Origin of the sequence: Pseudoalteromonas sp. SWYJ118, from assembly GCF_015864505.1 — a bacterium.
Classification (GTDB): Bacteria; Pseudomonadota; Gammaproteobacteria; order Enterobacterales; family Alteromonadaceae; genus Pseudoalteromonas; species Pseudoalteromonas arctica.
On record NZ_JADYXC010000002.1, the window covers coordinates 287,963 to 390,624 of the forward strand.

Below are 102,662 nucleotides of genomic sequence, written 5' to 3' on the forward strand. Positions count from 1 at the left end.
ATGGTAGATACCGCAACGGATGCACGACTAAGTCGATTATTTTCAAATAGAGTAGTTGCGCGCTACCCTGCCTTTACTGATTTTTATGGTATGGAAGATGCCATTGAGCAAATAGTCTCTTATTTAAAACACGCCGCCCAAGGGCTTGAAGAATGCAAACAAGTGCTCTATTTACTTGGACCTGTTGGTGGGGGTAAATCATCTATTGCCGAAAAACTCAAATATTTAATGCAACAAGTACCTATTTATTCAATTAAAGGCTCTCCGGTAAACGACCATCCCCTTGCATTATTTGACCCAATAGAGGACGCCGACGTACTAAAGCAAGAATACGGTATTAAACCGCGCTACTTAAAAACCATTATGTCGCCTTGGGCTGGCAAACGCTTAAAAGAATTCAATGGTGATATTAGCCAGTTTAGAGTGGTTAAGCGCTACCCCTCAATTTTAAACCAAATAGGCATTGCCAAAACCGAACCTGGAGATGAAAACAACCAAGATATTTCGGCGCTAGTGGGTAAGGTCGATATTCGCCAGCTTGAGCACTTTGCCCAAAACGATCCTGATGCATACGCCTACTCTGGCTCTTTATGTTTAGCTAACCAAGGGCTGATGGAATTTGTAGAAATGTTTAAAGCGCCTATTAAAGTGCTGCACCCTTTACTTACCGCAACCCAAGAAGGTAACTACAACGGCACAGAAGGCATTAGTGCCCTGCCCTTTAATGGCATGATCCTCGCTCACTCTAATGAATCTGAGTGGCAAACTTTTAAAAACAATAAAAACAACGAAGCATTTTTAGACCGTGTTTATATTGTAAAAGTACCTTACTGCTTACGTGTAACCGAAGAAATTAAAATTTACGACAAATTACTTGAGCACAGCGAGCTATACAACGCGCCATGCGCACCAGGTACACTTAAAACATTGGCGCAATTTACGACGCTATCACGTTTAAAAGAGCCAGAAAATTCAAGTATTTATTCTAAAATGCGGGTATACGATGGCGAAACTCTAAAAGACACCGACCCCAAAGCAAAATCGTATCAAGAGTATCGTGATTACGCAGGTGTTGATGAAGGTATGACGGGGCTCTCTACTCGCTTTGCGTTTAAAATTTTATCTCGTGTGTTTAACTTTGATACCACTGAGGTTGCCGCAAATCCGGTGCACTTGTTCTATGTACTTGAGCAACAAATAGAGCGCGAACAATTTTCAAGCGAAATAGAAGAGCGTTATTTAAGCTTTCTAAAAGGCTATTTAATTCCACAGTATGTTGAGTTTATAGGCAAAGAGCTGCAAACCGCCTATTTAGAATCGTATTCAGAATACGGGCAAAATATTTTTGACCGTTATGTTATTTATGCAGACTTTTGGATACAAGACCAAGAATATCGCGACCCTGATACAGGACAACTATTTGACCGTGAGGCACTTAATGCCGAACTTGAAAAAATAGAAAAGCCGGCGGGTATTTCTAACCCTAAAGATTTCCGAAATGAAATAGTGAACTTTGTACTGCGTGCCCGTGCGCACAACAACGGTAAAAACCCACTATGGACAAGCTACGAAAAACTACGCACGGTTATTGAGAAAAAAATGTTCTCTAATACCGAAGATTTGCTCCCCGTAATTTCGTTTAATACTAAAACGTCTGCAGAGGATCAGCAAAAGCACGAAGACTTTGTGAACCGTATGGTCGAAAAAGGCTATACACAAAAACAAGTTCGCTTGCTTTCTGAGTGGTATTTACGGGTTAGAAAATCGCAATAACCTTCATAGTCGTAGTATATAGGAGGTCAACATGGCGCATTTTATAGATAGGCGTTTAAACGGAAAAAATAAAAGTACGCTTAATCGCCAGCGCTTTATTAGGCGCTATAAAAAACAAATTAAAGAAGCGGTTTCAGATGCGATTAACAAACGCAGCGTTACCGATTCAAGCTCTGGTGAGAGTATTTCTATTCCACAACGCGATATCAGCGAACCTACATTTCATCAAGGGCAAGGTGGGGATAGAGAACAAATTCACCCAGGCAACGATCAGTTTTCTACAGGTGATAAAATTGAGCGCCCTAAAGGTGGACAAAGCGGCGGTGCCGGTGAAGGTGACGCCAGCGATTCGGGCGAAGGACAAGATGAGTTTGTATTTTCAATATCAAAAGATGAATACCTTGATTTACTGTTTGAAGATTTAGAGCTCCCTAACTTACAAGAAAACCAGCTTGATAAGCTAGTGCAAATGAAAACCCATCGCGCAGGATTTTGTAGCGATGGTATACCTAGCAATATTGACATTGTCCGCTCTCTTCAAGGCTCCCTTGCACGGCGTGTTGCCATGAGTGCAGGTAAAAAACGCCGTTTAAAAGAGCTCGAAGAACAACTTGCTCTGCTGCTTGCTGGTCCACATAACGATAAAGCAGCAATTGCTTTATTACAAAAAGAAATTGCAGCATTAAAAGTGCAAATTAAGTCGGTTCCATTTATTGATAACTACGATTTACGTTTTCGTAATTACGAAAAACGCCCTCACCCCACCAGCAAAGCCGTGATGTTTTGTATTATGGATGTGTCAGGCTCAATGGATCAGCCAACAAAAGACATGGCAAAACGGTTTTATATTTTGCTCTATCAATTTTTAACACGCAGCTATAAAGACATTGAAGTTGTTTATATTCGCCACCACACACAAGCAAAAGAAGTAGACGAGCAAGAGTTTTTTTATTCTCAAGAAACTGGCGGCACTATTGTTTCAAGCGCACTTAAATTAATGAACGAAATAATAAAAGAGCGTTATCACGCAAACGAGTGGAATGTATACGCCGCACAAGCCTCTGATGGCGATAACTGGGCGGACGACACCCCGCAGTGTGGTGAAATTTTGCGTAATAAGCTCTTAAGCGCAGTACGCTATTTTGCTTATATTGAAATAACCACTCGTGCTCATCAAAGCCTATGGCGCGAATATGAATCTATAACACACAGCCATAATAATTTCGCCATACAGCATATTCAAAGCGTTGAAGATATTTACCCAATTTTTAGGGAGCTATTTAAAAAAGGTCGTCAACAGCAAAACTCTGCATAGCCTAAAGCGAGGTAGCATTATGAATGATAAACGAATGAGTGATGGCCCAGATTGGACCTTTGATTTATTAGATGAGTACCAAAGTGAAATTGCCCGTGTTGCAGCTCACTACAGGTTAGACACCTACCCTAATCAAATTGAAGTGATAACCGCAGAGCAAATGATGGATGCTTACTCAAGCGTTGGCATGCCTATTGGTTACAGCCATTGGTCTTACGGTAAAAAGTTCATTCAAACAGAGCAAAATTATAAGCGCGGACAAATGGGTCTTGCTTACGAAATAGTGATAAATTCAGACCCTTGTATTGCGTACTTAATGGAAGAAAATACCCTACCTATGCAAGCGCTTGTAATGGCACATGCATGTTACGGACATAACTCATTTTTTAAAGGTAACTACTTATTTAAAACCTGGACCGATGCTGGCTCAATTATTGATTACTTGGTATTTGCTAAAAACTACATAAGTCGCTGTGAAGAAAAGCACGGTATTACACAAGTAGAAGCCCTACTCGACTCATGTCATGCATTAATGAATTACGGAGTCGATCGCTACAAACGTCCACAACAAATATCGTTATTTGAAGAACAAAAACGTCAACAAGAGCGTGAAGACTACCTTCAATCGCAAGTAAATGAATTATGGCGGACTATTCCTGAGCAACAGCAAGAAACCAAAAAGAAAGTACGCCATTTTCCTTCTGAACCCCAAGAAAATATTTTGTATTTTATTGAAAAAAATGCCCCATTACTCGACTCTTGGCAACGTGAAGTGATACGTATTGTTCGTAAAATTTCGCAATACTTTTACCCACAAAAACAAACTCAAGTAATGAACGAAGGCTGGGCAACATTTTGGCATTACACCATCCTTAATCACTTATATGATGAGGGAAAACTCACCGACTCTTTCATGTTAGAGTTTTTACAAAGCCACACCAACGTAGTTTATCAGCCACCTTATAACAGTAAGTATTATTTAGGCATTAACCCATATGCTTTAGGCTTTAATATGATGGTTGATATTCGCAGAATATGTGAGCACCCAACTGAAGAAGATAAACGCTGGTTTCCTGAATATGCAGGCAGTAATTGGCTAGATACACTGCATTTTGCAATGGAAAACTTTAAAGATGAGAGTTTTATTAGCCAGTTTTTATCGCCTAAGTTAATTCGTGATTTTAAATTATTTACTATTATTGATCATACTAATAATCCCCATTTAGAAATTGGCGCAATACATAACGACAATGGTTATAAAGCAGTAAGAGAAGCGCTCTCAGCGCAGTACAACTTGAGTAATCATGAGCCCAACATTCAAGTATATGACGTTGATATTAGAGGTGACCGTTCACTAACCCTACGCTATGTACCTCATAACAACATTCCTTTAGCAAACTCGCACGAGGAAGTACTTAAGCATCTTTACAGATTATGGGGCTTTAAAGTAAAACTAGAGCAAGAGTCAAATTCTGGTGAGGTTTCAATGATTGCTCAATGCCCAATAGATGACTCTCGACACACAACACAATAATGAAGAGCAATAAAATTTCATACTGATTGGGTTTGCTCAGCAGGTTATAAAAAACACGGTATTATTTAACCCTAAATTCTGGATATAAAAAATGACGCTCAAGCGTCATTTTTTATATCTTCGTAGGCTATTACTTTATTTCGCCCTGTATTTTTAGATTGGTACAGTGCTTTATCTGCAGCCTCTATCCAGCGCTCATGATTTTTAAAATCATTACTGCTACCAGCCAGCCCTATACTTACCGTCATTGTTATTTCAAAGTGTTTATACTTCACAGGGTTAGTTTCAATCAATACCCTTAAACGCTCAGCAAATACAAAAGCGCCTTCTTTATCTGTATCAAGTAATGTTACTGCAAACTCTTCACCGCCATAACGCCCTGCAACATCAGTTTCGCGCAGCGTCGTACGTAGTAAGTTAGATAAATGACGAAGCGATTCATCACCACAGCTATGGCCATATTCATCATTTATTTTTTTAAAGTGGTCAATATCAAACATTAATAATGTACTACAGCCACCACTTCGCTTAACTCTTAAAAACTCTTGGCGTAGCGTACCTTCCCAGTGTCCACGATTTGCAAGCTGCGTTAAGCTATCTGTTTGACTTACTTGTTCTAATTTTTTGTTTAACTCTTCAAGCTCTTTTTTATTTACCGCGACATCTGTTACATCATACAAAATAATACAAATATGGCTAACTTCGCCCATCGTATTTGTAAGAGGGATAAATGTTGCATTTTGATACATGTAATCAGCTTTACCAGTAATAGGTCGATAATTTTTAAACCTAAAAATGTATGGCTGCTGCTCCCAAATCGTAAAAGAGCGGTTTTTTAAAACAAAAACCGATTCTGATTTACTTCTAAACCATTTTTCGTCTATTGCTGGAAATAAATCAAATAGGTCTTTATCTTTTACTGCGCTTGGTAGAAGCCCTGAATGGTTTTCCATAAAACCATTCCATACACACACCTTATAATCTCTATCAAGTACTACAAGGCCTACATCAACGGTATTAAACATATCCATAAGCCAATGGATCTCATTCATTTCTAAATCTGCAGCCATAACTTAATCTTCTAATAGGTAAGCAACTTTATACTTCAAAGTTTTAAGTGAATCTTCAGTAAATAACAGCATGAGGTCGCAATTTATATCATGGTTTTCAATACCGTAACTAATCTCTATAGCAAGGGTGCGTTGCCAACGTGACTTGTTTGATTTAACCAGCTCAGACACATCTCTGTGTTGGCCAAGTACTATTGGGTGCCCTTGGCTAAATGACATATCGAGCTGTTTTGAAAGACCCGTTAAAATAGCGCCTATCAAAATATTACTAATATCCATAAGCAGCTCAAGTTCAATTTTATCGTTTAACTCGCCGTCATAATTCATCAAAGAAGCTATTTCTTTAAAGCTTGAATCATTTAAAAGTAATAGCGCCTCGCCCGAAATGCCACCGCCAATAAAGCCCTGACACACACCCGATGTAGCTGCGTTATTATCTATAGACTGCAGCGCCATATCGAGTTCATTAACTTCCAAAATATTCACATTAGGAATTGGTAGCTCTACAAACACATTAAGAAGACGTGCAAGTAAATCCCCAGCCTGTCCCATAGCAACGTTAGTGAGTTCTTGGTATATATCCCGAACATCAGGGTCGACTTGCTCTCCAAGCGAATGAGAGAGACGCTCACGCATGGCTTTATCTTTAATCCCATGGTGTTCAATTATGCTGGCTAGTTTTTCGGGGGAACATGGTTTTTGAATAAAATCGATAGCACCAAGTTCAAGCACTCTTTGATGTGCACTTGGCTGTATATCACCAGAGACAACAACAGTGAGTATGTTTAGCCCCTGTTCTTTCATAGCGATTAATACTTCATACCCATCCATTTCAGGCATGTTTAAATCGAGAAAAAGTATTTCTGGTTCAATTAACTTTATTTGCTTTATGCAATCAACGCCGTCGAGTGCAAATTCAACTTTAATATCCCAATCTTCAGGTAATGAACGAGCTAGCTGACGCCTAGCTAATTTTGAGTCATCACATATTAGTACCGATGTTGACATATTATCTCTCTGTTTCTAAACCAGTAATGAGCATTAAAATCATTTTATGATGGTTTTTATTTTTATTATTGAAGATATATTTTGTAACTTCATGTTAATCAAAGTTTAGCACAGTTACAATTTTTATATTGCAGAACTAATCCCAACTTCATTAGGGCGGTATAATCTCTTGGTTACTATAGCGCAGTATAATACACTGACGCCCATTGCGTTAATTTAAAAGGAAATACCTTATGTTACGTTCACTTACCTTTGCTTTGAGCGCATTTTGCTCTGTGGCTATTGCAGCCGATTACCCAGAAAACACGCTAGACATAGGAAAAGTATCTGCACAAGGCAAACCAGTCACTTTATTAGGCAAAGGGATCTCTGTTGGAGATAGCGCGCCAAATTTCAAAGTAGTTGATGACAACTTCATCCCTGTGACACTTGAGGATTACAAAGGCCAAGCTGTATTGATAAGTGTAGTGCCAAGTCTTGATACAGGTATTTGTAGCCTGCAAACTAAGCATTTTAATGAAAAAGTAGCCTCGCAATTTCCAAGTGTTGTAATGCTAACAATTAGTGCTGATTTACCATTTGCTCAAAAGCGTTTTTGCAAAGCTGAAAATATTGATAAAATCACTACGTTATCAGATTCTGTTTGGCGCGATTTTGGCCAAAAATACGGATTGATTATTAAAGATATGGGCTTATTAACGCGAACGGTATTTATTTTAGATGAAAGCCATAACGTCATTTATAAACAATTAGTTAGTAGCCTTTCAACTGAACCAGAATACAACAGCGTAATTGAGAAACTTAAAACGTTGTAAAGCCGATTAAATAGCACTGATTAAGTAATGCTAAACAGCCTTAAAACAAAAAACCGCCAGTTGGCGGTTTTTTTAATGTGCTTTTGTAATTAACCTAAAAGCTCACCAAGTTGTGAACTAACAGCTTCAACAGCTTGTGTACCATCTAATTTATGGTATTGAGTGTTACCAGCCGCTGCTTCTGCTTGGTAATAATCAACCAATGGCATAGTTTGCTCGTGGTAAATACCTAAACGTTTACGTACTGTTTCTTCAGTATCATCAGCGCGAACAATTAAGTCTTCCCCAGTTTCGTTGTCTTTACCTTCCACTTTAGGTGGATTATATACAATATGGTAAACACGACCAGAGCCTGGATGAACGCGACGTCCGCCCATACGTTCAACAATCACTTCGTCAGCCACGTCAAATTCAATAACGTGATCAACCACTACGCCATTTTCTTTCATCGCATCAGCTTGAGGAATTGTGCGTGGGAAGCCATCAAGTAAAAAACCTTTCTCACAATCAGCTTTAGTAATACGCTCTTTTACTAAACCAATAATAATATCGTCAGAAATTAGTTGACCAGCATCCATTACTTTTTTTGCTTCTAAGCCTAATGGCGTGCCCTCTTTAATTGCTGCACGTAACATGTCGCCAGTAGAAATTTGTGGAATACCGTATTTGTCCATTAAAAACTGAGCTTGAGTACCTTTACCTGCACCCGGCGCGCCCAAAAGAATAATGCGCATATTATTGTCCCCTAGTATGGATATTTATTTTAAAGCCTGAATTCTTCCACAAGCGCCGCCGATACTCAAGCAACTTATACTAATTGATGAGTTGTTGATGTATTTACAGCGCATTAAAAAAGGGAACATACGTTCCCTTTTATTTAAAGTATATAATTTATACTTTTATTAACTAAATAAATAGCTAACTGACTACTTGCTTAGTTCAAGCATTAGTTTGTTTAGGCGAGTAACAAACCCAGTTGGATCTTTAAGTGTACCGCGCTCTGCAAGTAATGCTTGGTCTAATAAAACATGTGACCACTGTGAAAATTTATCTTCATCTTGTTCGTCATTCAAATGCTTAACAAGTTGATGCTCTGGGTTTAGCTCAAACACAGGTTTTGCTTCAGGGGCTGCTTGACCAACAGATTCCATTAGCTTTTGCATTTGTGAGCTCATGTCGTTGTCGTCGCTTACAACACATGCTGGAGAATCTGTTAGGCGGTGCGTAAAGCGTACTTCTTTAACGTCATCACCTAGTGCTGTTTTAATACGCTCAACAAGGCCAGCCATCTCTTTTTCAGACTCTTCTTGTGCTTTTTTAGTCTCTTCGTCGTCCAGCTTACCTAAATCTAAATCACCACGTGTGATTGACTGTAGTTGCTTATCAGCAAATTCAGTTAAGTGGCTCATCATCCACTCGTCAACACGGTCACTTAGTAACAATACTTCAATCCCTTTTTTGCGGAAAATCTCTAAATGAGGAGAATTTTTCGCAGAAGTAAATGTATCAGCTACTACATAGTAAATTTTGTCTTGGCCTTCGTTCATACGTTCAACATATTGCTCAAGCGACACATCTTGCGTTTCTGAATCAGTATGAGTAGAAGAAAAGCGTAATAACTTACATACGGCTTCTTTATTTGCCGCATCTTCAGCTGGGCCTTCTTTCATTACTTGGCCAAACTCATTCCAAAATACTTGGTAATCGTCAGCTTTGTTTTTAGCCATACGCTCAAGCATTTTAATAATGCGCGATGTACACCCTTTACGAATAGCTTGCGTTACTTTGTTGTCTTGTAGAATTTCGCGAGATACGTTTAGAGGTAAATCGTTTGAATCTAGTAAACCTTTTACAAAGCGAAGGTAGCTTGGCATGAACTGCTCAGCATCATCCATTACAAATACACGTTGTACGTAAAGCTTTAAGCCACTTTGACGTTCACGGTTCCATAAATCAAAAGGTGCTTTTTTAGGGATGTATAAAAGGCTCGTGTATTCAGTTTTACCTTCAACCTTATTATGTGCCCAGCTAAGTGGATCTTCCCAGTCGTGGCTTACGTGCTTGTAAAACTCTTTGTATTCTTCATCAGAAAGCTCTGACTTATCACGCGTCCACAATGCAGTTGCGCGGTTAATACTTTCCCACTCACCTGGTACTGCTGGAATTTTTTCGCCGTCTTCGCCTTCAGACTCTGGTACTTCTGCTTTAAACATTTGTACCGGTGTTGAAATATGGTCTGAGTATTTAGTAACAATGCCGCGCAGGCGGTAATCGTCAGCAAATTCTTTTTCTTCATCACGAAGATGTAAAATAATGTCGGTACCACGGCCTTCTTTTTCAATTTCTTGAAGCGTGTATTCGCCTTCACCTTGAGATTCCCACTCGTAAGCAGTTGTTTCACCCGCTTTACGTGTACGAACAGTTACTAAATCGGCAACAATAAATGCTGAGTAAAAACCAACACCAAATTGACCAATTAACTGTGAATCTTTACTTTGATCACCCGTTAAGTTTTTGAAAAACTCAGCAGTACCCGACTTTGCAATAGTACCCAATGAGCTAATTACTTCATCACGTGTCATACCAATACCATTATCAGAAATGGTAATTGTATTTGCTTCTTTATCTGCGCTAATACGAACACGTAAATCGGCATCACCTTGGTAAAGGTCGCCTTGAGATAGCGCTAAAAAGCGTAACTTGTCTGCTGCATCTGATGCGTTTGACACAAGTTCGCGTAAAAATATTTCTTTATTAGAATAAAGAGAATGAATCATTAAGTTTAATAATTGTTTTACTTCTGTTTGAAAGCCTAATGTTTCTTTTTGTGCTGCAGTCATTTATATATCTCCAATTTGCAAAGTGTCTGCGTTATGCACTTAATATGGGGTGAGGTGTTAGAACTTCAAGGGAAAAATCAAAAAAAGGTGAAACGAAAAAATAGAATATCTCGTTTATCTAAAATGGGTGCGGACAATTAATATGAATCTTTTCACCTGTTGTTGGATGTTCAAAATATAAATCGCTGGCATGTAATTGTAAGCGTCCTGCCATGTACTCACTTTGCGCACTTTTATATAAATCACAGCCTAAAATTGGGTGCCCTATAAACTGGCTGTGTATTCGTAATTGATGGGTACGTCCGGTAACGGGCGTAAATTGCACTAAGGTTCTGCACGGTTGTTTAAGCCGCTCAAGCACACTGTATTCACTCACCGCTACTTTGCCCGTCGTTTGGCAAATTTTAACTCGCGGAAAAAGCAGTTTATCTTTTGCTATTGGTGCAGTAATTTCCCCCTCATCAACAGCTAAGCTACCCTCTAACATGGCTACATAACGCTTTTGGATAGTACGCGCCTGAAACTGTTTATTAAGATGCTTTGATGCTTTGGCGTTTAATCCAACAATCATAATGCCCGATGTACCCAAATCTAACCGATGCGGTAACTTAGCCTCAGTAAATGCGGCTGTTAACCCTTTTTGACCATGTACTAAACGGTAATGTACTGAGTCCCAGTTAAGCGGATTCTTACCAGACAAACTTAATAACCCACTGGGTTTATTGATCAGTAAAATATCATCATCTTGATATAATATTTCAATAAACCCGTCGCACTTAGGCGCTACAAAGTCATCAACAATCATTTGTGACTCTACTGGTGTATCCAATATTGAGTTAGCCATTAAATTAATCAATATCTTTTGAATGAAGCGCTTTTAAAGCCAATACTTGCTCACGCAAATCGTCTGCTACTACTTTGTCAGCGGCAATCGGGGTACCTACTGCAACCGACACCAAAGACCATTTTAATCGTGGTAGTTGCCACTTAGCTTTTCGGCTAAACATACTTCCCCACAGGCCCCCTAAATGCACAGGAATAACAGGCACAGGTGAGCGCTCAATAATGCGCTCGATTCCACGGCGAAAAATATCGATAGAGCCGTCACTGGTTAGTTTTCCTTCAGGGAAAATACCAACAAGTTCGCCTTTATTAAGCGCAGCAGCCACTTCGTCAAAGGCTTTTTTAAACGCTTCCGGGTTGGTTTTTTCACTGTTAATGGGAATAGCTTTGGCCATTTTAAATAACCAATGTAGGGCTGGCGAATAATAAATAGGGGCAAATACCATAAATCGGATAGGCCTTGGTGATGCTGCTAAAATAAACATCCAATCGACAAAGCTCACGTGATTACACACTATAACGGCAGCGCCTTCATCTGGAATATTACTTTCACCTTTTGTACGCACTCTGTACATACAAATAGCTAAAATATATATAATAAATCGTAAAAAGAACTCTGGTACTTTGGTATAAATATAAACAGATATAAGTAAGTTTAGCCCAGCAAGTAACAGTAGCAACTCTGAAATACTCCACTGAAAAACAGACAGCGTTACAATACTTAAAACAGCACTGCCCACCATAAACAGTGCATTTAATACATTATTAGCCGCTATAACTCGTGAGCGACTCGACTCTTCAGTACGCTGTTGAATAAGCGCATACAGAGGTACAGTATAAAAACCAGAGCCAATACCAATGCCTGCCATCCATACAAAATGCCACAACATGTCGCCTGTTTTTAATAACTGATCAAGCGTCAACAATTCAAGGTTTTGAGGTAAATAAGAGCTAATAGCGCTCTCTTGGCTCAGTAAGTATAAAAACAAGGTAATTAAAATAGCGCCAAAAGGCACAATTCCTAATTCTATTCGAGAGCGAGAAAGCTTTTCACACAGTAATGAACCAATAGCAATACTTAGTGAAAACACAACAAGCGCGCTAGTTACAACCAGTTCATCGCCGCCCATTGTGTGTTTTACATAATTTGGTAGGGACGTTAAAATAATTGCGCCAATTAACCAAAACCAACTGATCCCGAGGACTGATTTACCAACCGATTCTGTTTGCGAATTAAGTGCTGAAAATACGTTTTTCGTGGATGAAAATATATTATAGGTAAATTTTAAGTTAGGCTCGTTTGCCTCACTAATGGGTATAAAGCGACTGCTCACATAACCCATAACAGCCAGTACTAATACGGCAATACTTATAAGCGTAGGCCCTACTGATTGAGTAATATAATAGGTGCCAAAAATTGTACCAATTAATATTGCTACAAACGTGCCTGATTCAACCAAGCCATTCGCTTTTGTTAATTCGTTAGGGGCTACGTGCTGCGGTAAAATAGAGTACTTTAATGGACCAAAAAACGTACTTTGTACGCCCATTAAAAATACGGTGGCTAACATCAGCCAAAGATACTGCGTTAAAATAGAGACAGCCCCTACAACCATAATAGGGATTTCACATAGCTTTACGATTCTGATTAGTTTGGATTTTTCTGTTTTTTCAGCTAGCTGCCCCGCCATCCCTGAAAATAAAAAGAAAGGTAGGATAAATAACCCAGCAGCAATATTTGAATAAAGTGCGCCATCAGCAAGCGTTGCAGCCTGGAATATCAATAAAATAAGCACTGATTGCTTATACACGTTATCGTTAATCGCTGAGAAAAACTGCGTAATAAAAAGCGGTAAAAAACGCTTACTACCCAGTAATGTACCTTGGTAGGGTTGATTATCTTTCATTGTATTCCTTACTAATTAGAGACATAGCCCAAAAATATATTATACCAATTTGTTTAATTAAATGATCTATTTTGAGGGCGGAAAAACGTGTTGATAGCTAGGCAAAAAATTCGCTATTTAGTTGTTCTAAATGAGAATTTTTTAACGCAGGTAGCGACACGTTTAGCCCCGCAAAATGATTAAGTATTATTGCGGATTGGTATTAGATTGCTTCTAAGCTTACCTTAAAAACAAAAAAGCCTACATAATTTAATCATGTAGGCTTTTATAATATCTTTTCAAATAGTGACTTAGAGCTAGGGCCTGCTGACCTTCCGTGGTTGAATTTACAGCAGTATGTTTGGTTTTTAGGCAAGGCAGAGCTTGTGTAGTGTGGTTATTCCCCATAAATAGGCGATAACGCAGCATAAATACCAAACATGCGCTGCCCTTTGGGTTCTTTCTAGGGACGATTAACTCTTTGTTGCTCGATTTTTACTTAGCCCACTAGGTTACAAACCTCGCGCCGCGATTAAACCGCCCCTAGATTGAACAAATTTCAACCCGCAAAGTTCAACACGCCCTAGTCTTGTGTAACTAAACGCCTGCCGCTAAAAGCATGCATAAGCGTTCTACCATCTACTAAATCAAGCTCGCCCCCCACAGGAATACCGTGAGCAATACGCGAAGCACCTACTTTATATTTATGACAAAGCTGAGCAATATAATGAGCAGTAGTGTCGCCTTCAACGGTAGGGTTAGTCGCTAAAATAACCTCATTAATACCGCCTTGAGCAAGTTTTTGCTCTAAAACATCTAAGCCAATTTCTTTAGGGCCGATACCGTCAATTGGCGATAAATGACCCATTAAAACAAAGTATAGCCCTAAGTACTGACCCGTTTGCTCAATTGCAAGCACGTCAGTAGGCGATTCAACAACACATAATATGCCGCTGTCTTGGCGTTTTGTACTTAAACAAATATCGCACTGAGCTTGTTCGCAAAAAGTACGACAAGACCGACAATGCCCTATGGCTGTCATTGCTTTAGTCAATGCATTACCAAGCTGAGTGCCTCCCTTTCGGTCGCGCTCAAGCAAGTGAAAAGCAATACGTTGCGCTGACTTTGGACCAATGCCCGGTTGACAGCGCAGTGCTTCTATAAGCTGATTTAAACTATCTGAAAGTTGCATTATTTACTTAAAACGGCATTTTCATACCTGGTGGTAATTGCATACCGCCAGTTACTTTACCCATGCGCTCTTGTGTTTCTTCTGCAACACGGCGTACAGCATCGTTACATGCTGCTGCAAGTAAGTCTTCAATCATGTCTTTGTCGTCTTCCATAAGGCTTTCATCAAGCTGAACACGACGTACATTGTGGTTACCAAGCATGGTTACTTTAACTAAACCGGCACCGGCTTCGCCAACAACTTCTAATGTTGCGATTTCGTCTTGGGCTTTTTGCATGCGATCTTGCATTTGCTGCGCTTGCTTCATCATGTTGCCCATTCCACCTTTAAACATAACTTTCTCTCTTTCTTTTAATACATTAATTAACATGAACATAAGGGCGATTGTAAGTAATTACAATGCCTGAATACTGTTTTCGTCAATTTCGGCGCTAAATACTTGCTGAAATTGTACTATGTTTTCATCAGATGTGATCACATCGATTGCTTGTTGATGACGACCTGCATCAATTTTTTGCTGAATAAGATAAGGAGAGTCAATAACTCCCTTAGCAAAATTAATACTTAACGACACGTTATGCTCATAAATACTCGACAATGCGGCATCTAATCTTTGGCGAAGCATCGGTGTATCTAAATGCTTTTGTGATTCATCAACGTCTATATGTAAACTGTTGCCTTGCTTGGTAAATATTGAATGCAATGCAAATTGGCGCATACGACCACCCAGTCCCATACGTTTAATTAAATAAGCCCATTCATCTTGTTGATGTGCAAATCTAATTTCACTAATTGGGCTTTGAAAATCATCAGGGGCAGGAATACTTACTTCCTCTGGCACTATTTCAGGCGCTTTTTGAGGGTTTATTTGCTCAAGTAATTCTGGCGCAAGATTTTCAGTAATTTTTTGGTGCTTTGCTTTAAAATCAATCTTACTAGTTGGCTTTATGTTGGAGTGATTATGTGCCTGAGTTTGGCCCCCTATTACTGGGAACTCATGCTTTTTTTCACTCTCACCTTCGCTATCAGTTGCCCAAGGAGGGATATCGCCAGACGCATTACCTGAAGGGCTATTAAGCTCACTTGCACTTGTATCTGCACTACCTTGATGAACACTTTGGGCTTTAGGCATTCTTGGATGCTGTTCTGGCTTTTTAGCAGGCGCTTGGCTTGGCTGCACTGCTACATTATTTGCAGATGTACTTGTACTCTTGCCTGATAACCTACCCGCACCCGATATATTTCTGTCGCGTAAAATACGAGCAATGGCAGATTGCGCCTGCGCTTCTTGTTCAGCTATTGGCGTACTTGCATTGTGATTTGTTAAGGGCTCTGGTGAAGACTCTGAGTTTGCAGTAGGTGCAGGTTTAAAACCCTGATCTACAGCGCTACTCATTATATCATCAAACTGCGAAGCTAACGTTTGCTCAGCATCACTATGTTGCATGTAAGCTTCATCTTCACTTTGGCGCTGGGCTTGAGCATCCGAAACAACATTGGTTTGTGATTGCTCATTAGCTGAAGCCTGTTGCTCAATAGCGTTTTCACTTTGTTGAACCGGTTGCTCTACTGCAACTTGGGTTGGCTCATTATTACTTTGTACGACATCATTATTCAATGTCTGAGCGGCAACATTTGGTAAAGGCTCTATCTCAAGGGATTTAGGCTGCTCTGTATTGCTAACTGGCTTAGTATTATTTACAGGGACACTACTTTGGCTAGCTACAGTGTTTTGCGATGTTTTATTTTTATTTAATATATCTCGCAGTGCATTTGCGCGGCCTTGTTTATTTGGGGCCGGCTCTTCGTTTACTGTGTGTACAGTTTGTTGAGCGTCTGTAGGCTTAAATGCTAATAATCTTAGCATTATCATTTCAAAACCTAAACGAGGCTCTGGTGCCCATTGTAAATCTTTTTTACCATTTAACAGTAACTGATAATAAATTTGAATTTGTTGTGGGCTCGTATGTTGTGCAACATGAGCAATATAATCTACATTTTTTTCATCTAGCCCTGCCGCTTCTGGCACTAACTGGGTTAGTTGGGTCAAATGCGTAAGTGCAATTAAATCATCAAGCAATGCAACATAATTAGGATTACGACTTGCCACCTGTGCAATCTCATCCATTAGCGCAGCGCCATCTTGTGCAAGTAATGCTGCAAGCAAGCTTTGGCTATAATGAGTATCCATTAAACCAAGCATTGTTTGTACTGCTTGATTATTAATATCACCATTTGTTTGTGCAATAGCTTGGTCAGTTAAGCTAAGCGCATCACGCATACTGCCATCAGCGGCTTTTGAAATAATGCTAAGTGCATCAGTGTCAAAGCTAAGCTGCTCTTGAGTAAGTACGTGTTCAAGCTGTGTTTTAATTTCACTTTGCGACAAGGCATTTAGGTTGAATTGTAAACAGCGAGATAAAATAGTAACTGGTAGTTTTTGAGGATCGGTCGTCGCCAATAAAAATTTCACATGCTCTGGTGGCTCTTCAAGCGTTTTCAAAAGCGCATTAAAGCTGTGCTTAGAAAGCATGTGAACTTCATCGATTAGGTATACTTTATAACGTCCACGTGTTGGTGCATATTGAACGTTATCGAGTATTTCGCGGGTGTCTTCTACTTTTGTACGAGAAGCCGCATCTATTTCGAGTAAGTCAATGTAGCGCCCTGCTTCTATATCTAAACAGCTGCTACATTGGCCACACGGATTTGCAGATATACCTTCGTCGCAATTTAAGCTTTTAGCAAAAATACGCGCAATAGTGGTTTTACCTACACCGCGGGTTCCAGTGAATAAATAAGCGTGATGCAGTCTATTTTGTGTAAGCGCATTTACAAGCGCTTGCTTAACATGAGACTGCCCAACCAATTCATGAAAGGTTTGAGGACGCCATTTTCTCGCTAGAACCTGATAACTCATCGATTACTCGCCTTCGAATTCAACCAATTTTAGAATTTTAATACCCATTTTTTTGATGCGCTGCTCGCCACCAAGTTCTGGTAGTGATACAACAAATGCAGCATCTGTGGCTTCGCCACCTAGTTTATGAACTAATTTAGCTGTGGCTTCAATTGTGCCGCCAGTTGCTAATAAGTCATCAACTAATAATACTTTATCGCCAGGTACAATTGCATCAACATGCAGCTCTAGCGTGTCTTCACCGTACTCAAGTAAGTAATCTTGACGAATAACTTCGCGTGGTAACTTACCTGGTTTACGAACTGGAATAAACGGAATGCCTAATGCGTAAGACAGCGGCGCACCAAAAATAAAGCCACGTGATTCTGTGCCAATTATTTTAGTAAAACCCTGATCTTTATATTCTGCGATAAACGCGTCAATAGTTGCTTTAAAGGCTTCTGGATTTGCCATTAAAGTGGTTACATCGCGAAACATGATGCCCGGCTTTGGATAATCAGCAATTGTAGTTATGCTGTTTTTGATAATTGCTGGTGTTACTTGAGTCATAATTTTAACTGCTCAATTGTTTATATTACAAAGCAGGTGATTATAACCTTAACTAACCTTTAATTGCGAGTTTGGCGTTACTATAAAAGAAGTATTAACTATGGGGGGTAATTAAAATAAAGTGGTTCAAGGCTGAAGTAAGCAACAGCCTTAATAAACGCTATGCATTTTAAGTTAAGCTAGTGATCCAGCCTAATATTGCATTTAAACAACCAATCCCTGCAAATACAGCTAAGAAAGCAAGAAAATAAGTAGCGTTGAACGGATCTTTAAAGTCTTTATCATCTGACATTGGTACAACCTTTTATTAAGCACGACAAATAAGGCTGCCATAATAGACGATGTAAAATCATCAATAAAGACCTTAATCTTGATTTTTTGTCACAATTACACCGCGTTCAACCATTGCATTGAGGGTAACCAATGCGCCTTGAGCAATTTGATCTGCATTAAACTGTGGTGCATGAGCGAATACCTGTTGGCAAACGTCGTCAAATGTCGCTCCATCACTTGCCTCAATAATTGATAGTAACAAAGCAGTCATCGCATTCGTAGCCAGAAATTGAACGTCATCATCTTCATCTCTATATACAACAAAATAATTAGGCTGAGGTGATGGCTCTTTTGGTTTAAAGTGATTGCTAATATTTTGAACCGGAAATTGATAACTTAAATTTCTTGCCGTTTTCGATAAATACAAAGCAGAACTAGTAAGCGCTGTTGTTTGTAATTTTTGCTCTTGCTCATCTTCGTGTGCAATCGATACATCTAGCTCTACCCATTCATAATGTGCAAGTTCTAGCATAAACACGGGATCGTATCTTTTCATTTTATAATCACTTGATAAGTAATTAATAAACTCCCCTGCTATATCTAAAAAGTACGGCGAATGACAATCATATTCGCTAAAAAATTGGCGTACAAGGACCAGCCATTGCTTGTCTGTATATAAGGTTTTTAATACCGGAAAACCTGATGATATAAAACCTTCAATGTTATTAAAAAATAGGTCGCGATAAATGGCCATACGTCGGTCTTCGATACCGCTGGGCTTTTTATTTTTTTTAGGCTCGCGAATATGCGCCATAAATTCGTTTTGTATTTCAATAAAGCTCATAACTAGGCACTCTTTTAATGTTTATAAAGGCTTATATTAAGCTCGTTGTTTTGAAATAGTCGAATTAAGGTATTTAGCTTGTAGCTCATGAATTATGTCTAACTCTTTGGTTAACACATCCATAGTAGGAATATTAAAATCACGCTCAAGCAGAGTCGGAAATACGCCATGTACTTCATATGCCTTATCAAGTAACTCCCACACAGGACTGATTACATCAGCGCCATGTGTATCCACTATTAAGTCATCAGCCTCATTGTAATGCCCAGCAACGTGCCCATAGGCAATACGATTAGAGGGTAACCCAGTTAAAAACGCTTGTGCGTTATAGCCATGATTAATCGAATTCACATAAATGTTATTCACATCCAGTAAAAGCTTGCAGTCTGCTTGCTCTAAAATGGTATTTGTAAATTCCAGCTCTGATAATTGCTGTCCAGGAGCGCCATAATAGGAAACATTTTCTATCGCAATTTGCTGCTCAAGTATGTCTTGTACTTGTTTAATGCGAGGGACAACATGTGCTATAGCATCTTGTGTAAACGGAATAGGCATTAAGTCATACATATGGCCTGTACCAGAGCAGTAACTTAAGTGCTCACTAAAGATTTTTATATTGTGCTCTTCAAAAAAAACTTTTAAAGACTTAACAAATTCAACATCCAGTGGTTCGGGTGAACCGATAGACAGTGATAATCCATGACACACAAAATTGTTTGCATCTGTTAATGTTCTAAATTGCTTTTTAAAGCGCCCACCTAGTTTTAACCAGTTCTCTGGTGCAACTTCCAAAAAATCTACTTGATTAGGTACGTGTTCAAGCAGTTCATCAAGCATTTCTCGTCGTAGGCCAAGGCCCACCATCCCGAAATCTGTACTCTGGATTTGTGTCATAACTACCTCTAACTTATCAAAAAAGGGCCTTAAGGCCCTTTTAGCATAACTTATTTAGAATAAGATATTAACGACCGCCACATTTACCTTCGCCGCACTTACCTTCTTTTTTAGTTTTTTTAGAATCGCCGCCGCATTTACCTTCACCACATTTGCCTTCTGTTTTAGCTTTTGCATCTTTTGCATCGCCGCCACATTTACCTTCACCACACTTGCCTTCTGTTTTAGCTTTTGCATCTTTTGCGTCGCCGCCACATTTACCTTCGCCACACTTGCCTTCTGTTTTAGCTTTTGCATCTTTTGCATCGCCGCCACATTTACCTTCGCCGCACTTACCTTCTGTTTTAGCTTTTGCATCGCCGCCACATTTACCTTCGCCGCACTTACCTTCTGTTTTAGCTTTTGCATCTTTAGCATCGCCGCCACATTTACCTTCACCACACTTACCTTCTTTAGCGTCTAGTTGGTAACCTGTCACTAATTGTTGAAACTCAAATGGGTTGGCTTGTACATCTGCAGATACAAAGCTTGCAGAGCCAACAACTACTGCACCTAAAGTTAACGCGATTGTATTTTTTTTAACTGTATTCATTTTGTGACTCTCTTTAATCAAGTATTGTAAATCTCAGCAATAAAAATGTATTTTAAATTGCTTGTATGCTTAAGTAGACCTGTACAAGAATAAAAACTTTCATTTATTTTCATAATATTTACTTTTGCGGTTTCTACATTAAATATGGTTGGTAATTACAGATTTATCAATGTGTGATTTACAGGTAAACTATGCGTCCAGTTTTTTATCAAAATTAATCACTTTATGAAACTTGTTTTAGCACCTATGGAAGGTGTCGTTGATTTTAAAATGCGCCAATTACTCACAGACATTGGTGGGTTCGATTTGTGCGTTACCGAGTTTGTAAGAGTGGTTGAAACATGCTTACCTGATAAAGTTTTTCATCGATTTTGCCCTGAACTACATAATAATGGATTTACGCGAGCAGGTACTCCTGTGCGTGTTCAATTACTCGGCCAAGAAGCAAATCCGTTAGCCGAAAATGCAGTAAGAGCAATTGCTTTAGGATCTCATGGGGTCGACCTTAACTTTGGTTGCCCAGCAAAAACCGTTAATCGTAGTCGAGGGGGTGCTGTACTGCTTAAAGATCCTGACCACATGTATACGATTATTAAAGCAGTCCGAGATGCTGTAGATGATAAACATGAAGTAAGTGCAAAAATTCGCTTAGGCTTTGATGATGACAGTAACAGCCAAGAAATTGTTGATGCTGTGGTAAGTGCAGGCGCAAATAGTGTAGCTATACACGCCAGAACCAAACGTGATGGTTATAACCCGCCAGCTTATTGGGAAAAAATTCCACCAATAATAAAAGATAAAAATATTGCCGTTGTTGCCAATGGTGAAATTTGGCAAGTTGAGGACGCAATGCTTTGCCAAAAACGAAGTGGATGTACTGATTTGATGCTTGGTCGTGGCGCCCTTTCGCACCCTGATTTAGCAAAAAAAATTAAAGCTCATGTAAATAATGAACAATATGATGGCCTTCAATGGGAGCATATTATTTATCACTTAATCCACTCTGCTATTCATCAAGACCCTGCAAAAGATGAAAAGTATTTTGCTTCTCGTACAAAGCAATGGCTAGGTTACCTTAAACGCCAATACCCGCAAGCGATCGATTTATTTGATGAAATCAGGCGTTTAAAAAGTAAAGAAGATGTGGCAAGCGTATTAAATAAATACGCCAAAGCACCGCAACTTGATTCAAATCATAACGGCTAACCTAAAGCCTCTAGATAATATCAGTATAACGTGAAGCCAATTTAATAAGGTTGTACTGATAATGCATCATCAAAAAAGACTAAACGATGAAATAGCACAAATTAAATTAAATATATTAACTATGCTTTCTAAATCAGCCTACCCTACACATCAGCATTTAATACAAATTTTAGATAATACAGCAAACAATGAATGGTTAGACTGTGCAGCAGAGAAGCTAGGTCCTGAGTATGCGTTTTTGATCAGTCGCATGACTAAATTAGAAGCGGCGGTCAGCCAAATAGAAATTGGGCAATATGGCTACTGCTGCGACTGTGAAGAAAAAATACCAGCCAAATCACTTGAACTAGACCCCGCAACTCAACGGTGTACAAAGTGCGCACAATAAGCGCACAATAAGCGCACTTTCAAATCATTATATAATTTGTTGTATAAAGCTAAATGATTGCCCTGGGTAGAGTATTATATCTTCAACTAAATATTGAGCCTCTTCTTGGGTGATTTCTAAGCGTTTCATAAGATTTACCTTTGCCTGTGGCAAAGTCCACGCATGGTAATGAATGCCAATATCTGATTCCATCATTGCAAGCATCAATGTTTTATCTTTATCAGACATGTTCATATTACTCGCCATTGCAGGTAAGTCGTGATAATCAGCCTGCCAATCAAGCCCTTCAATTAATTTTTCATTCGATAGATACTGCACTAAAAACGATTTTTTATGAGAAATAGACAATTTACTATCGATTGCAACACGATCTAATACTTTTATATTTTCATTTAAAAGAGTAACCCACTCTAGCGGTGAATGTACTTCGCCACTAAAGTAATTGAGTTTGCTCTGATACCACTGTGACCCATTTGGCAGGCCTCTCAGACCAACACTACCTCTAGGCTTGTAACTAGCTAAATAATCGCTAAAAGCTCTTATATGACTCTTAAGCGCTGGTTGAACGTCATTACTACCTATCGCACTCAATACATAGCTTTGTAGTAGTGTGAGCTCAATTTTATTCAGCTTTAAATTGCTTTGTTTAGCACTGTCTAGCGTATCTTGGGTTAACTTAAGCCAAGTAATAATATTATCCGGCGTACTTTTTGACCCCTCAAAAGCAAGCATGTTTTTTAATACGTTTACTTGAGCCGGCCAATTAAAATAGCGCTCAGGAAAGCGCTCTGCAATAACCAAGTAGTTTACTTGTGCAATTTGATTGAGATTAAGCTCCATACCCATTAGGTTCTGATAAATAGAATGACGTTTAACTAAATACGCATCAGAAAAGACCAATTGCTCTTTAGTAATCCTATCGATTTTTTTAGCGTCTGGTTGTACAAGTGCCATGTTTAAAGTTTTTAAAGCAACTTGTGCGTCTTCAAATGACTCATAAGGTTGAGGCTGCTTTGAACATGCAGCTAAAAATAAGCACAGTAGTAATGAAAAAGAGAGCTTTTTATACATAGTAGTTCCAATAAAAAAAGCCCCAGAGGGGCTTTTTATAAGTTGCTTTAGCTAATTAAAATTAAATTTTAACACCGTTGCGAGCGGCTTTATCTTTAATATATGTAGACCAACCCTTTGCAAACTTACGTGTGCGAGGGTCATCCATAGCTTTAGTAATTGCAGCATATGCTTGCTTATACTTACCTTGATAGTAATACGCTTCAGCTAAATCTGAATAAATAGTACCTTTTTTGTCAGAGCCAAGCTCTAATGCTTTGTTCAAACGAACAACAGCAGCACTGAATTTTTCAGATTGTAAAAGTAATGAACCAGCTTTACGGTAAAGTTCAGCGTCGTCATCAAATTTAGCAGCTTCTTCGTAGTACTTAGCAGCTTTTTCTAGATCTTTAGAGCGATGATAGTTACTAGCAATCGCGCTAACATTCTGCTTTGTACGTTTTACTTTTTCACTCTTAACGGCCTTTTCTAGCGTTACAGCTGCTCTAAAAGGGATCTCGTTTAGAGAGTAAAAGTTAGATAAGACTTTATACTCAACTTCATTTTCAAAGTAACCGTTCTTGTAAGCAACTTCCATCGTTGCTAAACCTTTTTGATAGTCTTCGGTTTGTAGGTAATATTTACCTAAGCTAACCCAAGCTTTTTTATCATCAGGCCATACACGAACAATCTCTTCGCCAATCTTAACCATGTTTGCATAGTCTTTAAGTTCAAAGTATGCACCCAGTTTTAATTGGTAAGGACCTTTATTAGGTTCTTTTTGAAGTTTAATTGCCTTATCTGCTGGTTCAAAAACATCACGAAATTGCTCTAACTGATAGTTAGCTTGAGCGATACGTGTATAAACCGTAGGATCTTCTTGGCCAGTGAAGTCCATCCAAGCTACATAAGCTTTTTTGGCTTCTTGATACTTTTCAGTACCGGCGTATAAATCGCCTAACAGTTTTAGAGTCTGTTCTTGATCAGCAAAGTTTAAAACATCAGGGGCAACTGCTTGCTTAGAGTACTTAATCGCTTCGTCATACTTTTCTTTTTGAGCGTACATGCTACCTAAGTAACGATTTACGGTCGCTTTATCAAAGTCATTCGAAGGTTCAATCTCTCTAAGCAAAACAATTGCTTCATCAACTTTTTCTTCGTTGTACAAGTCAAATGCTTTAATTACCTTTTTACCAGTACGCTCGCCCATGATTTTAGTTTTTGCTTTTTTACGCTCTTCAATCTTTGCGTAATCTGGCGCTGCTAAAACAGATGCACTTAAAGTAGCACCCGACACAGACATAAGAATCGCAAGAGCAGTTACTTTAGAAAAATTTCTCATTACTCGCCTCCTTAGTTGCCTTGGTTAAGTTTAAAGTCTAATTGAACTTGTAAACCTGGTTGTTTCTGTGGTTTTCCGTCAATGATCTTAGGACGGTACTTCCACTTACGCAGTGCGCGTTTAGCTTCACGGTCAAAGATACGTTTTGGATCTGCGTCAATTACTTCAACGTCAATCACTCCACCTAACTCATCAATTGTGAATGAAAGTTGTACCCAACCTTCTTTGCCATCACGTGCTGCTTGCGTTGGATATTTTGGTTCTATACGAACGATAGGTGTCGCATCACCATCTCGTCCAAATGCACCAGGACCACTTAGTCCACCAGCTGAACTACCAACATCAATGCTACCCATGTTAAATGACATAGCACCAGGGTTTGGATTATTATTTTCCGGCTGTGGCGGCTGCGGTTTAGGCGGCTGCTTTGGCGGTGGTGGAGGAGGAGGCGGTACACGCTTCCTCTCCTGCACCTTAGATTCAGGCGGATTCGTCATTATTTCGACTATGATCTGCTCTTTTTGTTCCGTATTACGGTCAGCCCCACCAGAGATGAGGAAGGCCATGAAGTAGAACAAGCCGAAAGTAACTGCCCCACCTGCAATCAGTGAAAACAGAAAACGAATCATTACTGATCTCCAGCTATTGAAATTCTAAGGTTGTCACCCGTCGCTTTAATCTGGTCCATAACTTTAACCACTGTGCCGTGTTTAGCTTCTTTATCAGCTTGTATAATCACAACTTCAGTAGGTTGTTCTGCTAATAAACTTTCAATTTTTGCTGAAATACGTTCAACATCAATTTGTTGTTTATCAACCCAGATTTCGCCGTTACTACGAATAGCAATAAAAATGTTAGCATTTTTTTGCTTAGTAGCTTGGGCAGCTTTTGGTTTATTGACCTCGATACCAGCCTCTTTAACGAACGATGTAGTTACGATAAAGAAAATAAGCATGATAAATACGATGTCAAGCATTGGCGTCATATCAACCGCTGCTTCTTCTTCTTCACGAAAACGTTGTTTACGTGCCATATTTAATTCTCTCTCTAGTGATGAGGCATACTATCAATAAGTTTGGCTTTCACCATTTTAGCTTTTGTCTCAAGACGTGAGCTAAAAAATACTCCAGATAGTGCCGCAACCATTCCAGCCATTGTTGGGATTGTTGCCATTGAAATACCTGATGCCATTAAGCGTGCATTACCCGTACCCTGGTTGGCCATGGTTTCAAAAACCGAGATCATACCAGTAACAGTACCAAGTAAGCCTATTAAAGGACAAACAGCTACTAATGTCTTAATCAACAACATACGCTGATCTAATTTTTCAGACGCTTCAGAAATCCATGCTTCACGGATTCTGTGTGCGTACCAAGACGTAGTGTCTTGGCGGGCATCCCACTTTGCTACAATTTCTTTCGCTGTGCGAGGAAACTCTGCAAGTAGAAACCAATAGCGCTCAATCATTAAAACCCACATCAGAAAGAGTGCTATCGCGACCACGTATAAAACCTGGCCGCCTGTGCCAACAAAATCCCTGATAGATTCCCATATCTCCATCAGGACTAGCATTAGGCTTTCTCCTTCTCCGCGTGAGTAGCAACGATACCCGCGCTTTGCTCATCAAGGATGTGTAATACCGACTTACTACGACCAGCTACAAGAGCATGAAGTAGAATTAGTGGTAATGCAGCAATTAGACCTAGCGCTGTAGTTACAAGTGCTAGAGAGATGTTACCTGCCATGATCTTCGGATCACCCGTACCGAACAATGTGATTGTTTGGAACGTTAAGATCATACCGATTACTGTACCTAGTAGACCTAGTAACGGTGCGATTGCAGCAAGAATCTTAATTATGTTGATACCAGCTTCGATGCGTGGCGTTTCACGTAGAATCGCTTCATCAAGTTTAAGCTCAAGGTTTTCAACATCTTGGTTCTTGTTGTCATGGTACACTTTAAGAATACGACCCAGTGGGTTATTTGTATTCGGTGTAGCAACATTTTTAAGCTGGCTCTTAATCTTACTAGTAGTAAGTGTAAGGTCAACAAAGCGAATTAGAGTAATTAGCATACCTAAAGCTAGTAAAGCTGTAATGATATAACCAACTACGCCACCTTGATGGAAGTATTCCATAAGTGTCGCTTTTTGAGTGTTGATACGTAAGATAGCACCACGAGTCGGATCGATATAAACACCAGCGTAGTTATCTGGTGATGTATTTTCAAGATCAGTGATACCGTCTAAAATATAGCTATCAGGCTGTTTACCTAGAGGCTGAATAGACTTAGTTTCTGGTGAATAAATTAAGTAACCATCGTCTGTAACTAAGTTAAAGTTACCGATACGCGTTACTTTCTTCATTGACGGGTTACCGTCAAGACCAGCAACTTCAGTTTCAAAAGTTGAAACTTTAGCTGATTCAGTCATTTCTGTTTGAAGTGAAATCCAAAGTTCTTCAAGTTCGCGAACTGTAGGAAGTTCTTTAGCAGCAGCTAATGAACGTAAGATTTCAGCACGGCCAGGTTTCTCAGCACTAACTAGTGATGCTTCGATAGAACCGATAGCGTCTTGAGCTGCACGACGTACAACACCAAACATCTCACCCAAAGTACCTTGAGCACTTTGAAGAGCGGCTTCTTTTTCAGCTAACGTGTTTTCATTTTGTGCATATTGCTTAGTTAAGCTTTCACCACGAGACTTCTCAGAAGCAAGTTGGCTTTTAGCTTTATTAAGTAAAGATTGCTTGTCAGCACGATCTGATAAGAACTCTTGTTCACGTTTCTTATCGATTTTACCTTCAGAGATACGCTCTTGCTTTACTTGCTCAAGTATTTTATCTAGAGCTCCAGTATTTGCATGTGCATTTAACGCGGTACCTGCAGAAACAGTTAGTACTGCGGCAACAGCAAAACCTTTAAATAGTTTCTTCATTATTGATTACTCCGCGCCAAAGATAGGTAGTTTAACAAGTTCTAATGTCGCTTGCTTACGCGCCATACGAATAACTTCTTTAACAGGTTTTAGGTATTCTTCACCTAATTCTTTCCACTGTTTAGTGTTGTTATCCCACACCCAAGCATGTTTCAAGTCAAAAGACTGAGCAACGTAAGTAATACGACCTAACTGACCGATATCAACGTTAATACTTTTGCCATCAACTTCTAGTGTACCTTGTGAAGCAGATACAAGTGAGCTGTATGCTGTTTCAATAGTGTAAGCTTCAAGTACTTGACGGAATTTTTCAGACGTCGTTACAGACGCAGAAACCATGATTTCACGTAGTCTTTCAACACGTCCTAAACGCGTCTCTAGATTAAATGGAACGTCCGCTTTGATGAATTGCTCAAGCGTATCGATCATGCGATACATCAAAGGCACAACGTTTTGTTTCGTGTTATCAATCGTAGCGATTTGACGATCAAACGATTCAATAGACGCGTTTTGGCTATCAACCAAGCGCGACACGTGATCGTTATACACTTTCATAAGTTCAGTCTCATCAACAACGCTACGGTACTCAGCGATTAGCTCCTGAGTTTGACCATATACATTGTCAATTTTAGTTTGAGACTTAACCGCAGCCTTTTGAATTTGTTGACCTGCTTTTTGCACGTCATTCAAAGGATCTGCAATCACATTGCTGCTTGCAAATGCAAATGCGCCAACCAACGCAGTTGCTACAAGACTCTTTCTGATTTTAACAGACATAGTTCCCAACCAATTAAGTAATGTTACTTTTATAATTTAATTATCCTCCGAAGAGAACAACCCTGATATCTTTTAATAGATATCAACCTTCCAATAATGCTAAATGCAATTAGCGCTGTCAACTTGATGTTTACTAATCTCTGCAAATAAATAGCTAAGTTAATGCTTAAACAAAAGTACTAGCACACAACTGTTAACATTATTGCAACTAAGCTTTTGCTTAATATTTCGATTAAAGCCTTTTGAGGGGTGTATTTATTCGCATTGTACTGACATAAAACAACATTATTGCAACATTTAGCCAAAGCTGAATTCGCACTGAAAAAAAACAAAAAAAAATATAGATAGATATAACAAAAGTTATTTTTTAAACGATTTCAGCACATTTTATCTCCCCAATAACACTTCATCTGAAAAAACAAACCATTTGTCGCACAAAAAAACAACACTGGATAATCTCTAATACCGCCCACCTTGCTTTATGCACGCAATACCTAAAGCCATTTATAAAACGTGTTTCCCATAAATAGTAATAATAAGTTTCTTTTAGCAAGGCCTGAAATAGCCAAATAGCTTTCGATAATTAGACGAGTTACATTTACCGCTTTAGAGTGCTCATTAATACTATTTAACAGTTAAATTTATTTAGTAACAAAGTTAATCACAAAAAGTTGCTCAACTTTAATAATAATGGACTATAAATGATGCCTAACGCTTCCATAATAAGCTATCAGAGGCCTATAGAGGTTCCCTTGCCCATTTATAGTTAAAGTACAAAACTTCAACCTGATTGCACTAGCAAGACTTACACTAAAATTTACACAGATTGTTATTTGGCATCATTTTTATGTATATAAGTATCGGATCAGTTGGATAAATTGTAAGGGATGTTTTAAATGCGATAGAAAGTGGTTCGATTGTATAAGTTATTCAGATAATTGAATTTTGGGTTTGTATTAAAATAGAAGATTTAAGAATATATGAAATTTGTGTTCAAGGATTTAAAAAGAAGGATTTTATTAATTATGTACATAGAGAGGAATTATGGTGAAACAGAGACCTGCTTCACCAAGATGAACTAGAGTTCACATAATAAATTATGCTGCTTCTACGTTCTCAGCTTCAGGGCCTTTTTGACCTTGTTTGATGCTGAATGTCACTGCTTGACCTTCGCTAAGAGTGCGAAAACCAGAACCAGTGATTGCGCTGAAATGTACAAACACGTCAGGACCATTTTCTTGTTCAATGAAACCAAAGCCTTTAGCTTCGTTGAAAAACTTTACTTTACCAGTAACCGACATACTAAATTTTCCTGTAAGTCAATAATTAAAATTCAGCCATATTATTATGGCAATATCCTCCCTGAGTCAATGCTCAAAAATATGGAGGTACAGTACAGGAACAAGTAATAACCTAACCGGTAACCTTAAACGCAGCACAATATCCGTAAATTCAATACATAAAAACTCAAAGCAAGGTAAGATTAACACATTATATTTTTTTTCGCTCTATTAATTGGGAATTATTTATTAAAAATATAAATTTGTTTTAAATCGCCTTTAACTGACTAATTTCCAAGCAAAAACTATAAAGTATTATTGTAATATATATTGCTATAAACGCGTATAAAAGCCCTCTACAACAGCAATACTGTCAAACAACGCTTCAATAACATCAAAAATACAAACAAAAAAGCCGCTTTAAAAATTAAGCGGCTTTTGGTTTAAATATAAAATATTAACTATTTAACAGACCAATCAATAGTATCTTCTGCTTTTATAGGCACAACTTCAGAGTCGCCTAGGGTATAACTTGCAGGTACGTCCCATGGTTTTCTTTGTAATGTTATTGTATCGGCATTACGCGGCAACTCATAAAAGTCAGGACCAAAGTGGCTTGCAAATCCTTCAAGCATGTCCAAAGCTCCTGCGTCTTCGAATGCTTCAGCGTATAACTCAATAGCGGCATGAGCCGTATATGCACCAGCACAACCACAAGCAGCTTCTTTTTTATCTTTATAATGTGGTGCAGAATCAGTTCCTAAGAAAAACTTTTTATTTCCACTTATAGCTGCGGCCATTAATGCTTGCTGGTGAATGTTACGTTTGAGGATTGGCAAACAGTAATAATGTGGGCGAATTCCACCCGCTAACATATGATTACGATTATAAAGTAAATGATGAGCTGTAATTGTTGCTGCTACATTGCTAGGTGCATTAACTACAAACTCTACTGCATCTTTAGTTGTAATATGCTCTAGTACAATTTTAAGTTCAGGAAAGTCACTTACCACATCCCCTAAAATCGTCTCTAAAAATACTTTTTCACGGTCAAAAATATCGATTGATGAATCAGTAACTTCTCCGTGTACTAACAGCAACATACCTACTTCTTGCATTGCTTTTAAAACCGGGTAAATATTTTTGACTGATGTAACACCCGAATCAGAATTGGTTGTAGCGCCAGCAGGATACAATTTTGCAGCTACTATTTTACCCGTTGCTTTTGCTTTCTTTATTTCATCTGGTGTCGTTTTATCAGTAAGGTAAAGTACCATTAAAGGCTCAAAGGCACCTTGTGGGCCTGCTGCCATAATACGTTCTCGATAAGAAAGAGCGGTATCAGTACATGTTGCCGGCGGAACAAGGTTTGGCATAATAATAGCGCGACCCATGTATCTGCTAATGTCTCGTACAGTATCCTTTAGCTGGTCGCCATCACGTAAATGTACATGCCAGTCATCTGGGCGAGTGATAGTAAGGGTTGTTACAGAGTTTGTATTATTGCTTGTCATTACTTTGTTCCAAGGCTGAATTTATCCGATCATAGGCATATGATGTTTTCGAGTAAAGATTTTATTAAAAATAATGCATATGTTGATGACATTACCGAGTTGTGTAATTAAAGCTTAATACTCCAATTCAATTGGGATTAGCCATTGTTATTACTTACAATTAATTAAAGTCATTCGTCATAATAATTTACAGCCAATTAAAACCACTCATCGCTTTATTTTGTACAAAATCTAAGATTAGGTTAACTTAGCTACGTATTTAAAAATAAAAAGAATAATATAAATTGCCTATGTCTTACAAAAATAATGCCTCAAGAGCACTTGAGATAAAAACTGATCAACTGAGTATTATTAATCAATTTTCATCAAGCTTATTGCAACTAGACACACTAGACGAGCTATTTGAGTATGTTACAACGCACGTTGTTAACCGTTTAGGATTTGTTGATTGCGTTATTTACCTTGCCGATAACAATGCTTATACATTAAATCAAGTTGCATCGATGGGTATTGCTCACGCCCGAGACAAATATCAAGCCGAACGTAAAGTAATACGTTTTAGTGAAGGAATTACTGGAGCTGTTGCAACTACTGGTAAAGCCGTAGTTATCGATGATGTAACAAAAGATAGCCGTTATATCGCAGATGAGCGCCCTGCCCAATCAGAACTATGCGTCCCTCTTATATATAAAGAACAAGTTTTAGGTGTTATTGATTGTGAGCACCCTATTAAAGGCTACTTTACAAACGCACACCTTGAAATTCTTACAACAGTTGCCCACTTACTCAGTGCTAAAATTAACCAGGTAAATACGGTAAATAACTTACAAAAAACAGTTGAGCAACTTAACAACGCACAAAAATTAGAAAATAGCTTATTACAAATAGCTAACCTAACCTACAAAGCTAACGACTTAGATACCTTCTTTGAAGCCTTGCATTCAATTATCAATAACTTACTTCGTGCTGATAACTTTTTTATCGCTTTATATGACAAAAAAGTAGATATACTTGACCTTGTTTATATAGTCGAAGAAGGCATAAACACTAAAACACATCAAAAAATATCTAAAGAACAGCTAAAAGACACTGCTTCATATTACCTACTGCAAACAGAGCAAACCTTATTACTCAATAAAGATGCCTTTCAAAGTCATATTGATAACGGTGATTTTAAAATGATAGGTCGACAATCAGAGTCTTGGTTGGGTGTTCCATTTAAAACAAGTGATCGTATAAGCGGTGTTATTGTTGTACAAAGCTACGATAAAACACTGCAATACAACGAACACGACAGCGCTCTTCTAACTTACGTAAGTCGTCAAATAAGTATGGCAATTGATAGACAACTAGCCCGACAAGAGCTCGAGCATAAAGCATTGCATGACGAGCTTACCGGCCTTGCTAACCGCTCATTACTCATTGAGAGAATAAAGCATGCTATTTTACGTTTAACGCGCGCTAAAAAAAGTACTAGCCATGCCCTGCTGTATCTAGATTTTGACCGTTTTAAAAGTATTAATGATTCGCTGGGGCATGAGGTCGGAGACCATTTTCTTATAAAAATATGCGACTTAATTAAAAGTACAGTACGAAGCACCGATACATTTGCTCGTTTAGGCGGTGATGAATTTGCTATTTTCATGGAAAATATCACACATAAAAACCAAGTTAATGAAGCTTTAAACAGAATTAAAAGCGCATTAGCAAAACCTCTAAATGTAGATAGCCACTTACTTCAAGCCTCTACTAGTATTGGTATTGCCTATACCGACAACATAAACGATCAAGCTTATATATTACTGCAACAAGCTGATGCTGCTATGTATGAAGCAAAATCCACCGGGCGTGGACAAGTTAAGTTTTTTAATAACACGATGCGTAAAAAACTTAAAACCCATGCCGATATCGAAAACGACTTGCAACACGGTATAGAACACAACGAATTTGAACTCTATTTTCAGCCAATTTTTACAATTACCACAAGTGAAGTTGTCGGATTTGAAGCACTTGTGCGCTGGCATCATCCTAAAAAAGGATTTGTACCACCTAATGACTTTATACCGATAGCTGAAACTACAGGGCAAATTATAAATCTTGATTTACATTTACTTGATTTAGCCGCTCAGCAGATTTCTAATTGGCACCAGCAAGGTCATCGCTTTTTGAAAGTAACAGTTAATGTGTCGTCACGACATTTTGCAAGCCTCGATTTTGTAGCGCAAATACATTCTATTTATAATAAATACCAATTACCTCTGGGTTCTTTATGTTTAGAAATTACCGAATCAGGCTTAATAGAAAATCTAGAACTCGCCACTCAAATAATAGAAGGTCTTTCACCTTTAAAAGTAAAATTGTGCCTTGACGATTTTGGAACGGGTTATTCAGCACTGGGCTACTTGCACCAACTGCCTATTCATATTTTAAAAATAGATAAAAGCTTTATTGACCACCTACAAGATTCCACAAACCCACTTGTTGAAGCCATTTTATCACTTGCGCAATCATTAAAACTTGAGGTTGTTGCTGAAGGGATAGAAACACTTGAACAATTAGCCATTTTACAATCCACCGCGTGCGACTATGGCCAAGGTTTTTTAAAGTCAAAACCGGTCACAGCCAAAGAAGCCATATTACTTATTAATAAGCCCTTATAAAAGAGCCAGCGAGTTGGTCGCTGGCTTAGGTATTACGTATATACTCATCCATTGACCTAAACTAAAGCTAAAAAGCAAAATGACTTTAGTTTTTAAACCACAACCTAAAGTAACCATTCCCCACCCCACACAGTTATTTATATAGTCAAAATTCACACTGAGGTGAAGCACACCGCAATCGATATACTTAAAATACAACATGAAGCAAACTCATCTAAAACTCATCAAACCAGTTTTTGAATGACTTTTATCGTTACTAATTCTAATATTTTCGCGATTCATAGCAACAAACTGCAATAAACCACAATAAATCGCAAACTTTTAGCCATCTAGACGTTGAAACGTTTTTTGTATAGGCGTAGTATGTGGTTAATCTGAGCTGAACTCACTTTTCCCATGAGAATTTTTAAAGATGATTGGTATTAAACATTTAAAAACCATAGCAACCCTAAAAGAAACAGGATCTTTGGTTAATACGGCACGAGAGTTATTTTTGACACAGTCTGCTTTATCTCATCAAATCAAAGATTTAGAGAATAAATTAGATTGCCAATTATTTGAGCGTAAAACTCAACCAGTCCGCTTTACCCCTCAGGGAATGCTATTACTTGAATTAGCTCACGAAATATTACCAAAAATGGAAGCGACTAAATGCCGTTTGAAAGAAAGCTTAAATCAGCCTATTTCTCAACTGCGTTTAAGTGTGGAATGCCATGCATGTTTTCATTGGTTATTGCCTACTATTAAAGAATTTAATAACTTTTGGCCTGATATAAAAATTGATTACGAGCGCGGCTTTAGTTACGACGCTATTCCTGACTTACTAAGCGATGAGCTCGATTTAGTTTTAACATCTGACATACGTGAACCCGACACATTAGAATACGCGCACTTATTTGATTTTAAATTGAAGCTTATTGTGGCACCGGATCATGAACTTGCTAAAAAAGCGTATGTAACAGCGCTTGATTTAAAAAACGAAACTATTATTTCATACCCTATCCCGCGTGAACGCCAAGATATATTTAAGCATTTCATTCAAAATGCACGTTTTGACGGTACGTTAAAAACGGTTGATCAAGGATTACTTATTTTTCAACTAGTAAGTGCCGGCATGGGCGTTGCCGCTTTACCTGATTGGCTAGTTACACCTTATGAAAGCCAAGGCTTAATTAAATCAATTCCTTTGGGCGCTCTTGGCCTTACTCGTCCTATGTATTTAGCGATGAAAAAAGACATGAAAGATAACCCTGTTTATCGTCACTTTTTAAATACGTGTAAGCTAAATAACGGTCGATAATCATCAATATAATGAGTAATATCGCTGTAATTAACTCTACAGCGTTTAACTCTTATGTTTGTTATTAAAAAAATGATTGGTGGCTTACTTATGCCACTGCCTCTATTTGGTTTATTTGCGTGCCTGATGCTCCTACTCGCATTTAAAGGCCGCAAATCAGCTCTCTTCTTATCTACTTTAAGCTTAATTGTATTACTTGCATTGAGCACACCCTTTATCGCCAATTTAATTATCCAAAATAATGAACCTGCGTCGCTTGCATTTAATACCCTAAAGCATCCAAAAATAGACAAAATAGTTGTACTAGGTTGCGATATAAACCCAAATCCTGCACTCAGTGCTAATAATCAATTAGGCAATTGTGCGCTAACGCGCTTAGTAGAAGGTGTAAAGCTAGCAAAGCACTACCCTAATGCAGAGCTTATAGTGTCAGGCGGGGGTTATCAAAATACCACTAATAGCGGGCTTATGTATCAAACGGCAATTAGTTTAGGTGTTAATAAGAGTCGTATATTCCAAAACCCAAAAGCGATGGATACCGCAGCAGAAGCTAAATTATTAGCACCTAAATTAGTTGATTTTAAAGTCGCGCTAGTAACATCTGTGCTGCACATGCCTCGCGCCAAAGACTTATTTAATGCTCAAGGTATTGAAGTAATAACCGCAGCCACTGATTACCATAACTTTGCTGTATTACCGTGGCATAAACAATTTATACCTAATGCTCAGGCTTTAATGGTAGTAACGCAGTATGCTCATGAAGTAATTGGAAATGCATGGATCACAGTGCGCCGCTGGGCAAACCCAGAAGCGCTTTAGTTTTTCACTAAGAAACAGATACTACTAAACAGGGTTATCTATATCTATAAACGTGACGTCAAAGCCATGTTCTTGAGCAAGCAACTCACCCAAAGCTTTTACGCCATAGCGCTCTGTTGCATGGTGCCCAGCTGCAAAAAAATCAATATTTTGCTCACGAGAGCTATGAATAGTTTGCTCCGATGCCTCACCTGTTAGGTAGGCATCAATGCCTTGCTCTGCAGCTAAATCAATATACCCTTGCCCACCACCGGTGCACAGTGCAATGGTTTCAATTTTTGTTGAACGTACTAAACTTGTGAGTGGGGTTCGATTTAGCACTTTTGCAATTTTATCTGCAAAATCTTCACCACTTAATGGTGTTTTTAAACGCCCTTTCATTGCTACGCTATTTGAAGTTGGCTCTAGCCCTGTTTCAATTTCAATATCCAATAACTTTGCTAGTTGCGCGTTATTGCCAACTGCTGGATGAATATCGAGTGGTAAGTGATAGCCAAATAAATTAATATCGTGTGCTAATAACGCACCTATACGACGCTTTTTCATTCCCGTTATTGGTTGGGATTCCCCTTTCCAAAAAAATCCATGGTGAACTAAAATAGCATCTGCTTGTTGCTCAATGGCAGCATCTATTAATGCTTGACTTGCGGTTACACCCGTCACAATTTTTTTAATTTCGTTTTTACCTTCAACTTGTAAGCCATTTGGGCAAAAATCTTTAATTAATTGAGGTTTTAAAATGTCATTTAGGAGTTGGTTAAATTCTCTACGTTGCATATAACTTACCTTACTTAGCACTGAATTTTGTGCAAATTTTGGCGTTTATAGCTCTAAAATGGAAGGAAAATCGCAAAAAATTGAAAAACTGTTTTAAAATAGGTATAAATACGGCTTCTTTATCTGTGTTCACAACGTATAGGGTCTCTGATGAGCAAACTAGACAAAACAGAAGTGTTATCTGCCTTTGAAGCAGCGTACGAAACTGCCAATGGTAAAAAACCTGAAATCACAACTAAACCTGGTTGGTACAGCATTGATGGCGGTAAAAATTTACGCCTAGCTGACGTAGCAGAGCTTACTAAAAAGTTAAACTCTGGTAAAACAACTAAAACGAAAAAACCAAAAGCAGCTGCGCCTGTTAAAGCACAGAAAAAAGCGCCATTCACTGTTGTTACCGAAAACGAAGAAGGTTACACAGCTGAAGAACTTTGGATTGTAATTTTAGCTCGTAAAGATCATGACTGTCGCTTACCGCGTGGTGTTGTTTAATCAACATTTATGATTTTTAAAAGAAACCGCGTTAAGCGGTTTTTTTATGTGCGCGATTTACCGAGGAAGACAGTAACCACTTTGCAGCAAAGCCACAAATAACAATGAACATCGTCCCGACTAATACTGGCATAATTAAAAAGTCCCAACTTTGTCCAGATACAATAATCAGAATAGGGTTAGCACCCGCCGCAGGATGCACTGTTTTAGTGAGCATCATGAGTGTAATTGCAAAACCAACAGCTAATGCAATAGATACACTACCGTCACCAACATAAGTTACAAAAACGATCCCCACAAATGCTGTTAAAAGATGACCAAAAATCACATTTTTTGGTTGTGCTAATGGGCTATTTGGTATGCCAAATACAAGTACTGCCGTTGCGCCAAAAGGTGCCATTAACCACAGTCCATAGCCTCCTATATTATTTAGCCAAGATAAAAAACCCAATACTAGCACTGAAAAAAAGCCAGCAACACAGGCTAATTTAATATCTTCAATATTCATGCTACATCCTTAAATAAGAGTAGACAAACTTGTCTACCTGGCAATGATAGACAAGTCTGTCTACTTATGTCAAGATACCTTTCAGCTAATATTTAAGGGGTTTTATGAATAAACGAGAGCAAATTATTACAACAGCACTTAATCTCTTTTATAGCAAAGGCTTACATGCTGTGGGTATTAATGAAATTCTAGCCGTTTCAGGTATCGCTAAAAAAACGCTTTATAATCACTTCGCAAGCAAAGATGAGCTAATACTTGCTTGCTTAGCCACGCGTGATAAAAACTTTAATAATTGGCTAGAACAAGTCTGTGAAAAACAAAGTGCCCTTGACGTTGCTAATGGATTATTTAAAGGGTTAACGAGCTGGTTTAATAGTGCAGTGCCGGAATTGGGCGATTTTAATGGGTGCTTTTTTATAAACGCAGCAGCAGAATATCCACTCGCAGCGCATACTATTGCAATACAGTGTAAAGCACATAAACAAGCTGTACTTAAAATTATATTGAACGCTTTACTTGCCACTCCTCAGCTAAAAAACAATAAAGCTAAAGCCGAAAATGTCGCACAAACATTATTTATTCTAAAGGAAGGACTTATATGCCAAGCACGTGTCATGCATACTCAACCACTTATTATGCCAAGCACTGCGTTGCTAAAACACATAATACAAAGCTAAAAAAGCGGCTATGTAGCCGCTTTCGAAAGATCAAAATAAATTATAGCTTTTCGAAGTAAAGTGGTTCGCGCTCTTTTTTACCCACTTCACTCATTGTCTCTGCATTGAATAATCGACCATTGATCATGGTGTAATCTACTTTATCCGAATCTCGAATATTTTTAAGCGGATCGCCATCTATAACCATTAAATCAGCAAGCTTGCCAACTTCAAGTGATCCTACGTTTTTATCAAGCCCTAAATACTTAGCCGGATCGAGTGTTGATGCACGTATAGCTTCAAGTGATGTCATTCCGCCTTGTGCAAACATCCACATCTCCCAGTGTGCACCTAAGCCTTCACGCTGACCGTGAGCACCTAAGTTAACTAATACACCTAGGTCTTGCAGCTCAGCAGCAACGCGTGCGTTATTAAAGTGATTATAGTGATGATCGGGCGCTTTAATGCGGCGCATAGAGCGTGGTAATAATTGATTTTTTGGCACAAATTTACTTAAACGCGGGTGATTCCACACATCAGTTTTATCGTACCAGTAATTTTCACCCCAAATGCCACCATAAGCCACTACAAGCGTAGGTGTGTAACCTACATCACTTTGCGACCATAACTGCTTTATATCGTCGTATATGTGCTCTACAGGGATTGAATGCTCAATACCTGTGTGTCCATCTACAATCATACTTAAGTTATGTTGTAATAATGAGCCGCCTTCTGGTACTACCATCATTTCAAGCATCCGGCCTGCTTCAATAACTTGTTGGCGCTGCTCTCGGCGTGGCTGGTTATACGACTTAACACTAAATGCACCTACTTTTTTAAGGCGCTCTAAATGAAATTTAGCATCGTCTAACGAGTCAATATGCGACGTATAACCTGGCATATTTGCGCCATATAAAATAGTACCCGTTGAGAAAATACGCGGGCCAACAATCATGCCTGCCTTTTGCATTTCGCTTGCGGTAAATATTTCGGAGGTATCGTTTGATGGATCGTGAATTGTAGTTACACCCAGCGCTAAACCTGCAAAGTTTTTCCAGTTTTGCTCAGGTATAATTTCATCACTTGCTTGCGAGCCATGTGCATGAGCATCAACAATACCAGGCATAATAGTTTTACCTGTTACATCAATAACCTCAGCACCTTTAGGAATACTTATATCGCTGGCTGTACCAATTGCTTTAATATGCTTGCCATCAGTGATAATTACACCATTTTCAATTACCTTTTCGCCGTCCATAGTTATAATTTTTGCACCAGTGAGCGCAATCATACCTTTAGGCTCTGCCATTTTTTTACTGAAACCGATATTATCGCCACTTTTCACTTTAAAGTCGGCATCTTCGGCTTTGTTAATAGCAAACATCCCCTCAAGGCTTGCATGATAAAGCTCAGGCCCTAATGTCCAATAAAGCGTGTTGCTCTTAGCGCTCCAACTAATGTTTTCACCAGCACGTACCGATAACTGCTCTATTGGAAATTGACTATCTTTAGGCCCAATATTAATTGTTTTACCACTTTGAACAAACGGCGTTACAAATACTTTAAATCGCTCAGCAAAAGCGAGATATTGCCCATCTGGTGATACTCTAAATTCTGTCGCATGTTCTGACTCGTACAGTTTACGAACTTTTTTACTTTCAAGCTCAACTACACTTAGCGTTGGTTTTGGCCAAGGACTCATTATAAAAACGCGATCGTTTGCATCTCCAAATTGTGGTTGATAACCACTTTTTGAAATAAGCTCACTTTTACCGCCTTTTGCGCTTACGCTATATATACCAGGGTTAAGTGACCATTTAGGGTTTAAAATACTGCCCCCCGTGGCTTTTCGATAAACAACCGTTTTCCCATCTGGACTAAACGCAGGCTCTACATATTTCCCGGGCTCTTTAGTAATTGTATCGCCACGACCACTGCGCGCAGAAACCACTCTTACAGACCCTTGTTTGTTATCATCCCATGTGGTGTAAACTATTTTTTTACCATCGCGAGAGTACTGTGGAAATAATTCGTAATGATCAGTTTGCTTTGTTAAACGCTTAATTTTACCTGACTCTAAATCACGTTTATAAATATGCCCAAGCGCTTCAAAAATTGCAGTTTCGCCATCTGGGCTTACTTGCACATTACGCAGCATTTTTACATCAAACTCATCAGTATCTAAGTTTTGTGTAAAGCGCACCGCTTTTTGAATTTTTTTAGTAGTTTGCACTTTAAAAGGAATGGTTTTAACGGATTTGTCTGCAACATCTAGCTTGTGAATTGTACCACCAGCCCAAAATACTAACTCTTCGTTATCGGGGGTCCATGCAATGGTTGGGTATACACCATGAATAGCCCATGTTTCTTGCATATCTCGCTCAAGCTTATCGTAAAGCTTAGTGTGCTCACCGCTAGTTAAGTCATATAAATACAAGCTAGTTTGAAAGTCATCACGCTTTATATAAGCAAGCTTTTTACCATCTGGTGATGGTGTAGGCCTAATAGCACCGCCCATCGTATCGATTACAGTTTCAATTTCACCCGTTTCACGGTCGTAGCGCTTAATTTTATAAATGCCCGCTACAGAATCCTTTGAGTAATGAAAGGTTTTACCGGGTGTTGCATCATGCGAAAAGTATACATAACGACCATTAGGTGAAAACATTGGCTCACCTAAATCTTTTTGATCGTTCTCGCGTTTTGTAAGCTGTACGCCCTTGCCACCCGCTTTATGGTACAACCACACTTCACCTGCTCCCAATGAACGGCTAGCTGTAAAGTGTTTACGCGCAACTAAGTAGTCGCCATCAGGACTCCATGCAGGACTATTTAGTAATCTAAAGGTTTCATCGGTAACAGCGTGTTGATTTTCACCATTTAAGTCCATTATCCAAATGTTATCGCCACCACCTTGATCGGAGGTAAACGCAATACTTTTGCCGTTAGGACTAAAGCGTGGTTGCATTTGCCATGCAATATCAGAGGTGAGCTTTGTGGCTGTACCACCACTCATTGGCATAGTATAAATATCGCCAAGTAAGTCAAACACCACGGTTTTACCATCAGGGCTAATATCTATATTCATCCATGTGCCCTGCTCAACGCTAATTGCAGCGTCAACAAATTGCCCCTTAGGTGAATCTACTTGCCATTTTTGTTCGTCTTTTTCAGCGGCATTTACCTGCCCTATCGCTAATGACACCGACAGCGCCAATACTGTATGAAGCATTTTTTTCATGCGTTTCTCGCTTGTTATTGTTGCAGTAAAAACTATTTCACATGATTGCAACAAAAACAAACGCAACTTGCCAGCGTTATATGATAAAGCGCGGTTTATGTAGGTTTAATGCCAAACAATAGGGTCAAATTGATAGTAATTAACTAGCATACTGTAAATTTCAGGATCGTATCGGCGAAGCTCTGCGGGTTTTTCGAGGAAGGTTTCGGTGAGTACAGCAAAAAACTCAGCTTCGTTAGTCGCACCATAGCTGTGAATAACATGCGGCATGCTATAGGCAACATGGCTTTTTAACTGGGTGAAAGCACGGCTAAATACTCGGCCCCACTCTTTGTAATCTGCTGAGCTTTTTAAAATGGGTGTGCCCGTTGTTTTACCTGTTTCTTGATCGAGTTGATGCGCAAACTCATGAAATACCAGATTATGTCCATCACTTGGTAAACGATTACCCTCAAGTACATCATGCCAGCTTAAAACGAGTGTGCCGCCAGGCCATGACTCGCCTAGTCTTACCGTATTATGGTAACTCACAAGTCCTGCACTATCGCGAGTGGATTGCGGAGCATAATAAGCACTTGGGTATAATAAAATTTCTTTTACATTTCTATATAACGGCCACGGTTTATTGAGTACTAATACACACGCATCGGCGGCAACAATTAACTTCATTGCAGACGTTAGCCTTAAGCCATCACAACCGACAAAGCGTTTTTCGTTTAAAAACCACGTAATATGTCGCTCTAATTTTTCTCTGTCGGCGTCGGTCATTTTTTTATAGATGGGCATGCAACGCAGTAAAATATCTTTTTGCTGCGAATTTAAAGCAAAGTCTTTATATTTACTGCGCCATAATCGGTTTTGAATTGATGGCCAACGCCAGAAAATCACCACAAAAAGAATTAAAACAACAATTAACAGTCCATTTATCATGGGGATTTCCTGAGCTAAGGTATGGTATATAAATATGTCCAGCACACGTGCTTTTCAAGCATACAAGGTTATGTATTTGAATATAAAGTAATTCACATCGCATTGCTTATAGATTACTTATAAATTACTTATAAATTGTTTACTGCTTTGCACTGCCGTTACTGATGTGTTTAAAGTTAATTTTTGCAAAAGGTATCAAATGTACCCTGCAATGTGTTTATAAATTTCGCTACGTGCAAACCATCCATTAATGAATGGTGTACATCGATAGCTAAAGGCATTGTACCTGTGTGTTTATCAAACTGACCAAATACAAATTTAGGAATGCCTAAACTCTGCCCTTCACTAAATGCATGCGAAAACGCACTAAAATTCAGCCACGGCAAAACAGATATATGAATTAAATCTGCCTGCCCTTCTGTTTGAGCAAATGCATCAGAAAATAACGGCTGTAATTTCGCTTTTTTGCTTACGTCACTTGCATGATTTGTAAACTCTTTAAAATCGCTTGCGCTATTAAAATAACTAAAAACAAACGTATCGTTTTCAGACAACTCAACCACACTTGCGCGAACACTGTTAAGTAACCATGGTAGATTATCTATTATACGTAGCATTATTGAATCGTACTCATGGCACGCTTTTAAGGTGCAATATACATACGCTTGAAAAAAAGAAAATTGATTGGTTTTGCAATAGTCGTAAAGTGCTTGAGCATCTAAACGCACACACACATTAAAATAAGGCTGAGAAAAGTGTTTAAATAATTCAAAGTGTTGCTTTCTAGGCCAATTATCTAAATCGATAGGCTGCATGAGAGAAGTTGAGGGAGTCATAATTTGCCGCACAAAATTAAAAATAAAGTGTACCGCTGTTCAGTAACAATTGCATCAGGGTCTGTTGATCTTTCAAGGTTAAATCCGCAAAGATCAACACCCCTTAACTTACAGATAAACAAAAGGTGTGCAATTGCACACCCTTATATAAATTAGAACTTAGATCACAGACCGTTTTTAATGATCTCTTGCGCTAATTCGTCAGCAATTAAATGCGTTGATTTTTGCTCTTTTTCGCTACGGGCAAAGATTTCAGTTAACGTATTAAAAATACCTTCAACATGTTTATTAGATGCTGCTGCACTGTAACCTTCTGGCGCTGTTTCGTAATAAACATTAATAATACCACCAGCGTTAATTACGTAATCTGGTGCATATAAAATGCCTTTTTCACGAATAACTTCACCGTGGCGAGACTCTGCTAACTGATTATTAGCACAGCCTGCAATAATAGTCGCTTTTAAACGCGGTATCGTTAAATCGTTAATAGTTGCGCCTAATGCACAAGGTGCATAAACATCAACATCTAAGTCGTAAATTTCATCAATGCCAACCGCAGTCGCGCCAAAATCATTAACTACGCGATCAATTGCAACTTGGTTAATATCAGTTACAAACAACTCAGCGCCCGCATCGGCTAAATGCTTACATAAACCATAAGCAACAGCACCTAAACCTTGAACAGCCACTTTCACACCTGCAAAATCTTGATGACCACGTTGATGCTGTAGCGCTGCTTTAATTCCTAAAAACGTACCATATGCTGTAAATGGCGATGGGTTACCACTTTTACCTTCAAGACCCAGTACATAATTAGTTTCTTTATTCATAATAGCTACATCAGCACATGTGATGTTTACATCTTCTGCTGAGTAATAGCTGCCATTTAATCGCTCTAACTGGCGACCAAATGCACGGAATAATTGCTCAGATTTAATTTCTTTCGCGTTACCTATAATTACAGATTTACCACCACCAAATGGTAAGCGCGCAACTGCATTTTTATAAGTCATGCCCTTTGATAAACGTAGCACGTCGTAAACAGCATCTTCGTCGTTCGCATAATCCCACATTCTACATCCACCAACTGCAGGACCTAGGTTAGTATTATGTACAGCAATAATTGCTTTTAAACCCGACTCTTCATCAGAACAAAAAACCACTTGTTCATGGTTATCAAATTCAACTCGATTAAACACAGCCACTTAAAATACTCCGAAATAGTTAACCCGTGAGAGGGTATGCGCGCTGGAAATTGCCGAGACTTTATCACTTCATATTCGAGTTCGCTATACTCGCAGAAGATAAAACCAATGAAAACATCAAGCTTAAATTAAATAACCGGATTAAAACTATTGTATAGATAAAAAATTCACAAAATCGTCATTTGTAAGTTTTAAAAACTATAAATAGAACAATCACACCAACTTACGTTTACGTGAACGTAATACAGCTGTTGCATGTAAAGTTTAATATACAAGTGCTACTTGCCCGCCACGTACTGCTGCCTATAGGTTTTCAGTAAAAAGTGAGCTTTTTCACAAACTGGTCAGAGCTGTAAGCTTGGTAATGACTCTATTTAAAAAAACAAAAAAGCGAGCACTAGGCTCGCTTCTAAAAGCATAACGTACGTTATTTTAGCTTGCTATCAAGCTCTTCTATTTTAGCTTTCCAGATTGCAGGGCCTTGTGTATGCGCATTGGCGCCTTCACTGTCTACTGCAACGGTCACTGGCATATCTTCTACTTCAAATTCATAAATAGCTTCCATACCTAAATCTTCAAAAGCAACTACGCGTGCTTTTTTAATCGCTTTAGATACTAAGTAAGCTGCGCCGCCTACAGCCATCAAATAAACAGATTTATGCTCTTTAATAGACTCAACAGTTGCAGGTCCACGTTCAGCTTTACCAATCATGCCTACAATGCCTGTTTTTTCTAGCATCATATCGGTAAATTTATCCATACGAGTTGCAGTTGTAGGGCCAGCAGGACCTACTGCTTCATCACGTACCGCATCCACAGGACCAACGTAATAAATAAATTTATTATCAAAGTCTACGCCTTTTGGTAAACCTTCACCTGAGTTGATCATATCTTGCAGGCGTTTATGCGCTGCATCACGACCTGTTAAAATAGTGCCTGAAAGTAAAACGGTTTCACCCATTTTCCATTCTTGAACATCTTTTTTAGTCAGTGTATTTAAGTCAACACGGCGAGTGCCTTCGCCTACTTCAAATGTTACTTGTGGCCAATCTTCTAGTTTAGGCGCTTTTAAATTCGCAGGGCCAGAACCGTCAAGCGTAAAATGTACATGGCGAGTTGCCGCACAATTTGGGATCATTACTACAGGTTTTGAAGCTGCATGCGTTGGTGCTGTTTTAATTTTAACATCAACAACCGTTGTTAAACCGCCTAAGCCTTGTGCGCCAATACCTAATTTATTAGCGCGGTCAAATATTTCTAAACGCAGTTTTTCTTCTGTTGTTTCTGCACCACGTTCCATTAATTCATGGATATCAACCGGGTCCATTAACGACTCTTTAGCCATCACTGCCGCTTTTTCAGCCGTACCACCAATACCTATACCTAGCATGCCTGGCGGACACCAACCAGCACCCATTGTTGGTAATGTTTTTTCTACCCACTCAGCAACGTCATCAGACGGGTTTAGCATAACCATTTTACTTTTGTTTTCAGAGCCGCCGCCTTTAGCTGCAACCATTACTTCTACTTTTCCACCCGCTACTAAATCAATATGCACAACCGAAGGTGTATTATCTTTCGTGTTTTTACGCGTGCCAGCAGGGTCTGCAACAATAGATGCACGTAAAGGGTTATCAGGATTCAAATATGCACGACGAGTACCTTCATCAACCATTTGTTGAACGGTTAAATCTGTTTTATCCCACTTAACATCCATACCTACTTTAACAAAACAGGTAATAATACCGGTATCTTGGCAAAGCGGACGCTTACCTTCAGCCGACATACGTGAGTTAATTAAAATTTGTGCAATGGCATCTTTTGCCGCTTTACTTTGTTCTTTGTTGTAGGCTTTTTCGAGTGCTTGAACAAAATCAAGTGGGTGATAGAACGAAATATATTGCAATGCATCTTCAATGCTATCAATAAAGTCTTGCTGACAAATTGTACTCATAGTGGTTCCTTAAGTTACCGTTACGCGTTGTCGCGTAATCTAAATCAAACCGGTGACGGTGGTTTGCACTGTTTTTTGCAGCTTAGTGCTGCCAAAAAATTTGACTTATGATACCCTCCCAGCCCGCTTCGAGCCAGTTTTTAAAGGGGTAGTAAATGCTAAACAATAAAAATAATTGTATTAAATTGGCAATAAAACAAAGCTGTATTGATGTATTTGCACATTTTGCACACCTTCCTTACGCTATCCTATTAGATTCTGCTAATAGTGAGCATGTAAATAGTCGTTTTGATATTATTGCCATTGAGCCGCAAAGTACCCTTGAAGTAAAAAATAATAAAAGCTTTTTAAATAATATAGAAAGTAGTGATAACTGCTTTGAAATTATGAATAATGAGCTTTTGCATCTTGATAAAACAAAAGCCGGTTACGATTTACCCTTTAACGGCGGCTGGCTTGGCTACTTTGGCTACGACCTAGGCCGTACAATTGAAAACATCCCCACTCGTGCTATCGAAGATATTAATCTTCCCCAAATGGCTATTGGCCTTTACTTAGATGCCCTTATTTACGACAAGCAGCAACAAAGCTGGTTTTATGTATCGCAGCCAAACACCGATCGATTAGCGCTTTATGAGCAATACTTAAATACACACCCTAACTCCCAAGTTAATACGCAGTCCTTTGCCCTAAACAGCGACTGGCAATCAAATATGAGCGAAACGGAATACGCTGCAAAGTTTGCCCAAATTGAGGAGTATTTAAAAAGTGGCGATTGTTACCAAATTAATTTAGCGCAGCGCTTTAACGCTCAGTTTGAAGGCTCCCCTTGGGCAGCTTATATTAAACTGCGTGAGGCAAATAAAGCGCCGTTTTCAAGCTTTATAAATCACCCTCAAGGGGCTATTTTATCAATTTCTCCTGAGCGCTTTATATCTGTAAATAATAACGTTGTAGAAACCAAGCCAATTAAAGGCACACTGCCGCGAAAAGCAGATGCACTAGAGGATCAACGTCAAGCGCAAATACTCGCAGCATCAGCTAAAGATCGCGCTGAAAATGTAATGATTGTTGATTTACTGCGTAACGACTTAGGCAAAGTAGCAAAACCAGGCAGCGTTCACGTCCCTTCCCTTTTTGCTATTGAAAGCTTTCCGGCAGTCCATCATTTAGTAAGCACGGTCACCTCAGAACTTGATGAAGGTAAAACAGCGGTCGATCAGCTAAAAGCGGCTTTTCCGGGTGGCTCAATCACCGGTGCGCCAAAAATTAGAGCGATGGAAATAATTGAAGAACTAGAGCCGCATCGCCGCAGCATTTATTGTGGTTCAATTGGTTATTTAAGTGCATGTGGAAATATGGATACGAGTATTACTATTCGGACCTTGGTGTGCTACAAAGCGCAAATTTACTGCTGGGCAGGTGGTGGAATAGTCGCTGATTCTAAAGTCGAATTGGAATATCAAGAAACTTACGATAAAGTAAATAAAATCCTCCCTTTATTAAAACAGTAGGTCGTTTTGAATAGTGAACACATTATGGCGCGGTTTCTGTTAAGCCCTACAGCTGCGCCAAATCAGTTAAAAGACACACGTAAAAAACGCGCTAGCGCTGTTATGCTGCCAATTATTGATATAGATAACCATGCACATATTTTACTGTGTAAACGCCCTACTTATTTACACCATCACCCTGGGGAGATTTGTTTGCCCGGAGGTAAGTTTGAAGTAAGCGACATTACCCTTCGCACCACAGCCCTTCGCGAACTAAAAGAAGAGCTAAATATTGCCCAAAGCAACGTTAATGTATTAGGTCACTTACCTGAGTATTCAACCTTAACGGGTTTTAGTATTAGCCCCTATGTAGGTTTACTCAAAAAAGACACCACCTGGGAAAATGACTATAATGAAGTACAAGCGAGCTTTTTGCTCTCTGTTACTGAATTAAATAACGAAGCTAACTGGCAACCCTTACCTTTTCAACGATTTGGGAAAACGGTTATTTTGCAAGGTTTTAAAACGCCGCATGGTTTACTTTGGGGTGCGACTGCAAGCATTATAAAAAACTTTACAAAACAACTCGCCTTACCAGTTTAAATCTTCGTTATTAGTAGTTACACAATCACAATTCCACGTTATCATGCTCGACCGTTCAAAGAGCAGCTTCGTGCTGATAAAACAAAGTAGAGACACACACATTATGATCAGTGCATTTGATATGTTTAGCATTGGTATTGGCCCTTCGTCATCACACACCGTTGGCCCAATGCGCGCATCACGCTTATTTGTTAATGACCTACAAGAACAACAATTACTAGCAAATGTTACCGATATTAAAGTAGAGCTTTATGGCTCTCTTGGTCAAACAGGTGTTGGCCATGGCTCGGGTAAAGCCGTAATTCTTGGTTTAGCCGGTTACGATCCTGAAACAATTGATGCCGATTTAGTCGACGACATTTTAGCAACCATCGAAAAAGATCAGGTTATTTATTTAAACAAAACACACAAAGCTAAGTTTCCAAAACAAGGTGCTATTGTTTTTCATCGTCGTAAAACACTGCCTAAGCATTCTAATGCAATGGAAATTATCGCCTCAAACAACGGCGAAAAAGTTTACAGTAAAGTATATTACTCTATTGGCGGTGGCTTCATTGTTACCGACGAAGAGTTTGAAAACGAAAAACAGGCTGCCCTCGATATTAGAGAAGAAAATCCAGCCCCCTTCCCATTTGGTAGCGCAAAAGAACTACTAGAGATGTGTAAAGAGTCTGGGTTTAGTGTTTCTACCTTGATGATGAAAAACGAAAAAACACTGCGCACTGAAGACGAAGTAAAAGACACATTGTTCCATATTTGGAAAGTAATGATGGCTTGTATTGACCGTGGTATGCGCACCGAAGGTATTTTACCTGGCGGCTTAAAAGTAAAACGCCGTGCGCCCAGCTTATACTTAAAACTAAATATAGAGGTCAGTAACGACCCGCTTCGTGCAATGGACTGGGTTGATTTATTTGCCCTTGCCGTAAACGAAGAAAATGCGGCAGGTGGCCGTGTAGTTACCGCACCAACTAATGGTGCTGCGGGTATTTTACCGGCTGTGCTTATGTACTATCACACATTTGTGAAAGAAGTAGACCGCGATATAGCCACGCGTTATTTATTAACCGCTGCTGCTATTGGTATTTTATATAAAAAGAATGCCTCTATATCGGGTGCCGAAGTAGGTTGCCAAGGTGAAGTGGGCGTTGCGTGCTCTATGGCTGCAGGCGCATTAACAGAAATTGTTGGTGGCAATGTTGTGCAAGTAGAAAACGCAGCAGAAATTGGTATGGAACATAATTTAGGCCTAACGTGCGACCCTGTTGGAGGCTTAGTACAGGTGCCGTGTATTGAACGTAATGCAATGGGCGCTATTAAAGCAATTAACGCTTCACGTTTAGCTATACGTGGCAGTGGCGAGCAAAAGGTATCACTTGATAAAGTGATTAAAACCATGCTTGAAACTGGTAACGATATGAAAACTAAATATAAAGAAACCGCTCGCGGTGGATTGGCTGTTAATATTATCGAATGTTAATCAGCTCGCTATAAAAAGAAAAAGCTGCCTATTTTTAAAATAGGCGGCTTTTTTATTATTCGTTTAATGTAGTGACATTATTTAACGGGTAACTCTATATCTGCAAATAACTTATCTACGTCATCTTGGTTACGTAATAAGCTTGCTCGCTCTACTCGCTCTTTAGTTAAGTGCGGTGCAAAACGTTCGATAAAATCATACATATAAGTACGTAAAAAGCTGCCCTTTCTAAAACCAATTTTGGTCGTACTAGCTTCAAATAAGTGGCTTGCATCAATACACACTAAATCGGTATCGCTTACTTGATCTATCGCCATTGAAGCAACAACACCAACTCCTAAACCCAGTCGTACGTATGTTTTTATAACATCAGCATCGGTTGCGGTAAATACAATGTGTGGTTCAAGCCCGTGTGCGCTAAACGCTTTATCAAGCTCTGAGCGGCCCGTAAAACCAAATACATATGTAATGAGTGGATATTGAGCAATATCAGCCACAGTTAAACTATTTGCCTTTTTAGCCAACGGATGGTCTTTAGCGACAACAATACTGCGATTCCAATGGTAGCAAGGCAGCATAACTAAATCTGAATACAAATGCAGTGCTTCTGTTGCAATAGCAAAATCGGCATCACCGCGTGCTGCAGCATCCGATATTTGCTGTGGAGTACCTTGGTGCATATGAAGCGATACCGCAGGGTATTTTTTCATAAACCCTTGAATTACGTTAGGCAAAGCATAACGCGCTTGGGTATGTGTTGTAGCAATATTTAACTTACCTTGATCAGGTAGCGTATGCTCATTAGCAACGGCTTTAATACCTTCTACTTTAGAGAGTATTTCACGAGAAATATTAATAATATCTTCGCCGGCACCGGTTACATGCGTTAAATGCTTACCACTGCGACCAAAAATTTGCACACCCAACTCATCTTCTAACATGCGTACTTGTTTAGAAATTCCTGGCTGCGAGGTAAATAAACTCTCAGCAGTCGCTGAAACATTTAATTTATGATTTTGTACTTCTACGATGTATCTGAGTTGTTGTAATTTCATGGCTGCAAATTTTAACGTTATTATTCATATTATTTATAAAGGCAATACCGCTTAAAACCAAGTGTTATTTACGTAAAATAGCACTTTAGGTCTTTAGGTGTGCAATTATCTGATTAGAGCTCAAGGCTAGCATAATAAATATGCTTCAGGTAGCGATGATTATTCAGCTTTAGTTTATAAGCCCTTAGGCTTACTGCAGTTTATAAAGAGCTCAACCTATCAATTTTTTGGTATATTTTTTAAGTTAATCGGCGCAAAGCTACCCTGTTAACGTATATTTAATGTAAGATTAAATAATTAGGTTATATATCCGAGAATTACACCATGATCGTTTCTATTATAATAGTGCTTATAGTTGCATTGATTGTGATTGCACTTTGGGTAAGTGCTGTACAACAACACAAAGAAAAACAAGAGGCAGAACGCCGTAAAGAGCTTACAAAACAGAAAGCTATAATAGAAGAAACGGAAGAGGCACTAATGAATAGTGCTAACATCCCCCTTTCTGAAAATCTAATTCGTACATTACAGCGCCGTATTTACGAAGCCTTAAATACAATGGTTACTAACTCGCAAACATCTAAAGCACTTAAAAGCCGCTTAAGTGAAGCAAAAACGCACTTGTCTAATCCAGTTCAAGATAATAGCAGTGAAGCTTTAACGCTACCGAGTAATGACAAACAACTTGTAGGCCTAATTCAAGGCATTAAAAAATTACGCTCAATTTTACGCTCTGAACACAGCAAAGGTCGTATTGATAGCCAAGTTTTTGTTTTAGAAGATAAACGTCTCGAAAAACTACAACTGCGTATTAATATTGAAAGCCAAATAAAACGGGGCCTATCTGCCCGTTCAGCCAGTATGGTTGGCTCTGCAAGACAGTACTTTGAAAAAGCGCAGGCAACACTCAGTGCAGTCACCTACTCTGATGAATACGTAACAACAAAACGGCTAGAAGTTGAGGGTTACTTAGAAGCAATTAGTGTTGAACTGCGAGCTTCTAATGCAAGCGCACTTAAAAAGAAAACAGAAGAAGAGCAAGACGACTTAGATATACTGTTTGCTCCTAAAAAGAAATGGTAATTCTTTTATAAAAGCATTAAAAAAAGCCTGCACAAATTTAAATTTGTGCAGGCTTTTTTGTATTTTTTGTTAGCTATTAAGACAAAAATGCAAACTTGAAAACAAACAAGGCTGTTAATATCCAAACACTAATACTGACTTGATCTTGCTTACCGCACAAGACTTTAACCGCCGTATAAGATATAAAACCAAGTGCAATACCGTGCGCAATCGAAAACGTTAATGGTGTCATTAGTAATACCACAGTAACAGGAATTGCATCGGTCATATCATCCCAGTTTACAAACTTTAAATTTTGCAGCATCAGAACAGCGACATATAAAATAGCGCCTGCCGTAGCATAAGCCGGTACCATTTGTGCAAGCGGTGCAAAAAACATCATTAGTAAAAAGCAAATACCTACAACTACAGCTGTTAAGCCAGTACGTCCGCCAACAGATACACCAGCAACCGATTCTATATACGATGTAGTCGTAGACGTACCTAGCATCGCACCTGCAATTGTTGCTGAGCTGTCAGCACTTAATGCGCGCCCTAAACGAGGCATGTTACCCTTTTCATCAGCTAAACCTGCTTTTTGAGTTACCGCAACTAATGTACCCGAAGTATCAAAAAGATCGACAAACAAGAAAGCAAAAATAACACTCATCATTGATATATCAAAAGCGGCTACAAAATCTAGCTGCATAAAAGTAGGCATTATTGATGGTGGCATAGCCATAACACCGTGATATTCAACAAGCCCCAAACTTAAAGCAATGCCAGTCACTAATAAAATACTAATAAGCACGCCACTTTTAAAATCGCGGTATAAAAGCGCTGCAATTACAAAAAAGCTTAATATAGCCAATAACGGTCCTGGAGAAGTAATGTCGCCCAACTGCACTAATGTTGCCGGGCTTGAGACAATAATGCCTGCATTTTTAAGGGCAATTAATGCTAAAAAAGCACCTATACCCGTTGCGATTGCTCGCTTGAGCACCAGAGGTATGGCATTAATAATCCACTCTCTGACTTTAAATAAGCTTAAAAACAAAAATATACAACCCGACATAAATACAGCCCCTAACGCGGCTTGCCAGGTATAACCCATTCCTAATACGACACCATACGTAAAAAAGGCATTTAGCCCCATACCAGGCGCTAATGCTAATGGATAATTAGCCCATAAACCCATTATAAAACAGCCTATCGCAGCTGCTATACATGTCGCTACAAATGCAGCCCCTTGATCCATCCCAGCCTCTGCGAGCATAGCCGGGTTTACAAATACAATGTATACCATAGTTATAAAGGTAGTTAGGCCAGCAACGCATTCGCGTTTAACTGTTGAATTATTTTCGCTCAGTTTAAATAAGGCTTCGAACATAATAAACTTGTGATAGTAAAAAGTGGCGAGATTTTAACATAAAAATTATCTTTTACAGGACATTTTACCTTGCTATATACTAAACTGTTAGAGTAGTTAAAATAATAAATGAACCAATATGCTTAAAACAACACCTTGTGAGCAAGACTTAGAGCAACAGCTAGATAATATTTTAGGTTTTGTTACTCAACCCGAAAATACCTCTGTGCCCGTTGATAATAAAAAAGATGAGCAAAGTACGTTAAATAAAGCCCTATATTATTTAAAAAATAATCAAGCTCCATTGGCTGCAAAATGGATGCGACTTGCTGCAATGGCGGGAAACCATAGAGCACAGTTTTATTTAGGTTTATTCTTTGTGAAAGGTGAAGGCGTGCCACAAAGTGTATTTCATGCTGTAGCTTGGTTAAGCTTAGCAAGTAGCCAAGGGTACGCCCCTGCCACTGCAGCGGTTACAGATATACGCAAACATATCGAAACTAAGCGATTTAAAGATGCTCAGTGTTATGCGGCAAGTTTGTACGAACAAATCCACCAACTCCAGTTTTCTCATATGCTCCCTCGCACGAGTGAAAACACATAAGCTAGCTATGGCAGAAGTACTGTATGCAGTGTAAAAAAATACTGTATATGGTTACAAAGATAATCCTATACAGTATAAAACCCCAAAATGAAGACACTACGCAAAAAATTATTTTTAGAATACCTTCTCAAAAATAATTCCATAACAATCTGATTAATAAAGAATTATAAATTCAAAAAATAAAAACAATGATCAAAATGTTCTTTCTCATTCAAACTTGGAATAGGGATCTATATAAGGCGGGGTTTTAATAAGTGAATTTCCAATAGGGATTTGGAATATTTCTCATTAGAAGCTGGAATAAAGCTAATTTCTCAATTAACGTTAGAATGAAGAAATTTTAAATCCCAGACCTAATTTTGCCGGTAAATTTAAGGCGAAAAAAATAGCCCAATTGAGCTAGCTTCTAAAGATATATTCATAATAGTTTATTTTAGAAGGGATTAAAAATAAATTTCTATGCCCTACTTTCAGAGAGGTATTGGTGAGGGGGAGAGTTAATTCGTTACTTATATTGTTATGCCATAGGGTTTATGAACTATTTGCAGTTACCGTACATGCTTTTTAGTTACTAAATCCAACTATAGGCTTAGCCTAGTTAGACATCATCTAACTAGGTTTAGTTTGATAAGTAATCACAATTTTAGATAAATCTAACTTGGGTTTTCCAAAGTATGTGAATCTAGACTCCAGCTTTCGCAAGCAGCAGTCGTTTAAACTTTCCTTTTTGTATACTACGAAATCAGTTAAATAAGCATTCATGTAAAGTAAGCAAACTGGTTCTGCTCTGCAGCAATCCCTAACTCGCTTTTCGCAATCACGTGACCTTTCAAAATTTGCTGTTCTATTCAATACAAAATGATTACTTACAAAGTGTCGGATAGAGTCAGCATCAATTAACTTCTTATCTTTTGTAAGTTTAAGAAAACCATCATCGATTAATCGAAGTAGTGTTTTGTTATCCAACTTTAGCATTTTAATTACACTATCATGCTCCATATCTTTAAATGAGTGCCACTTATTCTTGAGTACTTCTTTAATTCCGCTTTCAGATATAAGTAGATAGTTAATATGACGTAAGGTGCTATTCACTTTAAATTGAGAAATGATTTTTCCAGAAATTGCATAATCAACGAGCTCTTCAATAGTTAAATCAAATAAACCATAAATATCCTTAGGTATGTCGTCGATTTTATAGAATTTCTCTTGCGTTAGCACTTGCCTGTTTTGTGCATACGCTTTAGACAATATGCTTTCAATAGCTTCAATATCAAAATATGATTTTTGAATCTGTCTGGCAAAATTTAATGCTGGTAGTGTACGTTTCATTACCATGTATGCTAGCGACTTCTTTTTTATTCCTAAGAAGTTAGATAACATCGAACCATCAATTTGAAAACTTATTTTATTAACATCAATTCCCTTAACGAAACGATTTTTTGAAGTGAATAACCGAGTGTCAATATCGGCATTATGATATTTTAATAAGATCTGCTCAGCTTCAGCTATTGATGTTAAGCCTTTCTTGATATTAAAAAGATTGATCTGTGTTTGAAGTTCATCAACCCCGAATTCAGTAACAATTACCCCCATCCCTTTTAGGTTACTCCGATGCTTCAAAAGTAACCCTTTCCACACACTGCTTAGCTCTTCACAGCACAAAAGCTTGTATGTATCTTCGAATAATGACCTCAAAAAGTCGATACTTACGCTACCTAATTTGAGCTTTGCAGTAATAAAGTCCAGCGGTCTAAAGACCGACTCTGAGAGCTTCATTAGGGCATTTTCAAATGAAGGTATTTCACTACTTTTCAAGCTTAAAATATGCTTTTCAAATGGGCACAGCTCCTCTTTTGAATCCGACTCGGTTGATTCACAAGACAGCACATTTAAAGTGTTAATTAATGCCGTCTTATGCTTTATACAAACGGTTGTTGAAGTGTTTTGCCAACTAATTTCATGTAAGTTATTTTCTTTAAAACACTCAGGACATACTTTTAACTTTTTAGAATAAGAGGTCATACGGCGCGATTCAAAAATGTCGATATCCGCTAATAAGCTATACGTTGTAATATCCTTTTTTATTTGCTTTATACTAAGAAGCGAATCGACATGCTCACTTTGAAACTCATACCAAGACCAAGGCACTCTTATTTCATTAGACTTGAACAACCTACCGACACTCGTAAAACCATAAAAGTGAGCTATTAGTACACAAACTCCATATTGGGAAATGGGTTTATTACACTTCATAATGAACCCCCAACTCTTTTTTAAGTATCATGAACTTCTGGCTGTATGGATTCACTTGGGTACGACCTTTGATTAGCTTGGGACTAAATGTTTGAATCAAGTCATTCAATAGCATCTCGTCACGCTGACGCTTAGCTGCATATAAAATTGCTTTACTTAAGGTTTGAGTAAGCTGTCGCAAATCGCCGTTAGTCGTTGCAAAAAGCGGTAGATTTATTCGAGGGTCCGTAAAATCAATATGCGTGAATTTTAAACTTTCGTTCAAGGTAAGTAAGTAGCTTACGTAGGTTCTGTAGTTATTTTTCGTTGATACAGATAATAGCGACTTTTTGATTGTGAGTGAGTTTCGAGAAGCGAACTGCTCGTTAATTGATAATAAGTTTTGTACCTGTGCTGTACCAGCAAATACCAAATACAGATTAAATTCATCAACGAGCTCTTTTAAATAATCAGCAATTTGACGAACAGACTTTATACCTACTTTTTCGACCACTTGCTGAAACTCATCAAATAATAAGACTCGATAACGCTTGGTTTGTATTTGTTTTGCGATACGGATGCGTAATTGGACCTCAGTACCTTCGATAAGGCCGGGCTCATCAAATCCTTTCAGAATGGCTCTATATAAGTCTAATGGGCTCATATTAGATGGGGAGCGTATATAGCACGCCTTCTCTGAACCCTTAGGGGATGCTGTGTTAGCATATTGTTCATTAAAACGAGTTTTAAACTTTTTTAGTAACGTCGTTTTCCCCGAGCCCGAATCACCAACGATAAGCGTACAGCAGCCGTTATTAAGTTCAATGACATTACTTGCTTCTGATAAAAGTAAATCGAGCTCTTCTTTATTTTTTGCACAAACAAAAGTCTTTTCTATCAGCATTTTTGCTTTAGTCTTGAGCGTATTATTTTCGTGTGCGGTAAAAGCAGTACTCATAACTCAACCCCCACATTAAATTCAGGCATTGCTGGTATTTCAGTGTCATCAATCTCAACACTATTTATTGCATTCATAATTTGTTCATGAGTTTTGGAGCTATTCATCTTGATTGATTTACCGTTATCAACCTTAGTACGCTTCGGTTGTTTTCGACCTGTTGCTTGCTCTTTCTTTTCAGCTTTCTTTGCTTTTACTTTTTTGAAACTCTGGAGCCCCTCTTTAGTTTTTTTACCCGATTGATATGTATAATGCTGTCGCGGTGATACGTCAGATTCACTAAATTGATTAATACGAGCCGTATCTAGTTCAGCTTGCTGTGTACCAGCTTCAATATGAGGATTTCCTGCTCGAATAGGCACAACAAAAATCGCTTCATTCGCTTTAACAACGATACTGCTTGTATCAATATTACTGTAAAAACAATCAACCTTTTCTACCCCTGAAACACTGAGTTCCTTGAGTTCAGAGCTAGCATATTGTTCGTTTTTCAACTTAATAGAGCCATTTTTATAGAGCGTATGATTCATACTGACACCACCACGAAATTTGTCAGGCGTAAATTGTGGATTAGGTTCACATATTAGCAACGGATTTTTGCTTACTTTCTTATGCCAAAAGTCGATTGGGCTACGTTGATTTAATCCCCCATGTCCGGACTTGTGATATGTTCCTGTGATAAATTTTTGAAGTTCTTCATCAAACTCCTGCAATGTCATCACAGCATGTGACTCAGCTGTTTCACCTTGCTCTAAGTGCGTATTATTAACACGCGTTTTTGAGCCTAAGTAACCGGGCAGTTTAGCTAAAAACTCACGACGCAATGTTCTAAAGAAACTCTCTATAAACGGTTTTTTCCACGGACTGCCCGATACAGTAATAATTGGCGTCACCCCAAGTTCTAGTGCCATTATTTTGTATGCATTACCGATGGCTGCGGTAGTCGCATCAGTGATGAGTTTTACAGGCACTCCATGACAAGGCCAGTAAATATTTTCTTTACGGGCTATAATACTTTTTAAACATTCAATTGCTAAGTCAGCTGATTCTGACACTTTCTTACCTACACTTACAGAATAGCCAACAATGCAGCGAGTACATGTGTCAATCGCAACCATGACAACGAGCGTACCAAGGTAAGCACCTGACTCATTGTTAATGCCAAGATTGATGTATATAGCATCCATCTCGATGCGCTCGAACGGGTTTTCCCCAATAAATTCTCGACCAAGCTTATAGCGCAATAACTTATTCTGTTGCTTACTCAATGTTTTATTAATAATGAGCTCCGCCTCTAAATCTTTTAATCGTCTATATATACTGGCTTTTGAGGGGACTTTTGGGTATTTATCAGGTTTTACTTTGTTGAGTTGGGTAACTTTACTGCGTATCAAATCAGCAATTTTATTAACTGATTTTGCAGTTCTGTCACTACGTATGAGGTAATTATCAGTAAAGAAATCATTAATTAAATCCTCGGTGTCTTGAGTAAATCGTGCCTTGCCTTTGCGTGAAACTGCCCCTAAGTTTATTAGTTTACGTGGGTTTCTGTTTGAATCTATGTATGCTTTCACCTTTGCTTGACATGTACTTCGACAAAAGTAGCTTGAGCCATACTTATTCCAGTCAAACAACATTCTGCTTTCATCAATGTTATCAACTTTCGTTAAATTCTTTGAATGTCTAGTTATGTGCTCTTCAACAAAATTGTGCCACATTTCTTGATTTTTAATTTGCTCATCGCTTAAAAGTGACTCAACTGTTGATTGATATGTATTACTGTCATAAAAGCTTGCTTCATTATTTATAAGTTTCTTCATTAGCTCAGAACGTGTAAGCACTTTCACATTAGCACACGCTATTTTTGTTTGGGTTTCATCTAATGGAGACAAAAATATTGAGTTACTCAATGAGCTATGTTGCAAAGCATCAATAACGTATAAGCTCTCATCGATTCTAAATTTCATCCCTTCGTTTAAATTCATACTGGCCATAACTCAACTCCACAAATATTGCTTGATAACATGGTTTCACCCGTAAAATTTGATGAAGCCTCGATTTTCACATAATCACGAAAAATACAATAAGAAATCATGTTCGTATTTATCTTTAAACATTTGCAAATATCAAATGCTTTGTCGAGTGAAATGGGTACTGACAGTATATTTAAAAGGTAATTTAAGGCGTCTTCATCAGGTCTTCCAAGGGCTATTGCATTCCTCTTAATCATCATCATATTTGATATAGCTAATCGCGAAGGTAGGAGTTCTTCGGTCATAACTTGGAACTCAAACCCATCTTGCTTAAAAGCGCTTTTAATTAGCTTATACTTGCGATTCATCTTCTCATCAAGAGTATCAGACATCTTAATTTCAATTATTTTAATTGCGTTATTACAATCAATTAAAGAAAAATCGGGCGTATAATTATTAGTTTTACCTTCGTCAGAATACTGTATAGAAAATGGCTGACTTTTAACTGAAACAATAGTTGGATCGAACTCAAACATCACAGCAAAGTGTGCCTCATTGAAAGATTCAAAAAAATGAGGCGATGAATCTTTGAATGTTGAAAATAACCCGGATATGTTAAAACGACTAAAGCGCTCTAGATTACGCCTCATATCATCTTTGCGATAAGCTTTATCTATTTTTGTATGTCTTTTATTTTTAGCCATACCTAATCTCCTCATCAAAAATTAAACTTTAGTTAAGTTTATGATGACGTCAAATATCAATACTGCAAGAAAAAATAGGTCTTTTTGATGCTTTGGAAGTTAAAACCATAGTTAACACTCAAAAAAGATAGAAAACATTGAAAAAACCTTATTTTTCATGTGTATTTACACATAAAAATAATAGTTAACATATTAAGACAATAGCAACGAAGTATAAGCAGGAGATGTTTTAGAATATTTAAATCTAAAAAAAACACCCAACCTGACTTAAAAAGCAGGTCACTAAAAATTAAAAAACAAACTTTTTAGGTGCAGAGGCTGACTTGAACCTGACTGAATGAACTCAATATGTAAGCTAGTTTGAAAAGTTAACTTCACTTAACTGCGACTTTGTCATAACTGAGCTATAAGTAGAGGTATCATTCATAGTACATGAATTAAAACGAAACTCTTGAGTATGAATCTAAAATCAACCGAGACAGCTAAAATTGCATTAAAAACATACTTCAACATTATGAAAGAATGGGATGTGAATGAAAGTAAGCAACGAATTTTACTCGGTAGGCCTGATGAATTTACCTTTGAGAGGTGGAAAAGAGGTAGCGTAACAACACTAACCAGTGATGTGCTGGAACGTATTTCCTATGTGCTTGGTATTTATAAAAATTTAGGGATACTCTTTCCTGAAAGAACACAAGCCAATGAATGGTTAAATAAACCAAACGAAGCTTTTAATGGCTCTACAGCACTCAATTGTATGCTCCTAGGAACAATCGAAAATTTGCGTGAAGTAAGATACTATCTGGATGCGCAACTTTGATGCTATCAAAGGATATATAAAATATCACTTTCTCCAAAACTGATTTATTCATAAATTACAACCACAGTCGGTAGTAGTTTAAATCATATCAAAGTATTAAGTAGGTATAGTAACAGCCATTGGGAGACTATAAATTGAATTACTTTAGGTTCGCTGTATCTCCTACTTTGGAGTGGTATAGGACAAGAAATATCACTGATATAAGTGAACCTGCTTTTGGTAGTATCTTATATTGTTACCTGTATGGTGGGGTCTGCGAGCACTCAGGGATATATGTCGGAAATAATGAAATAGTTCACCTTAATGGTGATGGTTTAGTTGAAAAGGTTAACTCAAAAAAATTTAGGAAACGTCTAGAAGGAAAAAATATAGCTACTCACATATATGTTTCGTGTAAAGGCTTAACGGCTGTCGGCTCCAGAAAAGCCGGAGAAATTGCGATTAAGCTCATTGGAAAACAGTATAACTACAGTATAACTAATTTTAACTGCCATGCTTTTACAGCTCTATGTTTTGAAGAGGATATTAAAAGTAAAAGCAGCACCTCTTGGCATAATAAGTTCATATATTTGGGTTCGCAGCACTTACCGCATTACCTTCATACAACAGCAATGATAGCAGCTACTTGTTACGGTATTTATGATAGTTGCGCCAATAAGTACGAGCATATAGCTAAAACTTGCATAGATGTCGATAACTGGAGAATTTGGGACACAAAATGAAGTTTTAAAAGCCTATAGCCACAGTATACTACCCCGCCTAATATAAGTGATGTTTCTACTGCCCTATTTGAAGAGGCGAAAGAATCTGAGATTAGATACCAAGATTCTAAAACTGTGGCCAAAATTAGTTGACCACTACACCGGAACCAGCCAATCTGGAAACCATTGTTGTGCTATATCTTTTCACGCACTCTGTCGCTGCGAACACTAAAGGCTTTAATTCCGATAGCTCGGAGGTCTTGCGCTGATTAATCATCTGAGTCTTAATTCGCTCGGCTTTACTTGCCGAATTAGATGATTTTACTGCTTCTCTCCAAGCCCAAATTGCACCACCAATTGACGCTAATGAACCAACAATTGAAAGCCAATCCATTTTAAGCTCCCAATACCTGCTCAATTTGCTCCATTGATAATCTCATTTGGTTCGGTTTGCCAAATGTTTTCCAGACACTTAACATACGGCGATAGCGATCCATTGTCGGCATATGACTATTGAAATCACTATATTCCTTTCCGTACAGCAGCTCTTGGAATCTTTCGAGCTCAATAACAAAATAGCTAGCATATGACAGCTGACTCGATTCATTGTTACCGTCAAACCCTCTGAACTTCAGACGATTATCGTCAACTTCTTTCTTACCTGTTGCATCCATGTAAGACCATGCGAATGCTCTATGCATTTCTAAAATATCGAGTACTTCCTGACATTCCTCCTCAGACATTTCCTCGTAAAGATGTTCAAAGATCCAGCGGTAATGAAGCTTGTATCCCTCCTGAACAGCTTTACGATGCTTTGCATAATAATCAGCTTCTTCCGGGTAGAGCTTTTCTAGTATTAAAACTGATTGATTAAATTCAGCCTTTCTAACTGCGATAATTCCATTTGATCTCCTAAAGGCATTTAACCGCTTACTAAGCGGCGATTAATTGTTGGCTAAAATTGCTAGGAACGAAGCAAGCCAATTGCTTAGTTATCCATTTCAATAACTTGTTATAAGCATGTACAGCTTAAACAAACCTATTAACCCAATAATTAACGGAAGAATAACTTCCATGAATAACTTTAAATAAATAAAAACGTATAAAGGTTTTAACTTTTTTTTAGTTGCATATCCAGCATCAGAGTATTCGCAAGTTGAAATGACATTAAGATCTTGCTCTTGAGGATCATAGCCCATATTTGTTTGATTGATAAAAGTAGTTGGATCAAATGCTGGGTGCTTGAGTAATTCGGTTTTGTACAACCTACTTTGAATGTAGGGCTGAAGCCATCTTGCAACTTCAACAAAAGCATTAGATATGAAATGTAAAAACAAGTATAAAGAAATGAAAAATATAAACCAACCTAAAGTAGCTTGTTGCTCTACTTTGTCAAAAGTAAGGCCAATAGCCGATATTTTTGTAGGTAAAGCACCTGAAAAAGAAACAAATAAACATACAACTGATGATAATATCGTGTTTCTCCTTAGCTTCATTGTTTCTTCAGAAAGCGGACTCTCATAAATTGAAAATTCTTTTGTCATAATTAACCTAGATTAAATACACCTAAACTCGAAATGCTTGTAACAGCTTTATCAGAGGGCACTTTCCCTATTTTAGCGCGAAAAGTCCTAATTCTATGAACTTATATTAATAGCAAATGGTGTAAGTTATTGCCAGCTATAAATATTATTCTTTTTGTAGGTTATATTAGTATGTAAGAAAGAGGAAAGTGTCCTCTTAATATTGCTTAGTTAATAAACACTTCTCGCTCCTAGCCGCCTTAGAACATTTATCTAGTGCCAATTAGCTTGGCCGGGTCATAATATTCGATAAAAAAACAGATCCCTAAACATTCATTATTAAATTCAAAAAAGATAAAATATTAAATTTTAGGTTTTGAGCATCACTGTTTAATGTTTTAATCGGTTTCAAGCCCAACAACCTAATTCCGAACCCTATGAGAAAAACCCAGATAGGGAACAGTAACACCATCTCTGAAACCCTTGCCACATATGGTTCCTTATTCCAAATGTGTGAGAAACCATTCCAAAATTGGATGAGAAAGAACAAAAAGCTGAATAACTGTACAAATAAATAGCATAAAAGGCTTGCACGAAAGCACTGTATAAACTACTGTATATGAATACTGTATAAAAACCCAGTGAGTGAAATTATGTTACAGCCTATTACCGTAAGAACAGTTAAAAGTTACCAACAAGATGAGCAAAGCGATTGCGTGAATTTGATTCAAATTGAAGATGAAATTTCAGCGACCTTTGAGCTTTTAAAAGTATTACACCAATACAATAGCTCTAATGCATGGACGTTACTAATTGCTCCAGATCACGTACCTAGCAAAGCTTTACTTGACTCATGCTCTATTGATACAAGTAAATTACTTGTTATTAGACAGAAGCACCTAGTAAATTTAGAGTATGTATTAAATTCTGCATTACATAACGGAAACTTTGCAGCGGTAATTACCTGGACCGATATAGTTAATAACCAACTACTTACGAATCTATCGTTCGATTTAAGTAAAACGAATACAAAACTATACTGTTTTACTAAAAAGTCTCAAACAACAGAGATATCACTCGCCCAATAAGCTTGTTAAACTAATGTTTTAGACTTTGTATTATTATTATGACTTCACTCAATACCACATTATGTTTTTGCAGCAGTGGGCACAATCATGCCGATTGCTGCGAGCCGCTTCACTTATCTGTTAAGCAAGCTGATTCTCCTGAACAACTTATGCGCTCACGATTCAGTGCTTATGTTATTAAAAATGCAGAATATGTTTATCAAACCTACGCAAAAGAAAAACAAGCTGAAAATCCGGTTAAAGAAATCAATGATTTTGCTAACAGCTGTCGATTTATAAATCTTGATGTAATTGGGTCAAGCCATGATGGAGATACCGGCACTGTAGAATTTAAAGCCCAATATTTTTATCAAAACTTATTTTGTGAGCTCCACGAAAAATCGCAGTTTATTAAAGAAAACACTCAATGGCGTTATTTAGATGGCACTATATATCCTGTTGAAGATATTAAAGTGGGCAGAAATGATGACTGCCCATGTGGTAGCAATAAAAAGTACAAAAAATGTCATAGCGTGTAATAAATAATCTTATTTAATATTTATCACCTACAAGGTGTTTTTAAGTGGCAAAGTGATTTATTAGCTAGCTAAACTTAAAAACACACTTGGTTACGACCTTGCATTTTGGACTCATACATTTTTTCATCTGCGATCTGCAAGGTGTTTTTGTTATTTACGTACGGTTGTAGGGTTGCACCGCCAATACTAATAGTCACAAAGTCATATTCTGAATATCTGTGTAATATTCCTAAATCGACCACATTTTGTTTAATTTTATCAGCAACACAAATCGCACCTTCAGTGCTTGTATGCGGTAGAACAACTACAAACTCTTCGCCGCCGTAACGCGCAACAAAATCGGTTGGCCTTTGCAAACTATTAGTAATAGTTTGTGCAACAAGGTTTAAAACCGTATCGCCTTGCACATGACCATAAAGATCGTTGTATTGCTTAAAGTAGTCTATATCGATGAGTAATAGTGCATAGTCGACTTTTTCTCGTAAGGCGCTTCGTTCCATTTTAGAAAAATGCGCATCAAAATAACGACGATTGAATACCTTTGTTAAATCATCTAGAAATACTTTTTGATTGAGTAAGTCATGTTGAAGTTTCATCGTAATATGGGCGCGCACTCTTCTATATAAAGTTTCCGAGTTAGTTGGTTTCTTTATAAAATCTACAGCTCCGGCTTCCCAGCACTCTTCTTCTTGATTTTCAGATGAGGTTACAAAAATAACGGGGATATCTTGTGTTTCAGATATATTTTTTAATTTTAGACATGTTTCAATACCACTCATTCCTTCCATATTAATATCGAGTAGTATTATATCTGGCGGATTATGTTTACAAATTTCAATCGCATCCTCACCACAGCTCGTTGTTGTTACACTAAAATGCTCTGATAATATTTTTTTTAATACAATTAAGCTTAATAGCTGATCGTCAACGACAAGTACCTTAGAGCTCTTTAAGCTTAATTTCAATTGGTGGTCAGAGTAATTTATCGGCATGGTACAACTGTTTTGTTTTTTTTATTAAACACACCCTATATCACTACATTTTGTTATGCAAATGTTAATAAAGTAAAATTCTACTTATTGGTTACTAATAAAAATGATTTATGGTGAATCTTTAATGCATAAAAACAAAAAATGAGCCACTTGGGCTCATTTTAAAACTTCGAACACTTAATTAAATTAAGTGTTATTCGTCATCATCTAAATCTAACTGTTGACGTTGAGCAGGTCGAGCTAAAATCTCTACATAGAAAGAGGTCAAACCTTGCTTTTCAATTTCGCCAATTTGGTTACTTAATTCAGCAACGTGCACAACTTGCGCATCTTCAGCTGTGTTACCAAACTTACAGTCAAATGCCCAATAGTCAGCATCTTCAGGTAGCGTTTTATTACGCTCTCTTTTCAAATATTTTTTCACTTCGTGCTTTGCAGCATCAACCATACGAGGGTATTTGATTTTCTCGTGATTTAGCGTGAATGTTTTCTTCATTACGTTCCTAATTACCTTGGTTTAATGATAATGGCATTTCATGTCATACCATTTGACGCCATTATAGCAATTGCATTTAATTTTTGGATGCTTTTTTTTCATTAAATCAATTATTAGCAAATATATAAAGCAGACCCGTTATAAAGCATATATTAACTGGTGATTATTACAATCATATATCACACCGCAATGAGCTGAAGTGGTTGATGTAATGCATCATTATTAAGGCTGTCGTAAAAAGCAGCTGCATCTATAGGGGGATTAGCTAGTTGGGTTTGTTCGCTTTTAATTCTTCTTCTGACGGCAAGCTCACAGTTATCTATTATATTAAGTGGAATATGCTTATCATCATTTCTAATCGCAAGTGGTTCAGGGCTTAAGCATTGTCTTAACTTAATACTTGTCATACCACAGTGCTCTCCTTCTTGAGATATTAATGATGCATTAAATTGTCCAACCAACATATTATATTCATCAGGGGCTAAAAGTTGCTTTGGACCTGCGCCAAATTGCTTTCTTAACGCCTCTTCTTCTATAACTAAATTATCTATTTCAGTTTTTGGTAAATGAAATTGACTAAAGTCGAGTGCGTCATGTGACAGCATCGCTAATAATAGTGCAAATTCGCCACGGCGATTTTCATGCACACTATTATTGAGTCTACTGTTTAACTGACTCTCTGTGATTAACAAATCATCTATTTGCATAGTCTTTAGCCGATTGTGGTAACTGATAGATATTTATCGGCTTTATTTCAATTTTCTTTAGCTTTTTTCTTTACTTAAATACGCAATTTGCTATTATCAGCGCCGTTGCATTGGAGGGGTTCCCGAGCGGCCAAAGGGATCAGACTGTAAATCTGACGGCTCAGCCTTCGCTGGTTCGAATCCAGCTCCCTCCACCACTTTTCTTACCGCTAAGTTAAGTGGGGCCAAATGCAATAAAATTAGTGTGGAGGGGTTCCCGAGCGGCCAAAGGGATCAGACTGTAAATCTGACGGCTCAGCCTTCGCTGGTTCGAATCCAGCTCCCTCCACCACTTCTCTACTATTCCTATATTCCTATATTCCTATATTCCTATATTCCTATATTCCTATATTCCTATATTCCTATATTCCTATATTCCTATATTCCTATATTCCTATATTCCTATATTCAGTAACATCAAAACACCCACTGTAAACTCATACCATTTTGTTTTAACCAATTAGATGATGTTTTGTAATCGGGGAAAAACGCCTCTACTCGCTGCCAAAAAGCTTTGCTATGATTTAAATACTTTAAATGGGCAAGCTCATGAACAATCACATAATCTATAGCGTGGTAAGGAGCACCTATAAGATGTAAATTAAAAGTGAGTTCTCGCTTGCTATTACAACTCCCCCACTTTCGTTTATAAACACCTATTTTTAAATCATTTGGCAACTCTTCACCCATTTGAGTACAGAAATACGCTAAACGCATTTCTATGTAAGCAATAAGCTGCTCTTTTAAATAAGTCTCTAATAGCTGTCGATACTTTTGATTAGTGTTTTTAACTCGAGGAGATATTGTAATAAGTAAGTGGTCATCATACGGGGTTACTTTGGAATCTTGGCCTGAGTCCAATTTCAAATAAATAGTTTCTGAAAAAACACTTATTTTTTTAGATTCAAAAGGGTACTGCTTAGTGTCATCAATTGACAATTGTTTTTTTAATTGTTCTGCAACCCACTCTTGTTTGTCAAATAACCAAGTATCAATGTGTTTTTTTGCGACAAAATGTGGCGCATACACAGTTACCTTTTGACTATGCACTTTTATTGCGACTGTTTTGCGTCTAGTACTCTTTTTTAGTTGATATTCAAACACGACCTAAACTCTAAATATTGCATCCGTTTATATAATCCATATTACCATCAATTTTAAACTCTTAGGCATACAGTCGCACCTAACTCCTAATCCACTTTATTATAATAAGCTATAGATTGAGCCGTCTGTTTTATTTGAATTGAAAGTTAAAATATTTTATTTACTTCAATAACAAAAAATAAATAAACTTGGTTAGAATTCGTCACTTTATAGCGCGATTAGAAATAACGGTTCATTTATTAGTAAATTAGATTAAACTTGTAAAATAAAGATTATATTTCGAGCCGTTATGCTATCAGCTTTCTTCATTACAGACCAAGATCCAAGCCTAATACTCAATGGGGTTTACGACCCTCTTCTAGTCTCAATGTCTGTATTAATAGCCATTTTTGCTGCTTTTTTTACTACAAAGCTCATTGATTTAGCAAAAGAGACTAAATTCCCTCGTTATCAACGTTTAGCAAATATAACCGCAGCAACTGTATTTTCTTCTGGTATTTGGAGTATGCACTTTATAGGTATGTTAGCTTTTTCGCTATGTACTAATATAAGCTACGATCCAACAATCACACTACTCTCTTTTCTTCCTGCTTTATTAGCATGTCAGTATGCAGTATCAATACTTGTAAATAGTGATGGAAACTTTAGAGTGCTCAGCATTTGCTCCATCTTACTAGGGGCTGGTATTGGTACAATGCATTACAGCGGTATGGCTGCAATGGAGCTTTCCCCAATGTTGCGCTATGACCCACTGACCTTTGGCCTTTCAATTTTAGTTGCCGTCGCTCTTTCGTTTATAGCGTTATATAGCCGCTTTAATCTTGAAAAATTTTTTCCAAAACTATCATACCTACAAAATAGAGCCATCAGCGCTACAATATTAGGCTTTGCTGTTGCTGCTATGCATTATATGGGCATGGCATCTACACGCTTTGTTGCAACATCTCCTCTTTTATATGACGACGCAAATGCTTCTGCTGGGCTCACTTTTGTAGCCATCGCGGTTGCAACTGCAACGATTGCCATTACAAGCGTAGTAGCGGTACTTAATGGCATGGTCAGATATAAAATGTTACTTGAAGAAAAGTCAGCCGACGAGTCTCGCTTAAACGCAATTTTAGGCACAGCCATTGATGGAATCGTAACGATTGATCACACCGGCATTATTTTGAGCTTTAACGAATCAGCCAGTAAAATTTTTGGCTGGCACGAAAATGAAGTACAAAATCATAATATTAAAATGCTAATGGATGATGCTATCGCGATGCATCACGATAGCTACCTTTCTAAAGCTAAAAATATTGATTTAGGTAAAGTAATCGGTGTTAACCGTGAAATTTTTGCAAAGCATAAAAATGGCCACTTATTCCCGATTCGTTTGGGGATTGGAGAAGTTAATCAGCCAGGGCAAAATCCTCTATACGTAGGCTTCATAACAGACTTATCAGAGCAACGAGCTTTACAAAAAAGCCTAGAGGAAAAAGAACAAAAGTATCGCTCTTTAATGGATAACATGCCAGGTGTGGCTTTTAGGTGTAAATTTGATGATAACTGGACCATGCTTTTTATCAGCCCGAGCATCAACGAGTTAACGGGTTATAACCCTAATGAATTTACTGAACATTGCATTGAATTTAACGATCTAGTTTTAAAATCAGACCAGCAACCTATTGTAGATGCCGTCACAAAAGCCGTAGAAGAAAAACGTCAGTATTCAATCGAATACAGAATTCGCCACAGAAGCGGTAAAATCTTATGGCTTTTAGATAAAGGCAGCATCGACTTTGACCCCCAAGGCCAAGCAAAGTGGATTGATGGTGTTTTAGTCGATATTACAGAACGCAAAGAATATGAAGAAAAACTAGAGCAAGCTAAATTTAAAGCTGAAGAAGCTGCTTATGCAAAGCAATCTTTTATGGCTAATATGAGCCATGAAATACGCACCCCAATGAATTCTATAATAGGTTTTAGTGACTTGTTAATGGATACCCCACTTGATCAAGAACAACAAAAGCATTTAGTGACCGTAAATAATGCAGCGCGTTCATTACTTAGATTATTAAATGAAATTCTCGATTCTGCAAAACTGGAACGCGGTAAGCTCACTATTGAGCCAATACACTTTAGTTTAAAGCCGGTAATAGACAGTATTATTTCTACTTTTTGGTTAGAAGCTAAAAAGAAAGATTTAGAACTTAAACTTCATATTAAAGAATCAGTAAGTGCTACTTATTACGGTGACCCAGATCGACTCAGGCAAGTACTTACTAATTTAATTGGTAATGCTATTAAGTTTACCGAAAAAGGCTCTGTTACCGTAACTGTTGCTATAACACAAAATCAGCATCTGTTTTTTGAAGTGCAAGATACCGGTATTGGTATTGCAAAAGATCGTATTCAAGCAGTGTTTCAACCTTTCGAACAAGCCGATGGTACTACTACTCGCCGTTTTGGTGGTACAGGTCTTGGTACTACCATAAGCAAACAACTTGTAGAGCTTATGGGCGGAACAATAAACTTAGTAAGTGAACTAGGTAAAGGCACCTGCTTTTACTTTTCATTGCCGCTTACTTTAGGTGACGAAACTAAAATAGATCATTTTGATGGTCTACACACACAACTGCCTGCACTTAGGGTGTTAGTGGTTGACGATATCGAGCAAAATACAGAACTACTTTCTTTACTCCTGTCACGCGATCAGCATGCAGTTACCAAGGCATCTAACGGACTTGAAGCGATTAAAGTATTTGAAGAACAAGACTTTGATGTCATTTTAATGGATATACATATGCCATTGTGTGATGGCATAGAGGCAACACAAAAAATAAGAGCAATAGAAAATCAAAGACAAATTAAATACACGCCAATTATCGCGCTCACAGCCAGTGTATTACAACAAGATAAGCTTACGGCTAAAAAAGCAGGCATGAATGGCTTTGCAAATAAACCCGTCGATATAAATCAGCTAAACCAAGAAATAGCACAAGTGCTTGGTCTTGGTATTGCAAAAGAAATGGTTATATCGCAAAGCGATCCTAAAGCGCAGCATATAGATTTTGAAAAAGGGTTAGCCCTTTGGGGTTCTAAGTGTAAACAACTTACAGAGATTACTAAATTTATTAGTGACAGTAATAAACGGTTCGAAACATTATTCAGTGATAAATTATCAAACATAAAAGATGTCGATAGCACCATTCACACACTTAAAGGTGTTGCTGGTAACTTAGGTCTAATAACATTAATGAAGTTATTAACCGATTTAGAGCAAAAACAAAGTGACGCTAAAGTTATTAGTACTTTAGAGGATATAAAAAACGAGCTACTTGTCATCTCACAATTGCTATCATCTAATACTTGCGATAAGCCAAGTAGTAAGCCTGAAGATAATAGTTCTGACACGCTATCAATTGATGAAATTAAGTCACTGTGTAAGACGCTTTATCAAGATGCACAAAATGCAGAGCTAAATGATGAGCTATTAGCAAAGCTGCAACGCGGCGCACCTTCAATCTATAAAAATGAAGTTGATGCTATAGCCGAGGCCTTTGATGAATTTGATTTTGATAAAGCACACGTAATACTAGAAACCTTACTTGAAAAACTAACAAACAATGAGTATTAATTAATGGATTTTACAACAGATAGGCCGCGAGTATTAATTGTTGACGATGAGCCTGCAAATCTAAAAGTAATGCGCGAAGTGTTAGGTAATCAATATCGTATGTCGTTTGCTAAATCGGGTGATGCCGCATTGGCACTACTTGAAAAAGAACTACCAAAGCTAATCTTGCTCGACATAATGATGCCAGATATGAATGGTTTTGAAGTATGTCAAATAGTTAAAGGTAACCCTAAAACATCACACATCCCAATTATTTTTGTAACTGCACTTGGTGATGAAAGCGATGAATATAAAGGTTTTGAGTTAGGCGCCGTAGATTATATTACTAAGCCAATAAGCCCTGCTATTGTAAGAGCTAGAGTTAAAACTCACTTGTCGCTAGTGCAAGCTGAGCAATTAAAACAAGCACATGTAGATTTAGTACAACGCCTAGGCCGTGCTGCTGAATATAAAGATACTGACACTGGCGAACATATAGTGCGTATGAGCCAATACAGCAAAGTATTAGCATTAGCGCTAGGTATGGATGAGCAAAGTGCAGAGCTTTTACGCCAAGCCGCCCCAATGCACGATGTTGGGAAAATTGGTATCCCTGATGCTATCTTACTCAAGCCAGGAAAGTTAACTTTTGAAGAGTTTGAACATATGAAGAAACACGCCATAATTGGTGCACAAATATTAGCAAATTCTTCATCGCCATTATTACAACTCGCTCATAAACTTGCTATTGAACACCACGAAAAATGGGATGGTTCAGGCTATCCTAACGGGATCAAAGGCGAAGAAATATCAATTGAAGGTAGAATTGTTGCCGTTGCTGACGTTTTTGATGCTCTGACTTCAAAACGCCCTTATAAAGAGGCATGGAGTGTAGAGAAAACAGTTTTGCATATGCAAGAGCAAGCAGGAGCTCATTTTGATCCCGCTCTAATCGAACTATTTGTGAAAAACTTAGACGATATTCTTGCTATAAAAAATTCAAATCAAGAAAGCTAATTCTTTTTAGCGCTGTGAGAGCCAAGCTCAACATTTGGATAGTAAGACTTTATATAACGATAGTCATGTGAGGTAATTTCATGGCTATTACCGCTTTCATCTTTAAAGTACATAGAAAACGTTACACCATGATCCGCTAGCACTGCTTTTATGTTTAAACCCTCAAGATGATTACGCCATTGAATAAATTGATCCCCTGAGGCCAAAAATGCAATCCCTTTACTACGCCCCTCACCTTCAAAAAGTGCTAAACGAGTTGTTGAACTAGTATCTTCAAGTGTTAAAGGGCCGCGTCCGTCCTCATCCCAAAAGGCAAGCTCGGGTACTACACTAAAACCTAAAACACGCTCATACCACTTAACGGCATCAACCAAGTTATCAACATTTAAATGGCAATGATCAATCCCAGATAATTTAGGTATGCTTGTATTATTCACGTTACTCACCTATTTCTGACTTTAATTGCTCTAAAAAGTCATGCATATACCTTGTACGCCTGTTCGCTTCTGCTTTAGCAGATGGCGTATTCATACTATCGGCAATATGTAATAACTTTATAAAAAAGTGATCAAGCGTGTATGTTTTATCATCAGCCTCGCGTTCAACACAAAAAGGGTCTTCTGGATTATACAATAACCGAGAAATTGATCCGCCTACTTTCATGCAGCGACTCACCCCAATAGCGCCCAATGCATCCATTCTGTCAGCATCTTGTACTATTTGCGCTTCAACTGTTTTAATTTTTATATTTGCGCTGAAACTATGAGCGGCAATGGCATGATGAATCTCATCAAAAAGTGACTCGTCATAATTAATAGATTTTAAAAATTCCAATGCCTTATCGGCTGCCATAGTAGAGGCTTTTGCACGATCAGGATGATTTTTAGCCACCGCCACACAGTCATGCATCCACGCTGCAGGTAATACAACTGACATGTTTGCCTGCTCCGCATTACATAACTGTATTGCAACGCGCACCACTCGCTCTATATGAGTAATATCGTGAGCTACATCGGCATGCACTAAAGAGGTTATAAATTCTCTACATTGTGAATTAAGTATTTTTAAATCGGGGCTTAAAACGGCGTCAGGCACTATTAGGTTCCAAAAGCTAATGAATCGATAAATTATCCGTACTTTACCGTGCTTTATGCCCACCTTGCAAAACATTCATTGTATGTTGCTCCTTGCTTGACTAAAATACAGCGCTTATTTATTACTACTGAGAAGCCTTATGTCATCTGCCGTTTACCTACAAGCTGGTCGCGATAAATCATTAAAAAGAAAACACCCTTGGTTATTTTCAAAAGCCATCAAAAAAATTAAAGGTAAACCTGGATTAGGCGACACAGTAACGATTCACGATAGCGAAGGTAAGTATTTAGCAACTGCTGCTTACAGCCCTCACTCACAAATTCGTGCACGTGTTTGGAGCTTTGACGAAAAAGAAGTAATCGATCAAAACTTTTTTGAACGCCGTTTACGCCGCTCATTAGAAGCACGTAGCCAAGTAATTGAAGAAGGCGGGCTCACAGGCTTTAGATTATGTGCTGCGGAGTCTGATTACTTACCAGGCGTTACAATCGATAAGTTTGATAACGTGTTAGTGTGTCAGCTACTAAGTGCGGGTGCCGAGCGTCATAAAGGCGAGATTGTTGGCGCGTTGATGTCTATTTTCCCAGGCTCTAGCATATACGAGCGCTCAGACGTAGAAGTACGCACTAAAGAAGGCTTAGAGCCAATAAAAGGCGCTCTTTGGGGTAATGCACCAACACAGCCGGTACTTATTGAGGAAAACGGTTTTAAAATTGAAGTCGATATAATTGATGGACATAAAACGGGCTTTTATTTAGACCAGCGCGATAGCCGCGCCGCACTTGAGCGCTTCTCAAAGGGTAAAACGGTACTTAACTGTTTTAGTTATACAGGTACATTTTCGTTGTACGCCCTGCGTGGTGGATGTGAGCATGTAACTAACGTAGATGTATCTCAACCCGCTTTAGATACAGCAAAACGTAATGTTGAACATAATAACTTAGATTTAAATAAAGTAAGTTTTGTTAAGCAGGACGTATTTAAGTTACTACGCCAATACCGCGACGAAGGTAGACAGTTTGATACCATCGTAATGGACCCACCAAAGTTTGCTGATAATAAAGCGCAGCTAACCGGTGCGTGTCGTGGTTATAAAGATATCAATATGATTGCCATGCAAATACTAAAACCAGGTGGAACATTACTAACGTTCTCATGCTCTGGTTTAATGGAACAAAACTTATTTCAAAAAGTAGTAGCCGATGCAGCACTTGATGCAGGTAAAGACCTACTTATAATGGAGCGATTAAACCAGGCAGCTGATCACCCAATTGCTGGCAGCTACCCTGAAGGCTTTTACTTAAAAGGCTTAATCTGTAAGGTTTTTTAATATCTACTATTGAGTTTAACTGGATTCAAGTTAGTTAAACTGAATGATTTCAAGACCTGCTGTTACCGTGCCATCATCTTCTTTGCTGGCACGTATTACTTTTGCTGTTGCATTTAAAGGCGCAATACTTGGGTGAGTCGAATCAATGTTCACCGTCAGTAATGTATTAGGTTCAAGTAATTCATCTAAATGAATTGATAAACCTGTTGCACTTAAATCCACGCACTCTGCGGCAAAACTTAAACCCGCTATTGGTTCTATCGTTGTTAAATTTGCAGGTGTATTGATCTGCATGCGTCTAAAATTTCGCTTATCATCAGTAAACATACGTTACCTCTAAAAAACCGTGTTAATTTCTTCCAACAAAGCACCCACTGAAAATGGCTTTACAACATATGCGTTACAACCAGCGTCAAACCCTGCTTGTTTTTCAGATGGAGACTCTAGGCCCGATACCATAACAACAGGAATATTTTTTGTTTCAGGTGTGTGTTTTAGCATTCGGCATGTATCATAACCATCAAGACCAGGCATACAAACATCAAGCAAAATTATATCTGGCGGACTCGCAATTGCCGATGCAAGACAGCTTTGCCCTGAATCTGCATAACTAACATCAAATTTCGACGCGAGTGCTGCTTTGAGCATTTCAAAATTAAAATACTCGTCGTCTACCACTAAAAGTCGCTTTGTTTTATGTTCAATCGATGAGGACATAACTATGTCACTTCCTTTTCAAAACAAAAATAAATCCTCCTATTAAGGTACTAAGCTTAATAGAAAATGCAAGTTTTATTCTATCTCTTTTATCGCATTAAGTACTCGCTTAGCCGAAATTGGGTAAGGAGTTCCAAGCGTTTGAGCAAATAGCGACACTCTAAGCTCTTGTTGCATCCAAAAAATAGCGGTTACTTCTTGTGGAATAGGCAAGCCTTTAGGCGTTTTATTAACTACTTTTTTGTACTCTTGAGCAACTTTATCCAACTCTAGTACGCATAACCTATCACGATTTGGATCCACAGGCAGCTTCTCTAAACGTTTTTGAATCGCTTTTAAATAACGAATTAAATCCGTTATTTTATCTGCGCCATGCGCGCTCACAAAACCTTTAAATATAAGTGACTCAAGCTGTGATTTTATATCGCCATGCGCGGTTATCATGGTTAAATCAACGCGCCCTTTCATTTTTTTATGCAGTGCGTGCGCAATACTTAATACTTGCTCAACTTGCGTTGCAATCGATACAACGGCATCACCGAGCTCACCTCGTATTTGCTCTTTTACTGTTTCAAATGCTTTTTCATCGCGTATATCGCCGTGTTTCACTAATAAGCTATCAACACCTGCGGCGATACAATCATCAATTAAATCAGCTATTTTACCAAATGGATTAAAGTACAAACCCAGCTTTGCCTTATTCGGTAAGTTTTGTTGTAAGTACTTAATTGGCGACGGCACATTTAACAATACTAAACGGCGCAAACCTTGTTGATGCGCTTGCTGCGCTTTTGCTTCACTATCAAAAAGCTCCACTGCAGCGGCTGATTTTTTATCCACCAGCGCAGGGTATGCTTTTATTTCGTATTGACCTTGTTTTTTAACATATGACGCTGGCAGCTCACCAAAGTCCCATTGTGTTAGGTCTGATTTTTCAATGCCTTTATCGGCTACTTTAGACAGTGTTTCGGTTACTTCACCTTGCAGCTCTGCTTTAAGTTTGGCTAAATCAAGTCCACGAGCAAGTAACTTATCGTGTTCATCACGTACTTCAAACTGCAATCGTAAATGCGGTGCAAGCGCGGTTAAATCCCACGCTTCTGCATCAACTCTCACACCTGTCATTCTTAATAAGCGCGTAGCTAAAGCATCAATTAAGCTACCTTGCATTGGCTCAATAGCTGCAAGTACTGCATCTGCATAATTTGGTGCTGGCACAAAATTACGGCGAAGCGATTTAGGCAATGACTTTATAAGCCCACTTATTAGCTCATGTCTAAATGCAGGTATATGCCAGTCAAAACCACTCTCTTGTACTTGATTCAACAGTGCTACCGGTATTTGCACCGCAACACCATCAACCGCTTGTCCTGGGTCAAAATGATAAGCAAGCGGTAATATAATATTGTCTTGCTGCCATGTGTCAGGGTAGTCAAACTCAGTGATATTACTTGCACCATGCTGCATTAGCTCTTCACGGGTCATGTGTAAGTAATGTTTATTTTGTTGTTTTTGTGTTTTATACCATTTTAAAAATGCAGCGCGGTTATTAATTTCTTTGGGTATTTTTTTATCGTAAAACTCAAATAACGTTTGCTCATCAACTAAAATATCACGACGACGAGACTTATTTTCCAGTACTTGAATATCTTCAATAAGCTCACTGTTAAACGCTAAAAAGCCCTCGTTTAAGCCCAGCTCTTGTTCAACTAATGCAGTGCGTACAAAAAGCTCTCGGCTCACTTTAGGGTCAATATTGCTATAAACACAGCGGCGTTTATTTACAACAAGTAAGCCGTACAAAGTTTGCTGCTCAAACGCGATTACCGCACCTGGCTTTTTCTCCCAGTGTGGCTCTGTGTAGCTACGTTTTACTAAATGCTGTGCTAATGGTTCTACCCAGTTAATGTCTATTTTTGCATTTGTGCGGGCATATAATTTACTGGTTTCTACCAGCTCCGCTGACATGATCCATTTAGGACTCTTTTTAAATAAACCTGAACCCGGAAAAATATGAAACTGACTATTACGTGCACCTTTGTATATTTGCTTCTCATCTTTAAAGCCAATATGGCTCAGCATTCCGCTTAATAACGCTTTATGAACAAGTTCGCCATCAGCCGCTTGGCTGGTTGCTTTCATGCCCATTTCGTTACACACAGTACTTATTTGATAAACAATATCTTGCCACTCACGCAAACGCATATAGGCTAGGAAATCTTTTTGACACAGCTTTCTAAACTGGCCGTTAGTCAGCTCGCTTTGCTGCTCTTCTAAGTAATTCCATAAGTTCAAAAAAGCGATAAAGTCTGAATCTGGGTCGTCAAAGCGACCGTGTTTTTCGTTAGCTGCAGCACGTTTTTCTTGCGGGCGTTCGCGTGGATCTTGAATCGACAGCGCCGCCACAATAACAATCACTTCACGCAATGCGCCAAGTTTGTGAGCTGTGAGCACCATTTTAGCTAAACGAGGGTCTACCGGTAATCGGCTGAGTTCTCTACCTGAAGCGGTTAAACTCGTTTTACTATCACGTTTGTCTGGTTTTACTGCTTGTAGTTCTTCTAATAACGATAAACCATCACTTATATTACGGCTATCTGGTGCTTGCACAAACGGAAATTGCGCCATATCACCAAGCCCGAGTGCCAACATTTGCAAAATAACTGAGGCAAGATTAGTACGCAGTATTTCAGGGTCGGTAAACTCTGGGCGCGATAAAAAATCATCCTCAGAGTACAAGCGAATACAAATACCCGCTTCAACACGTCCACAACGACCCATACGCTGATTAGCACTTGCTTGCGATATAGGTTCTATTGGCAGGCGCTGAACTTTTGTACGATAACTGTAGCGGCTTATACGCGCAGTACCTGGATCTATGACATAACGAATACCAGGCACGGTTAGTGACGTTTCGGCTACGTTGGTCGATAAAATAATATGACGACGAGAATGTGGCGCAAATATACGGTTTTGCTCTGCGTTAGATAAGCGCGAGTAAAGTGGTAATACATCAGTGTGTTTTAAATTACGCTTGCTAAGTGCATCAGCGGTATCGCGTATTTCACGCTCACCGTTTAAAAATATCAGTATGTCGCCAGGACCTTCCGCGCACAGCTCGTCAACAGCATCAAAAATACCTTGTAGCTGATCGCCCTCGGCTTCCATATCTTCTTTATTAATATCGGCCGTTGGGTTGTAACGCACATCAACAGGGAAAGTACGGCCCGATACTTCTATAATGGGCGCATCATTAAAATGCTTTGAAAAGCGCTCAGGATCGATGGTTGCAGACGTAATTATTATTTTTAAATCGGGACGTTTTGGAAGTAGGTTTTTTAAGTAACCTAAAATAAAGTCGATGTTTAAACTACGCTCATGCGCTTCATCTATAATTATGGTGTCGTATTGGTTTAAAAATCGATCTTGCTGAATTTCTGCCAGTAAAATACCGTCAGTCATGAGTTTAACGTACGTATTATTAGAAACCTGATCGCTAAAACGAATTTTAAAACCGACTTGCTGACCAAGTTCGCACTTCATTTCTTCAGCAATACGGTTAGCCACCGTTCGCGCAGCGAGTCGGCGTGGTTGAGTATGGCCTATTAAGCCATCAACACCACGACCAAGCTCTAAACACATTTTAGGTATTTGAGTTGTTTTACCTGAGCCCGTCTCACCGGCAATAATAACCACTTGGTTATTTGCAATGGCGTCTTTAATTGTTTCCTTTTTTTGACTTACTGGCAATTGCTCAGGGTAAGTCACTTTAGGAAGGCCCGCTAAGCGTTTATCGCGTAATTCTTGGCTACGGGTTATATCAGCCGCTATTTTTTCAAGCGCGTTGGCATGCTTGTTTTCATCCGTTATTTTTTTTACGCCATGTAAGCGTTTTTTGAAAATGAATTGATCTTTTTTCAAGCACGTTTTTAGCTCGCCAAACAACTGACCTAGGTTTACCACCCGCATACCTTACAAAATTAGTTAAAGAGCCATAATTGTATCAAATTAAACGGCCGGGGTTAATCCTACAAAATGCATAACACGGGGTTGTTTGTTATATAAACGCTGCGATTCACCTAAACTGCGAATAATAAATCTATCTCAAGCAGTTATTTTCAGCGCTAACTGCACTGAAAATAACTGGTTAGCAATAAATGAATTAAAATATCATTGTGGTTCAATATGTTAGTAAATCTCTTAACCAGAGTTGAGGTTAATTAAATTACTTTGGCTTATTCGTCGTTAAAAATGCCCACGTAGGTCGCTTGCGTATTCGATTTACTTGCCCGATACATGCCAGAGGTATTAAACGGCAAGCTAATATTCCCCTTAGTATCAATAATAATAACGCCACCAGTGCCACCAATTGGCTTAAGCACACCGTTTATAACTTCATCTCCAGCTTCAGCTATGGTTTTACCTTGATACTTAACACGCGCACATATATCGCTCGCTACGTTATAGCGAATAAAATATTCACCGTGCCCTGTTGCCGATACTGCGCACGATTCGTTTTCAGCAAATGTCCCAGCACCAATTACCGGCGCGTCACCTACACGGCCATAACGTTTTGCCGTCATACCACCTGTGGATGTACCTGCCGCTAAATTACCGTTTTTATCAAGCGCCACTGCGCCAACCGTGCCCATTTTGTAAGAGTTAGGCAATGCTTTGTGCGCGGCTTGGTACTCTTTACTGGTTGCTTTGGCTTTATCTAATTTTTGTTTTGCTTTTAAAAGCGCTTTGTAACGAGGCTCGGTATCAAATAAGTTATTTTCGACAAGTTCAACACCTTGCTCTTTAGCAAACTCCTCAGCGCCTTGCCCACTAAGCATTACGTGTACAGAGTTATCCATGACCAAACGCGCTAATTTAATCGGGCTCTCAATATGCTTTACACCCGCAACGGCGCCTGCTTCACGGTTTCGACCATCCATTATGGATGCATCAAGCTCATGCCCGCCATCGTAAGTGTATACCGCTCCACGCCCTGCATTAAAATAAGGCGATTGCTCTAATACTGTAATTGCCGCAGTTACCGCATCTAAACTTTCACCGCCTTGGTGCAATACTTTATAACCTGTCTCTACAGCCTCTGTTAATTTAGCGCGGTACTGCTTTTCTTGAGCGGGTGTAAATCGTGCTTTTTCTATTGTCCCTGCCCCACCATGAATCGCAATGGCAAAAGGAGTCTCTGCAGCGAATACGCTATTACTTAAAGCAAAAAGGCTGCTCGCAAAAATTGCTAATAAGGGTGTTTTCATAATGAGTTCTTTTATGGGAAAGTTATAAACTAATGTGAATGGTTGCGGGCTTAATTTCAACTAAAGTGAGTTTAATGGCATAAAAAAAGCGCCTTAAGGCGCTTTTTAAAATTTTACGTGTTTGTAATACCAATTTTATTAAAAACATGATCATTCTAGCGTATTAAATAGCTCACTAACTACGTTGAAATTATTTATATAGAACAACTATGTATCATAATTTTAGCCTTGTTATTGAGCTATTTTCTTATCGCTATAATAGATCACTAATTTAATGCAATTGGTATAATTAAGCTTGTTTAGCTTTTAAACGCGCTAAACGTGCTACTTGATGAGTAGACGTTAAGAAAGAATAAATTGGTGCTAAGTAACCACGTTTACGAAGCTCTAAGAAATCAGCATCGCTTAACTCGTTTAGCTTTTTCTCATCGATAAGGTAAATACCGTTGATGTCTTTTTTCTCGCCTTTAATGTCTACTGTAAGCGTTTGCGCAATTAGTAGCTCTTTATCAGCAAGGAATTTAGTGAACGCTTCAGTTACTTGAGAAAACTCAATAAAAGATACAAGCGCTTCTTTACGACGTTTTAGGTAATCTGTTTCTTCGCCGTTTTCAAATAATGCATTACCTTCGTCTTCACCAACAAGCGCACTTGCTTCGTCAATTACGATACCGTATTGATCTTGATCTGGGTGTTTAACTAAGCCCAGTGGGTAACGAGTAGATGCCATAGGTGCAAATGCTGCAGTCCATTTACCATCTTCTACAAAAAGGTTTTCGCCTGGCTCTAAGCCAAACATAGCAACAGCTTGAAAAGTGCCGCTTTCGTTGTTTTTAACGAATGACATTGGAAACTCGTTTGCTACGCGTGCAAACTCATGTGCAACTACTGGCACTAAATGTTGAGTTTTCATGAATTCTACATTGATGCCGTTTTGAATTTTAGTGTTGGCATGCTTTTCGTTGTGTAAAGGCTGTACTTGTTGCTCCGCCATGTTACTGCTCCGTTTATTTTAATTTATATGTTTCATTGTTAATACCTTTAGGCTAATGCTTTTGAGCTAAAAAAGGAAGGGAAACTTTTATGACAGCGACCATGAAAAAATAAAATCTAACCAAATCTGAGCGTTGCTAAAAAACATACAGCTCAAACTCATAAATTCTGTTCAAAAACAACACACTTCATGGTTGATTTTAATACAAACCAAAGTTATTCATTAACATTGGTTAACAGTTCAGGACTGTTTTTTTGCAGTGTTTAGGCTTAAATTTGAGCAAATAAAAAAGGCCGCTTATATAAGCGGCCTTTAAAAGTTAAATTAGCACCTAAATTAAGGCGCCCAATATACTTCAATATTTATACTTGGGTGATTAAGCACAGCGCGAAGTGGCATGTCATGAACATCGCCGCCCGCTTTTGCTTGCTTATAAACAGCGAGTTTTTCTTCACCGCTAATTAAAAGCTTAACCACTTTAGATTGCGCAATGGCATTTAGCGTTAAGGTCATTCGCTCAGTAATACTACCCGTCACATCACTTTGTATCGCATTAATTGCACATACTGTTTGCTCAGTTGTTAAACCGTGCTCTAAACCGTCTGCATTTGGGAATAACGACGCTGTATGACCATCTGGGCCCATGCCTAGAATAGTTACATCGTATGGCGCTTTTAAAGCACTGTAAGCGGCTTCACACACTTCACTGCCTTGCTGCGCGGTTGCAGCATCGTTTTTCATGGTTATAAAGTTTGCAGCACTGCCAAAATTTTGTAATAACGTGCTTTTAATAAACGCTTCGTTACTTTTTTCATGGCTTGGGTCTACCCAGCGTTCATCAACCATAGCAACATCAACATGTTGCCAATCTAAATCAAGCGTTGATAGATGCTTATAAGCGGGCGCAGGAGACGAGCCACCCGACACCATTAATACAGCACGGCCATCATTTTTAATACCATCACGTAGTGATTGCTCAAGCGTTGCAGAAAGCTCAGCTGTTAACGCATCTTTATCGTCAAAAAATTTTTCAACTAGTGTTGCCATGCTTATACCTTATCGCCTGTGTTAAACCACACGTGGCTTTTTTCTGCCAATAGTTCATCAGCATCCTCAGGACCCCAGCTACCAGCACGGTAAAGCGCAGGCTTGCCTTTGTCTTGCCAACGGTCAATGATTGGATCAATCCATTTCCACGCTTGACGAACTTCATCACGGTGAATAAATAATGATGGGTTATTTGCAGCGGCATCAAGCATTAAACGCTTGTACGCATCTGAGTGAAAACCATTGCTGTAAGCTTGTGAAAGCTCAATATTCATTGTTACTGGTTCAAGTTGCATTTGAAGGTTATCAAGACGCTTAGACATAAGCGTTAGTTGAATTGTTTCCTCTGGCTGCAAACGAATAACAAGACGATTGGGCTCGATATTACCCACGTTATCTTCGTAGATATTGTGAGATACTTTTTTGTATTCAACCACAATTTCTGCACAGCGCTTAGCCATACGTTTACCCGTACGAAGGTAAAATGGAACACCCGCCCAGCGCCAGTTATCAATATGCGCACGAATAGCTACAAACGTTTCTGTTTTACTAGAACCTTCATTTAGCTCTTCTAAGTAACCCGGTACAATTTTACCGTTTAAGTCACCTGGTACGTATTGACCACGCACAATATTTTCATCAACATCACCACCTACTAGTGGGCGAAGTGCTTCTAATACTTTTAATTTTTCGTTACGAATGCTGTTAGCGTTAAGCTTATTAGGCGACTCCATTGCAACTAAACAAAGTAGTTGTAATAAATGGTTTTGAACCATGTCACGAAGTGCACCGGCTTTATCGTAAAAACCAGCACGGCTTTCAAGGCCAACAGTTTCTGATAAGCTAATTTGGATGTTATCAATAGATTTAGCATCCCACATATTTTCAAACAATGAGTTTGAAAAACGTAGCGCCATTAAGTTTTGTACTGTTTCTTTACCTAAGTAATGGTCAATACGGAAAATTTGCTCTTCATTAAAAAATTCTGCAATTTTTCCATTAATTGCTTCAGCAGAATCACCGCAATAACCAATAGGCTTTTCAACAACAACGCGTGATGTAGGTGTAATTAAACCTTTAGTCGATAATATTTCACAACATGTGCCGTAAACAGCAGGCGGAAGCGATAAATAAAACACGCGAGACTTAGTGCTTTCGTGCTCATCTAAAATGCCTTTTAGCACATCCCAGTTGTCGTCTGCTTCTGTAACATTACTTACCACTGGCACTAAAAAAGTAGAAAATGCTTTCCAATCTTTAGCGTTAAACTCACCTTTGCTTAAAAATTCTTGTAATGCTTTATGCGCTGTTTCTATGTATTCAGCACGTTTCGATTCTTCGCGTACTGTTGGTAGGATACGTGAGCCTTCAGGTAAGTTACCTTCTTGATATGCTCTGTACATTGCAGGTAGCAATTTGCGTAACGCAAGATCACCACCGCCCCCAAAAATTATAATATCAAAAGGATTAAGCATAGTTACTCTCTACGTTGTGATACCCAGTACACTTTATAAATGCGCGGGTATGCCTATTTATTGCTAGATTAGATGGCTTTTATAGCTGTATTTAAATAAAAGCCTGCTGAATTGTTCTGTATCGATGATTTATTATTATTTTTATCATTGCGCTTATTAAATGAGCCTTAGGGGCCCTGTATCTCCTCTCACAAAAATACAGACCCTAAGCACTCCAGCGCTACCCGTTCAAAGGTACTCGGTTTACTTACTTGCGTAAGCGAATTTTTTACTGCGTACGGTTTTGTTTGTAGTACGCCATTAAGCCGTTTGTCGAACTATCATGAGCATGTTTAACGCTTTCATCAGTGAGTTCACTCTCAATTTTAGATGCTAAACCTTTACCCAGTTCTACACCCCATTGGTCAAACGAACATATTTCTAAAATAATGCCTTGGCAAAATATCTTATGCTCATACAGTGCAATTAAACGGCCCACTGTTTTAGCATCTACTGTATCTAATAGCATAGACGTTGTAGGACGATTGCCTTGATGAATTTTATGATTTAATAACTCATCAATCTCTGCTTGCGATTTACCCTTAGCGGTTAAATCAGCAGTAACTTGCGTTGCATCTACACCACTCATCATCGCTTCTGTTTGTGCAAAGAAGTTTGATAATAAAATATCGTGATGCTTATCAACATTCACTTGTGGCTTAACTGATGCAATAAAATCTGCAGGTACAATTACATTACCTTGGTGTAAACACTGATAAAACGCGTGCTGACCATTAATACCCGTCATGCCCCAAATAATTGGAACTGTAGTATAAGGTACCGTTTCGCCTGCAAAGTTAACGTGTTTACCGTTACTTTCCATTTCGCCTTGCTGTAAATAAGCAGGCAACATATGCAGTGATTGGTCGTACGGTAATATAGCTTGCGCTGTGTAGCCTAAAAAGCTCGTATTCCATACACTAAGCAATGCCATAATTAATGGTATATTTTGCTCAAACGGCGCAGATTTAAAGTGCTCGTCTATTTCAAACGCGCCTTCTAAAATTGCTTCAAAGGCGTCGTAGCCTAAATATAAAGCAATTGGTAAGCCTATCGCACTCCAAAGTGAAAAGCGACCGCCAACCCAATCCCACATAGTGAATACGTTTTCGTCGCTGATACCAAAAGCTGCCGTTTTTTCTAAATTTGTACTTACTGCAACAAAGTGTTTTGCAATTGTACTTTCATCTTTTGTTGTTTGTAAAAACCAGTCAACCGCTGTTTTAGCGTTTGTCATAGTTTCTGACGTAGTAAATGTTTTTGACGAAATAACAAATAATGTTGTTTCAGGGTCAATGGCTTTTAATATAGACGAAATTTGTACACCGTCAGCATTAGATACGTAATGAACATTTAACGTATCATCAGCAAGTGCTTTTAATGCCTCTGTTGCCATTTGTGGGCCAAGGTTAGAACCACCTACGCCAATACTTACCACATCTTTTACCGCTTTACCGGTATAGCCTAACCATTTACCGCTACGAACTTTTTCTACAAACACTTTAATTTTAGCTAATTCGTTGTCTACGGCTTGTGTTACGTTTTCGCCATCTACTATTAATGGAGTGTGAGCACGATTACGAAGTGCCGTATGTAGTACTGAGCGATCCTCGGTGATATTGATTTTTTCACCGCTAAACATTTTATCGCGCCACGATGCAATATCGCATTCTTTAGCAAGCGACATTAAGTTTGCAAAAACATCGTTATCAATAAGTTGCTTAGAATAGTCGAATAATACGCCAGGTACTTGAGTCGAAAACTGAGAAAAGCGCGTGTCATCTTGTGCAAATAACGTTTTCAGATGTGTTTGTTTCATCTTAGCTGCACTTTGCTCTAGTGCTTGCCAACTTGCTAGTTGCGTTCGGTTAGACATGGAAATATCCTCTAGTTTTTTCAATCAATTGATTTAAAAATGTTTTTTATAAAAGCAGAACTCTTAACACTGCTTATTTACACTAAAATTAAGCGCCGATAGTATAACTAAAAATGCAAAAAAAGTGCTGTTTTTATAATTTTAGATGCAGATGATAACGCAATTTTTAGCTTTTGACACCGGTATCATAAAAATTTTATAAATTAATTTACCCGCAATTTTAAAGGCAACGGGATAGCTTAATCAATCAAAATGAAATATTAATGAATTTTTCTCAGCACAATAATTACTTTTTATAGTTATTCACTAATTATTAGGGCCTGTTTATCTTTCGAAGTTAAATTTGCAGCAGTGTGTTTGGCATTTAGGCAAGGCAGAGCCTATGTAGTGTGGTTATTCCCCATAAATAGGCGATAACGTGGAATAAATGCCAAACATGCGCTGCCCGAAGGGTTCTGCCTAGGGGCAATTTACTCTTTGTTACTCGGTTTTTACTTAGCCCACTAGGTTACAAACCTCACGCCGCGATTAAATAGCCCCTAGATTGAACAAATTTTAATCCTGAAAGGTCAACAGGCCCTAGGGCTTGTTTACCTTGCGAGCAAATAAACCTTAAAAACAAAAAAAATCGGCCCTAAAGCCGATTTTGTATAAATTACAATCTTTGTTTAATTACTAAGCGCTAACCCGCCACTTAGGTTATAAACCGTTTTGTATCCTAGTTGCATTAAATTAGTTGCAGCAATTTTTGAGCGGTTACCACTACGGCATAATAAAATGTACTTGTTATTTTTGTTTAATTGCCCTTCAAATACCGCATTTGCCATTCTGCTAAGTGGTATATTTAATGTTTTTTCATCTAGCGTATTAAATAACTGAGCAACATTATTTGCTCCATGCTCATACGGCTCCCGAGTATCTATTAAATATGTATCGCTGGTGTTTAACATTACTTTAGCGTCATCAAAATTTAATTGCTGTGTATCAACCTCAGGTAACGCATTTACATAACCACACAATTGCGTGTTATCTACTTGTTTTGAAGCGTCGTACTGCTGTTTTTGTATTGCAAATTCATCAACTGAAATACTGCCGCTCACTAACGCATCAAGTAATGGTGTTTGGTTTTGCTGTACAGCCCAGTTCATGGCAAAACATTGTTGGTAATCGTGCCCTGAGCAAATAATGCTGGTGCTATTAAGTTGCTCGCTCATTGCTAAAATAGAGCGTGCCATTGCTTTTGCATCCCCACCTATAAGCGATGTATTGCCAAGCCCTGCAGGCAGTATTAAATCACCACAAAAACAGTAACGCGTTTCGCCATTACTGTTTTTTAATAAATAACTTACACTGTCTTTGCTGTGCCCAGGTGTAACTACTTTTTCAAGTACGTCGTTTGCCAAGTTAATACTTGCTGTATTTAGCGGCCAACCTAGCGAATCAACCTCACCTTTTATAACTCTTGAGTCAAGAACGCTGGTTAGTAAATTAGTCGCTGACTCTCGCTCTTGATGCAGATGAGTATTAAGCACCGCCGATATAGTTAAGTTTTGTGTATTAGCTATTTTTTCAAAGCGCGGAATAAGCTCAATAATAGGATCGATAATTACAGCGTGTTTATCATCGCTCACATAAAGCCAACTACATGCACCTTGGTGCCTAAATTGAGTAAGGCCCAGTGCGCATACTTCTTGTTGTGGTGTGGTGCTGTCAGATACGATTAAACAGTTTGCCTGTAGTATTGCTTTAAGAGCGCGAATACGCACACAAGCATCATCAATATCGTGTTGTGTTGCAGCAGGTCCAAACGATAGCCTAATCGCGTTTTCGCTTTGCCACTTACTTGCACCCATTGCATCTAAAACAAAACTTGTTGATGCGCCTGTACTACAAGCCGAGCCTCCACTTACACGAATGCCCGCAGCGTCAAATAAATCAATCACTTCTTTGCTCGTTAAATCGTTAACAGCAAAGTTAAGTGTGGTAGGCACGCTATAAGCAAAATCATGATTGAATGTAATATCGCCAAAGGTGTCTTTTATCGCGCTTTGTAACTGGCTTCGATAAGAGTTAAGTATGCTAATTGGTTTAAATGTATCGTCTGATTTATCAAGCAACATACTAAATAGCTTATTTAACCCTGCAATACCGGGTAGATTTTCGGTGCCTGAGCGCATTCCACTTTCTTGACCGCCACCCGCTATAAAAGGTGTGTACGCACTGCCACTACGAATATATAAAAAACCAATACCTTTAGGTGCATAAAGCTTATGCCCCGAAAAAGGTGCGTAGTCTATTGTTGTATCACTCAGCGCGAGCGCTTGTTTACCGAGCGCCTGCACGCAATCCACCATCCACGATACATTTTTATTACGGCTACGAATTACCTGCTCAATAGCGGGTAAATCTTGATATACACCGGTTTCGTTATTAACGGCCATGGTGCAAATCATCAAAGCGTTATCGATATGTTTAGCTATAAAATCTAAATCTAAAATACCGTTACTATCAACCGGAATAGCAAGCACCTCAGCATTAACGTCAAGTACGCTATTCCAGTGTTTAAGTGTATTTGGCACCGCTTTATGCTCAGTTGCACCATATAACAATACAGGGTTTTTAATCGGGTGTTTTTTAGCATCAATTAGCGTAGAAACCACCGCAGTTTGAATGCCTTCTGTTGCGCCAGAGGTAAATAAAATATCGCCATTACTTGCGCCAATAACCGTGTGTGCTTTTTGACGTGTTTGTTCTAATAAATGCTTGGCTTGTATACCTGTAATGTGCGGACTTGAAGGATTACCAAAACATATTTGCATGGTATGAGAAACAACATCAGCAATACAAGGCAACACAGGGGTCGTTGCGTTTGCATCAAGGTAAACTTGTTTTACTGGCTCATCGTGCAATAAAAACTCAGACATTAAAAAACGCACCTTATTACTAAAAAATATATCTTATTACCAATAGTACATAAATTTACAGGTAATGAGTAATAATCAATTAGCACTAGAGGTGCGTTTACTATTCTTTTTTAGACTAAAAGTCTGTTTACTTAATTATTCACTGGCCTCTTTACTTATCTCTTCATGCGTTGACGACCAAGCTGTTATTAGCGCTTTTACTAATGAAGCCAACGGGATGGCAAAAAATACGCCCCAAAATCCCCACAAGCCACCAAAAAATAATACCGCGACAATTATAAATACCGGATTTAAATCAACCGCCTCAGAAAACAGCAGTGGCACAAGCACGTTGCCATCAAGCGCCTGAATAATTCCGTAAATAATTAAAATGGTCCAAAACTGTGTTTCTAATCCAAACTGAAACAGCGCAACTGCCGCTACCGGAATAGTGACGAGTGCCGCGCCAATAAATGGAATTAATACCGACAAGCCAACAAGCACACCAAGTAATGCGGCGTAGCGTAAATCTAAAACAGTAAATGCAATAAAAGACACACCACCAACAATTAAAATTTCAAACACTTTACCGCGAATGTAATTCATAATTTGTTGATTCATTTCGTGCCACACTTGCAAAATTAAGCGTCGTTGCTGCGGGATCAGTTTAGCAATACTCCCCGTTAGCTCCAGCTTATCTTTAAGCATAAAAAACACCAGTAACGGCACAAGTACTAAATATATAAGCCATGCAACAACATCTTTTAATGACGTAAGTGAAAACGACAATACAGTTTGACCAAACTCAATGATTTTAGCTTCTACCGTTGCAACAATAGCTTGTACTTGATCTATGTTAATTAAACTTGGGTATTGTTCAGGTAAAGCCATTAAATAAGACTTCCCTTGCTCTAACATATGCGGGGTTTCTTGCACTAAGTTACTGGTTTGCTTCCAAAGCACTGGGCCAATAACCAAAATAAGGGTGAGCATAATGCTAATAAATATCAACATTACAATAATCGTTGCAGTAAAACGTTTTAAGCCAACGCGCTCTAAATGAATAACCGGCCAATCAAGTAAATAAGCAATAACCAATGCTACAAGCACAGGAACAATTAACGAGCCAAAAAAGTAAAGTAAGGCCACTGAGGCTAATAATAAAAATAATAAGGTAGACGAATGAGGATCCGAGAACTTCCTTTCGTACCATGTTTTTACGTATTCAAACATGTAATGGCTCCACTAATAACAACCCACGTTGTTTATCAAAATTGTAACTATAAGCATTTTTTTGCAAAAAACGTTCAATATCGTTCGCACTTTCACCTTTATTAAGACTAAAAGTGATACGTTGTTTTGAAGATTGCGCACTTCGTAGCGCAAGTTTAAACTGCACAAATTGCTGAGGGCATTTAAACTCTTTTAAATCGCGCTCTACCATAACTACTTTATCCGTATAGTAAATGAATAATAAGTCGCATATTGTCGGTCAATATACTTATATACCCAAACCGTTGTAACTTTTTGTTAAAACAATACCTGCAATAGTTTATCCTTATAACATAACTAGCAGTAAGGATAAGTTAATGCCTGGCACGCATAATAAAGCGCAACTACCCAGTAATCCAACACTCAAAGAGATTAATTGGTTTAAAAAGCAAATTAATTGGGGCGAACTACCTCCTTTTTATCACCTTGTTGCCTCATCAATAAGCGAATCTGAAGGGATTTTAGATCATGGATTCGATAATGCAGTTAAACAACTTATAGATAAACGCAATTGGAACTTAGATTTATTAGAAGGCCATGAAGACAGCTTTGGTGTAATACATACTAAACATAAGCCACGTATAGCGCTGCACCAAGTATTTACCGACAGAGGCTTTGAGTTATGGGCACAGCCTTATGCTAAAGATGTTATTGTTGACCAATACGTAAAAGATAATCGCTTTATGGAATTTAGAGTGTGGGATCCGCATTCAATGAAAAATCTAATCAGAATAAATCAATTACATAAGTTTATTGGCTTTTATTTTGAACGAGGCGACAAAGCAGATAAAGCCATTATTTTACATGCACATAAAGTAGTACATAAAATTATTACTTTTTTGCAGCGAGAATTGAACGTTGTAAAGCTTGATGGAGTCACAATAAAAGAACTATACCAATTGTGCGAAAAAGACAGCCGTGCAAGCAGTGACGAAATAGACATAGCCAAAATTGCAATTGGCGAACCAATTAACAAGGAATAAAATGCAGCTAAAATCAGCATTTATCACTTTATGCAGTGCCGCGCTTACGTTCAGCTTATTAGTAAGCGAACCTTTAAAAGCGCAAACTAACTTTACTCTTCCTGATTTAGGAACATCTGCATTACAAGCGCTGCCACTTGAAAAAGAAAAAGCTATTGGCGAAGTAATGATGATGCAAATACGCGGTTCATCGCCCGTTATAAACGACCCTGTATTGGATGAATACCTGACCACTATTGGCCGTAAATTGGTGGCTAATGCTAACGATGTGCGCTTTCCGTTTTCGTTTTTTTGGATAAACAACTCAGAAATAAACGCCTTCGCCTTTTACGGCGGGCATGTAGGTGTGCACACAGGGTTAATAGCACAAGCCGATAACGAGAGCCAGTTTGCCTCTGTACTTGGCCACGAAATTGCTCACGTAACACAGCGCCACTTAGCACGTAGAATACAGCAACAACAGGATAACAGCGCGCTGACCATTGCCGGTATGATTGCCGGTATACTGGCAACAGTTGTTGCACCCGACGCCGGCATTGCCATTATATCAGCGAGCCAAACGCAGTCTGCTTTTAGTCAGTTAACGCATAGCCGCTCAGCCGAGCAAGAAGCCGACCGTATAGGTATGCAAACTCTTAATAATGCGGGTTTTGATGCACGTGCATCGAGCGAATTTTTAACTAAACTTGCAGCGCAAATTCGCTATAAATACAAGCCACCTGCGTTTTTGCTTACTCACCCATTACCAGAGAGCCGCGTATCAGACGTACGCTTGCGGGCAGAGCAGTATCCTCAACGCCATATAAACGCGAGCCTTGAGTTTAGTTTAGCAAAAAGTCGCGTACTGGCACGTTATTACAACAAACCAGAAAAAGCGGAAGACCTATTTAGAAAGCTCCTTCGCGAAAACACCTACAACAATACAGCATTAAAATACGGTTTAGCTATTAGTTTGCTTGATCAAAAAAAGCTTGATGAAGCAGCGCCAATGTTAGATGAGCTTTTAAAAAACGATCCTAAAAACCTATTCTATATAGACACTCATACCGATTTACTCATCGCACAAAAAAAGGCAGATGAAGCCGTTAAATTTTTAGCGGATTTAAATCAGTATCGTCCTAATAATCAGGTGATTACACTTAACTACGCCAACGCTGCACTTGAAGCTGAGCAGTACGAACTTGCCGAAAACATTTTAAAGAGTTTTTTGCTTGAAAAGCCAGATCACAACTTAGGTAAACAACTCCTTGCTGACGCGTATAAAAAACAAGATAAATTAGCCTCTTACCACGAAGCTAACGCTGATGTATTAGCGCAATATGGTGCTTACTTAAAAGCCGCTGATGAAATCCAAAAAGCGCTTAATTTCGTAGAATCAACAGAACTTGTAAAACAACAGCGTTTAAAAGCACTGCTTACTCAGTATCGACTTTTACAAAAAGAGCTAGCGAGGCTTTAAGTCTGCAAGCGCTTACCCTAAAATAGACGCAATTCACACTTTGGAATCATTTTATGTCTGTTACTATTTACCACAACCCTCGCTGCTCTAAATCGCGCGAAACGCTAGCGCTACTGCAAAGTAAAGCGGTAGAGCCAAATATTGTAGAGTATTTAAAAACGCCTCTTACTCACGAGCAAATTTCAATGCTTGTAAGTCAGCTTGGTTTTTCATCAGTACGCGAACTAATGCGCACTAAAGAAGATGCTTACAAAGAACTTAATTTGAAAGATGAAAGCAGTGAGTCAGCATTAATAGACGCCATGGTACAAAATCCAAAGCTAATTGAACGCCCTATTGTTGTTAATAACAATAAAGCAGCTATTGGTCGTCCGCCTGAAAACGTACTAAGCGTTTTATAATGAGCGAAACCATTGTGGTACTTTACCACTCAAGCCATGGCTCAGTTGAAGCAATGGCTCACGAAATAGCAGAATCAATTGAGCAACAAGGCGCAACTGCCCTGCTGCGTACTTTTGTAGCTAAAAATCCGCACGACATTGTAATAACCAAAGATGATTTAATAAATTGTGATGGTTTAGCATTTGGTACGCCAACGCGATTTGGCATGATGGCCTCTCAAGCTAAAAGCTTTTGGGAAACTACCAGCGACTTATGGTTAAAAGGTCAGCTAATAGATAAGCCAGCGTGTGTGTTTTCGTCATCAAGCAGTATGCATGGTGGTAATGAAGCAACCTTACTTAACTTATCTCTGCCACTATTACACCACGGTATGATGCTACTGGGCGTGCCGTACGATGTACCCGAACTACTTGCAACACAAACAGGTGGAACACCATACGGTGCAACACACGTTGCTGGCAGCGCTAATAGTGCACAGCTAAGCAAAGACGAAATTAAAATATGCCAAAGCGTTGGTAAACGCCTTACTCACATTGCGAGAAAACTTAAATGAATACCGCTGACAACCCAGCTAAAAAGCCGATTACAGTAAAGTTTCAGCGTGCCGCACTATTTGGCTATGTAGGTTTACTTGTTCTTATTCCACTGTGGATGTATTTTGTGCCACCTCTAAATGGTAATGCGAGTTTAGTGTCTTTATTTTTGCCTATTATTCCGTTACTACTGCCGTTAAGAGGCATAATTAAAGACAGTACATACACTTATGCGTGGGCTAACTTTGTTGTAATGCTGTATTTTATTCACGGGCTTACCATGCTGTGGGCAGCGCCAGATGAGTTAATTTGGGTATTGCTAGAGCTTGTGTTTGCCTCTTCAATGTTTATTGGCTGTACGTATTATGCAAGGCATCGCGGACAAGAGCAGGGGTTAAAAATCCGTAAACTTAAAGAAGAACTTGCTGAAGAAAAAGCAGCAAATGAGCACGGTAAATAGCCTCTTACCTAAACCGATTAGGCTATCCATAAACGATATAAACAAAAAACGCGCTTAAATTACTTTAAGCGCGTTTTTTATTAACTTTTTAAAAGTGACTAAACCAAATCACTCAAAGCTGCTAGCACCACAATGCTCGCCAACCCTATTTGAGCCACTAAGCTAATAAACGAAAAGCCCCTAAGCACAAATAAACCCCAAGGGTGTTTAATATGCGGATATAACGCGCAACGTTTTAAAGTGGTTGCAAAGAAAAAACAAATCACCGCCGCCATAGTTAAACCCAGCGTCAGCTCACTTTTAATAGAGAGTGTTTCATCAAAAAAGAAGAACAACTGTAAAGGCAGCAATATAGTGACAATAGCGTGCAGCACATGTACTTTTTTTATGCGATCGAACTGCCCTTCCGGCGAAAGCTCTTTAATACCAAAGTCACGCTCTAAACATTTAACTAAGTTATTAGCTTTAATACTAACCGCCAAACGGTAACAACTTAAACCTTCTTTATTGCGCGCTCTAAAGTTATAGCCCGCTTTAATCAGCAGCACCATTAACGATTCATTTTTAGCAAATACAGCGTAATGAAGTGCTGTGTTACCTAAATTATCAACCGCTTTTTTGTCTTGCTTTGCAAGTAGCGTTTCAACCACATTTACAAAGCCTTTTTCGGCGGCCCACATAAAGGCTGTTTTATTGTTTTCATCAGCAAGAACACCTGTAGCGCCTTGCTCAATAAAGCGCATTGCCATTGTTTGCTTGGCTGTTTTTTTACGTAGGTGCGTTAATAATGCTTTTTCTAGCAGTACAACAGAGTCAACATCAGGAGAAACCTGTGTAAGCAACGTAAAATAGTCTTTACCCGCTGCTACTTTTTCGCTGGCAAGTTCAGAAAGAGTATCTAAATCAGCAATAGACTCTGGAATAAACGCACTTAAGCGCTCTCTAAAATCAACTTCTTTCCAAAGGGCTAATGTATCTTTTGCCGAAAGTTTACTTTTATTATTTAACGCATGCTCAATTAACGTGAAATAGCGTTTACTAAAAAACAAATCAACTAAAGACAGTGGCGTATCTATGGTATTTTGTGCCGCCACACTTGCGTATTTTTCAAGGCGTTGGCATAGCATAAGCACTAAGCTTTCAGGGGTGTATTCATTATCGTAGTAATGGCTTTTAACCGCACTAATATACGCTTGTGCGTCTTCGTCATATTCAGAGATATGTTGAAAGTAACATTCTTCAAATGGTTCTAGCGGGGTTAGCCATGCCAAATAATAAATAGGCGGTAACACGGTGGTGCATACACCATCGTCTTCATTTGTAGAACGACAAGCAGGCCAAGCTTCCAAAGCATCTAAAATAAAGGCACCGTTTTGTTCTACCAGTCCTTTAATAAGTAATGGGTATTCCTTTGGCCAAATCAGTACATTTTCCATTAAAACAACACAACTCCAGTGTGGCTTGGGGGTGGTAAGTTATATCAGTTTTTAGCTGACACCACGCTTAATCAAAGTGTCGATATTCTAGCACACCTTTGTTTTGCTGCTAGCGCAAAATTACGCAATAACAACAATCCTTTACTTACAAATATAAAAACGGCCAAGTACATAAGTAATTGGCCGTTTTTGAGGTTGGAGTTGGGCTTAATCAGAGCCAGACAAATAGTCTATTTACTTTTTAACTCGCTAATAACTTGATCTAAACCCACTTCAGAAATACGTTGAATAATCTCTTTTTGCTTAGCACTTAATAGTGAAATGCCTTCGGCAACAATATCGTATACTTTCCACTCATCATTTTTACCTAAACGAAGCTTAAAACTTAAGTCGATTGTAGGCGCATTTGGCTCAATAATTTGTGTATTAACTGTTGCGTACTCAGAGTCACTTTTTGCGTTATTACGCTCAAATACTACTTTTTGACCTGTGTACTTCATTAGTGCACCAGCGTATGTACCTGTTAAGTAATGCTCTACTGCATCTATAAATTGAACAGCCTGTTCGCGCTCAATGCCTTTAATGTGTTTACCTAATAATTTAAACGATACAAACTTAACATCAATATGTGGCATTAAACGTTTTTCAACAATGGCAGCCATCGCTTCTTTGCTTGCTGTGCCTTTTGAATTTACTTGGCCAATGTCTGCAAATAGCTTATCGGCTACTGATTCAAGTAACTGATCTGGCGATTGCTGAGTTTGTGCAAATAACGAACTACTAAAAAAAGCAGTGGCTAAAACGATTAGTTTAAAGAGTTTCATAATTGTATATGTCTGTGTGATTAAGATGGCTGTAATTTACGCGAACTATACGCAATAAAAAAGGCACAAATAAGCAACTTATTAATGCCCAAATCGCACCAATAAAATAACTAAAATAAATTCAAGCAGTTAGAAACCTCCATTAACAGCTCATATACAACCGGCATTTTGTCCTCATTGTAATTGTTAATAGGTCGCCCTTATCATTTAGTTATCACTTGAATCAAACAAACATTTGGCACCTATGAAAACGTCACTTAAAACACTTATTATCTCTTTTGTATTAGTAGTTTCACTTTTTGGTAAACTTGCTTTTGCTCAATCGAACCACGGTTATGCCGTTGATTTTCTCAAAGGCGAAGGTAACGTAAACGGCGTTAAGCTTGCGTATCAGTATCATGCACCTAGCATGCAAAATATAATTGGTGATGCACGCTTTTACTTTGAAACCAGCGTAAATATGTGGGAATACCGCCACGGCGATGAAACACAATCAAACCTAGTACTTGCTATGTCACCTGTGCTGCAATTTCCTGCCTTTAGTTTTAACAACACCCCATTTTATGTAGAAGCAGGGATTGGTGTATCACTGATTGATGAAACGCAGTTTGCCGGTAAAAACATAAGTACTCACTACCAGTTTGAAGACCGCATAGGCCTTGTTGCCGACTTTGGTCATACTAACGTTGCCCTTAGAGTTATTCACTATTCAAACGCAGGCTTTAAAGAGCCAAACCCAGGGCTTAACTTTTTAACGCTTTCGGTAGCTAGACGTTTTTAAGGTTATTGATTGTGTTTAAAGTTATTGATTATGTTTTGAGTAATTTAATTGCTGTTATAGCGTAAAACGTTCACACTTAAACGTACTAAATATTAAGCGATACTGCGATGCAAACTTGGCATATTGTAATTATTGTCGCTGTTGTTTTTGCTATTGTCATTGGTAATATTGCGCTGATTAGACTCTCTGCAAAAACGGAGTTTAAAAAGCCCAACGCCAATATTAAAAATACAACAGACACAAAAAAGCCCTGATTAATCAGGGCTTTTTTAATAATACCAATTCGCTTAATTATATTTTCGTTAATTTAGCCTACTAACCAATGCGCCATTAGCGCAATAACAGGTAAAGTAATTAGCGTTCGCAAAATAAATATAATAAACAACTCTAAAATATTTACCGGTATTTTACTGCCAAGTAAAAGTGCGCCCACCTCAGACATATAAATAAGCTGAGTTACACTCATTGCGGCAATAATAAAGCGCGTTACATCACTTTCAATTGTACCTGCTGCTAATATTGACGGAATAAACATATCAGCAAAACCAACCATAATAGTTTGCGACGCTGCTGCCGCTTCGGGTACTTGTAATAACTCTAAAAATGGCACAAACGGCATACCTAAATACTGAAATATAGGCGTATGCTCAGCAATAATCAGTGCAAATGTACCTACTGCCATAACCACAGGCAATACACCAAACACCATATCAAGCGCGTTATGTAAGCCCTCTTTTATAGTACCTTTAACACCCGTTGAGTTATCTGCTTTAGCTAACGCAACATCTAACGAATGACCAAATAAGGTTTTATGACCCGGAATTGTTTCTGCGTCTCTATCTGGCTCGGTGCCATCAATCAGTAAGTCTTTTTTAAAGCGCAGTGGTGGTAATCGCGGCACAATAATAGCGGCAACAATACCGGCTAAACATACCGTTGCGTAAAACGGTGCAAATAGGTATTCAAGTTTAACTTGCCCAAGCACCACTAAACTAAACGTAATTGAAACCGCTGAAAACGTAGTACCAATAATAGCCGCTTCGCGTTGTGTATAATGCTTTTGATCGTACTGCCTTGCAGTCATCAAAATACCCACACTACCATCACCTAACCACGATGCAGTACAGTCAACCGCGCTTCTACCTGGTACACCAAATACAGGGCGCATTACTTTGGTCATTAACGTACCAGCAAGCTCTAATAGACCAAAGTTAATTAATAGCGGCAGTAATAAGCCCGCTAAAATAAATACCGAAAACAACACCGGCAATAAGTCATTTAATACCAGCGCGCCAGTATTGGCCGAGGTAATCATCTCGCTGCCTAGGCTTAAGTACGTCATTAAACCAAACGCCATACCAAATAAGCGCACCACCAGCCATGTCCAGCTCACGTCAAATAAATGCTTTAACAAAGGTGAGTTACATATAGCGGCGGGTTTAAACACTTTAGTAATTACAGAAATAACCCCTGTAATACAAATAATGAGAGTAATAATTGCTTGAGCAGAACCAAGCATCATTGCTTGAACCGCTTTTGCCATAACGGCAATAGGAATGGTCATCCCTTGCGAGGTACTAATGGGTGTCATAAATAAAAACACACCAATTAACGAAGGAACCAAAAAAGTAAACCAAGTGCGCCACGTGTAGTGTGAACGATGAGGTAGCTGAGACATATTTATTAACCTATAAAAACCACAAAAAGAGCATAGCGCTCTTTTTGTGGTAAAACTTATTATTATTTAAATTTTAATGCCGCGCTGAATGAGTGCTGCTTCTAATGCTTGTTGTAAACCATTCATAGTACCTGGCTCAAGCGTTTCGCCTTTATCATCCATCCACGTTAAGCTAGTACCGCCTTCTTTAGTTTTACTTACTAAAATTTGGTATTGGCCTTCATCAATAGGTAGTTGAGCTACGTCATCACCCCAAATTGAATCCCAAACACTTGTTTCTGGTTTAGTGTAATCAGCAGTAATTAAGCCCGTATCTGGGTTAATTTCAACAATAGTGAACGACAAGCGCTCTAAAAATCCAGAGAAACGGTCAAACACAGCTTCGTAAGATTGCTCAGTTACAAGTGCTGCATTACCTTTGTTATCAAAGCCCATTTCAAGAGAAATAATACCTTGGCGTTTACGCATATCAACTTCAAGTTGACGGTAACGGTAATCAAACTCGCTCACTACTTGGTTAAGCGCACGCACTTCTAACTGCTGCTTTAACAAATCAGTTAGCGTATGGTCGCCTTTAAAATCAATCAGCTCTACACGTAAAGACGCAGTACGCTGATGTGACTTTTCTTCAATAGTGAATCTAAATTTTTCTAAGTCATCGTTAACTTCATCGCCCCACCACCAAAAACCTTCTTCGGTTTTAATAATTGAGTACCAATCAGTTTCAATAGTACCTAGTAGCTTGTCTTCTTTAGTGGTTGCTGCATTGTTATCAGCGAGGACTGATTGAATCGTGTCCCAAAGAAATTCATCTAAATCAGCAATGCCATCGTTTTTATCAAAATAAATACGCGCTTGTTTATCTGTCTCTTCTACCCAACTGCCTTTAGCAATTGTTAATACTTGTGCCGGTGGGCGGTAATTTGTAGCTTCAGGATTGTTGTCGTATTGACCTACATCCATTTTATAAACTGGGTCTTGAGCTGGTTGAGATAACGACGTTGGTGCTTTTACAGGCTCATGCGTACGATAGTTACGTTCGTCATGTGCCTTATTAATAAATACACTACACCCTGATAAACTTACCAATACACTTACTGCAAGTGCTTTTGGGATCCAATACTGCACAGATATTTCTCCTTAGCATACCCTTTAATTGTTTTAACAAATATATGAGTGGGTAATGCCGATTTGGTTCAGTGTAAAATCAATATTAACTTTACATTTATTATTTGGCTGCCTAAATGCAATAAAGTTCAGCACTTCAACTTAGCAATAAAACTAAGCGCAAATAAGCAAATTTTAGCTATGGTACTTTCCCGTGCCAGTAAAAACAAGAAACACCGCACTTTAAAAGCGCTTAATTAGCGTGTGCTGTAGTTTAGAGCCCTTTTTGTGTTAAACTTCGCCGCCGTGCAACTTCTCGTGTGTATTTTTGGTGTTGCCAACTCGGTTGATATAATCCAAGTAACAAGGTATTTGAACTCATGACTGCATTTTCAAATCATCAAATTGTTTTAACAGCGATTGGCGAAGACAGACCCGGTATTGTAAGTGAACTAACCCAACTGGTTAGCGATTGTCACTGCAACATTATTGACAGCCGTATTGCTATTTTAGGCTGCGAATTTACCTTCATAATGCTACTAAGCGGCGACATGTCGGCAATAAGCCGCATAGAGCACGTACTGCCAACTAAAGCCATGGAACTTGGCCTGCTAACCATGATGAAGCGCACAGCGAGTCATACTCCTAGCGAATTTTGTGCAGGTTACACCCTAGAATACACAGGCATAGACACCCCTGGCACATTGAGCAAAGTAACGCGCTTTTTTGCCGACAATAATATTAGTATTTGCTCACTTAAGTCAGACACTTATTCTCAAGAAGACAACATTAAAATGCGTTGTGAACTTGAATTCAACATACCTGTTGATGTAGATATAGATCAATTTAAAATTAGTTTTGAGAGCCTTTCTCACACACTAAACGTAGATTATATTTTTAAACGAATTCGTTAAGGATGCTAAACATGAACACAATTAGTCCATTACAAGCTGGCGATACTGCACCCGCTTTTAGCCTACAAAACCAAAACGACGAAACAGTAACATTAAGCGAGCTGTTAAAAGAGCAACAAGTGCTTGTGTACTTTTACCCTAAAGCGTCAACGCCGGGCTGTACTGTACAAGCCGAAAACCTACGCGATGAGCAAGCACAGCTTGCTAAATTTAACACCCGCGTTGTAGGTATTAGCCCAGATCCAATTAAGCGCCTTAAAAACTTTGAAACTAAAAAAGAGCTTAATTTTGACCTATTAGCCGATGAAGACCACGCTATTGCTGAAGCATTTGGTGTATGGGGCTACAAAAAATTTATGGGTAAAGAGTACGATGGTATTCATCGCCTGACATTTTTAGTAGGCCAAGACGGTAAAATTAAACACTTATTTGATAAGTTTAAAACTAAAGATCACCATCAAGTAGTGTTGGATTATTTAGCTGCAGAATAAGTTTGTGGCAGAATAAGCTAGCGGCTAAGTAAGTTAGCTACCAGCTATTAGACAAATACAGAAAAGCGTTGCTCAAGGGCAACGCTTTTTTATGTCTATACATTTGCCTATATAAAAACTTAAATAATAATTGAGTAAATAATTTGTTAAAACTGCCAAAGCACTTATTATTAGCACCTTGCCAATTGGATATTTAAACCTTGAATAAAAGCCTAAAATTTAAACTTTATTTAACTGCCTTAATCATCTGTATTATCGGTTTTAACTTTTCAGAGCCAAGTATGCAATTTTACTCAAACCCGTTTTATATCGGTAGTTTCGTTTTTGCCATTGCGCTTATAATCTCTGTAATTAATTACGCCTGCCCTGCCTGTAAGAAAAACCAAGTAATGCGCTCTATTTCTAGTTATAAGCTCCCAACTAACAACTGTTATAATTGCGGGAAAGAGATTGATGAGAAAAGTCATTAAATAGACAGGGTTATTACTGGAGAGTCTGGTATTCAAGGTTATTCATAAAGCCACTTGATATATATTAAGTTGTTGTCGTGTATTACCAATCGATACAAAGTTTGGAATAGTACCAACTAAACTTGCACCTGATTTTAAAGCAATTTTAATGCTAGCTGCATTTTGTGCTAAGCATCTAAACTCAATTACTTTAGCGCTTGTATTTTTGAGTATGATTGGCACTCTCGTAATTACTTGACTGATAATACCATTTCCTTGTGCATCACTACTTAACCAGTAACCAAGCTCCGCTACATTCAACTCAGGACAGATGGACTTAACTGCAAAAATGCCACTGAAATTATCTGGCAGATTCAAGTCTTTATAATAAATTTTAAACCACCGCGAACCATTAAGCCCGCTGTTTACTCTGTCGAGTATGTACTTTTTAGCTGATTCAATATTGTTTACCCCTTCTACCCAAGGCAAAAACTTACCTAAACCTGCCCGACTTAAATTAACAGTCTTTAAAATGTCCGCAGCATCGCTTTCCACTAAAGGAGCTAGTTTAATGTGTTCTGCAATTTGGATATGCAAGTGCTCTTCCTTGTGAGTATTTAATGTTTATAGTTGTAAGTTTAAAACTAAAGATGTAGTGGTACAGTGATTTTGGCCACCCATTAAGAAAGAAATGTTATGCTAATAAGCATACAAATTTGGGTGAAAAAATGACGAAATTAAAACGCGCAACGTATTCTGCAGCAATAAAATT

93 protein-coding genes and 2 tRNA genes (1 of these 95 cut by a window edge) are annotated in these 102,662 nt (G+C 38.5%); 34 read left to right on the top strand and 61 right to left on the bottom strand.

Annotation, left to right across the window (positions count from 1 at the left end; all coding sequences use genetic code 11):
- The 3 genes in view from I6F48_RS03975 to I6F48_RS03985 are tightly spaced (at most 31 nt apart) and all read left to right on the top strand, a layout consistent with a single transcriptional unit that may run on beyond the window.
- A protein-coding gene (locus I6F48_RS03975) for a PrkA family serine protein kinase (RefSeq protein ID WP_166110754.1) crosses the window boundary here: on the top strand, nucleotides 1–1,773 show its 3' portion. 150 nt of this gene lie to the left of the window's left edge; the window shows 1,773 of its 1,923 coding nt (coding positions 151–1,923); its start codon lies off the left edge, out of view; it ends in the stop codon at nucleotides 1,771–1,773.
- A 31-nt stretch (nucleotides 1,774–1,804) separates the two neighbouring features.
- Nucleotides 1,805–3,088 (top strand): YeaH/YhbH family protein, encoded by a 1,284-nt coding sequence (locus tag I6F48_RS03980; RefSeq protein WP_024605317.1) that lies wholly within the window; start codon nucleotides 1,805–1,807, stop codon nucleotides 3,086–3,088.
- Between the two features lie 19 nt (nucleotides 3,089–3,107).
- Nucleotides 3,108–4,622 carry a SpoVR family protein gene (locus tag I6F48_RS03985; RefSeq protein WP_197118872.1) on the top strand — a complete coding sequence of 505 codons (1,515 nt, stop codon included), beginning with the start codon at nucleotides 3,108–3,110 and terminating at the stop codon, nucleotides 4,620–4,622.
- 98 nt (nucleotides 4,623–4,720) lie between these two features.
- On the opposite strand, the gene I6F48_RS03990 is transcribed toward I6F48_RS03985, so the two are convergent.
- Nucleotides 4,721–5,692, bottom strand: a complete 972-nt coding sequence (locus I6F48_RS03990) for a sensor domain-containing diguanylate cyclase (protein WP_024592692.1) — start codon at nucleotides 5,690–5,692, stop codon at nucleotides 4,721–4,723.
- 3 nt (nucleotides 5,693–5,695) lie between these two features.
- Entirely contained in the window at nucleotides 5,696–6,700 is a 1,005-nt protein-coding gene (locus tag I6F48_RS03995; RefSeq protein WP_007584074.1) for a response regulator, read from the bottom strand.
- Nucleotides 6,701–6,933: 233 nt separating this feature from the next.
- On the opposite strand from I6F48_RS03995, the gene tpx reads away from it, so the two are divergent.
- Complete coding sequence (gene tpx / locus I6F48_RS04000; protein WP_024598337.1) at nucleotides 6,934–7,515, top strand: thiol peroxidase; 582 nt, start codon at nucleotides 6,934–6,936, stop codon at nucleotides 7,513–7,515.
- A gap of 89 nt (nucleotides 7,516–7,604) precedes the next feature.
- Here the strand turns inward: tpx and adk are convergent, their stop codons facing one another.
- From adk to I6F48_RS04055, 12 genes are all read right to left on the bottom strand, one after another.
- Nucleotides 7,605–8,249, bottom strand: coding sequence for an adenylate kinase (gene adk / locus I6F48_RS04005; protein WP_010553395.1), 645 nt, complete (start codon nucleotides 8,247–8,249; stop codon nucleotides 7,605–7,607).
- A gap of 192 nt (nucleotides 8,250–8,441) precedes the next feature.
- Nucleotides 8,442–10,355: a molecular chaperone HtpG gene (gene htpG, locus I6F48_RS04010; RefSeq protein WP_007584077.1), complete on the bottom strand. Its 1,914-nt coding sequence runs from the start codon at nucleotides 10,353–10,355 to the stop codon at nucleotides 8,442–8,444.
- Between the two features lie 118 nt (nucleotides 10,356–10,473).
- Entirely contained in the window at nucleotides 10,474–11,199 is a 726-nt protein-coding gene (locus tag I6F48_RS04015; RefSeq protein ID WP_165728230.1) for an RluA family pseudouridine synthase, read from the bottom strand.
- A gap of 4 nt (nucleotides 11,200–11,203) precedes the next feature.
- Complete coding sequence (locus tag I6F48_RS04020) at nucleotides 11,204–13,105, bottom strand: MFS transporter (RefSeq protein WP_165741105.1); 1,902 nt, start codon at nucleotides 13,103–13,105, stop codon at nucleotides 11,204–11,206.
- 562 nt (nucleotides 13,106–13,667) lie between these two features.
- Nucleotides 13,668–14,276 carry a recombination mediator RecR gene (gene recR, locus I6F48_RS04025; RefSeq protein ID WP_165728228.1) on the bottom strand — a complete coding sequence of 203 codons (609 nt, stop codon included), beginning with the start codon at nucleotides 14,274–14,276 and terminating at the stop codon, nucleotides 13,668–13,670.
- Between the two features lie 7 nt (nucleotides 14,277–14,283).
- A complete protein-coding gene (locus I6F48_RS04030; protein WP_002962306.1) occupies nucleotides 14,284–14,610 on the bottom strand; it encodes a YbaB/EbfC family nucleoid-associated protein in 327 nt (108 codons plus the stop codon).
- Nucleotides 14,611–14,670: 60 nt separating this feature from the next.
- Entirely contained in the window at nucleotides 14,671–17,196 is a 2,526-nt protein-coding gene (gene dnaX, locus I6F48_RS04035; protein WP_197118873.1) for a DNA polymerase III subunit gamma/tau, read from the bottom strand.
- 3 nt (nucleotides 17,197–17,199) lie between these two features.
- Nucleotides 17,200–17,745 (bottom strand): adenine phosphoribosyltransferase, encoded by a 546-nt coding sequence (apt, locus tag I6F48_RS04040; protein WP_007584093.1) that lies wholly within the window; start codon nucleotides 17,743–17,745, stop codon nucleotides 17,200–17,202.
- A gap of 169 nt (nucleotides 17,746–17,914) precedes the next feature.
- A complete protein-coding gene (locus tag I6F48_RS21455; RefSeq protein ID WP_002962301.1) occupies nucleotides 17,915–18,037 on the bottom strand; it encodes a hypothetical protein in 123 nt (40 codons plus the stop codon).
- 72 nt (nucleotides 18,038–18,109) lie between these two features.
- On the bottom strand, nucleotides 18,110–18,862 hold the full coding sequence (locus tag I6F48_RS04045) for an HvfC family RiPP maturation protein (RefSeq protein WP_165728226.1): 753 nt from the start codon (nucleotides 18,860–18,862) through the stop codon (nucleotides 18,110–18,112).
- Between the two features lie 36 nt (nucleotides 18,863–18,898).
- Nucleotides 18,899–19,756 (bottom strand): HvfB family MNIO-type RiPP peptide maturase, encoded by an 858-nt coding sequence (locus I6F48_RS04050; RefSeq protein ID WP_197118874.1) that lies wholly within the window; start codon nucleotides 19,754–19,756, stop codon nucleotides 18,899–18,901.
- 67 nt (nucleotides 19,757–19,823) lie between these two features.
- Nucleotides 19,824–20,348 carry an HvfA family oxazolone/thioamide-modified RiPP metallophore gene (locus I6F48_RS04055; protein WP_197118875.1) on the bottom strand — a complete coding sequence of 175 codons (525 nt, stop codon included), beginning with the start codon at nucleotides 20,346–20,348 and terminating at the stop codon, nucleotides 19,824–19,826.
- Between the two features lie 225 nt (nucleotides 20,349–20,573).
- On the opposite strand from I6F48_RS04055, the gene I6F48_RS04060 reads away from it, so the two are divergent.
- On the top strand, nucleotides 20,574–21,554 hold the full coding sequence (locus I6F48_RS04060; protein ID WP_007583877.1) for a tRNA-dihydrouridine synthase: 981 nt from the start codon (nucleotides 20,574–20,576) through the stop codon (nucleotides 21,552–21,554).
- A 61-nt stretch (nucleotides 21,555–21,615) separates the two neighbouring features.
- The gene (locus tag I6F48_RS04065) at nucleotides 21,616–21,942 is read left to right on the top strand and encodes a TraR/DksA C4-type zinc finger protein (RefSeq protein WP_024590816.1); all 327 of its coding nucleotides are present in this window, start codon (nucleotides 21,616–21,618) and stop codon (nucleotides 21,940–21,942) included.
- 27 nt (nucleotides 21,943–21,969) lie between these two features.
- Here the strand turns inward: I6F48_RS04065 and I6F48_RS04070 are convergent, their stop codons facing one another.
- The 9 genes from I6F48_RS04070 to pyrC all read right to left on the bottom strand — a co-directional run bounded on the left by I6F48_RS04070 (nucleotide 21,970) and on the right by pyrC (nucleotide 30,841).
- Nucleotides 21,970–23,013, bottom strand: a complete 1,044-nt coding sequence (locus tag I6F48_RS04070; protein WP_165742005.1) for a hypothetical protein — start codon at nucleotides 23,011–23,013, stop codon at nucleotides 21,970–21,972.
- Between the two features lie 61 nt (nucleotides 23,014–23,074).
- Complete coding sequence (locus tag I6F48_RS04075; RefSeq protein ID WP_165728221.1) at nucleotides 23,075–24,334, bottom strand: tetratricopeptide repeat protein; 1,260 nt, start codon at nucleotides 24,332–24,334, stop codon at nucleotides 23,075–23,077.
- An 11-nt stretch (nucleotides 24,335–24,345) separates the two neighbouring features.
- Nucleotides 24,346–24,963 carry an energy transducer TonB gene (locus I6F48_RS04080; protein WP_165728220.1) on the bottom strand — a complete coding sequence of 206 codons (618 nt, stop codon included), beginning with the start codon at nucleotides 24,961–24,963 and terminating at the stop codon, nucleotides 24,346–24,348.
- Nucleotides 24,963–25,367 (bottom strand): ExbD/TolR family protein, encoded by a 405-nt coding sequence (locus I6F48_RS04085; RefSeq protein ID WP_007583867.1) that lies wholly within the window; start codon nucleotides 25,365–25,367, stop codon nucleotides 24,963–24,965. The genes I6F48_RS04080 and I6F48_RS04085 overlap by 1 nt, the downstream gene beginning before the upstream one ends.
- Nucleotides 25,368–25,381: 14 nt before the next feature.
- Entirely contained in the window at nucleotides 25,382–25,906 is a 525-nt protein-coding gene (locus I6F48_RS04090; protein WP_002961709.1) for a MotA/TolQ/ExbB proton channel family protein, read from the bottom strand.
- Nucleotides 25,906–27,270: a MotA/TolQ/ExbB proton channel family protein gene (locus I6F48_RS04095; RefSeq protein ID WP_007583865.1), complete on the bottom strand. Its 1,365-nt coding sequence runs from the start codon at nucleotides 27,268–27,270 to the stop codon at nucleotides 25,906–25,908. The genes I6F48_RS04090 and I6F48_RS04095 overlap by 1 nt, the downstream gene beginning before the upstream one ends.
- 6 nt (nucleotides 27,271–27,276) lie before the next feature.
- Complete coding sequence (locus tag I6F48_RS04100) at nucleotides 27,277–28,047, bottom strand: DUF3450 domain-containing protein (protein WP_024590812.1); 771 nt, start codon at nucleotides 28,045–28,047, stop codon at nucleotides 27,277–27,279.
- A gap of 1,097 nt (nucleotides 28,048–29,144) precedes the next feature.
- Nucleotides 29,145–29,348 (bottom strand): cold-shock protein, encoded by a 204-nt coding sequence (locus I6F48_RS04105; protein WP_002961702.1) that lies wholly within the window; start codon nucleotides 29,346–29,348, stop codon nucleotides 29,145–29,147.
- 440 nt (nucleotides 29,349–29,788) lie between these two features.
- Nucleotides 29,789–30,841 carry a dihydroorotase gene (gene pyrC / locus I6F48_RS04110; RefSeq protein WP_165740288.1) on the bottom strand — a complete coding sequence of 351 codons (1,053 nt, stop codon included), beginning with the start codon at nucleotides 30,839–30,841 and terminating at the stop codon, nucleotides 29,789–29,791.
- Between the two features lie 290 nt (nucleotides 30,842–31,131).
- Between pyrC and I6F48_RS04115 the strand changes: the two genes are divergently transcribed.
- The 3 genes from I6F48_RS04115 (at nucleotide 31,132) to I6F48_RS04125 (ending at nucleotide 35,620) form a co-directional block, all read left to right on the top strand.
- Nucleotides 31,132–33,501 (top strand): GGDEF domain-containing protein, encoded by a 2,370-nt coding sequence (locus tag I6F48_RS04115; protein ID WP_197118876.1) that lies wholly within the window; start codon nucleotides 31,132–31,134, stop codon nucleotides 33,499–33,501.
- 412 nt (nucleotides 33,502–33,913) lie between these two features.
- Entirely contained in the window at nucleotides 33,914–34,801 is an 888-nt protein-coding gene (locus I6F48_RS04120; protein WP_002961689.1) for a LysR family transcriptional regulator, read from the top strand.
- A 54-nt stretch (nucleotides 34,802–34,855) separates the two neighbouring features.
- Entirely contained in the window at nucleotides 34,856–35,620 is a 765-nt protein-coding gene (locus I6F48_RS04125; protein WP_165740294.1) for a YdcF family protein, read from the top strand.
- A 24-nt stretch (nucleotides 35,621–35,644) separates the two neighbouring features.
- Here the strand turns inward: I6F48_RS04125 and I6F48_RS04130 are convergent, their stop codons facing one another.
- A complete protein-coding gene (locus I6F48_RS04130; RefSeq protein ID WP_010555099.1) occupies nucleotides 35,645–36,397 on the bottom strand; it encodes a Nif3-like dinuclear metal center hexameric protein in 753 nt (250 codons plus the stop codon).
- A gap of 150 nt (nucleotides 36,398–36,547) precedes the next feature.
- Between I6F48_RS04130 and I6F48_RS04135 the strand changes: the two genes are divergently transcribed.
- Nucleotides 36,548–36,889, top strand: a complete 342-nt coding sequence (locus I6F48_RS04135) for a hypothetical protein (RefSeq protein WP_002961684.1) — start codon at nucleotides 36,548–36,550, stop codon at nucleotides 36,887–36,889.
- Nucleotides 36,890–36,920: 31 nt separating this feature from the next.
- Here the strand turns inward: I6F48_RS04135 and I6F48_RS04140 are convergent, their stop codons facing one another.
- On the bottom strand, nucleotides 36,921–37,397 hold the full coding sequence (locus I6F48_RS04140) for an HPP family protein (protein WP_197118877.1): 477 nt from the start codon (nucleotides 37,395–37,397) through the stop codon (nucleotides 36,921–36,923).
- Nucleotides 37,398–37,501: 104 nt separating this feature from the next.
- Between I6F48_RS04140 and I6F48_RS04145 the strand changes: the two genes are divergently transcribed.
- Nucleotides 37,502–38,074, top strand: a complete 573-nt coding sequence (locus tag I6F48_RS04145; RefSeq protein WP_197118878.1) for a TetR/AcrR family transcriptional regulator — start codon at nucleotides 37,502–37,504, stop codon at nucleotides 38,072–38,074.
- A 40-nt stretch (nucleotides 38,075–38,114) separates the two neighbouring features.
- Here the strand turns inward: I6F48_RS04145 and I6F48_RS04150 are convergent, their stop codons facing one another.
- The 5 genes from I6F48_RS04150 to I6F48_RS04170 all read right to left on the bottom strand — a co-directional run bounded on the left by I6F48_RS04150 (nucleotide 38,115) and on the right by I6F48_RS04170 (nucleotide 46,219).
- Nucleotides 38,115–41,294 (bottom strand): amidohydrolase family protein, encoded by a 3,180-nt coding sequence (locus tag I6F48_RS04150; RefSeq protein WP_197118879.1) that lies wholly within the window; start codon nucleotides 41,292–41,294, stop codon nucleotides 38,115–38,117.
- 105 nt (nucleotides 41,295–41,399) lie between these two features.
- Nucleotides 41,400–42,224 carry a M90 family metallopeptidase gene (locus tag I6F48_RS04155; protein WP_002961680.1) on the bottom strand — a complete coding sequence of 275 codons (825 nt, stop codon included), beginning with the start codon at nucleotides 42,222–42,224 and terminating at the stop codon, nucleotides 41,400–41,402.
- Nucleotides 42,225–42,400: 176 nt separating this feature from the next.
- Complete coding sequence (locus I6F48_RS04160; protein WP_007583847.1) at nucleotides 42,401–43,039, bottom strand: CatA-like O-acetyltransferase; 639 nt, start codon at nucleotides 43,037–43,039, stop codon at nucleotides 42,401–42,403.
- Between the two features lie 185 nt (nucleotides 43,040–43,224).
- Nucleotides 43,225–44,265: a Leu/Phe/Val dehydrogenase gene (locus tag I6F48_RS04165; RefSeq protein ID WP_024598321.1), complete on the bottom strand. Its 1,041-nt coding sequence runs from the start codon at nucleotides 44,263–44,265 to the stop codon at nucleotides 43,225–43,227.
- 427 nt (nucleotides 44,266–44,692) lie between these two features.
- A complete protein-coding gene (locus tag I6F48_RS04170) occupies nucleotides 44,693–46,219 on the bottom strand; it encodes a fumarate hydratase (protein ID WP_007583843.1) in 1,527 nt (508 codons plus the stop codon).
- 155 nt (nucleotides 46,220–46,374) lie between these two features.
- Here I6F48_RS04170 and pabB point away from each other — a divergent pair, with 155 nt between their 5' ends.
- From pabB to I6F48_RS04185, 3 genes are all read left to right on the top strand, one after another.
- Nucleotides 46,375–47,733 carry an aminodeoxychorismate synthase component I gene (gene pabB / locus I6F48_RS04175; RefSeq protein WP_197118880.1) on the top strand — a complete coding sequence of 453 codons (1,359 nt, stop codon included), beginning with the start codon at nucleotides 46,375–46,377 and terminating at the stop codon, nucleotides 47,731–47,733.
- Nucleotides 47,734–47,739: 6 nt separating this feature from the next.
- On the top strand, nucleotides 47,740–48,315 hold the full coding sequence (locus I6F48_RS04180) for an NUDIX hydrolase (RefSeq protein ID WP_033026841.1): 576 nt from the start codon (nucleotides 47,740–47,742) through the stop codon (nucleotides 48,313–48,315).
- A 103-nt stretch (nucleotides 48,316–48,418) separates the two neighbouring features.
- On the top strand, nucleotides 48,419–49,795 hold the full coding sequence (locus I6F48_RS04185) for an L-serine ammonia-lyase (RefSeq protein WP_010555091.1): 1,377 nt from the start codon (nucleotides 48,419–48,421) through the stop codon (nucleotides 49,793–49,795).
- 77 nt (nucleotides 49,796–49,872) lie between these two features.
- Here I6F48_RS04185 and cysB read toward each other — a convergent pair whose 3' ends face one another.
- Nucleotides 49,873–50,850, bottom strand: coding sequence for an HTH-type transcriptional regulator CysB (gene cysB, locus I6F48_RS04190; protein ID WP_002961670.1), 978 nt, complete (start codon nucleotides 50,848–50,850; stop codon nucleotides 49,873–49,875).
- Between the two features lie 324 nt (nucleotides 50,851–51,174).
- Between cysB and I6F48_RS04195 the strand changes: the two genes are divergently transcribed.
- Nucleotides 51,175–51,933 carry a hypothetical protein gene (locus I6F48_RS04195; protein WP_007583833.1) on the top strand — a complete coding sequence of 253 codons (759 nt, stop codon included), beginning with the start codon at nucleotides 51,175–51,177 and terminating at the stop codon, nucleotides 51,931–51,933.
- Between the two features lie 76 nt (nucleotides 51,934–52,009).
- Here the strand turns inward: I6F48_RS04195 and I6F48_RS04200 are convergent, their stop codons facing one another.
- Nucleotides 52,010–53,302, bottom strand: coding sequence for an NCS2 family permease (locus I6F48_RS04200; protein WP_197118881.1), 1,293 nt, complete (start codon nucleotides 53,300–53,302; stop codon nucleotides 52,010–52,012).
- Between the two features lie 118 nt (nucleotides 53,303–53,420).
- On the opposite strand from I6F48_RS04200, the gene I6F48_RS04205 reads away from it, so the two are divergent.
- Nucleotides 53,421–53,885, top strand: coding sequence for a tetratricopeptide repeat protein (locus tag I6F48_RS04205; protein ID WP_197118882.1), 465 nt, complete (start codon nucleotides 53,421–53,423; stop codon nucleotides 53,883–53,885).
- 609 nt (nucleotides 53,886–54,494) lie between these two features.
- Here the strand turns inward: I6F48_RS04205 and I6F48_RS04210 are convergent.
- The 4 genes from I6F48_RS04210 to I6F48_RS04225 are packed head-to-tail and all read right to left on the bottom strand — an operon-like array spanning nucleotide 54,495 to nucleotide 59,752.
- Nucleotides 54,495–56,138, bottom strand: a complete 1,644-nt coding sequence (locus tag I6F48_RS04210; RefSeq protein ID WP_197118883.1) for a TniQ family protein — start codon at nucleotides 56,136–56,138, stop codon at nucleotides 54,495–54,497.
- A complete protein-coding gene (locus I6F48_RS04215; protein WP_197118884.1) occupies nucleotides 56,128–57,075 on the bottom strand; it encodes an ATP-binding protein in 948 nt (315 codons plus the stop codon). The genes I6F48_RS04210 and I6F48_RS04215 overlap by 11 nt, the downstream gene beginning before the upstream one ends.
- Nucleotides 57,072–59,069 carry a DDE-type integrase/transposase/recombinase gene (locus I6F48_RS04220; protein WP_197118885.1) on the bottom strand — a complete coding sequence of 666 codons (1,998 nt, stop codon included), beginning with the start codon at nucleotides 59,067–59,069 and terminating at the stop codon, nucleotides 57,072–57,074. Before I6F48_RS04220 ends, I6F48_RS04215 begins: the two co-directional genes overlap by 4 nt.
- Entirely contained in the window at nucleotides 59,057–59,752 is a 696-nt protein-coding gene (locus tag I6F48_RS04225) for a TnsA endonuclease N-terminal domain-containing protein (protein ID WP_197118886.1), read from the bottom strand. The genes I6F48_RS04220 and I6F48_RS04225 overlap by 13 nt, the downstream gene beginning before the upstream one ends.
- 457 nt (nucleotides 59,753–60,209) lie before the next feature.
- Between I6F48_RS04225 and I6F48_RS04230 the strand changes: the two genes are divergently transcribed.
- Nucleotides 60,210–60,572, top strand: coding sequence for an MbcA/ParS/Xre antitoxin family protein (locus I6F48_RS04230; RefSeq protein WP_197118887.1), 363 nt, complete (start codon nucleotides 60,210–60,212; stop codon nucleotides 60,570–60,572).
- 119 nt (nucleotides 60,573–60,691) lie between these two features.
- Entirely contained in the window at nucleotides 60,692–61,294 is a 603-nt protein-coding gene (locus I6F48_RS04235; RefSeq protein WP_197118888.1) for a hypothetical protein, read from the top strand.
- Between the two features lie 124 nt (nucleotides 61,295–61,418).
- On the opposite strand, the gene I6F48_RS04240 is transcribed toward I6F48_RS04235, so the two are convergent.
- The 3 genes from I6F48_RS04240 to I6F48_RS04250 all read right to left on the bottom strand — a co-directional run bounded on the left by I6F48_RS04240 (nucleotide 61,419) and on the right by I6F48_RS04250 (nucleotide 62,817).
- Nucleotides 61,419–61,667, bottom strand: a complete 249-nt coding sequence (locus tag I6F48_RS04240; RefSeq protein ID WP_197118889.1) for a hypothetical protein — start codon at nucleotides 61,665–61,667, stop codon at nucleotides 61,419–61,421.
- 1 nt (nucleotide 61,668) lies between these two features.
- A complete protein-coding gene (locus I6F48_RS04245; RefSeq protein ID WP_197118902.1) occupies nucleotides 61,669–62,172 on the bottom strand; it encodes a YfbU family protein in 504 nt (167 codons plus the stop codon).
- A 102-nt stretch (nucleotides 62,173–62,274) separates the two neighbouring features.
- Nucleotides 62,275–62,817 carry a hypothetical protein gene (locus I6F48_RS04250; protein ID WP_197118890.1) on the bottom strand — a complete coding sequence of 181 codons (543 nt, stop codon included), beginning with the start codon at nucleotides 62,815–62,817 and terminating at the stop codon, nucleotides 62,275–62,277.
- A gap of 632 nt (nucleotides 62,818–63,449) precedes the next feature.
- On the opposite strand from I6F48_RS04250, the gene I6F48_RS04255 reads away from it, so the two are divergent.
- Together I6F48_RS04255 and I6F48_RS04260 are read left to right on the top strand one after the other, a co-directional pair.
- Nucleotides 63,450–63,884, top strand: coding sequence for a SulA-like leucine-rich domain-containing protein (locus I6F48_RS04255; RefSeq protein ID WP_007583705.1), 435 nt, complete (start codon nucleotides 63,450–63,452; stop codon nucleotides 63,882–63,884).
- Nucleotides 63,885–63,922: 38 nt separating this feature from the next.
- A complete protein-coding gene (locus I6F48_RS04260; protein WP_197118891.1) occupies nucleotides 63,923–64,402 on the top strand; it encodes a YchJ family protein in 480 nt (159 codons plus the stop codon).
- A 74-nt stretch (nucleotides 64,403–64,476) separates the two neighbouring features.
- On the opposite strand, the gene I6F48_RS04265 is transcribed toward I6F48_RS04260, so the two are convergent.
- The 3 genes from I6F48_RS04265 to I6F48_RS04275 form a co-directional block, all read right to left on the bottom strand.
- Entirely contained in the window at nucleotides 64,477–65,394 is a 918-nt protein-coding gene (locus I6F48_RS04265; protein ID WP_024598317.1) for a GGDEF domain-containing response regulator, read from the bottom strand.
- A gap of 193 nt (nucleotides 65,395–65,587) precedes the next feature.
- Nucleotides 65,588–65,890, bottom strand: coding sequence for a DUF6172 family protein (locus I6F48_RS04270; protein WP_002961433.1), 303 nt, complete (start codon nucleotides 65,888–65,890; stop codon nucleotides 65,588–65,590).
- Nucleotides 65,891–66,069: 179 nt separating this feature from the next.
- Entirely contained in the window at nucleotides 66,070–66,597 is a 528-nt protein-coding gene (locus I6F48_RS04275; RefSeq protein ID WP_165728208.1) for a VC2046/SO_2500 family protein, read from the bottom strand.
- Between the two features lie 112 nt (nucleotides 66,598–66,709).
- Between I6F48_RS04275 and I6F48_RS04280 the strand changes: the two genes are divergently transcribed.
- A tRNA-Tyr gene (locus tag I6F48_RS04280) sits at nucleotides 66,710–66,794 on the top strand.
- Nucleotides 66,795–66,843: 49 nt separating this feature from the next.
- A tRNA-Tyr gene (locus I6F48_RS04285) sits at nucleotides 66,844–66,928 on the top strand.
- A 125-nt stretch (nucleotides 66,929–67,053) separates the two neighbouring features.
- On the opposite strand, the gene I6F48_RS04290 is transcribed toward I6F48_RS04285, so the two are convergent.
- Nucleotides 67,054–67,686 carry a M48 family metallopeptidase gene (locus I6F48_RS04290; RefSeq protein ID WP_442960271.1) on the bottom strand — a complete coding sequence of 211 codons (633 nt, stop codon included), beginning with the start codon at nucleotides 67,684–67,686 and terminating at the stop codon, nucleotides 67,054–67,056.
- Nucleotides 67,687–68,029: 343 nt separating this feature from the next.
- Between I6F48_RS04290 and I6F48_RS04295 the strand changes: the two genes are divergently transcribed.
- Together I6F48_RS04295 and I6F48_RS04300 are read left to right on the top strand one after the other, a co-directional pair.
- Nucleotides 68,030–71,362: an MHYT domain-containing protein gene (locus I6F48_RS04295; protein WP_165740682.1), complete on the top strand. Its 3,333-nt coding sequence runs from the start codon at nucleotides 68,030–68,032 to the stop codon at nucleotides 71,360–71,362.
- 3 nt (nucleotides 71,363–71,365) lie between these two features.
- The gene (locus I6F48_RS04300) at nucleotides 71,366–72,358 is read left to right on the top strand and encodes a response regulator (protein ID WP_165728206.1); all 993 of its coding nucleotides are present in this window, start codon (nucleotides 71,366–71,368) and stop codon (nucleotides 72,356–72,358) included.
- Here the strand turns inward: I6F48_RS04300 and I6F48_RS04305 are convergent.
- Entirely contained in the window at nucleotides 72,355–72,795 is a 441-nt protein-coding gene (locus tag I6F48_RS04305; protein WP_024590998.1) for a VOC family protein, read from the bottom strand. The two genes, I6F48_RS04300 and I6F48_RS04305, sit on opposite strands and share 4 nt — an antisense overlap.
- 1 nt (nucleotide 72,796) lies before the next feature.
- Nucleotides 72,797–73,528, bottom strand: a complete 732-nt coding sequence (locus tag I6F48_RS04310) for an HD domain-containing protein (RefSeq protein WP_206008658.1) — start codon at nucleotides 73,526–73,528, stop codon at nucleotides 72,797–72,799.
- Nucleotides 73,529–73,592: 64 nt separating this feature from the next.
- Between I6F48_RS04310 and I6F48_RS04315 the strand changes: the two genes are divergently transcribed.
- Nucleotides 73,593–74,783 (top strand): class I SAM-dependent methyltransferase, encoded by a 1,191-nt coding sequence (locus tag I6F48_RS04315; protein ID WP_197118892.1) that lies wholly within the window; start codon nucleotides 73,593–73,595, stop codon nucleotides 74,781–74,783.
- Nucleotides 74,784–74,813: 30 nt separating this feature from the next.
- Here the strand turns inward: I6F48_RS04315 and I6F48_RS04320 are convergent, their stop codons facing one another.
- The 11 genes from I6F48_RS04320 to I6F48_RS04370 all read right to left on the bottom strand — a co-directional run bounded on the left by I6F48_RS04320 (nucleotide 74,814) and on the right by I6F48_RS04370 (nucleotide 90,545).
- Complete coding sequence (locus I6F48_RS04320; protein ID WP_007581065.1) at nucleotides 74,814–75,110, bottom strand: PilZ domain-containing protein; 297 nt, start codon at nucleotides 75,108–75,110, stop codon at nucleotides 74,814–74,816.
- Between the two features lie 9 nt (nucleotides 75,111–75,119).
- On the bottom strand, nucleotides 75,120–75,500 hold the full coding sequence (locus I6F48_RS04325; RefSeq protein WP_007581064.1) for a response regulator: 381 nt from the start codon (nucleotides 75,498–75,500) through the stop codon (nucleotides 75,120–75,122).
- A gap of 75 nt (nucleotides 75,501–75,575) precedes the next feature.
- The gene (gene hrpA, locus I6F48_RS04330; RefSeq protein WP_197118893.1) at nucleotides 75,576–79,463 is read right to left on the bottom strand and encodes an ATP-dependent RNA helicase HrpA; all 3,888 of its coding nucleotides are present in this window, start codon (nucleotides 79,461–79,463) and stop codon (nucleotides 75,576–75,578) included.
- Nucleotides 79,464–79,735: 272 nt separating this feature from the next.
- Nucleotides 79,736–80,767 carry an isoaspartyl peptidase/L-asparaginase family protein gene (locus tag I6F48_RS04335; protein ID WP_010555079.1) on the bottom strand — a complete coding sequence of 344 codons (1,032 nt, stop codon included), beginning with the start codon at nucleotides 80,765–80,767 and terminating at the stop codon, nucleotides 79,736–79,738.
- 289 nt (nucleotides 80,768–81,056) lie between these two features.
- Nucleotides 81,057–81,761, bottom strand: coding sequence for a SapC family protein (locus I6F48_RS04340; protein ID WP_002961447.1), 705 nt, complete (start codon nucleotides 81,759–81,761; stop codon nucleotides 81,057–81,059).
- 336 nt (nucleotides 81,762–82,097) lie between these two features.
- On the bottom strand, nucleotides 82,098–82,808 hold the full coding sequence (gene pgl, locus I6F48_RS04345; RefSeq protein WP_165741606.1) for a 6-phosphogluconolactonase: 711 nt from the start codon (nucleotides 82,806–82,808) through the stop codon (nucleotides 82,098–82,100).
- 2 nt (nucleotides 82,809–82,810) lie between these two features.
- Entirely contained in the window at nucleotides 82,811–84,283 is a 1,473-nt protein-coding gene (gene zwf, locus I6F48_RS04350; protein WP_101163306.1) for a glucose-6-phosphate dehydrogenase, read from the bottom strand.
- A gap of 268 nt (nucleotides 84,284–84,551) precedes the next feature.
- Nucleotides 84,552–86,198: a glucose-6-phosphate isomerase gene (pgi, locus tag I6F48_RS04355; protein WP_165741604.1), complete on the bottom strand. Its 1,647-nt coding sequence runs from the start codon at nucleotides 86,196–86,198 to the stop codon at nucleotides 84,552–84,554.
- Between the two features lie 668 nt (nucleotides 86,199–86,866).
- Complete coding sequence (locus tag I6F48_RS04360) at nucleotides 86,867–89,122, bottom strand: aminotransferase class V-fold PLP-dependent enzyme (RefSeq protein ID WP_197118894.1); 2,256 nt, start codon at nucleotides 89,120–89,122, stop codon at nucleotides 86,867–86,869.
- A 135-nt stretch (nucleotides 89,123–89,257) separates the two neighbouring features.
- Entirely contained in the window at nucleotides 89,258–90,334 is a 1,077-nt protein-coding gene (locus I6F48_RS04365) for an AI-2E family transporter (protein WP_165728202.1), read from the bottom strand.
- A complete protein-coding gene (locus I6F48_RS04370; protein ID WP_002961455.1) occupies nucleotides 90,327–90,545 on the bottom strand; it encodes a sulfurtransferase TusA family protein in 219 nt (72 codons plus the stop codon). Before I6F48_RS04370 ends, I6F48_RS04365 begins: the two co-directional genes overlap by 8 nt.
- A 145-nt stretch (nucleotides 90,546–90,690) precedes the next feature.
- On the opposite strand from I6F48_RS04370, the gene I6F48_RS04375 reads away from it, so the two are divergent.
- The 5 genes from I6F48_RS04375 to I6F48_RS04395 are packed head-to-tail and all read left to right on the top strand — an operon-like array spanning nucleotide 90,691 to nucleotide 94,210.
- Nucleotides 90,691–91,356: a hypothetical protein gene (locus tag I6F48_RS04375; protein WP_165728201.1), complete on the top strand. Its 666-nt coding sequence runs from the start codon at nucleotides 90,691–90,693 to the stop codon at nucleotides 91,354–91,356.
- Between the two features lies 1 nt (nucleotide 91,357).
- Complete coding sequence (locus I6F48_RS04380) at nucleotides 91,358–92,815, top strand: M48 family metalloprotease (protein ID WP_197118895.1); 1,458 nt, start codon at nucleotides 91,358–91,360, stop codon at nucleotides 92,813–92,815.
- Between the two features lie 53 nt (nucleotides 92,816–92,868).
- On the top strand, nucleotides 92,869–93,216 hold the full coding sequence (gene arsC / locus I6F48_RS04385; RefSeq protein WP_165728199.1) for an arsenate reductase (glutaredoxin): 348 nt from the start codon (nucleotides 92,869–92,871) through the stop codon (nucleotides 93,214–93,216).
- Nucleotides 93,216–93,770, top strand: a complete 555-nt coding sequence (gene wrbA, locus I6F48_RS04390) for an NAD(P)H:quinone oxidoreductase (RefSeq protein WP_165728198.1) — start codon at nucleotides 93,216–93,218, stop codon at nucleotides 93,768–93,770. The genes arsC and wrbA overlap by 1 nt, the downstream gene beginning before the upstream one ends.
- On the top strand, nucleotides 93,767–94,210 hold the full coding sequence (locus I6F48_RS04395; RefSeq protein WP_024608624.1) for a DUF2069 domain-containing protein: 444 nt from the start codon (nucleotides 93,767–93,769) through the stop codon (nucleotides 94,208–94,210). Before wrbA ends, I6F48_RS04395 begins: the two co-directional genes overlap by 4 nt.
- Nucleotides 94,211–94,308: 98 nt before the next feature.
- On the opposite strand, the gene I6F48_RS04400 is transcribed toward I6F48_RS04395, so the two are convergent.
- Together I6F48_RS04400 and I6F48_RS04405 are read right to left on the bottom strand one after the other, a co-directional pair.
- On the bottom strand, nucleotides 94,309–95,646 hold the full coding sequence (locus I6F48_RS04400; protein WP_197118896.1) for an ankyrin repeat domain-containing protein: 1,338 nt from the start codon (nucleotides 95,644–95,646) through the stop codon (nucleotides 94,309–94,311).
- A 230-nt stretch (nucleotides 95,647–95,876) separates the two neighbouring features.
- Nucleotides 95,877–96,470, bottom strand: a complete 594-nt coding sequence (locus I6F48_RS04405) for an MlaC/ttg2D family ABC transporter substrate-binding protein (RefSeq protein WP_182194277.1) — start codon at nucleotides 96,468–96,470, stop codon at nucleotides 95,877–95,879.
- Between the two features lie 244 nt (nucleotides 96,471–96,714).
- Between I6F48_RS04405 and I6F48_RS04410 the strand changes: the two genes are divergently transcribed.
- Both I6F48_RS04410 and I6F48_RS04415 read left to right on the top strand, forming a co-directional pair.
- Nucleotides 96,715–97,251 (top strand): acyloxyacyl hydrolase, encoded by a 537-nt coding sequence (locus I6F48_RS04410; RefSeq protein ID WP_101163303.1) that lies wholly within the window; start codon nucleotides 96,715–96,717, stop codon nucleotides 97,249–97,251.
- A 107-nt stretch (nucleotides 97,252–97,358) separates the two neighbouring features.
- Nucleotides 97,359–97,505 carry a DUF2897 family protein gene (locus I6F48_RS04415; RefSeq protein WP_007583912.1) on the top strand — a complete coding sequence of 49 codons (147 nt, stop codon included), beginning with the start codon at nucleotides 97,359–97,361 and terminating at the stop codon, nucleotides 97,503–97,505.
- A 53-nt stretch (nucleotides 97,506–97,558) separates the two neighbouring features.
- Here the strand turns inward: I6F48_RS04415 and I6F48_RS04420 are convergent, their stop codons facing one another.
- Both I6F48_RS04420 and bamC read right to left on the bottom strand, forming a co-directional pair.
- Nucleotides 97,559–98,929, bottom strand: a complete 1,371-nt coding sequence (locus tag I6F48_RS04420; protein ID WP_007583911.1) for a YjiH family protein — start codon at nucleotides 98,927–98,929, stop codon at nucleotides 97,559–97,561.
- Between the two features lie 66 nt (nucleotides 98,930–98,995).
- Nucleotides 98,996–100,057: an outer membrane protein assembly factor BamC gene (bamC, locus tag I6F48_RS04425; protein WP_007583910.1), complete on the bottom strand. Its 1,062-nt coding sequence runs from the start codon at nucleotides 100,055–100,057 to the stop codon at nucleotides 98,996–98,998.
- Between the two features lie 359 nt (nucleotides 100,058–100,416).
- Between bamC and I6F48_RS04430 the strand changes: the two genes are divergently transcribed.
- Both I6F48_RS04430 and bcp read left to right on the top strand, forming a co-directional pair.
- Nucleotides 100,417–100,950, top strand: coding sequence for a glycine cleavage system protein R (locus tag I6F48_RS04430; RefSeq protein ID WP_007583906.1), 534 nt, complete (start codon nucleotides 100,417–100,419; stop codon nucleotides 100,948–100,950).
- A gap of 11 nt (nucleotides 100,951–100,961) precedes the next feature.
- Nucleotides 100,962–101,441, top strand: coding sequence for a thioredoxin-dependent thiol peroxidase (gene bcp, locus I6F48_RS04435; protein ID WP_002963124.1), 480 nt, complete (start codon nucleotides 100,962–100,964; stop codon nucleotides 101,439–101,441).
- 512 nt (nucleotides 101,442–101,953) lie between these two features.
- On the opposite strand, the gene I6F48_RS04440 is transcribed toward bcp, so the two are convergent.
- On the bottom strand, nucleotides 101,954–102,487 hold the full coding sequence (locus I6F48_RS04440) for a GNAT family N-acetyltransferase (protein WP_197118897.1): 534 nt from the start codon (nucleotides 102,485–102,487) through the stop codon (nucleotides 101,954–101,956).
- Nucleotides 102,488–102,662: the final 175 nt, after the last annotated feature.

Bases quoted from the DNA above. Each gene is read 5' to 3' on its own strand.
- I6F48_RS04215 (WP_197118884.1), bottom strand. From the start codon at position 57,075: ATGAGTACTGCTTTTACCGCACACGAAAATAATACGCTCAAGACTAAA.
- I6F48_RS04015 (WP_165728230.1), bottom strand. From the start codon at position 11,199: ATGGCTAACTCAATATTGGATACACCAGTAGAGTCACAAATGATTGTT.
- I6F48_RS04270 (WP_002961433.1), bottom strand. From the start codon at position 65,890: ATGAAGAAAACATTCACGCTAAATCACGAGAAAATCAAATACCCTCGT.
- I6F48_RS04265 (WP_024598317.1), bottom strand. From the start codon at position 65,394: ATGCCGATAAATTACTCTGACCACCAATTGAAATTAAGCTTAAAGAGC.
- bcp (WP_002963124.1), top strand. From the start codon at position 100,962: ATGAACACAATTAGTCCATTACAAGCTGGCGATACTGCACCCGCTTTT.
- I6F48_RS04020 (WP_165741105.1), bottom strand. From the start codon at position 13,105: ATGAAAGATAATCAACCCTACCAAGGTACATTACTGGGTAGTAAGCGT.
- I6F48_RS03980 (WP_024605317.1), top strand. From the start codon at position 1,805: ATGGCGCATTTTATAGATAGGCGTTTAAACGGAAAAAATAAAAGTACG.
- I6F48_RS04170 (WP_007583843.1), bottom strand. From the start codon at position 46,219: ATGAGTACAATTTGTCAGCAAGACTTTATTGATAGCATTGAAGATGCA.
- I6F48_RS04050 (WP_197118874.1), bottom strand. From the start codon at position 19,756: ATGACACAAATCCAGAGTACAGATTTCGGGATGGTGGGCCTTGGCCTA.
- I6F48_RS04135 (WP_002961684.1), top strand. From the start codon at position 36,548: ATGAGCAAACTAGACAAAACAGAAGTGTTATCTGCCTTTGAAGCAGCG.
- I6F48_RS04250 (WP_197118890.1), bottom strand. From the start codon at position 62,817: ATGACAAAAGAATTTTCAATTTATGAGAGTCCGCTTTCTGAAGAAACA.
- I6F48_RS04200 (WP_197118881.1), bottom strand. From the start codon at position 53,302: ATGTTCGAAGCCTTATTTAAACTGAGCGAAAATAATTCAACAGTTAAA.
- I6F48_RS03990 (WP_024592692.1), bottom strand. From the start codon at position 5,692: ATGGCTGCAGATTTAGAAATGAATGAGATCCATTGGCTTATGGATATG.
- I6F48_RS21455 (WP_002962301.1), bottom strand. From the start codon at position 18,037: ATGTCAGATGATAAAGACTTTAAAGATCCGTTCAACGCTACTTATTTT.
- I6F48_RS04045 (WP_165728226.1), bottom strand. From the start codon at position 18,862: ATGAGCTTTATTGAAATACAAAACGAATTTATGGCGCATATTCGCGAG.
- I6F48_RS04295 (WP_165740682.1), top strand. From the start codon at position 68,030: ATGCTATCAGCTTTCTTCATTACAGACCAAGATCCAAGCCTAATACTC.
- I6F48_RS04205 (WP_197118882.1), top strand. From the start codon at position 53,421: ATGCTTAAAACAACACCTTGTGAGCAAGACTTAGAGCAACAGCTAGAT.
- I6F48_RS04430 (WP_007583906.1), top strand. From the start codon at position 100,417: ATGACTGCATTTTCAAATCATCAAATTGTTTTAACAGCGATTGGCGAA.
- pabB (WP_197118880.1), top strand. From the start codon at position 46,375: ATGCTAAACAATAAAAATAATTGTATTAAATTGGCAATAAAACAAAGC.
- I6F48_RS04360 (WP_197118894.1), bottom strand. From the start codon at position 89,122: ATGTCTGAGTTTTTATTGCACGATGAGCCAGTAAAACAAGTTTACCTT.
- I6F48_RS04400 (WP_197118896.1), bottom strand. From the start codon at position 95,646: ATGGAAAATGTACTGATTTGGCCAAAGGAATACCCATTACTTATTAAA.
- I6F48_RS04185 (WP_010555091.1), top strand. From the start codon at position 48,419: ATGATCAGTGCATTTGATATGTTTAGCATTGGTATTGGCCCTTCGTCA.
- I6F48_RS04315 (WP_197118892.1), top strand. From the start codon at position 73,593: ATGTCATCTGCCGTTTACCTACAAGCTGGTCGCGATAAATCATTAAAA.
- I6F48_RS04030 (WP_002962306.1), bottom strand. From the start codon at position 14,610: ATGTTTAAAGGTGGAATGGGCAACATGATGAAGCAAGCGCAGCAAATG.
- I6F48_RS04220 (WP_197118885.1), bottom strand. From the start codon at position 59,069: ATGGCCAGTATGAATTTAAACGAAGGGATGAAATTTAGAATCGATGAG.
- I6F48_RS04415 (WP_007583912.1), top strand. From the start codon at position 97,359: ATGCAAACTTGGCATATTGTAATTATTGTCGCTGTTGTTTTTGCTATT.
- I6F48_RS04085 (WP_007583867.1), bottom strand. From the start codon at position 25,367: ATGGCACGTAAACAACGTTTTCGTGAAGAAGAAGAAGCAGCGGTTGAT.
- I6F48_RS03985 (WP_197118872.1), top strand. From the start codon at position 3,108: ATGAATGATAAACGAATGAGTGATGGCCCAGATTGGACCTTTGATTTA.
- I6F48_RS04365 (WP_165728202.1), bottom strand. From the start codon at position 90,334: ATGTTTGAATACGTAAAAACATGGTACGAAAGGAAGTTCTCGGATCCT.
- I6F48_RS04140 (WP_197118877.1), bottom strand. From the start codon at position 37,397: ATGAATATTGAAGATATTAAATTAGCCTGTGTTGCTGGCTTTTTTTCA.
- cysB (WP_002961670.1), bottom strand. From the start codon at position 50,850: ATGAAATTACAACAACTCAGATACATCGTAGAAGTACAAAATCATAAA.
- I6F48_RS04395 (WP_024608624.1), top strand. From the start codon at position 93,767: ATGAATACCGCTGACAACCCAGCTAAAAAGCCGATTACAGTAAAGTTT.
- I6F48_RS04380 (WP_197118895.1), top strand. From the start codon at position 91,358: ATGCAGCTAAAATCAGCATTTATCACTTTATGCAGTGCCGCGCTTACG.
- I6F48_RS04075 (WP_165728221.1), bottom strand. From the start codon at position 24,334: ATGAGAAATTTTTCTAAAGTAACTGCTCTTGCGATTCTTATGTCTGTG.
- pgl (WP_165741606.1), bottom strand. From the start codon at position 82,808: ATGGCAACACTAGTTGAAAAATTTTTTGACGATAAAGATGCGTTAACA.
- I6F48_RS04325 (WP_007581064.1), bottom strand. From the start codon at position 75,500: ATGTCCTCATCGATTGAACATAAAACAAAGCGACTTTTAGTGGTAGAC.
- I6F48_RS04160 (WP_007583847.1), bottom strand. From the start codon at position 43,039: ATGCAGCCTATCGATTTAGATAATTGGCCTAGAAAGCAACACTTTGAA.
- I6F48_RS04375 (WP_165728201.1), top strand. From the start codon at position 90,691: ATGCCTGGCACGCATAATAAAGCGCAACTACCCAGTAATCCAACACTC.
- I6F48_RS04060 (WP_007583877.1), top strand. From the start codon at position 20,574: ATGAAACTTGTTTTAGCACCTATGGAAGGTGTCGTTGATTTTAAAATG.
- htpG (WP_007584077.1), bottom strand. From the start codon at position 10,355: ATGACTGCAGCACAAAAAGAAACATTAGGCTTTCAAACAGAAGTAAAA.
- I6F48_RS04090 (WP_002961709.1), bottom strand. From the start codon at position 25,906: ATGCTAGTCCTGATGGAGATATGGGAATCTATCAGGGATTTTGTTGGC.
- I6F48_RS04300 (WP_165728206.1), top strand. From the start codon at position 71,366: ATGGATTTTACAACAGATAGGCCGCGAGTATTAATTGTTGACGATGAG.
- adk (WP_010553395.1), bottom strand. From the start codon at position 8,249: ATGCGCATTATTCTTTTGGGCGCGCCGGGTGCAGGTAAAGGTACTCAA.
- I6F48_RS04105 (WP_002961702.1), bottom strand. From the start codon at position 29,348: ATGTCGGTTACTGGTAAAGTAAAGTTTTTCAACGAAGCTAAAGGCTTT.
- dnaX (WP_197118873.1), bottom strand. From the start codon at position 17,196: ATGAGTTATCAGGTTCTAGCGAGAAAATGGCGTCCTCAAACCTTTCAT.
- zwf (WP_101163306.1), bottom strand. From the start codon at position 84,283: ATGCTTAATCCTTTTGATATTATAATTTTTGGGGGCGGTGGTGATCTT.
- recR (WP_165728228.1), bottom strand. From the start codon at position 14,276: ATGCAACTTTCAGATAGTTTAAATCAGCTTATAGAAGCACTGCGCTGT.
- I6F48_RS04125 (WP_165740294.1), top strand. From the start codon at position 34,856: ATGTTTGTTATTAAAAAAATGATTGGTGGCTTACTTATGCCACTGCCT.
- I6F48_RS04260 (WP_197118891.1), top strand. From the start codon at position 63,923: ATGACTTCACTCAATACCACATTATGTTTTTGCAGCAGTGGGCACAAT.
- I6F48_RS03995 (WP_007584074.1), bottom strand. From the start codon at position 6,700: ATGTCAACATCGGTACTAATATGTGATGACTCAAAATTAGCTAGGCGT.
- I6F48_RS04070 (WP_165742005.1), bottom strand. From the start codon at position 23,013: ATGTATAAAAAGCTCTCTTTTTCATTACTACTGTGCTTATTTTTAGCT.
- I6F48_RS04195 (WP_007583833.1), top strand. From the start codon at position 51,175: ATGATCGTTTCTATTATAATAGTGCTTATAGTTGCATTGATTGTGATT.
- I6F48_RS04100 (WP_024590812.1), bottom strand. From the start codon at position 28,047: ATGTCTGTTAAAATCAGAAAGAGTCTTGTAGCAACTGCGTTGGTTGGC.
- tpx (WP_024598337.1), top strand. From the start codon at position 6,934: ATGTTACGTTCACTTACCTTTGCTTTGAGCGCATTTTGCTCTGTGGCT.
- I6F48_RS04155 (WP_002961680.1), bottom strand. From the start codon at position 42,224: ATGATAAATGGACTGTTAATTGTTGTTTTAATTCTTTTTGTGGTGATT.
- I6F48_RS04150 (WP_197118879.1), bottom strand. From the start codon at position 41,294: ATGAAAAAAATGCTTCATACAGTATTGGCGCTGTCGGTGTCATTAGCG.
- I6F48_RS04095 (WP_007583865.1), bottom strand. From the start codon at position 27,270: ATGAAGAAACTATTTAAAGGTTTTGCTGTTGCCGCAGTACTAACTGTT.
- I6F48_RS04080 (WP_165728220.1), bottom strand. From the start codon at position 24,963: ATGATTCGTTTTCTGTTTTCACTGATTGCAGGTGGGGCAGTTACTTTC.
- I6F48_RS04065 (WP_024590816.1), top strand. From the start codon at position 21,616: ATGCATCATCAAAAAAGACTAAACGATGAAATAGCACAAATTAAATTA.
- I6F48_RS04225 (WP_197118886.1), bottom strand. From the start codon at position 59,752: ATGGCTAAAAATAAAAGACATACAAAAATAGATAAAGCTTATCGCAAA.
- I6F48_RS04120 (WP_002961689.1), top strand. From the start codon at position 33,914: ATGATTGGTATTAAACATTTAAAAACCATAGCAACCCTAAAAGAAACA.
- I6F48_RS04340 (WP_002961447.1), bottom strand. From the start codon at position 81,761: ATGGCGGAGCAACAAGTACAGCCTTTACACAACGAAAAGCATGCCAAC.
- I6F48_RS04370 (WP_002961455.1), bottom strand. From the start codon at position 90,545: ATGGTAGAGCGCGATTTAAAAGAGTTTAAATGCCCTCAGCAATTTGTG.
- I6F48_RS04115 (WP_197118876.1), top strand. From the start codon at position 31,132: ATGTCTTACAAAAATAATGCCTCAAGAGCACTTGAGATAAAAACTGAT.
- I6F48_RS04405 (WP_182194277.1), bottom strand. From the start codon at position 96,470: ATGAAACTCTTTAAACTAATCGTTTTAGCCACTGCTTTTTTTAGTAGT.
- I6F48_RS04420 (WP_007583911.1), bottom strand. From the start codon at position 98,929: ATGTCTCAGCTACCTCATCGTTCACACTACACGTGGCGCACTTGGTTT.
- I6F48_RS04130 (WP_010555099.1), bottom strand. From the start codon at position 36,397: ATGCAACGTAGAGAATTTAACCAACTCCTAAATGACATTTTAAAACCT.
- I6F48_RS04255 (WP_007583705.1), top strand. From the start codon at position 63,450: ATGTTACAGCCTATTACCGTAAGAACAGTTAAAAGTTACCAACAAGAT.
- pgi (WP_165741604.1), bottom strand. From the start codon at position 86,198: ATGTCTAACCGAACGCAACTAGCAAGTTGGCAAGCACTAGAGCAAAGT.
- arsC (WP_165728199.1), top strand. From the start codon at position 92,869: ATGTCTGTTACTATTTACCACAACCCTCGCTGCTCTAAATCGCGCGAA.
- I6F48_RS04410 (WP_101163303.1), top strand. From the start codon at position 96,715: ATGAAAACGTCACTTAAAACACTTATTATCTCTTTTGTATTAGTAGTT.
- I6F48_RS04335 (WP_010555079.1), bottom strand. From the start codon at position 80,767: ATGAAAACACCCTTATTAGCAATTTTTGCGAGCAGCCTTTTTGCTTTA.
- I6F48_RS04055 (WP_197118875.1), bottom strand. From the start codon at position 20,348: ATGAATACAGTTAAAAAAAATACAATCGCGTTAACTTTAGGTGCAGTA.
- pyrC (WP_165740288.1), bottom strand. From the start codon at position 30,841: ATGACAAGCAATAATACAAACTCTGTAACAACCCTTACTATCACTCGC.
- I6F48_RS04210 (WP_197118883.1), bottom strand. From the start codon at position 56,138: ATGAAGTGTAATAAACCCATTTCCCAATATGGAGTTTGTGTACTAATA.
- apt (WP_007584093.1), bottom strand. From the start codon at position 17,745: ATGACTCAAGTAACACCAGCAATTATCAAAAACAGCATAACTACAATT.
- I6F48_RS04230 (WP_197118887.1), top strand. From the start codon at position 60,210: ATGAATCTAAAATCAACCGAGACAGCTAAAATTGCATTAAAAACATAC.
- I6F48_RS04310 (WP_206008658.1), bottom strand. From the start codon at position 73,528: ATGTTTTGCAAGGTGGGCATAAAGCACGGTAAAGTACGGATAATTTAT.
- wrbA (WP_165728198.1), top strand. From the start codon at position 93,216: ATGAGCGAAACCATTGTGGTACTTTACCACTCAAGCCATGGCTCAGTT.
- I6F48_RS04320 (WP_007581065.1), bottom strand. From the start codon at position 75,110: ATGTTTACTGATGATAAGCGAAATTTTAGACGCATGCAGATCAATACA.
- I6F48_RS04240 (WP_197118889.1), bottom strand. From the start codon at position 61,667: ATGGATTGGCTTTCAATTGTTGGTTCATTAGCGTCAATTGGTGGTGCA.
- I6F48_RS04145 (WP_197118878.1), top strand. From the start codon at position 37,502: ATGAATAAACGAGAGCAAATTATTACAACAGCACTTAATCTCTTTTAT.
- I6F48_RS04275 (WP_165728208.1), bottom strand. From the start codon at position 66,597: ATGCAAATAGATGATTTGTTAATCACAGAGAGTCAGTTAAACAGTAGA.